This is a genomic window from Alcaligenes aquatilis (genome assembly GCF_003076515.1).
Lineage (GTDB): Bacteria > Pseudomonadota > Gammaproteobacteria > Burkholderiales > Burkholderiaceae_B > Alcaligenes > Alcaligenes aquatilis.
In genome coordinates this window covers 3,721,642-3,836,984 of the sequence record NZ_CP022390.1, presented here as the reverse complement: position 1 = coordinate 3,836,984, position 115,343 = coordinate 3,721,642, and the positions used below count along the sequence as shown (strand labels likewise).

103 protein-coding genes and 1 other RNA gene are annotated in these 115,343 nt (G+C 56.0%); 53 read left to right on the top strand and 51 right to left on the bottom strand.

Translation table 11 applies throughout. From position 1 onward, the window contains the following. Positions 1-39: 39 nt before the first annotated feature. From rplK to rpoC, 6 genes are all read left to right on the top strand, one after another. On the top strand, positions 40-474 hold the full coding sequence (rplK, locus tag CA948_RS17500; protein ID WP_003800842.1) for a 50S ribosomal protein L11: 435 nt from the start codon (positions 40-42) through the stop codon (positions 472-474). A 3-nt stretch (positions 475-477) separates the two neighbouring features. Next, entirely contained in the window at positions 478-1,173 is a 696-nt protein-coding gene (gene rplA, locus CA948_RS17495) for a 50S ribosomal protein L1 (protein ID WP_094198190.1), read from the top strand. Positions 1,174-1,406: 233 nt separating this feature from the next. After that, positions 1,407-1,931 carry a 50S ribosomal protein L10 gene (rplJ, locus tag CA948_RS17490; RefSeq protein ID WP_094198189.1) on the top strand — a complete coding sequence of 175 codons (525 nt, stop codon included), beginning with the start codon at positions 1,407-1,409 and terminating at the stop codon, positions 1,929-1,931. Positions 1,932-2,010: 79 nt separating this feature from the next. Next, the gene (gene rplL / locus CA948_RS17485; RefSeq protein ID WP_003800851.1) at positions 2,011-2,388 is read left to right on the top strand and encodes a 50S ribosomal protein L7/L12; all 378 of its coding nucleotides are present in this window, start codon (positions 2,011-2,013) and stop codon (positions 2,386-2,388) included. 162 nt (positions 2,389-2,550) lie between these two features. Continuing rightward, positions 2,551-6,663, top strand: coding sequence for a DNA-directed RNA polymerase subunit beta (rpoB, locus tag CA948_RS17480; RefSeq protein ID WP_108728661.1), 4,113 nt, complete (start codon positions 2,551-2,553; stop codon positions 6,661-6,663). Continuing rightward, complete coding sequence (gene rpoC / locus CA948_RS17475; RefSeq protein ID WP_108728660.1) at positions 6,663-10,928, top strand: DNA-directed RNA polymerase subunit beta'; 4,266 nt, start codon at positions 6,663-6,665, stop codon at positions 10,926-10,928. The genes rpoB and rpoC overlap by 1 nt, the downstream gene beginning before the upstream one ends. Positions 10,929-11,083: 155 nt before the next feature. Here the strand turns inward: rpoC and azu are convergent, their stop codons facing one another. The 6 genes from azu to CA948_RS17445 all read right to left on the bottom strand — a co-directional run bounded on the left by azu (position 11,084) and on the right by CA948_RS17445 (position 17,096). After that, the gene (azu, locus tag CA948_RS17470) at positions 11,084-11,530 is read right to left on the bottom strand and encodes an azurin (protein WP_094198186.1); all 447 of its coding nucleotides are present in this window, start codon (positions 11,528-11,530) and stop codon (positions 11,084-11,086) included. 255 nt (positions 11,531-11,785) lie between these two features. Beyond that, the gene (locus CA948_RS17465; protein ID WP_108728659.1) at positions 11,786-12,421 is read right to left on the bottom strand and encodes a LysE family translocator; all 636 of its coding nucleotides are present in this window, start codon (positions 12,419-12,421) and stop codon (positions 11,786-11,788) included. A 97-nt stretch (positions 12,422-12,518) separates the two neighbouring features. Further along, positions 12,519-13,313, bottom strand: a complete 795-nt coding sequence (locus tag CA948_RS17460; RefSeq protein ID WP_108728658.1) for an AraC family transcriptional regulator — start codon at positions 13,311-13,313, stop codon at positions 12,519-12,521. Then, on the bottom strand, positions 13,303-15,270 hold the full coding sequence (locus CA948_RS17455; RefSeq protein WP_234354362.1) for a CHASE2 and HATPase_c domain-containing protein: 1,968 nt from the start codon (positions 15,268-15,270) through the stop codon (positions 13,303-13,305). The genes CA948_RS17460 and CA948_RS17455 overlap by 11 nt, the downstream gene beginning before the upstream one ends. Positions 15,271-15,289: 19 nt before the next feature. Continuing rightward, positions 15,290-16,381, bottom strand: a complete 1,092-nt coding sequence (locus CA948_RS17450; RefSeq protein WP_094198183.1) for a FecR family protein — start codon at positions 16,379-16,381, stop codon at positions 15,290-15,292. Positions 16,382-16,391: 10 nt separating this feature from the next. Next, positions 16,392-17,096 carry a response regulator transcription factor gene (locus tag CA948_RS17445; RefSeq protein WP_094198182.1) on the bottom strand — a complete coding sequence of 235 codons (705 nt, stop codon included), beginning with the start codon at positions 17,094-17,096 and terminating at the stop codon, positions 16,392-16,394. A gap of 420 nt (positions 17,097-17,516) precedes the next feature. Here CA948_RS17445 and rpsL point away from each other — a divergent pair, with 420 nt between their 5' ends. From rpsL to CA948_RS17405, 8 genes are all read left to right on the top strand, one after another. Then, complete coding sequence (gene rpsL / locus CA948_RS17440; RefSeq protein WP_042489490.1) at positions 17,517-17,888, top strand: 30S ribosomal protein S12; 372 nt, start codon at positions 17,517-17,519, stop codon at positions 17,886-17,888. Positions 17,889-18,027: 139 nt separating this feature from the next. Then, positions 18,028-18,498, top strand: a complete 471-nt coding sequence (gene rpsG, locus CA948_RS17435) for a 30S ribosomal protein S7 (RefSeq protein ID WP_094198181.1) — start codon at positions 18,028-18,030, stop codon at positions 18,496-18,498. A 17-nt stretch (positions 18,499-18,515) separates the two neighbouring features. Then, complete coding sequence (gene fusA / locus CA948_RS17430; protein ID WP_108728657.1) at positions 18,516-20,618, top strand: elongation factor G; 2,103 nt, start codon at positions 18,516-18,518, stop codon at positions 20,616-20,618. Positions 20,619-20,695: 77 nt separating this feature from the next. Next, positions 20,696-21,697 carry an elongation factor Tu gene (locus CA948_RS17425; protein WP_420866718.1) on the top strand — a complete coding sequence of 334 codons (1,002 nt, stop codon included), beginning with the start codon at positions 20,696-20,698 and terminating at the stop codon, positions 21,695-21,697. A 1,367-nt stretch (positions 21,698-23,064) separates the two neighbouring features. Then, complete coding sequence (locus CA948_RS17415; RefSeq protein ID WP_094197538.1) at positions 23,065-24,030, top strand: sulfurtransferase; 966 nt, start codon at positions 23,065-23,067, stop codon at positions 24,028-24,030. Positions 24,031-24,041: 11 nt separating this feature from the next. After that, positions 24,042-25,148 carry a YeeE/YedE family protein gene (locus CA948_RS17410; RefSeq protein WP_094197539.1) on the top strand — a complete coding sequence of 369 codons (1,107 nt, stop codon included), beginning with the start codon at positions 24,042-24,044 and terminating at the stop codon, positions 25,146-25,148. Positions 25,149-25,159: 11 nt separating this feature from the next. Continuing rightward, positions 25,160-25,324 carry a hypothetical protein gene (locus tag CA948_RS17720; RefSeq protein ID WP_199827835.1) on the top strand — a complete coding sequence of 55 codons (165 nt, stop codon included), beginning with the start codon at positions 25,160-25,162 and terminating at the stop codon, positions 25,322-25,324. A gap of 228 nt (positions 25,325-25,552) precedes the next feature. After that, a complete protein-coding gene (locus CA948_RS17405; RefSeq protein WP_108728655.1) occupies positions 25,553-26,533 on the top strand; it encodes a hypothetical protein in 981 nt (326 codons plus the stop codon). Here the strand turns inward: CA948_RS17405 and msrA are convergent. Further along, a complete protein-coding gene (gene msrA, locus CA948_RS17400; protein WP_108728654.1) occupies positions 26,530-27,060 on the bottom strand; it encodes a peptide-methionine (S)-S-oxide reductase MsrA in 531 nt (176 codons plus the stop codon). The genes CA948_RS17405 and msrA overlap by 4 nt on opposite strands. A gap of 323 nt (positions 27,061-27,383) precedes the next feature. Here msrA and lgt point away from each other — a divergent pair, with 323 nt between their 5' ends. After that, the gene (lgt, locus tag CA948_RS17390) at positions 27,384-28,181 is read left to right on the top strand and encodes a prolipoprotein diacylglyceryl transferase (RefSeq protein ID WP_094197541.1); all 798 of its coding nucleotides are present in this window, start codon (positions 27,384-27,386) and stop codon (positions 28,179-28,181) included. A 53-nt stretch (positions 28,182-28,234) separates the two neighbouring features. On the opposite strand, the gene ssrS is transcribed toward lgt, so the two are convergent. From ssrS to CA948_RS17375, 3 genes are all read right to left on the bottom strand, one after another. Continuing rightward, positions 28,235-28,418, bottom strand: a non-coding RNA gene (gene ssrS, locus CA948_RS17385) — 6S RNA. 53 nt (positions 28,419-28,471) lie between these two features. Next, positions 28,472-28,783, bottom strand: a complete 312-nt coding sequence (locus tag CA948_RS17380; RefSeq protein ID WP_094197542.1) for a cell division protein ZapA — start codon at positions 28,781-28,783, stop codon at positions 28,472-28,474. Between the two features lie 3 nt (positions 28,784-28,786). After that, positions 28,787-29,191, bottom strand: a complete 405-nt coding sequence (locus CA948_RS17375; RefSeq protein WP_035273300.1) for a hypothetical protein — start codon at positions 29,189-29,191, stop codon at positions 28,787-28,789. A gap of 340 nt (positions 29,192-29,531) precedes the next feature. Here CA948_RS17375 and CA948_RS17370 point away from each other — a divergent pair, with 340 nt between their 5' ends. Both CA948_RS17370 and CA948_RS17365 read left to right on the top strand, forming a co-directional pair. Then, on the top strand, positions 29,532-29,990 hold the full coding sequence (locus CA948_RS17370) for a tripartite tricarboxylate transporter TctB family protein (protein WP_094197543.1): 459 nt from the start codon (positions 29,532-29,534) through the stop codon (positions 29,988-29,990). Between the two features lie 16 nt (positions 29,991-30,006). Further along, positions 30,007-31,512, top strand: a complete 1,506-nt coding sequence (locus CA948_RS17365) for a tripartite tricarboxylate transporter permease (protein WP_094197544.1) — start codon at positions 30,007-30,009, stop codon at positions 31,510-31,512. 580 nt (positions 31,513-32,092) lie between these two features. On the opposite strand, the gene CA948_RS17360 is transcribed toward CA948_RS17365, so the two are convergent. The 3 genes from CA948_RS17360 to CA948_RS17350 form a co-directional block, all read right to left on the bottom strand. Beyond that, positions 32,093-33,778: an ABC transporter permease gene (locus tag CA948_RS17360; RefSeq protein ID WP_108728653.1), complete on the bottom strand. Its 1,686-nt coding sequence runs from the start codon at positions 33,776-33,778 to the stop codon at positions 32,093-32,095. Between the two features lie 12 nt (positions 33,779-33,790). After that, positions 33,791-34,876 carry an ABC transporter ATP-binding protein gene (locus tag CA948_RS17355; RefSeq protein ID WP_094197546.1) on the bottom strand — a complete coding sequence of 362 codons (1,086 nt, stop codon included), beginning with the start codon at positions 34,874-34,876 and terminating at the stop codon, positions 33,791-33,793. An 82-nt stretch (positions 34,877-34,958) separates the two neighbouring features. After that, positions 34,959-35,996, bottom strand: a complete 1,038-nt coding sequence (locus CA948_RS17350; protein ID WP_108728807.1) for an ABC transporter substrate-binding protein — start codon at positions 35,994-35,996, stop codon at positions 34,959-34,961. 225 nt (positions 35,997-36,221) lie between these two features. On the opposite strand from CA948_RS17350, the gene CA948_RS17345 reads away from it, so the two are divergent. Beyond that, entirely contained in the window at positions 36,222-37,145 is a 924-nt protein-coding gene (locus tag CA948_RS17345) for an NAD(P)-dependent oxidoreductase (protein WP_108728652.1), read from the top strand. A gap of 1 nt (position 37,146) precedes the next feature. Here the strand turns inward: CA948_RS17345 and CA948_RS17340 are convergent, their stop codons facing one another. From CA948_RS17340 to CA948_RS17330, 3 genes are read right to left on the bottom strand one after another with little or no spacing between them, the layout of a single operon-like run. Continuing rightward, positions 37,147-38,670, bottom strand: coding sequence for a sensor histidine kinase (locus CA948_RS17340; protein ID WP_094197547.1), 1,524 nt, complete (start codon positions 38,668-38,670; stop codon positions 37,147-37,149). Next, positions 38,667-39,353: a response regulator gene (locus tag CA948_RS17335; RefSeq protein WP_094197548.1), complete on the bottom strand. Its 687-nt coding sequence runs from the start codon at positions 39,351-39,353 to the stop codon at positions 38,667-38,669. Before CA948_RS17335 ends, CA948_RS17340 begins: the two co-directional genes overlap by 4 nt. Beyond that, complete coding sequence (locus CA948_RS17330; RefSeq protein ID WP_094197549.1) at positions 39,334-39,900, bottom strand: RNA pyrophosphohydrolase; 567 nt, start codon at positions 39,898-39,900, stop codon at positions 39,334-39,336. Before CA948_RS17330 ends, CA948_RS17335 begins: the two co-directional genes overlap by 20 nt. Before the next feature lie 64 nt (positions 39,901-39,964). On the opposite strand from CA948_RS17330, the gene CA948_RS17325 reads away from it, so the two are divergent. From CA948_RS17325 to CA948_RS17285, 9 genes are all read left to right on the top strand, one after another. Then, the gene (locus CA948_RS17325) at positions 39,965-41,701 is read left to right on the top strand and encodes a proline--tRNA ligase (RefSeq protein WP_108728651.1); all 1,737 of its coding nucleotides are present in this window, start codon (positions 39,965-39,967) and stop codon (positions 41,699-41,701) included. 66 nt (positions 41,702-41,767) lie between these two features. Further along, positions 41,768-42,193, top strand: a complete 426-nt coding sequence (gene ybgC, locus CA948_RS17320; RefSeq protein WP_094197551.1) for a tol-pal system-associated acyl-CoA thioesterase — start codon at positions 41,768-41,770, stop codon at positions 42,191-42,193. Positions 42,194-42,195: 2 nt separating this feature from the next. Beyond that, entirely contained in the window at positions 42,196-42,870 is a 675-nt protein-coding gene (gene tolQ, locus CA948_RS17315) for a protein TolQ (protein WP_009454887.1), read from the top strand. Continuing rightward, positions 42,870-43,316: a protein TolR gene (gene tolR, locus CA948_RS17310; RefSeq protein WP_108728650.1), complete on the top strand. Its 447-nt coding sequence runs from the start codon at positions 42,870-42,872 to the stop codon at positions 43,314-43,316. Before tolQ ends, tolR begins: the two co-directional genes overlap by 1 nt. A gap of 50 nt (positions 43,317-43,366) precedes the next feature. Next, positions 43,367-44,488, top strand: a complete 1,122-nt coding sequence (tolA, locus tag CA948_RS17305; RefSeq protein ID WP_108728649.1) for a cell envelope integrity protein TolA — start codon at positions 43,367-43,369, stop codon at positions 44,486-44,488. A 15-nt stretch (positions 44,489-44,503) separates the two neighbouring features. Next, a complete protein-coding gene (tolB, locus tag CA948_RS17300; protein ID WP_094197554.1) occupies positions 44,504-45,814 on the top strand; it encodes a Tol-Pal system beta propeller repeat protein TolB in 1,311 nt (436 codons plus the stop codon). 34 nt (positions 45,815-45,848) lie between these two features. Then, positions 45,849-46,352, top strand: a complete 504-nt coding sequence (pal, locus tag CA948_RS17295) for a peptidoglycan-associated lipoprotein Pal (protein ID WP_094197555.1) — start codon at positions 45,849-45,851, stop codon at positions 46,350-46,352. A gap of 216 nt (positions 46,353-46,568) precedes the next feature. Then, positions 46,569-47,255 carry a tol-pal system protein YbgF gene (gene ybgF, locus CA948_RS17290; RefSeq protein ID WP_094197556.1) on the top strand — a complete coding sequence of 229 codons (687 nt, stop codon included), beginning with the start codon at positions 46,569-46,571 and terminating at the stop codon, positions 47,253-47,255. A gap of 89 nt (positions 47,256-47,344) precedes the next feature. Continuing rightward, a complete protein-coding gene (locus CA948_RS17285; protein ID WP_108728648.1) occupies positions 47,345-48,151 on the top strand; it encodes an alpha/beta fold hydrolase in 807 nt (268 codons plus the stop codon). 116 nt (positions 48,152-48,267) lie between these two features. On the opposite strand, the gene CA948_RS17280 is transcribed toward CA948_RS17285, so the two are convergent. After that, entirely contained in the window at positions 48,268-48,753 is a 486-nt protein-coding gene (locus CA948_RS17280) for a copper chaperone PCu(A)C (RefSeq protein ID WP_108728647.1), read from the bottom strand. Positions 48,754-48,898: 145 nt separating this feature from the next. On the opposite strand from CA948_RS17280, the gene CA948_RS17275 reads away from it, so the two are divergent. Together CA948_RS17275 and CA948_RS17270 are read left to right on the top strand one after the other, a co-directional pair. Then, positions 48,899-49,336 carry a PaaI family thioesterase gene (locus CA948_RS17275; protein ID WP_094197559.1) on the top strand — a complete coding sequence of 146 codons (438 nt, stop codon included), beginning with the start codon at positions 48,899-48,901 and terminating at the stop codon, positions 49,334-49,336. Between the two features lie 3 nt (positions 49,337-49,339). Continuing rightward, positions 49,340-50,746 carry an MATE family efflux transporter gene (locus tag CA948_RS17270; protein ID WP_108728646.1) on the top strand — a complete coding sequence of 469 codons (1,407 nt, stop codon included), beginning with the start codon at positions 49,340-49,342 and terminating at the stop codon, positions 50,744-50,746. Between the two features lie 189 nt (positions 50,747-50,935). On the opposite strand, the gene CA948_RS17265 is transcribed toward CA948_RS17270, so the two are convergent. The 8 genes from CA948_RS17265 to CA948_RS17230 form a co-directional block, all read right to left on the bottom strand. Next, positions 50,936-52,015 (bottom strand): BMP family ABC transporter substrate-binding protein, encoded by a 1,080-nt coding sequence (locus CA948_RS17265; protein ID WP_094197561.1) that lies wholly within the window; start codon positions 52,013-52,015, stop codon positions 50,936-50,938. A 24-nt stretch (positions 52,016-52,039) separates the two neighbouring features. Further along, entirely contained in the window at positions 52,040-52,957 is a 918-nt protein-coding gene (locus CA948_RS17260) for an ABC transporter permease (RefSeq protein WP_042489288.1), read from the bottom strand. Next, the gene (locus CA948_RS17255; protein WP_094197562.1) at positions 52,957-54,018 is read right to left on the bottom strand and encodes an ABC transporter permease; all 1,062 of its coding nucleotides are present in this window, start codon (positions 54,016-54,018) and stop codon (positions 52,957-52,959) included. Before CA948_RS17255 ends, CA948_RS17260 begins: the two co-directional genes overlap by 1 nt. Beyond that, a complete protein-coding gene (locus CA948_RS17250) occupies positions 54,005-55,591 on the bottom strand; it encodes an ABC transporter ATP-binding protein (RefSeq protein ID WP_230019202.1) in 1,587 nt (528 codons plus the stop codon). Before CA948_RS17250 ends, CA948_RS17255 begins: the two co-directional genes overlap by 14 nt. Positions 55,592-55,673: 82 nt before the next feature. After that, positions 55,674-55,865 carry a YqaE/Pmp3 family membrane protein gene (locus CA948_RS17245; RefSeq protein ID WP_003802304.1) on the bottom strand — a complete coding sequence of 64 codons (192 nt, stop codon included), beginning with the start codon at positions 55,863-55,865 and terminating at the stop codon, positions 55,674-55,676. A gap of 134 nt (positions 55,866-55,999) precedes the next feature. Beyond that, positions 56,000-56,986, bottom strand: coding sequence for a diaminopimelate dehydrogenase (locus tag CA948_RS17240; protein WP_094197563.1), 987 nt, complete (start codon positions 56,984-56,986; stop codon positions 56,000-56,002). Between the two features lie 64 nt (positions 56,987-57,050). Continuing rightward, on the bottom strand, positions 57,051-57,686 hold the full coding sequence (gene leuE, locus CA948_RS17235) for a leucine efflux protein LeuE (RefSeq protein ID WP_094197564.1): 636 nt from the start codon (positions 57,684-57,686) through the stop codon (positions 57,051-57,053). Between the two features lie 146 nt (positions 57,687-57,832). After that, the gene (locus CA948_RS17230) at positions 57,833-59,356 is read right to left on the bottom strand and encodes an acetyl-CoA hydrolase/transferase family protein (RefSeq protein ID WP_094197565.1); all 1,524 of its coding nucleotides are present in this window, start codon (positions 59,354-59,356) and stop codon (positions 57,833-57,835) included. A 262-nt stretch (positions 59,357-59,618) separates the two neighbouring features. Here CA948_RS17230 and CA948_RS17225 point away from each other — a divergent pair, with 262 nt between their 5' ends. After that, positions 59,619-60,527, top strand: coding sequence for a LysR family transcriptional regulator (locus CA948_RS17225; RefSeq protein ID WP_094197566.1), 909 nt, complete (start codon positions 59,619-59,621; stop codon positions 60,525-60,527). A gap of 120 nt (positions 60,528-60,647) precedes the next feature. Here CA948_RS17225 and CA948_RS17220 read toward each other — a convergent pair whose 3' ends face one another. From CA948_RS17220 to CA948_RS17205, 4 genes are all read right to left on the bottom strand, one after another. Then, positions 60,648-60,884: a hypothetical protein gene (locus tag CA948_RS17220; protein WP_094197567.1), complete on the bottom strand. Its 237-nt coding sequence runs from the start codon at positions 60,882-60,884 to the stop codon at positions 60,648-60,650. Between the two features lie 479 nt (positions 60,885-61,363). Then, positions 61,364-62,956, bottom strand: coding sequence for an alkyl hydroperoxide reductase subunit F (ahpF, locus tag CA948_RS17215; RefSeq protein ID WP_108728645.1), 1,593 nt, complete (start codon positions 62,954-62,956; stop codon positions 61,364-61,366). A gap of 116 nt (positions 62,957-63,072) precedes the next feature. After that, complete coding sequence (gene ahpC, locus CA948_RS17210) at positions 63,073-63,636, bottom strand: alkyl hydroperoxide reductase subunit C (protein ID WP_042488726.1); 564 nt, start codon at positions 63,634-63,636, stop codon at positions 63,073-63,075. Between the two features lie 191 nt (positions 63,637-63,827). Then, positions 63,828-65,264 (bottom strand): aminotransferase-like domain-containing protein, encoded by a 1,437-nt coding sequence (locus CA948_RS17205; protein ID WP_094197569.1) that lies wholly within the window; start codon positions 65,262-65,264, stop codon positions 63,828-63,830. Between the two features lie 152 nt (positions 65,265-65,416). On the opposite strand from CA948_RS17205, the gene CA948_RS17200 reads away from it, so the two are divergent. The 4 genes from CA948_RS17200 to CA948_RS17190 all read left to right on the top strand — a co-directional run bounded on the left by CA948_RS17200 (position 65,417) and on the right by CA948_RS17190 (position 69,454). Beyond that, positions 65,417-66,307, top strand: a complete 891-nt coding sequence (locus CA948_RS17200) for a DMT family transporter (RefSeq protein ID WP_108728644.1) — start codon at positions 65,417-65,419, stop codon at positions 66,305-66,307. A 187-nt stretch (positions 66,308-66,494) separates the two neighbouring features. Beyond that, entirely contained in the window at positions 66,495-67,232 is a 738-nt protein-coding gene (locus tag CA948_RS17820) for a phosphoadenylyl-sulfate reductase (RefSeq protein WP_238988621.1), read from the top strand. A gap of 9 nt (positions 67,233-67,241) precedes the next feature. Beyond that, a complete protein-coding gene (gene cysD, locus CA948_RS17815) occupies positions 67,242-68,153 on the top strand; it encodes a sulfate adenylyltransferase subunit CysD (protein WP_094197571.1) in 912 nt (303 codons plus the stop codon). Further along, positions 68,153-69,454 (top strand): sulfate adenylyltransferase subunit 1, encoded by a 1,302-nt coding sequence (locus tag CA948_RS17190; RefSeq protein WP_108728643.1) that lies wholly within the window; start codon positions 68,153-68,155, stop codon positions 69,452-69,454. Before cysD ends, CA948_RS17190 begins: the two co-directional genes overlap by 1 nt. A gap of 48 nt (positions 69,455-69,502) precedes the next feature. Here the strand turns inward: CA948_RS17190 and CA948_RS17185 are convergent, their stop codons facing one another. The 4 genes from CA948_RS17185 to hglS form a co-directional block, all read right to left on the bottom strand. Then, positions 69,503-70,906, bottom strand: coding sequence for an amino acid permease (locus CA948_RS17185; protein ID WP_108728642.1), 1,404 nt, complete (start codon positions 70,904-70,906; stop codon positions 69,503-69,505). Positions 70,907-71,060: 154 nt separating this feature from the next. Beyond that, complete coding sequence (gene amaB, locus CA948_RS17180) at positions 71,061-72,590, bottom strand: L-piperidine-6-carboxylate dehydrogenase (protein WP_108728641.1); 1,530 nt, start codon at positions 72,588-72,590, stop codon at positions 71,061-71,063. A 28-nt stretch (positions 72,591-72,618) separates the two neighbouring features. Beyond that, the gene (locus tag CA948_RS17175) at positions 72,619-73,923 is read right to left on the bottom strand and encodes an NAD(P)/FAD-dependent oxidoreductase (protein ID WP_108728640.1); all 1,305 of its coding nucleotides are present in this window, start codon (positions 73,921-73,923) and stop codon (positions 72,619-72,621) included. Further along, entirely contained in the window at positions 73,920-75,308 is a 1,389-nt protein-coding gene (gene hglS / locus CA948_RS17170; RefSeq protein ID WP_108728806.1) for a 2-oxoadipate dioxygenase/decarboxylase HglS, read from the bottom strand. Before hglS ends, CA948_RS17175 begins: the two co-directional genes overlap by 4 nt. 244 nt (positions 75,309-75,552) lie before the next feature. On the opposite strand from hglS, the gene CA948_RS17165 reads away from it, so the two are divergent. Next, on the top strand, positions 75,553-76,458 hold the full coding sequence (locus CA948_RS17165; protein ID WP_108728639.1) for a LysR family transcriptional regulator: 906 nt from the start codon (positions 75,553-75,555) through the stop codon (positions 76,456-76,458). A 29-nt stretch (positions 76,459-76,487) separates the two neighbouring features. Here CA948_RS17165 and CA948_RS17160 read toward each other — a convergent pair whose 3' ends face one another. The 4 genes from CA948_RS17160 to CA948_RS17145 all read right to left on the bottom strand — a co-directional run bounded on the left by CA948_RS17160 (position 76,488) and on the right by CA948_RS17145 (position 80,362). Further along, positions 76,488-77,675, bottom strand: coding sequence for an acetate/propionate family kinase (locus CA948_RS17160; RefSeq protein WP_108728638.1), 1,188 nt, complete (start codon positions 77,673-77,675; stop codon positions 76,488-76,490). Next, positions 77,675-78,667: a phosphate acetyltransferase gene (locus tag CA948_RS17155; protein WP_108728637.1), complete on the bottom strand. Its 993-nt coding sequence runs from the start codon at positions 78,665-78,667 to the stop codon at positions 77,675-77,677. Before CA948_RS17155 ends, CA948_RS17160 begins: the two co-directional genes overlap by 1 nt. Positions 78,668-78,915: 248 nt before the next feature. Continuing rightward, positions 78,916-79,383: a nuclear transport factor 2 family protein gene (locus CA948_RS17150; protein ID WP_108728636.1), complete on the bottom strand. Its 468-nt coding sequence runs from the start codon at positions 79,381-79,383 to the stop codon at positions 78,916-78,918. 61 nt (positions 79,384-79,444) lie between these two features. Next, positions 79,445-80,362, bottom strand: a complete 918-nt coding sequence (locus CA948_RS17145; protein WP_094197580.1) for a LysR family transcriptional regulator — start codon at positions 80,360-80,362, stop codon at positions 79,445-79,447. Positions 80,363-80,459: 97 nt separating this feature from the next. Here CA948_RS17145 and CA948_RS17140 point away from each other — a divergent pair, with 97 nt between their 5' ends. The 8 genes from CA948_RS17140 (at position 80,460) to pyrF (ending at position 88,537) form a co-directional block, all read left to right on the top strand. Continuing rightward, the gene (locus CA948_RS17140) at positions 80,460-81,161 is read left to right on the top strand and encodes a pirin family protein (protein WP_094197581.1); all 702 of its coding nucleotides are present in this window, start codon (positions 80,460-80,462) and stop codon (positions 81,159-81,161) included. Positions 81,162-81,999: 838 nt separating this feature from the next. Beyond that, positions 82,000-83,148: a GGDEF domain-containing protein gene (locus CA948_RS17135; RefSeq protein WP_094197582.1), complete on the top strand. Its 1,149-nt coding sequence runs from the start codon at positions 82,000-82,002 to the stop codon at positions 83,146-83,148. 123 nt (positions 83,149-83,271) lie between these two features. Continuing rightward, the gene (gene iaaH, locus CA948_RS17130; protein WP_108728635.1) at positions 83,272-84,690 is read left to right on the top strand and encodes an indoleacetamide hydrolase; all 1,419 of its coding nucleotides are present in this window, start codon (positions 83,272-83,274) and stop codon (positions 84,688-84,690) included. 204 nt (positions 84,691-84,894) lie between these two features. Further along, positions 84,895-85,038 carry a hypothetical protein gene (locus tag CA948_RS17660; protein ID WP_159086151.1) on the top strand — a complete coding sequence of 48 codons (144 nt, stop codon included), beginning with the start codon at positions 84,895-84,897 and terminating at the stop codon, positions 85,036-85,038. Between the two features lie 159 nt (positions 85,039-85,197). Further along, the gene (locus tag CA948_RS17120; RefSeq protein ID WP_009454802.1) at positions 85,198-85,485 is read left to right on the top strand and encodes a co-chaperone GroES; all 288 of its coding nucleotides are present in this window, start codon (positions 85,198-85,200) and stop codon (positions 85,483-85,485) included. Positions 85,486-85,519: 34 nt separating this feature from the next. Continuing rightward, positions 85,520-87,166, top strand: a complete 1,647-nt coding sequence (gene groL, locus CA948_RS17115) for a chaperonin GroEL (RefSeq protein WP_094197585.1) — start codon at positions 85,520-85,522, stop codon at positions 87,164-87,166. A 154-nt stretch (positions 87,167-87,320) separates the two neighbouring features. Then, positions 87,321-87,704, top strand: a complete 384-nt coding sequence (locus tag CA948_RS17110) for a diacylglycerol kinase (protein ID WP_094197586.1) — start codon at positions 87,321-87,323, stop codon at positions 87,702-87,704. Between the two features lie 5 nt (positions 87,705-87,709). Further along, positions 87,710-88,537 (top strand): orotidine-5'-phosphate decarboxylase, encoded by an 828-nt coding sequence (pyrF, locus tag CA948_RS17105; RefSeq protein ID WP_094197587.1) that lies wholly within the window; start codon positions 87,710-87,712, stop codon positions 88,535-88,537. 374 nt (positions 88,538-88,911) lie between these two features. Here pyrF and CA948_RS17100 read toward each other — a convergent pair whose 3' ends face one another. Both CA948_RS17100 and CA948_RS17095 read right to left on the bottom strand, forming a co-directional pair. Beyond that, positions 88,912-90,159, bottom strand: a complete 1,248-nt coding sequence (locus CA948_RS17100) for a CaiB/BaiF CoA transferase family protein (RefSeq protein WP_238988620.1) — start codon at positions 90,157-90,159, stop codon at positions 88,912-88,914. A gap of 25 nt (positions 90,160-90,184) precedes the next feature. Then, the gene (locus CA948_RS17095; RefSeq protein WP_094197589.1) at positions 90,185-91,171 is read right to left on the bottom strand and encodes a Bug family tripartite tricarboxylate transporter substrate binding protein; all 987 of its coding nucleotides are present in this window, start codon (positions 91,169-91,171) and stop codon (positions 90,185-90,187) included. 149 nt (positions 91,172-91,320) lie between these two features. Between CA948_RS17095 and CA948_RS17090 the strand changes: the two genes are divergently transcribed. Then, positions 91,321-92,121 (top strand): IclR family transcriptional regulator domain-containing protein, encoded by an 801-nt coding sequence (locus CA948_RS17090; RefSeq protein ID WP_108728633.1) that lies wholly within the window; start codon positions 91,321-91,323, stop codon positions 92,119-92,121. 2 nt (positions 92,122-92,123) lie between these two features. Here the strand turns inward: CA948_RS17090 and CA948_RS17085 are convergent, their stop codons facing one another. From CA948_RS17085 to ribBA, 6 genes are read right to left on the bottom strand one after another with little or no spacing between them, the layout of a single operon-like run. Next, on the bottom strand, positions 92,124-92,630 hold the full coding sequence (locus tag CA948_RS17085; protein WP_094197591.1) for a CinA family protein: 507 nt from the start codon (positions 92,628-92,630) through the stop codon (positions 92,124-92,126). Continuing rightward, positions 92,627-93,148 (bottom strand): phosphatidylglycerophosphatase A family protein, encoded by a 522-nt coding sequence (locus tag CA948_RS17080; RefSeq protein WP_094197592.1) that lies wholly within the window; start codon positions 93,146-93,148, stop codon positions 92,627-92,629. The genes CA948_RS17085 and CA948_RS17080 overlap by 4 nt, the downstream gene beginning before the upstream one ends. A 9-nt stretch (positions 93,149-93,157) precedes the next feature. Further along, positions 93,158-94,120 carry a thiamine-phosphate kinase gene (gene thiL, locus CA948_RS17075; protein WP_108728632.1) on the bottom strand — a complete coding sequence of 321 codons (963 nt, stop codon included), beginning with the start codon at positions 94,118-94,120 and terminating at the stop codon, positions 93,158-93,160. 13 nt (positions 94,121-94,133) lie between these two features. Then, entirely contained in the window at positions 94,134-94,649 is a 516-nt protein-coding gene (gene nusB / locus CA948_RS17070; RefSeq protein ID WP_042488795.1) for a transcription antitermination factor NusB, read from the bottom strand. Then, the gene (gene ribH, locus CA948_RS17065) at positions 94,603-95,121 is read right to left on the bottom strand and encodes a 6,7-dimethyl-8-ribityllumazine synthase (RefSeq protein ID WP_094197594.1); all 519 of its coding nucleotides are present in this window, start codon (positions 95,119-95,121) and stop codon (positions 94,603-94,605) included. Before ribH ends, nusB begins: the two co-directional genes overlap by 47 nt. Positions 95,122-95,135: 14 nt before the next feature. Then, on the bottom strand, positions 95,136-96,302 hold the full coding sequence (gene ribBA, locus CA948_RS17060; RefSeq protein ID WP_108728631.1) for a bifunctional 3,4-dihydroxy-2-butanone-4-phosphate synthase/GTP cyclohydrolase II: 1,167 nt from the start codon (positions 96,300-96,302) through the stop codon (positions 95,136-95,138). A gap of 115 nt (positions 96,303-96,417) precedes the next feature. On the opposite strand from ribBA, the gene CA948_RS17055 reads away from it, so the two are divergent. Then, a complete protein-coding gene (locus tag CA948_RS17055) occupies positions 96,418-97,257 on the top strand; it encodes an IclR family transcriptional regulator (RefSeq protein WP_108728630.1) in 840 nt (279 codons plus the stop codon). A gap of 107 nt (positions 97,258-97,364) precedes the next feature. Beyond that, positions 97,365-98,894, top strand: coding sequence for a CYTH and CHAD domain-containing protein (locus CA948_RS17050; protein ID WP_108728629.1), 1,530 nt, complete (start codon positions 97,365-97,367; stop codon positions 98,892-98,894). A 136-nt stretch (positions 98,895-99,030) separates the two neighbouring features. Here CA948_RS17050 and ftsY read toward each other — a convergent pair whose 3' ends face one another. Further along, positions 99,031-100,359 (bottom strand): signal recognition particle-docking protein FtsY, encoded by a 1,329-nt coding sequence (ftsY, locus tag CA948_RS17045; protein ID WP_319802204.1) that lies wholly within the window; start codon positions 100,357-100,359, stop codon positions 99,031-99,033. A gap of 202 nt (positions 100,360-100,561) precedes the next feature. Here ftsY and rsmD point away from each other — a divergent pair, with 202 nt between their 5' ends. The 3 genes from rsmD to CA948_RS17030 all read left to right on the top strand — a co-directional run bounded on the left by rsmD (position 100,562) and on the right by CA948_RS17030 (position 102,061). Then, positions 100,562-101,191: a 16S rRNA (guanine(966)-N(2))-methyltransferase RsmD gene (rsmD, locus tag CA948_RS17040; protein ID WP_094197599.1), complete on the top strand. Its 630-nt coding sequence runs from the start codon at positions 100,562-100,564 to the stop codon at positions 101,189-101,191. Between the two features lie 20 nt (positions 101,192-101,211). After that, entirely contained in the window at positions 101,212-101,718 is a 507-nt protein-coding gene (coaD, locus tag CA948_RS17035) for a pantetheine-phosphate adenylyltransferase (protein WP_094197600.1), read from the top strand. Between the two features lie 85 nt (positions 101,719-101,803). Further along, on the top strand, positions 101,804-102,061 hold the full coding sequence (locus tag CA948_RS17030; RefSeq protein WP_009454772.1) for a YfhL family 4Fe-4S dicluster ferredoxin: 258 nt from the start codon (positions 101,804-101,806) through the stop codon (positions 102,059-102,061). Between the two features lie 47 nt (positions 102,062-102,108). Here the strand turns inward: CA948_RS17030 and CA948_RS17025 are convergent, their stop codons facing one another. Together CA948_RS17025 and CA948_RS17020 are read right to left on the bottom strand one after the other, a co-directional pair. Then, a complete protein-coding gene (locus CA948_RS17025; protein WP_159086150.1) occupies positions 102,109-102,516 on the bottom strand; it encodes an MOSC N-terminal beta barrel domain-containing protein in 408 nt (135 codons plus the stop codon). Beyond that, positions 102,513-105,227: an AsmA family protein gene (locus CA948_RS17020; protein WP_108728626.1), complete on the bottom strand. Its 2,715-nt coding sequence runs from the start codon at positions 105,225-105,227 to the stop codon at positions 102,513-102,515. Before CA948_RS17020 ends, CA948_RS17025 begins: the two co-directional genes overlap by 4 nt. A gap of 273 nt (positions 105,228-105,500) precedes the next feature. On the opposite strand from CA948_RS17020, the gene CA948_RS17015 reads away from it, so the two are divergent. Then, positions 105,501-106,781, top strand: coding sequence for a bifunctional O-acetylhomoserine aminocarboxypropyltransferase/cysteine synthase (locus tag CA948_RS17015; protein ID WP_094197603.1), 1,281 nt, complete (start codon positions 105,501-105,503; stop codon positions 106,779-106,781). Between the two features lie 149 nt (positions 106,782-106,930). Here the strand turns inward: CA948_RS17015 and CA948_RS17010 are convergent, their stop codons facing one another. Next, on the bottom strand, positions 106,931-107,347 hold the full coding sequence (locus tag CA948_RS17010; protein ID WP_094197604.1) for a YidB family protein: 417 nt from the start codon (positions 107,345-107,347) through the stop codon (positions 106,931-106,933). Positions 107,348-107,559: 212 nt separating this feature from the next. Between CA948_RS17010 and CA948_RS17005 the strand changes: the two genes are divergently transcribed. Continuing rightward, positions 107,560-108,480, top strand: a complete 921-nt coding sequence (locus CA948_RS17005) for a delta(1)-pyrroline-2-carboxylate reductase family protein (RefSeq protein WP_094197605.1) — start codon at positions 107,560-107,562, stop codon at positions 108,478-108,480. 110 nt (positions 108,481-108,590) lie between these two features. Beyond that, on the top strand, positions 108,591-109,331 hold the full coding sequence (locus tag CA948_RS17000) for a flagellar brake protein (protein WP_094197606.1): 741 nt from the start codon (positions 108,591-108,593) through the stop codon (positions 109,329-109,331). Here CA948_RS17000 and CA948_RS16995 read toward each other — a convergent pair. Further along, on the bottom strand, positions 109,328-109,942 hold the full coding sequence (locus CA948_RS16995) for a nucleotidyltransferase family protein (protein ID WP_108728625.1): 615 nt from the start codon (positions 109,940-109,942) through the stop codon (positions 109,328-109,330). The genes CA948_RS17000 and CA948_RS16995 overlap by 4 nt on opposite strands. 921 nt (positions 109,943-110,863) lie before the next feature. Between CA948_RS16995 and CA948_RS16990 the strand changes: the two genes are divergently transcribed. Continuing rightward, positions 110,864-114,163 (top strand): autotransporter outer membrane beta-barrel domain-containing protein, encoded by a 3,300-nt coding sequence (locus CA948_RS16990; RefSeq protein ID WP_108728624.1) that lies wholly within the window; start codon positions 110,864-110,866, stop codon positions 114,161-114,163. Between the two features lie 539 nt (positions 114,164-114,702). Here the strand turns inward: CA948_RS16990 and CA948_RS16985 are convergent. Continuing rightward, positions 114,703-115,326, bottom strand: coding sequence for an N-carbamoylsarcosine amidohydrolase (locus tag CA948_RS16985; RefSeq protein WP_108728623.1), 624 nt, complete (start codon positions 115,324-115,326; stop codon positions 114,703-114,705). Between the last annotated feature and the right edge of the window lie 17 nt (positions 115,327-115,343).

Here is a 115,343-nt window from a genome sequence, read left to right as displayed (position 1 = left end):
CAGTCTGTGTCAGGCGTCATCACCCGCAAGGAGCTAAGCATGGCGAAGAAAATCGTCGGCTTTATCAAGCTGCAAGTCCCAGCTGGTAAGGCAAACCCATCCCCTCCAATCGGTCCAGCGCTGGGTCAGCGCGGTCTGAACATCATGGAATTCTGCAAGGCGTTCAACGCCCAGACACAGGGTCTGGAACCCGGTCTGCCAATTCCTGTGGTGATCACCGCTTTTGCTGACAAGAGCTTCACGTTCATCATGAAGACTCCTCCAGCAACCATCCTGATCAAAAAGGCTGCTGGTATCAAATCCGGTTCTGCACGTCCTAACGCGGACAAAGTCGGTACACTGACTCGCGCTCAGGCTGAAGAAATCGCCAAGACCAAACAACCCGACCTGACCGCCGCCGATCTGGACGCCGCTGTGCGTACCATCGCTGGTAGCGCTCGCAGCATGGGCATCAACGTTGAAGGGGTGGTGTAAGTCATGGCTAAAGTAAGCAAACGCGCAGCCGCTATTGCTGCCAAGATCGACCGCAACAAGTTCTACCCTGTGGCCGAAGCTTTGGCCCTGGTGAAAGACACTGCCACTGCCAAGTTCGACGAATCCATCGATATCGCTGTTCAGCTGGGCATCGATCCCCGTAAGTCCGACCAACTGGTCCGTGGCTCGGTGGTTCTGCCTGCTGGTACCGGTAAATCCGTGCGTGTTGCCGTTTTCGCTCAAGGCGAAAAAGCCGACGCCGCTCGCGAAGCAGGTGCTGACATCGTTGGTCTGGACGATCTGGCTGAGCAAATCAAAGCCGGTCAAATGGACTTTGACGTTGTGATCGCTTCGCCCGACACCATGCGTGTTGTCGGTACCCTGGGTCAGGTTCTGGGTCCTCGTGGCCTGATGCCAAACCCCAAGGTCGGTACTGTGACTCCTGACGTTGCTACGGCTGTTAAAAACGCCAAGGCTGGTCAAGTTCAATACCGTACCGATAAGGCCGGTATCATTCACAGCACCATTGGTCGCGCTTCGTTCGACGTTGAACAGTTGCAAACCAACCTGGTCGCCCTGGTTGACGCCTTGAACAAGGCTCGTCCAGCTGCTGCCAAGGGTGTTTACCTGCGCAAGGTTGCCGTGTCCTCCACCATGGGTGGCGGTGCACGTGTTGAAATTGCATCTCTGACTGTTTAATCAACAGTTAGAAAAAAGAACTTTGGGCTGCGATCCTGTTTACAGGATCACTGCTGTCAAAGACCGTTGGAGCAGTTGGGTTGACTAGTCACCTAAATGCTTAATCGGGGCAAAACGCTCCATCCAACGTAGACGGCGCCCGTGGAAGAATTCGTAATAGAACTCGTCCAGGTGCGCCGCATTCGGTTGATGTTGGGAAGCCTTCCCGACATCGTTTGAAGGAGTGTTCAACCGTGAGTCTCAATCGTGAAGAGAAAGCGGTAGTCATCGAAGAAGTCACTGCCGAACTGGCAAAGGCCCAATCGATCATTATCGCCGAGTACCGTGGTCTGGACGTCGCTTCTGCTACCGTATTGCGCAAAAAAGCGCGTGAGTCTGGCGTCTACCTGCGTGTTATGAAAAACACGCTGGTTCGTCGTTCGTTGGAAGGTACCTCGTTTGACGGTATCTCCAGCCAGCTCGTGGGTCCTCTGATGTACGCCATCAGTGAAGATCCCGTGGCTGCGGCGAAAGTCGTTGCAGATTTTGCCAAGACCAATGACAAATTGGTCATTATGGGCGGTGCGCTGCCCAATAGCGTTCTGAATGCTGATGGTGTTAAGGCTCTGGCCACAATGCCCTCGCGCGACGAACTGCTGGCGAAACTGCTGGGCACCATGCAAGCACCTATCGCTACTTTTGTGCGTACGCTTAACGAAGTTCCCACCAAGTTTGTTCGCGGCCTGGCGGCTGTGCGCGATCAGAAAGAAGCTGCGTAAGCAGTTTTCCTTCAGGAAACTTCGTCGTTGCGAACGACAACCAAACCTGGCATTTACCTAATATCTGGAGTTCTTAAAAATGGCTACTAAAGCTGAAATCCTTGACGCCATCGGCGCAATGTCCGTGCTCGAACTGTCCGAGCTGATCAAAGAAATGGAAGAAAAATTCGGTGTGTCGGCTGCTGCCGCCGCTGTTGCTGTTGCAGCTCCTGCTGCTGGTGGCGCTGCTGCTGCCGCTGAAGAGCAAACCGAATTCACCGTGTTCCTGGCTGACGTTGGCGCAAACAAAGTTAGCGTCATTAAAGTCGTGCGCGAAATCACCGGTCTGGGCCTGAAAGAAGCCAAAGATCTGGTTGACGGTGCTCCTAAGGCTGTTAAAGAAGGCCTGTCCAAAGCTGATGCTGAAGACGCTCAGAAGAAGCTGGAAGAAGCTGGCGCCAAGATCGAGCTCAAGTAAGAGTATCGATAGATGCCCGGGAATGCGTTTCAAGCCTTCCCGGGCTTTTGCGTTTCCAGAAAACCCACGATTTTTAATTAGTATTGTAGAAAGTCGGGTTTTTTAGAGTCGTAAACCAGGGCCGTGGTTGACGGTCCGTGTAACCCTTGAGTCGGAGTGCTCATGCCTTATTCGTACACCGAAAAAAAGCGCATACGCAAGAGCTTCGCCAAACGTGAAGACGTACAGCAGGTTCCTTACCTGTTGGCTACCCAGCTGCATTCTTTCAGAACCTTCTTGCAGAAGGACACGCTGCCTTCTCAGCGTAAGGTTGAAGGCTTGCAGGAAGCTTTCAGTTCCATATTTCCAATAGTAAGCCATAACCAAATGGCGCGGCTAGAGTTCGTGAGCTATACGCTCGGCGAGCCGGTGTTCGACGTCAAAGAGTGTCAACTTCGTGGTTTGACCTATGCCTCCCCCTTGCGGGCGAAGGTTCGTCTGGTCCTCATGGACCGCGAGGTGAGCAAGCCTACCGTCAAGGAAGTAAAAGAGCAAGAAGTCTACATGGGCGAAATGCCCCTGATGACCGATAACGGCTCTTTTGTGATTAACGGTACCGAACGAGTCATCGTTTCCCAGCTGCACCGTTCACCCGGCGTGTTCTTTGAACATGACCGCGGTAAAACGCACAGCTCGGGCAAGTTGCTGTTCTCGGCGCGCGTGATTCCTTACCGTGGTTCCTGGCTGGACTTCGAGTTCGATCCTAAGGACATTCTGTTCTTCCGTATCGACCGTCGTCGCAAGATGCCTGTGACTATCTTGCTGAAGGCCATTGGCCTGACGCCAGAGCAGATCCTGGCCCACTTCTTCGAGTTCGACCACATCGAACTGCACCAGGAAGGTGGCAAGCTGCAATTCGTTCCAGAACACTGGAAGGGCGAGGTTGCCCGTTTCGACATTACCGACCGCGACGGTCGCGTACTGGTTGAAAAGGACAAGCGTATCAATGCCAAGCATTTGCGCGACCTGCAAGCAGCCAAGATCGAATACATCTCCATCCCGGAAGATTTCCTTCTGGGTCGTGTGCTGGCCAAGAACATCATCAACGCCGAAACCGGCGAAGTGATTGCCAACGCCAACGACGAAATCACCGAATCCATTCTGGCCGAAATGCGCGCAGCCAATGTGCGTGATTTCGAGACCCTGTACATCAATGAACTGGACCAGGGCGGCTTTATCTCCCTGACCCTGCGCACTGACGAAACAGCGGATTCCAATGCTGCCCGTATCGCGATCTATCGCATGATGCGTCCCGGTGAGCCACCAACCGAAGAAGCGGTTGAGGCCCTGTTCAACCGTCTGTTCTACAGCGAAGAGTCCTACGACTTGTCGCGCGTAGGTCGCATGAAGGTCAACAGCCGTCTGGGCCGTGGTGACAGCATCGAAGGTCCCATGACCCTGACCGACGAAGACATTCTGGACACCATTCAGGTGCTGGTGAGTCTGCGTAACGGCCGCGGTCAGATCGACGATATCGATCACCTGGGTAACCGTCGTGTTCGTTGTGTAGGCGAATTGGCCGAAAACCAATTCCGCGCCGGTCTGGTGCGTGTGGAACGTGCTGTCAAGGAACGTCTGGGCCAGGCCGAGACCGAAAACCTGATGCCGCACGATCTGATCAACTCCAAGCCCATCTCTGCGGCTGTTAAAGAGTTCTTCGGTTCCAGCCAGCTGTCGCAGTTTATGGACCAAACCAACCCGCTGTCCGAAATCACGCACAAGCGTCGTGTTTCGGCACTGGGCCCTGGTGGTCTGACGCGTGAACGTGCAGGCTTTGAGGTGCGCGACGTGCACCCAACCCACTACGGTCGCGTGTGCCCGATTGAAACGCCTGAAGGTCCAAACATTGGTCTGATCAACTCCATGGCGCTGTACGCTCGTCTGAACGAGTACGGTTTCCTGGAAACGCCTTACCGTAAGATTGTTGACGGCAAGGTCAGTGAACAGATCGATTACCTGTCGGCTATTGAAGAAAGCAATTACGTCATCGCTCAGGCTAACGCCGAATTGACCGAAGACGGTGCCTTTGCGAACGATCTGGTTGCTTGCCGTGAAGCGGGCGAAACCATGATGACTGCGCCCGAGAACATCCATTACATGGACGTGGCTCCTTCGCAGATCGTGTCTGTGGCTGCTTCGCTGATTCCGTTCCTGGAGCACGATGACGCCAACCGAGCACTGATGGGCGCCAACATGCAGCGCCAGGCGGTTCCTTGCCTGCGCCCTGAGAAGCCTTTGGTCGGTACCGGTATTGAACGTACTGTTGCTGTTGACTCGGGTACGACCGTACAAGCCCGTCGTGGCGGTGTGGTGGTAGACGTTGACGCACAGCGCGTGGTTATTCGCGTGCACGATGACGAGAACGTGGCTGGCGAGGTCGGTGTAGATATCTACAACATGACCAAGTACACCCGTTCCAACCAGAACACCAACATCAACCAGCGTCCTATCGTCAAACGTGGCGATATCGTGGCTCGTGGTGACGTGCTGGCTGACGGTGCATCGACTGACCTGGGCGAATTGGCTCTGGGTCAGAACATGCTGATCGCTTTTATGCCTTGGAACGGCTACAACTTCGAGGACTCGATTCTGATCTCCGAGAAGGTTGTGGCGGACGATCGCTACACGTCGGTTCATATCGAAGAGCTGACGGTGGTTGCCCGTGACACGAAGCTGGGACCTGAGGATATCACCCGCGATATCAGCAACCTGTCCGAAATTCAGCTGAACCGTCTGGACGATTCCGGCATTGTGTACATCGGCGCCGAAGTGCGTGCCGACGACGTGCTGGTCGGTAAAGTGACACCCAAGGGTGAAACTCAGCTGACACCGGAAGAAAAACTGCTGCGCGCCATTTTTGGTGAAAAAGCCTCTGACGTTAAAGACACCTCCCTGCGCGTGCCTTCGGGCATGGTCGGTACGGTGATCGACGTTCAAGTCTTTACCCGTGAAGGTATCGAGCGTGACAAGCGCGCCCAGTCCATCATTGATGATGAACTGCGTCGCTACCGCCAGGACCTGAACGATCAGCTGCAAATCGTTGAAGACGACGCCTTTGACCGTGCCTTGAAGTTCCTGGTCGGCAAAACCGTCAACGGTGGTCCACGCAAGCTGCCCAAGGGCACCGAGCTGACCGCCGACTACCTGAACGATCTGGATCGCTGGCAGTGGTTCGACATTCGTCTGGCTGATGAGCAACACGCACTGGTGCTGGAGCACACCAAGGAATCCTTGGAGCAAAAGCGTCACCAGTTCGATCTGGCTTTTGAAGAAAAGCGCAAGAAGCTCACCCAAGGCGACGAGCTGCCTCCTGGCGTGCTGAAGATGGTCAAGGTTTACCTGGCTGTTAAACGTCGTTTGCAGCCTGGTGACAAGATGGCCGGTCGTCACGGTAACAAGGGTGTGGTTTCCCGCATCGTTCCTGTGGAAGACATGCCGCACATGGCTGACGGTACCCCTGTGGACATCGTTCTGAACCCGCTGGGCGTGCCTTCGCGGATGAACGTGGGTCAGGTTCTGGAAGTTCACCTGGGTTGGGCTGCCAAGGGTATTGGCCACCGCATCAATGACATGATGCAAGAGGAAAAGAGCGTGCAGGTTTCCGAACTGCGCGCGTTCCTGGACAAGGTTTACAACACGACCGGCAAGAAAACTCGTATCAACGAGTTGACTGACGACGAAGTGATGAACCTGGCCACCAACTTGCAAAAAGGTCTGCCATTGGCTACCCCCGTGTTCGATGGGGCAACCGAGCAGGAAATTGACAAGATGCTGCGTCTGGCCTATCCGGACGATATCGCTGAGAACTTGCAACTGGCACCGCATCGCACCCAGGTTCGCCTGTTTGACGGTCGTACCGGCGAAGCCTTTGAGCGTATGGTCACCGTAGGCTACATGCACTACCTGAAGCTGCATCACTTGGTCGATGACAAGATGCACGCTCGTTCCACCGGCCCATACTCGCTGGTTACTCAGCAGCCGCTGGGTGGTAAGGCACAGTTCGGTGGTCAGCGTTTCGGGGAGATGGAAGTCTGGGCGCTGGAAGCGTATGGCGCCGCCTATACCCTGCAGGAAATGCTCACGGTTAAATCCGACGACATCGCCGGCCGTACCAAGGTCTACGAGAACATTGTCAAGGGTGACCACGTGATCGACGCCGGTATGCCGGAGTCCTTTAACGTTCTGGTCAAGGAAATCCGTTCCTTGTCCCTGGACATGGATTTGGAGCGTAAATAATGAAAGCGCTACTCGATCTCTTTAAACAAGTCACTCAGGACGAGCAGTTCGATGCCATCAAGATCGGCATCGCCTCGCCCGAGAAAATCCGGTCCTGGTCTTTCGGTGAAGTCCGCAAGCCAGAGACCATCAACTATCGCACGTTCAAACCCGAACGCGATGGTCTGTTTTGCGCCAAGATTTTTGGTCCCATCAAGGACTACGAATGCTTGTGTGGCAAATACAAGCGCCTGAAACATCGTGGCGTCATCTGCGAGAAGTGTGGTGTTGAAGTCACCGTCTCCAAGGTGCGTCGCGAGCGCATGGGTCACATTGAACTGGCCTGCCCGGTTGCTCACATCTGGTTCCTGAAGAGCCTGCCATCCCGTCTGGGCATGGTGCTGGACATGACCCTGCGTGACATCGAGCGAGTACTGTACTTTGAAGCCTGGTGCGTGATCGAACCTGGTATGACCCCGCTCAAGCGCGGTCAGATCATGTCCGATGATGATTTCCTGGCCAAGACCGAAGAATACGGTGATGACTTCCACGCCCTGATGGGTGCGGAAGCGGTGCGCGAATTGCTGCGTACGATCGACATCGATCGCGAAGTCGAGCGCCTGCGCGCCGAACTGAAAGCCACTGGCTCGGATGCCAAGATCAAGAAGATCTCCAAGCGTCTGAAAGTACTGGAAGGCTTCCAGAAATCCGGCATCAAGGCAGACTGGATGATCATGGAAGTGCTGCCCGTGCTGCCACCGGACTTGCGTCCGCTGGTGCCACTGGACGGCGGCCGCTTTGCGACTTCCGACCTGAACGATCTGTACCGCCGCGTGATCAACCGTAATAACCGTTTGAAGCGTCTGCTGGAACTGAAGGCTCCGGACATCATCTTGCGCAACGAAAAACGTATGCTGCAAGAGTCCGTGGACTCCTTGCTGGATAACGGTCGTCGCGGTAAAGCCATGACCGGCGCCAACAAGCGTCAACTGAAGTCCTTGGCCGACATGATCAAGGGCAAGAGCGGTCGTTTCCGTCAGAACCTGCTGGGCAAGCGCGTGGACTACTCTGGTCGTTCCGTGATTGTGGTGGGTCCTCAGTTGAAGCTGCACCAGTGTGGTCTGCCCAAGCTGATGGCGCTGGAACTGTTCAAGCCCTTCATCTTCAACCGTCTGGAATTGATGGGTCTGGCTACGACCATCAAAGCGGCCAAGAAGTTGGTGGAAAGCCAGGAACCGGTGGTGTGGGACATCCTCGAAGAGGTGATCCGCGAGCATCCGGTCATGCTGAACCGTGCACCGACGCTGCACCGTTTGGGTATTCAGGCTTTTGAACCGGTCCTGATCGAAGGTAAAGCGATTCAGCTGCACCCCTTGGTGTGTGCCGCCTTTAACGCTGACTTTGACGGTGACCAGATGGCCGTTCACGTGCCGCTGTCGCTGGAAGCCCAGCTGGAAGCGCGCACCCTGATGCTGGCCTCGAACAACGTGCTGTTCCCCGCCAACGGCGAACCATCCATCGTTCCTTCCCAGGATATCGTGTTGGGTCTGTACTATGCGACCCGCGAACTGGTAAATGGCAAGGGCGAAGGTCTGTTCATGGCCGATGTGGCCGAAGTCCAGCGCGCCTACGACAACAAGGAAGTCGAGCTGCAAACTCGTCTGACCGTCCGTATCGAAGAATTCGAGAAGGGCGAAGACGGTGAGTGGGTCAAGACCATCAAGCGTTACGAAACGACGGCTGGCCGTGCCTTGTTGTCCGAAATTCTGCCCAAGGGCATGCCTTTCACCGCACTGAACCGTGCGTTGAAAAAGAAAGAAATTTCGCGTCTGATCAACCAGTCCTTCCGTCGCTGTGGCCTGCGTGCCACCGTGATTTTTGCGGACAAATTGATGCAGTCCGGTTTCCGTCTGGCAACACGTGGTGGTATTTCCATCGCCATGAACGACATGGTTGTGCCTGCCGTCAAGGAAAGCATCTTGGCCCAGGCAAGCAATGAAGTTAAAGAAATCGACAAGCAGTACTCCTCCGGTCTGGTGACGGCTCAGGAACGCTACAACAACGTGGTGGACATCTGGGGCAAAGCCGGTGACCGCGTGGGTAAGGCCATGATGGAGCAACTGGCTTCCGAGCCAGTGACCAACCGTTTTGGTGAAGAAGTACGCCAAGAGTCCTTCAACTCTATCTACATGATGGCGGACTCCGGTGCTCGTGGTTCGGCTGCACAGATTCGTCAGCTGGCTGGTATGCGTGGTCTGATGGCCAAGCCAGATGGCTCCATTATTGAAACGCCTATTACCGCGAACTTCCGTGAAGGTCTGAACGTACTGCAGTACTTTATTTCGACTCACGGTGCTCGTAAGGGTCTGGCTGATACGGCCTTGAAGACGGCTAACTCCGGTTACCTGACTCGTCGTCTGGTCGACGTGACTCAAGATCTGGTCATTACCGAAGACGATTGCGGTACCAAGGGCGGCTACACCATGAAAGCCATCCTGGATGGTGGTGAGGTTATCGAGCCCCTGCGCGATCTGATTCTGGGTCGTGTGGCCTCGACCGACATCGTCAACCCTGACAACCAGGAACTGGTTATCCCCGCCGGCACCTTGCTGAACGAGGATCTGGTCGAGTTGATTGACAACCTGGGCATTGATGAAGTCAAGATCCGTACTCCGCTGACTTGCGAAACCCGTCATGGCTTGTGCGCAAGCTGCTACGGTCGTGATCTGGGCCGCGGTACGCTGGTCAATCGTGGTGAAGCTATCGGTGTTATCGCGGCTCAGTCCATCGGTGAACCGGGTACCCAGTTGACCATGCGTACGTTCCACATTGGTGGTGCCGCTTCGCGTGCTGCACTGGCAAGTTCGGTTGAAACCAAGACGGCAGGTACGGTCGGTTTTGAAATCGGTCTGCGGTATGTGACCAACGCCAAGGGCGAACGTGTTGCGATCTCCCGTTCCGGCGAAATTGTCATTTTTGACGACAATCGTCGCGAGCGCGAACGTCACAAAGTGCCTTACGGTGCCACCATTACGGTCGGTGATGGTGATGCGATCAAGGCTGGCCAGCGTCTGGCAAGCTGGGATCCGCTGACCCGTCCTATCGTGTCCGAGTACACAGGTACGGTTCGCTTCGAGAATATCGAAGAGGGCGTAACCGTGGCTCGTCAGGTGGACGAAGTGACCGGCCTGTCGACTCTGGTTGTGATCACACCCAAGACACGTGGTGGCAAGATCACCATGCGTCCTCAGATCAAGCTGCTGAACGAACAGGGTCAGGAGATCAAGATCGCGGGTACCGATCACATGGTCAATATCTCCTTCCCAGTGGGCGCCCTGATTACCGTTCGTGACGGTCAGCAAGTGTCCGTGGGTGAGATTCTGGCGCGTATTCCTCAGGAATCGCAAAAGACTCGGGATATTACTGGTGGTCTGCCACGTGTGGCCGAACTGTTCGAAGCCCGTTCGCCCAAGGATGCCGGTCTGTTGGCCGAAGTCACGGGTACGGTTTCCTTCGGTAAAGACACCAAGGGCAAACAGCGTCTGGTCATTACTGACCTGGACGGCGTCAGCCACGAATTCCTGATTCCGAAGGAAAAACAGGTTCTGGCTCACGACGGTCAAGTGGTGAACAAGGGCGAGATGATTGTGGACGGCCCGGCCGATCCGCACGACATCCTGCGCTTGAAGGGTATCGAGAAACTGGCCAACTACATTGTTAACGAAGTGCAGGACGTTTACCGTCTGCAAGGTGTGAAGATCAACGACAAGCACATTGAAGTGATTGTTCGTCAGATGCTGCGCCGCGTGAACATTGTGGATGCCGGTGATACCAGCTTCATCACGGGTGAACAGGTTGAACGCTCCGAACTGCTGAACGAGAACGATCGCGTCCTGGCTGAAAACGGTATTCCTGCTACGTACGAAAACGTGCTGCTGGGTATTACCAAGGCCTCGCTGTCGACCGACTCCTTCATCTCGGCGGCTTCCTTCCAGGAAACCACCCGCGTGTTGACCGAAGCGGCCATCATGGGCAAAACCGACGATCTGCGTGGTCTGAAAGAAAACGTGATCGTGGGCCGTCTGATTCCTGCTGGTACCGGTATGGCTTTCCATGCTGCCCGCAAGGAAAAAGAAGCCTTTGAAGTGGCAGAGCGCAAAGCAGCCCGTGAACTGGAAAATCCGTTCGCATCGGCTCCTGAGCCTTCGGAAGACCCCGTCTTTGTGTCGGGTGCCTCTGAGTCCGAGCAGGCGCAACCTGAAGCCCCAGAGGGCGATCAGGAATAAGCTAAATCGTGTGGTTCCCCATCCTGTTTATTCAGGGTGGGCCGATACCTTCAGGTATTCGGATAAAACCAGATGATCCAGGCGACAAAAAACCCCACATGGCTATGCCACGTGGGGTTTTTTTATGGCCGTCTGGCGGCTACAAGCGGATGCGCTTAGCTACCCAGCTTGATTTCGCCAGTCATGATGCTCCAGTGACCTGGGAAGGAGCAAAAGAAGGCGTAGTCTTCGCCGGCTTTCAGCTTGGATACATCAAAGGTCACGGAGGTGCTTTCGCCACCACCGATCACGTCAGTGTGGGCGATAACGCGCTCGTCACCGGCTTTAACGTAGTTGTTGTCCAGACCGGCTTTCATGCCATCGGTAGCAACTGCGCTTTCATCGGATTTTTTCGAGATCACGACGTTGTGGCCCATGGCTGCTTTGGGCAACTTGCCGGTGTGTTTCAGATTAATCGTGAATTCCTTGCATGTCTTGTCAACAACGATGCTCTTGGTGTTGAACTGCATGGAGTCATTGCCTTCGATGGTAACGTCGCAAGCAGCAAAAGCAGGCACGCTGGCCAATCCAAGAACGGCTGTGAAAGCAAGTTTGGCAAACATTCTAATAACTCCTTGAAAACTGACAAAAAAAGGAACGGGACACGGGGGTGTTGTTCCGGTCTTACAGCATAGACTGTAGCGCACTAAAGGTGCTTAACAAAACATAGACCCGGACTATTTTAACGGCTTATAGCGCCCCGTCCGAACCCGCGAATGATTTGTTTTCTCATCGTTTGATGTGGCTCTAACAGCCTCACTCTATCGCCTTCGGGCAGCTTGACGACAGCGCAGACTAGGTATCGCTTTTCGGCATATTCAGCCCCCATTCAGATGCTGGAGAACGTTCAACAGTGCGGCCACCGCAAGCAGACACAGCAGTAGTCCACAAAGCTGTTCGATACGGGGCAAATACTTTTTTATGCCTTGCTGCCAGCGAGGATGCCCGATCAGAACAGTAATGAACAAATCCCAGAGCAAAACAATAAAAAACATCCATAGGCCCAGCAGTATCTGTAGACCTGTACTGGCGCGACTGCTGGCCAGTACCGAGGCCAGGCTGGCGTAAAACAGCGCGTTCTTGGGATTGAGCAGCCCGGAGAGCAGTCCCAGCAGGGCATGGTGCCACCAGCCGCCTGCACAAGCGCCAGATGCACTGATCTGTTGCTGGTTGTTGTGACGGGCCGTCTGCAGGAATTTCATGCCTAAGTACAGCAGATATAGCCCCCCGGCACCCTGAAGCAATAGAAAGAGGGGGCTGCTGGTACTCATCCGGGCAAAGCCTGTTAGCGCCAAGCTGATGTAAATGCCATTGGCTAAGGCCACTCCAGCGCAAACGCCACTTGCCACCCGCCGGCCATGGGCCAAGGTGCTGCGTGCAATCAGGAAGAAGTCTGGGCCGGGGGAGAGCAAGGCCAAGAAATGGGTGCCGGCAATCAGCAAGAACAAAGACACAGCAGTAGCTCCTGGACAAAACGGCAGTGTGACCAGAAGGTTGGGAGTCGTATTGAATAAAAGTGCGCACGCAAACGGTCAGGGCGCCGGGCGTGTTCTAGCCTCGGTATTGACCTGGGGTAACGCCGGTGTAGTGCTTGAATACGCGTTGAAAGTGGCTTTGATCCGAAAAACCGAGGCGATAAGCAATATCAGCCAGCTCCTCACCTTGTTTCAAGGCGTCCCGAGCCAGATTGACGCGTTGGTTCAGTTGCCAGCGTTGCGGAGTCAGGCCGGTATGGCGACGAAAGGCGCGGATCAGTTGGTAGCGGCTGAAGCCTGTTTCCTGAGCCAGCTCGTGCAGGGGAATAGTGCTTAGTTGACCGTCAATCCAGCGATCCAGGTTTTTTTGCAAAACAGGGCTAGGTGGTGGAGCCGGTGCCAAGAGCTGGCCGTGAGCTGGCCAATAGTGGAGCAAAAATTCGATCAGCGCTGCTTCTTTGTTTAGTACGGGAGCGGCTGAAAACAAAAGGGCGTTCAACTCACAGTAGGCCGCATAAAGCAGCGGTTCGTGGCTAACACGAATAGGTTCCTGGGCCTTGAGACTGAGTCCCGTACTTTCTTGCCAAAGCTGCTCCAGCCATATCGCGTCCAGATGCAGCATTTGATAGCTCCAGGATTGATCCGGCAGGGGATTGCACGCGTGGCTGCGGTGCGCGGGTACAAGAACAAGAGAGCCTGGCGTAAGCTCAATGGGGCCATCGGGTGCGCCTGTAAAGATGCTGCTGCCGCTGTCAACAGCACCAATCGAGTAGGTGGGGTGGCTGTGCTCCAGGTAGCATGTACGGCTGTCACAGGCGCGTCGGCTTTCTACATAGGGCAGGGCCTTGTTGCGCCAGAATTCAGTCTTCATCGCAGACATCAATCGTGGCCAGGGAGACGATAAAGGTACAGCCCTGCTCGTTGGTGCTGTCCAGCACAATATCCCCACCGTGTTTGTTGATGACGGTTTTTACAAAGGCCAAACCCAGCCCACTGCCCGAAGGCGCGCCAGCGGCGTTCTCATGGGCGCGGTGATAGGGCTCGAAAATAGTGGCCTGATTTTCTGCCGGAATACCCCAGCCCTGGTCCTTGACCAACACCTGCACTGTTTTTTTATCCAGAACCAGGTCTATATCAATCTGATTGCCGTCCGGCCCATACTTGATGGCATTTTGAATCAGGTTGGTAAAGGCACGGCGCAGCATGGGGGCGTTACCGTTCACCCAGACCAGCTCTGAGTCATTCAGATTCAGGCTGATGGAGCGTTTGCTGGCACTGGCCCAGGCATCGTCCACACAGTCTGCCAGCAGATCGGACAGGGCCAGGGGACTGAGTACCATCTCCATCGCCTCAGCCCGTGCCAGACTGATGAAGTTATCCACCAGTTCCAGTGTTTGTTCGGCATAGCCTTCCATCTTATGCAGGAACTGATCGGGTGCCAGCTTGCTGTCATCCTGGCGTTGCAAGCTGGTCAGCGCCAGGATGGAGTTCTGGGGAGCCCGCATATCATGCGAAATAAAGCGCAAGGTCTCTTCACGCTTGGTTTGAGCCTGGCGCAGCAGATCGATGGATGTGTGTAGCTGGGTCAGGCGATGGGGCAGGTTACGTGCATTTAAGCCAGACAAGCGTTCGTTCAATGCGGTTCTGACATCGGGGTATTCCAGCTGCAGCTTGTTCAGTTCCTCAGTGACTTGATTCAAGGCGGCTTCCTGACTGCGCCAATGCCAAAGTGGATAGGCCAGCAGTATGGTTATCAGACTGGCTAGCGGCGGAATCCACAGATTGAAGCCATGCATGGCGATCCAGTTCACCAGCAAAATCGCAATGACCAGCCCAATCAAGCTTAGCAAGGTCGCACGTGGAGACAGGTAGATCAGAACCTGACAAGCCAGCAATACTGGCAGGCAGCTTGCCAAGGCAATCAACCAGGCTGGTGGCGTGCGTATCCATTCATTACTGCGTACTGCTTGCAGGGTATTGGCCAGAATTTCGACGCCAGACATGCTGCTCATACCGGCTTTGGACAATGGAGTAGGGAAGGTATCGCCCAGTCCACTGCCCCAGGAGCCGACCAGCACATATTTGTCCTTGAAGAAGGAGGGCGGAATATCGCCGTTAAGGACATTGAAGTAAGGCACGATCTGGAAATGACCGCTGCGACCCAAAAAGGGAATGTGAGGAGTGTCCGTCTTGCTGGCGCTCAGGGCTTGCAAGGCCAAATCCGTGTCGTCACCGGCCAGCAACATCGCAATCGTAAAGTGTGGCAGAACTCGGTCCGAGGGGGTAATTCGTTGCAAGGCGACACGACGTACGACGCCATCCGGATCAGGTTCGATATTGATATAGCCCGATGCCTTGGCCGCCTTGCTGAGCAGGGGAATAGCGGTATGCACAGCATCACGCTGAACGTCGTAGATAAGCGGCAGGACAACGCGCCCATGATGGCGAATGGCCTCGGATAGGGCAAGGTCATCATCTGGGTAGGCGGGATTGGGTTCCTGAAAGACCAGGTCTATGCCCACCGCGCGTGCTTGCTCAAGGCGGCCCAGCAGTTGTGCATGGCTGATACGTCGCCAGGGCCAAAAACCCAGATTGGCAATGCTGTAGTCGTCAATGGCGACGATGACAATGTCCGGGGGGGCGGCCTGTGGAATTGCTGCCGCCATGGTGAAGTCGTAAATCAGGTTGTTCAGCTTGCCCAGCGCGAAGTCATCACGCAGGGAGCTGAACAACAAGGTCAGCAGCACCAGCAAGCCCGAAACCAGATGCCATTCCTTCCGAATTCGGTCAGACAGTAGCTTACTGTTTCTGGGGGCCGGGCTGTTCATGGCGTACGCCGTTCAGGCTTTAGAACTGAGACAGCAAGATGGGGTCGCCAAAATTGTTGGCTACGGCCTGGCCGTCCGAGCTGGTCAGGCTGGCAGCGCCTTCAAAGCTTTCGATCGTGTCCGGACCCATCAGGCCGTGGCGGTCAATGGCACGTACGGTGACGTAGTAGGTGCCGGGACGCGAAGCACTGAATTGGATATCGGTCTCGGTCGTGATGGCCCGCGACAACAGCTTGGCACCTTGGGGGTCGGTGGAGGTCTGAACCAGATAGGCTTGGGCACCGGGCACAGCCTGAATCGTGCTGCTCCATTGGCCGCCGCGACGCTCGGGCGTGGAGATCTGCGGAGCAGGCAACAAAGACGCCAGTGCCAGGATATTGCCGTCTGTTCCCACAGCGGCACCTTGGTTCTGTTTCAGGGCGGTGGGGGTGCTGCGTTGCTGCGTTCCTAACTCTGCGCGGCCGTCCAGCACTTCGCTGTGTGCCATGCCTTGCTGTGTACGCACACGCAACTCTGTACCCCTTACGCCGGTAATGCTGACGGGAGTGCGAACCTCAAAGCGACCTACGCCGGTCTTTTCCGGGGATACGCGCGATTCCACATCGCCATCATCCAGGGCGATGATCGAGTCGGTCAGGCCTGTACCCTCAAAGGCACGCATTCGGGTCACGCTCAAGGAGGCCTGGGCGGGCACACTCAGTTGGCTGCCGTCCTGTAGCTCCAGCGTCAAGTAACCATTACTGCCTGTGCGGATCAGATCCCCCTCTTGCAAATGAGTGGTTCCTGCGCCCAGTGTTTGACCGTTAACCAGAATCTGGCCGGCTTGGTGCGTAATCCGGGCGGGGGCGGCCACTTCCGGAATCATGCGAAACGGGATGTGCAGCTCTTTGCCAATGGGCAGACGATAAGGGTCATCCACCGCATTCAAACGCTGGATTTCGGACCAGTTCCGGCTTTGGCGTGTGTATGTCTGGGAAATATCAAGCAAAGTGTCACCGGACATCACTTTGTAGACAAAGTTCTCGCCACGTGCTCCGGAAGGTTGGGCTGACACGACGCCGCCCCAAAGCAGGCCGCAAACAAGAGGAGCGGCGATACGCAAAGTAATCATAGGAAGTGAGCTAGCAAGGGTCGGTCAAAAGTTCAAGGCGATAGCCAAGGGCGTAGGACGCTGTCAGGCGTACCCCGTTTTCGGGGCGCAGTTGAAGTTTACGTCGTATGTTGGACAGATGAGTATCCAGCGTACGGGACGTGGCCGGAATTTCCCGGTTCCACACTGCGGAGCTTAAAACATCGCGTGAGAACAGGCGGCCGGGGTTACGAAACAGCAAAAGGGCTAGTTCAAACTCTTTGGGCGCCAGAGTGACGGTTTCACCATCCAGCACAATATGACCTTGTTCAGGAAAAATATCATAGCCGGCAAACGAGAAGCGGCTGTCCTGAATGGCCGAAGTGTTCAAATCCATACGCCGGACAGCGGCATTGACGCGCGCAACCAGCTCTCCCTTGCGTACGGGCTTACTAATATAGTCGTCGGCTCCGGCCTGCAAACCCGTGACCAGATCCTCTTCCTGGGTACGGCTGGTCAAGAATAGAACCGGCAGAGCATGACCTAGTGTGGTGCGAACCCAACGCAACACATCCAGGCCGCTGACATCGGGCAGTTCCCAATCCAGTAGCAATAAGCCGAAATCATGTGGCTTGGCCAGAGCAGCCAGCAGGTCTTTTCCTTGATGAAAGGAGCGACACTCATAGCCAGCCTCGGTCAAGATCCGGGCAATCAGTTCAGCCTGGACGAGGTCGTCTTCCAGGGAAGCGATGATCATGGGCATTGTCCTTGTCGCAGAAGTGCAATAGCCCTGCAGTATAACGATATGTAGATAGCGAGTGACCAAGTGCTTCCATGCGTGTGCCGTGACAACGGGAAACCGCCGGATTGGTGTCCAAATCGTTGACCTATAAGGGTTTACTGTGGTAAATTTTAGAGCTTACTTTAAGGATCCTTTGCCGGTACACCTTGCAGTAATTTGATGGCAGCCCTGAATTTAGGGGCTGCGGGCACTTTTTGAGTGCTTGAAATCAAGCCCAAGCCATGTGCAAGACCGCTCTTTTTCGTGTTTTATGGGGAGTGGTATTGCGCAATGCCGCTTCCGGTACAGGGTTTCAAAACCCGCCAACTGGACGGCGTTTTTCAAAACACATACGTCAACCAGTACGTAAAGTACGTTATAGGATACGTAAAGGTCATGCCAACCATTAGCCAGCTCGTGCGTAAACCGCGCGAAGTCAGCCGCGTTAGCAGCAAGAGCCCTGCGCTCGAGAACTGCCCACAGCGCCGCGGTGTTTGCACCCGTGTATACACCACGACCCCCAAGAAGCCTAACTCCGCTCTGCGTAAAGTCGCCAAAGTGCGTCTGACCAACGGCTTCGAAGTTATTTCTTACATCGGTGGTGAAGGCCACAACCTGCAAGAGCACTCGGTCGTTCTCGTCCGTGGTGGTCGTGTCAAAGACTTGCCAGGTGTGCGTTACCACATCGTTCGCGGTGCTCTTGACCTGCAAGGCGTCAAGGACCGTAAACAGTCCCGCTCCAAGTACGGCGCCAAGCGTCCCAAGTAATCCATGTATCCATCGATCAGTTCACTGATCTGGATCCGTGCAACCGTGGCCGTTGCGCCATGGTAGGTAAGTGGTCATTTGTCATGAATGGCCGAGACCGCGAAAAGCGGTTCAACTGAATAGTCACAAGGAAATTAAAATGCCTCGCCGTCGCGAAGTACCCAAACGTGAAATCCTACCTGACCCAAAATTTGGCAGCGTTGAGCTGGCCAAATTCATGAACGTGGTCATGCTGTCCGGCAAGAAAGCTGTTGCCGAACGTATTGTTTATGGCGCGCTGGACCAAATTGCGCAGAAAACCGGCAAAGATCCGCTCGAAGTGTTTAATGCTGCCATCAATAATGTAAAACCTGTTGTTGAAGTTAAGAGCCGCCGTGTTGGTGGTGCTAACTACCAGGTACCTGTCGAAGTACGCCCTGTCCGTCGTCTGGCTCTGGCCATGCGCTGGGTGCGTGAATCCGCCAAGAAGCGCGGTGAAAAATCGATGGACTTGCGCCTGGCCGGCGAATTGTCCGATGCGGCTGAAGGCCGTGGCGGTGCAATGAAAAAGCGTGAAGACACGCACAAGATGGCCGATGCTAACAAAGCATTCAGCCATTTCCGTTGGTAATCTGAGGACATATAATCATGGCCCGCAAAACCCCCATTCAGCGCTACCGCAATATCGGTATCTCGGCTCACATCGACGCCGGGAAAACGACCACTACCGAGCGCATCCTGTTCTACACCGGTGTGAACCACAAGCTGGGCGAAACCCACGAAGGTTCGGCCACCATGGACTGGATGGAGCAAGAGCAAGAGCGCGGGATCACCATTACCTCGGCTGCTACCACTGCTTTCTGGCGTGGTATGGCGGGCAATTACCCAGAACACCGTATCAACATCATTGATACCCCCGGTCACGTTGACTTCACCATTGAAGTTGAGCGTTCCATGCGCGTGCTGGACGGCGCTTGCATGGTGTACTGCGCGGTGGGTGGTGTTCAGCCTCAGTCGGAAACCGTATGGCGTCAAGCCAACAAATACGGCGTGCCTCGTCTGGCTTTCATCAACAAGATGGACCGTACTGGCGCTAACTTCTTCAAGGTTTACGACCAGCTCAAGCTGCGTCTGAAAGCTCACCCCGTGCCTGTCGTTATCCCGATCGGTGCTGAAGACGGCTTCCAGGGCGTGGTTGACCTGATCAAGATGAAAGCAATCATCTGGGATCAAGCCAGCAACGGTGTGAAGTTTGACTACACCGACATTCCTGCCGAGCTGCAAGCTTCGGCTGAAGAATGGCGCGAAAAAATGCTCGAGTCGGCTGCTGAAGCCAGCGAAGACCTGATGAACAAGTACCTGGAAAATGGTGACCTCTCCGAAGAGGACATCAACCTGGGTCTGCGTACACGTACCATTGCCTGCGAAATTCAGCCAATGCTGTGCGGTACCGCGTTCAAGAACAAAGGTGTACAGCGCATGCTGGACGCCGTGATCGACTACCTGCCATCGCCAGTGGATATTCCACCTGTCGAAGGTTCGGATGACGACGGTAACGTTATTCATCGTAAAGCCAACGACGAAGAGCCTATGTCTGCTCTGGCGTTCAAGCTGATGACTGACCCCTTTGTTGGTCAATTGACCTTCGTGCGCGTTTACTCGGGCGTTCTGCGTTCGGGCGACACGGTCTACAACCCTATCAAGGGCAAAAAAGAACGTATCGGCCGTATCTTGCAGATGCACGCAAACAACCGTGCCGAACTGAAAGAGCTGGTTGCCGGTGACATCGCTTCCGTGGTGGGCCTGAAAGACGTGACCACAGGTGAAACCCTGTGTGACGCCAGCCAGCACATCATTCTGGAGCGCATGGAGTTCCCGGAGCCCGTGATTTCGCAGGCAGTGGAACCAAAAACCAAGTCCGACCAGGAAAAAATGGGCGTGGCCTTGTCCCGTCTGGCTCAGGAAGATCCTTCTTTCCGCGTCAGCAGCGACGAAGAATCCGGCCAGACCATTATTTCCGGTATGGGCGAGCTGCACCTGGAAGTTCTGGTAGACCGCATGCGTCGTGAATTCGGCGTGGAAGCCAACGTGGGCAAACCACAAGTGGCTTACCGCGAAACCATCCGCAAGACTTGCGACGAAATTGAAGGTAAATTCGTCAAACAGTCCGGTGGTCGTGGTCAGTACGGTCACGTTGTCCTCAAGCTGGAGCCCCTGGAAGCAGGCGGCGGCTTTGAGTTCGTTGACGCCATCAAGGGCGGTGTGGTTCCTCGCGAATTCATTCCTGCTGTTGAAAAAGGTATCCGCGAAACGCTGTCTTCGGGTGTGGTTGCCGGTTACCCAGTGGTGGATGTCAAAGCTACGCTGTTCTTCGGTTCGTACCACGATGTGGACTCGAACGAAAACGCCTTCCGTATGGCCGCTTCGATGGCCTTCAAGGATGGTATGCGCAAGGCTTCCCCAGTTCTGCTGGAGCCAACCATGGCTGTTGAGGTTGAGACTCCTGAGGAATACGCCGGTACAGTGATGGGTGACTTGTCTTCCCGTCGCGGTATGGTGCAGGGTATGGACGATATGGTTGGTGGTGGCAAGGTCATCAAGGCCGAGGTTCCTCTGGCCGAGATGTTCGGTTACTCGACCAGCCTGCGTTCGCAAACACAAGGTCGTGCTACGTACACGATGGAATTCAAGCAATATGCTGAAGCTCCAAAGAACGTGGCTGACGAAGTGATCAGCGCTCGCGGTAAGTAATAGCAATATCAGCCCGCCTTATGGCGGGCTGCTCAACAATTTTTTTGTTTTCCTGTAAAACATAATTGGGATAAATCATGGCAAAAGGTAAGTTTGAACGGACTAAACCGCACGTCAACGTCGGTACTATCGGTCACGTTGACCACGGTAAAACCACTCTGACCGCTGCAATCTGCACGGTTCTGTCCAAGGCATACGGCGGCGAAGCACGCGATTACTCGCAGATCGACAACGCCCCTGAAGAAAAAGCACGTGGTATCACCATCAGCACCTCGCACGTTGAGTACGAGACGCCTAACCGTCACTACGCACACGTTGACTGCCCCGGCCACGCTGACTACGTCAAGAACATGATTACGGGTGCTGCCCAGATGGACGGCGCTATCTTGGTTTGCTCGGCCGCTGATGGTCCAATGCCCCAGACTCGCGAGCACATTCTGCTGAGCCGTCAGGTTGGCGTTCCTTACATCATCGTGTTCCTGAACAAGGCCGACATGGTTGATGACGAAGAGCTGATCGAACTGGTTGAAATGGAAGTTCGCGAGCTGTTGTCCAAGTACGACTTCCCAGGCGACGACACCCCGATCATCAAGGGTTCGGCCAAACTGGCTCTGGAAGGCGACGAAGGCCCATTGGGCAGCCAAGCCGTTCTGGCTCTGGCCGAGGCGCTGGACAACTACATTCCTACGCCTGAGCGTGCCGTTGACGGTACTTTCTTGATGCCTGTTGAAGACGTGTTCTCGATCTCTGGCCGTGGTACGGTTGTGACCGGTCGTATTGAGCGCGGCATCATCAAGGTTGGCGAAGAAATCGAAATCGTGGGTATCAAAGACACGGTCAGAGCAGAACCTAGAACTTTAACACAGAATTTTCTGATTTGTCAAGCTCCGGATTTTACACCGTGTCAGTTACCTGACCAGTCATTCAAGCTTCGGTGCGGGCCTCTTGGCCAAGGCGGTGAAACTTGCCTAACTGCTCTCTGCGGCGCTTCCGGGAAAACCCTGTGTGTGCTGCAGCGAGAAAAGAACTATAGCACGATGATTTTCGGCCTTGCAAGCCTTTTCATAGGAAAAAGTTAGACGAATTGAACCAAAAACCTTTAAACCCATGAATTATAAGAGAAACTATTTTTAAGCATTTTAGATCCTACCTACCAGACAACTGAAGGTTTCTCATTTAACCCCGTTTCAAGAGGAGGCTCACTATGTGCCCTGTGCGCCCTTAGACGCAAATCCTAGACTAAACCGCTATTTTTCGCGTGAAAAATCGTCATATACTCTTCAGCCCCTCAACACCCCCTCTTATATATAAAGGGGAATCGAGGACTCTCCCCAATATAGTCGCCAGTCCTTGTACTTGCTTGCTTGCTTGCTTGCTTGCTTGCTTGCTTGCTTGCTTGCCTGCCTGCCTGCCTGCCTGCTGGCTGGCTGGCTGGCTGGCTGGCTGGCTGGCTGGCTGGCTGGCTGTCTGTCTGGCTGGCTGGCTGGCTGGCGTCACACTTAGATGGGTAGACCAATAAAGGAGCGGCAACAAGAGCACAGCATCAGCCTTTCGCCCCCAATCAATAGTGTCTCTATATAGATAGAGAGTTGAGAGGCCTTCAAAGATGGAGCACGATGCAGGGCTGTTAGCCACTCGGAGCCCCGGGACAGGGTATTGGGGCGAGTCAGACGACTTGCCGCAGTCGGAGTCACCATCGGGGATGCAAGCAGTCTGCTGTTTGAGCCCAACGCTTGTGATTGGTCCGCGGGACCAATTACTGGGCGAGTTCAGACTGCGCCCCGATGGTGACTCCGACAAGGGGACCGGCGCGAAGCGCCGGCAAGTAGTCCGCCCCAACACCCTGTCCCGGGGCTTCGAGTAGCGACCTACGTAGAGCGGCTGGAACAACGAACGCCACCCTCTATATAGCCAGGCCTTTCATCACTGCGACTCTACTCTCTATATATAGATAGGAGACGGGCCTCTCCAAGAGGTAAACCAATCCTCTCCCCCTCTATACCTCTATACCTCTATACCTCTATACCCTTCAGTATCCCTCCGAGTCTCAGTCTCTTTGCCTTTGATACGTCGAATCTTAGAACCTTTGGGTCTCTAAGTCTGCATCCATGAGAACACCAAACACATCATCCCATCCTCTCTTGTAGAGACAGCCCTGCCTTCTCTCACCTATACAACCGCCTCTCTACAGATACGCTCTTGTTATATAGAAAGCAAAAACACACTTGCCTGAGAGATAGACACAACCACAGAGACACAAGCCCACCTAACGCAGAGCGGCAAGCAAAGCCTTCCTCCTCTCTCCTCTATATATAGAGACACCCTCTTACACCCACAAGCAATAAGCTAATCCCCAATTCATTGTTATTTTCTGTTCCTGTGTTCATTACCATTCCTTATGCACTTAAACCTCTAAGCAGGACCCTGCTTACTCAAGAGAGTAATAATGATCAAACCTATCCTCATCTCCCTGGCATTTGCATTCAGCACGGTTCTGGCACCGACTGCCAGCGCAGAGCCAAGCACACCCGAAACGGCAGCCAAACCAGCCGCCTTGATCTCGGCTGCCGACCTGGCCACCAAACTGGATCAAAACAATCTGCGCGTTCTAGATATCCGCACAGACAAAGAATATGCAGCGGGCCACGTGCCTGGTGCCGTTCACACCCCTTATGGCGCCTATCGCGGCCCAGCAGATAACGCAGGTGCCTTGCGCTCCGAAGCCGACCTGTCCGCCTTGTTCAGCAAAGCCGGTATTTCCAAAGACAGCTACGTTGTCGTCACCTACGCAGGCGCCAACCCCACAGACTTTGGCGCCGCTGCGCGCGTATATTGGACATTGAAAGCGGGTGGTCTGACTCAGTTATCCGTTCTGGATGGCGGCTTGCAAGCCTGGGAAGCAGAAGGCAAGCCCCTGAGCAAAGACACTCCCACTGTCACCCCTACCGAATTTAGCTACCACTACAACAAAGACATGGTAGTCAGCACGCAAGAAGTCGCGGACTACATCAAGAATGGCCAAGCCCCCATTTTGCTGGACGCGCGCCCAACTGAATTCTTCAAAGGCGAAAAACGCGTTGACGCCGCCGCCCGCTACGGCACCTTGCCCGGTGCACGTGAACTGGACTTCAACAGCTTCTTTCGCAGCGACAAACCTGTCCTGAAAGACACCGGTGAGCTCGTCAAGATCGTCAAAGAACAAGGTCTGGATAACAAACCCACCGTTTCGTTCTGCAATACCGGTCACTGGGCTGCTACGAACTGGTTTGTATTGTCCGAACTGGCAGGTAACCCCAACGTGAAGCTTTACCCCGAATCCGTCGTGGAATGGAGCCGCAGCAGCTTGCCCATGGACAACCAGCCCTCCCGCTTCGAGGTTCTGAAACTCGATGCCAAGCGCGCCGTTAACTAAAGAAATCGATCATGCTTTATCTGACTAGACTGGGCTTTATCCTGGCCAGCCTGGCCCTCATTGTCGGGGTCGCTCTGGTAGGTGGACTGCGCCAAGGCTTGCTTGCCTTATTAGGGATTGGCTTTGGCGCCGTGCTGCAAGGAGCCCGTTTCGGTTTCACGACCGGCTGGCGCAACTATATCGAGCGTCGCGACCCTCAGGGTATCTGGGCACAAATGCTCCTATTGGTATTGGCTGCTGCCTTCACCCTGCCGCTGATCGCTGACAGCGGCGGCGAGTTGGTCGGTGCCATTGCCCCACTGACCATCAGCCTGGTGCTGGGCGCCTTCCTGTTTGGTGCCGCTATGCAACTGGCTGACGGTTGCGGCTCCGGCACACTCTATAAAGCAGGTGCTGGCGCACCGATCTCCTTTGCGGTTCTGCCTACCTTTGCCATTGGCAGCTTTCTGGGCGCATCGCACCAACCCGGCTGGATTGCCTTGGGTGGCTTGCCTGCTATCGACCTGACTGTATCCCTGGGCTGGCCTACCGCCTTGCTGATTACCGTCCTGGGCTGCGCAGCCGTATCCTGGTTCGTAGGCCGGGGCGCACGCCGCCATCAAAAAGAACACAACAGCGCACCTGCCAAATGGGAAATGCGCTGGTGGATGGGCGCCTTGCTGCTGGCCGTGCTGTACGCCATTCACATGATTGTTGCTGGCCAACCTTGGGGCATCGTCTACGGTATTGGCCTGTGGGGAGCAAAAGTATTCTCGGCGCTGGGCTGGACGCCCGTTGGCGACGCATTCTGGGGCGTGGCTCCCCATGCTCAACGTCTGGCAGAGCCTGTTCTGGCTGACGTTACCTCCGTCACCAACTTTGGTTTGATTCTGGGCGCAATGGCCGCTTCGCGCTGGAACCATCCTGCCAATTTCAAATCGCCCAATGCCCGTACCTTGTGGGTAGGCGCGATTGCCGGTTTGGTCATGGGCTACAGTGCCCGTATGGCCTTCGGATGTAATGTGGGCGCATTCCTGGGAGGCATCGCCTCGGCCAGCATACATGGCTGGGTCTGGTTTGCACTGGCCTTTGCCGGGTCCATCATAGGCGTGCGCATTCGTCGTCGCGTTAATCCTTGAGTCGCACCACCATGAGCAAAACTACTTTCCGCCTTATCACCACTACCTTCTGGCTGGCCGTTGTCTTGTTAGTTGTCATGGACAGCCTGCAGGACTACCCCTACCGTCCCGAACCCGCTCCCATTGCCTGGGGTAGCGGACAAGCCGCCAGTGGCGGTCACTGCTCGGGTCGATAGCTAGGGCCTACTCGGTCTGCAACGCCCCTGATGGGAGAAAACCAGGCAGCCTCACTTGGCTGCACCGGGTTTCACCGTCAGGGGTTTTCTTTTGGATGAGGGAACACACATCCGCTTGTAGCGGCAAACCGACAGCCCACATCGCCCACCCCACGCAAGCGCCAGGGCACGACAAAGCAAGCACTGGGCCATGCTAGCATCAGTCAGACTTCTCAACCTTCTGCTGTCATGCTGAACTTTCTTCGCACCACACTTAGCCGCAGCCTGCGCATGTTTTATACCGTTGCACGCATCATGGTTCCCATCATGATTGCGGTGCGTATTGCGGCGCAGTTGGGCTTGATCGAACAAGTAGGCACACTGATCGGCCCCGTCATGGCGCTGGTCGGCTTACCGCCTGAAGCCGGTATCGTATGGGCTACCACCGCCCTGGCCGGTATTTACGCAGGCATAGGATCGATGGCAGCGTTGGGCGACAGCTTGAGTTTCAACGTGGCCCAGATCAGCGTTCTGGGCACCATGATGCTGTTTGCTCACAGTCTTCCCATGGAGCAAGCGATTGTGCGTCGAGCCGGGGCCAGTTTCTGGTTTACGGCCACGCTACGAGTAGTCTGCGCCCTGCTCTACGGCAGCCTGCTGGCCTGGGGTTTGAACAGTGCTGGGCTGTTGCAGGAACCTGTTTCGCTGGCCTGGCTTTACGGGCAATCCAATGCGACACAAGGCGGTTGGCAAGGCTGGATAGACTGGTTGTGGGGAACGGCCAGTTCACTGTTCATGACCTGGCTGATTATTCTTGGCCTGCTGTTAATCTTGTCAGTTCTGGAGAAAATCGGCTTCACCCGTTTGCTGACCCGGCTTCTGCTGCCCTTGCTGCGTTTTTCAGGCCTGGAAGAGCGGGTTGCCCCCACCACCACGATTGGTGTGTTGCTGGGCCTGAGCTACGGCGGCGCCTTGATTATTGATGAGTCCCGTCAGCAAAACTACAGTCCCAGAACGCGCTTGCTGGCCTTGTCCTGGCTGTCGTTAAGCCACTCCCTGATTGAAGACACCATTCTTATTCTGGCTCTGGGTGCCAACATCTGGGTGGTCCTGGTTGGCCGACTTATCCTGACCTTGCTCATTATTGGCCTGATGGCCCGCCTGACATTACCAGGTAGCGCCCTGTACAGACGCTACCTTGCTTCTGCTTCGCACCCTCAGGATGCTTAGCTTTTGACCAGCAGATCCTGAAAACGCTGGTAGAACTTCTTGAGCTTGGGCGCAATCACCATCTGGCAATAGGCCTGCTCGGGGTTCAAGGCAAAATAATCGTGGTGATAAACCTCGGCTTCCCAGAACGTGGAGCTGTCGAGCACATGCGTCACGATAGGCGCATCAAACTGTGATTTGATTTCTTCGATGACTTCGAAAGCCTGACGGCGCTGTTCTTCGTTTTGGCAAAAAATAGCCGACGCATACTGCGGCCCCTGGTCAGCGCCCTGACGATCCGGCGTGGTAGGGTCGTGGGTCAGGAAAAATACCTCCAGCAAATCCCGATAGGAAATGACTGAAGGGTCAAACTCCACTTTGACCACTTCAATATGGCCGGTCTGCTTGCCACAAACCTGTTCATAGGTGGGATTTTCCACATGGCCGCCACAGTATCCGGGCACCACCGACTGCACACCTCGCAGGGCCTTGAACACCCCTTCAGTGCACCAAAAGCATCCGCCACCCAATATGGCTGTTTCCTTCATGAGTTCTCCTTTGTTGACGAATTGGCTAGACCCAGCAACCAGGCTGCAATCGCTTGCGCTTATAAGGCGCTGAGCCGGTTTTGGGTGGGTATGGGAATAGCACCCCCGTTCCCCCGACTATCTTGTTGAGCACGATATCCATCAACGCTACCGTATCAGCCTTTGCCATTGGATTAAAGATCATCAATCCACAAAAACTACTAATGGTAAACGGCGGGCCAAGAGACTGAATGCAGCACGATCCTTCCCTTACAATTTACCCAGTCCTGGTCTGGGCTCGTAGTCACGCTATTATCTGATATTCATCTCTGTAATGGGCACGCATGTTAATTCACCCGCAGTTTGATCCCATCGCCATACAACTTGGACCCCTTGCCATTCATTGGTATGGCTTGATGTATTTAGTGGGCTTTGGCCTGGTTTGGCTGGCTGGCATGGCGCGTATCCGCGCGGGCTATGCCTTGCTGACCCGCAAAGACCTGGAAGACCTGATCTTTTACTGTGTTCTGGGCGTAGTAGTGGGCGGACGTCTGGGCTTTACCCTGTTATATCAACCCTCCTACTACCTGTCGCATCCGCTGGAGATTCTGTATGTCTGGCAAGGTGGCATGTCCTTTCATGGTGGTCTGATCGGGGTGCTGGTGACGATTGCACTGTTTGCTCGTAACCGCCAACGCCGTTTTCTGGAAATCAGTGATTTCCTGGCCCCCTTGATCCCACTGGGGCTGGCGGTAGGCCGCTTGGGTAACTTTATCAACGGAGAACTGTGGGGTCGTCCTAGCGATGTGCCGTGGGCAATGGTGTTCCCGCAGATGGATGCAAACCCTCGCCACCCTTCGCAGTTGTATGAGATGGCCCTGGAGGGCATTGCCCTGTTCATCTTGCTGTGGTGGTTTACGCGCCGCCCACGCGCCGTGGGCCAGGCTAGCGCCCTGTTCCTGATCGGCTACGGTTTTTTCCGCTTCATGGTGGAGTACACCCGCGAACCTGACAGCTACCTGGGTCTGCTCAGTGCTGGCTTGTCAATGGGACAGTGGTTGTCCTTGCCCATGATTGTGGCTGGGCTGGCTCTGTTTGTTTATGCCAGCAAGCGTGGCGTTACGCCTGGTAGTCAGAAATAAACAAAGCAGCAGAAAAGGAAAAAGCCCGTCCAGATCTGGACGGGCTTTTTTGTAGGTGCCCCACCATTGCCGTCAAGACCGGCATCCTGGAACCGAAGGTCCAAGATCGGCTGTCATCAAGCCAGCTTCGGGTTCGTCGACGAGGACGATCGCTCCTACTGGCTAATCCAACAACCTGTATGCCAAAAGCATTGGTTCAAGGAATGTATGGTCGTGTCACGAACACGGCAGGGACTTACTGGGATGAAGCAGCCCGCAAGGGACAACAAGGAGCTGCTTTCAAATTTGGTTTAGCGCGATGTGCCCGAAGGCTCAATAACATCATCCATCATCGCGTGCATGTCTTCAATTTTACGCTTGAAATCGCCAAAAGCAACATTAGCCAGTGGACCATCAGGTGCTTTAGCCGATAAAAACTCGCTGGCGATCTGAATAGCAGCCATAACAGCGATACGTTCGTTGCCAGAAACGCGCCCCGAACCCTTGATAGCCTGCATACGCTGGTCTACCAGTTTGACCGCTTCCAACAAGCGGGCTTTTTCAGATGGAGGACATGCCAGGGAATAATCGCGGCCCAGTAGGGAAATATCAACTCGTTCCATGACTTACTCCTGTACGGCACCGGGTAAACGCATGAGGATCGAACCGATCTGGTCACGAGCCTGCCCTGCCACATCACGCAATACGCCCATTCCTGCACGAGCACTGTCTAGCTCACGACGCAAGGCGACCACCTGGGCCTGTTCCTGCTCAAGCAGTTTTTTCAGTTCAGCCTGATCCGCTTGTGCTTGTTGCTGCACCACATCCAACTGACGCTGATGCGAAGCAACACCGGTGGAGAGGGACTCAAACTCGTCCTGTTGACGCCGATTTTGCTGGCGCAAGGCGTCCAGCTCGGCATCTTGAGTTTTCAGACGAGCTAATAATTGAGCGCGTTCAGCGTTGAGCTGACGAGATTGCTCTACCAGTTGACCGATACGGTCAGCGAGAAAGTCGAGATCTTGCAACATGGGCCTTATCGTAAACCATTGCTAGCGTTACTGGGTAGAGGAATTTCATACTAATGATAACCTTTCACCCATCTTTCCATTACCTTTCAAACTTCTTTCAAAGCATGTCATCCACCTGCGAACACGCTCCCAAAAAACCCTAATTTTCCGGATTTACCGGGAAAACCCTTAAAAACTAGGGTCAAGTCAGGGTTTTCAGTCTTCAAACGCTCCATTACCATGCGTCACCTCTGTTTAAAGCAGTCGGCACATGCAGAGTGTGGAACCCGCTCCACCATAAACAAGCTGACACAGGAAAAAGGAAAACCAATGCGCAAGGCAGACAAGGAGAATCCACCTTATGCAAATTAAAAATAAACAGGACTTCTGGTCCGGGATCATGTTCGTGGTCGTGGGCGCCGCTTTCTCGCTCGGGGCTACCAGCTACTCGATGGGAACAGCCGCCCGTATGGGACCCGGCTACTTCCCCTTCTGGCTTGGTGTATGCCTGAGCTTGCTAGGGGCGGTTGTCACCTTGAACTCATTGTCTGCCAAAGCAGAAAGCACTGAGATAGAGAAGTTTAACTGGAAAGTCGTCTTCGTTATCATCGGCGCGGTTGTCTTGTGCGGGCTGACGCTTAACTCATTAGGGGTATATGCCTCTATCTTCCTGCTTGTTGTGATCAGCAGCTTTGCCAGCCATGAGTTTAGCTGGCCGATCGCGCTGGGCGCAGCTGTATTTCTGGTGCTGTTTGTCTGGCTGGCATTCATCAAGGGCCTAGGGTTGGTATTTCCCTTGTGGCCAAGTTTTCTGGCCTGATTGGGGGTGAACGGATATGGAATTATTTGACAACCTGATGCTGGGTTTTTCGGTCGCAGTCACACCGGAGAACCTGGCCTACGCTCTGCTCGGTTGCATACTGGGCACCTTGATTGGCGTGTTACCTGGCATTGGCCCTGTGCCAACTATCGCCATGCTGTTGCCCATCACCTATGTACTGCCCCCAGTGGCTGGCCTGATCATGCTGGCCGGTATTTACTACGGCGCGCAGTATGGCGGGTCCACAACCGCCATTCTGGTTGCCCTGCCGGGCGAAACCTCGGCGGTGGTGACCGTGCTGGACGGGCACCAGATGGCACGCAATGGCCGGGCCGGTGCTGCTTTGGCGATTGCTGCCCTGGGTTCGTTCTTTGCCGGTTGTGTTGCAACCATTTTGCTGGCGGCCTTCGCACCGCCTTTGGCTGAGGTGGCCTTCAAGTTCGGACCTGCCGAGTATTTCTCATTAATGGTGTTAGGCCTGGTGGGCGCGGTGGTGCTGGCCTCTGGTTCTCTGCCCAAGGCCATCTGCATGATCCTGCTGGGCCTGCTGCTGGGCATGGTCGGTACTGACGTGAACTCCGGTGTAGCGCGTTACGACTTTGGTATTCCCGAGCTGCAAGATGGTATCGACTTTGCCGTGGTGGCCATGGGTGTATTTGGTTTCTCGGAAATCATGAACAACCTGGAGCTGGGCGACCAGCGTGTCGAAATTACAGGCAAGGTTGGCAGCCTGTACCCCAACAAACAAGAGTTCAAAGAGTGCTGGCCGGCCGTCATCCGTGGGACTGCAATGGGTTCGTGCCTGGGCATTCTGCCCGGTGGTGGCGCGGTTCTGTCCTCCTTTGCCTCCTACACGCTGGAGAAGAAAATCTCCAGAAATCCGGAGCGCTTTGGCAAAGGCCACCCTGCCGGTCTGGCCGGTCCCGAGTCGGCCAACAACGCCGCCGCTCAAACCTCCTTCATCCCGCTGCTGACACTGGGTATCCCCGGTAACGCCGTGACGGCTCTGATGATTGGTGCCATGACCATCCACAACATTCAGCCCGGCCCACAAGTGATGACCAGCCACCCTGAACTGTTCTGGGGCCTGATCGCTTCCATGTGGATCGGTAACCTGATGCTGGTCATTCTGAACCTGCCATTGGTTGGTCTGTGGGTGAAGCTGCTCAAAGTACCGTACCGCCTGCTATTTCCTGCCATCCTGGTCTTTTGTACGGTCGGGGTGTACTCGCTGAACTACAACGTGTTTGACATTCTGGTCACCGCCGCTTTTGGTTTTGTCGGCTACGTATGGTCCAAACTGCGTTGTGAAGGCGCTCCCTTGTTGCTGGGTCTGGTATTGGGCCCCATGATGGAAGAGAATTTCCGTCGTGCCCTGCTCCTGTCCCGTGGTGACTACACCACCTTTGTCACTCGTCCGCTGTCCTTGTCATTGCTGGTTCTAGCCGCCATCCTGGTGGTGATTGTGGCCCTGCCCTCTGTCAAGAAAAAACGCGACGAAACTTTCGTGGAAGAGGACTAAGGCACAGCCAGTCCTCTGGTTTGAAAGCTGCCCCTGAAAGGGGCATTCAAACTGGCGCAACAGCAAGAAGGCCTGATTTCATCTCTCCACGAAATCAGGCCTTTTTTTTATCGACTGGTTTTGCTGCCTGGTTTCAAGACAGCTCAATCCTTGCTGGGCTAAACGGAGCCACCTCCAAGAACAAACATCAAGCAGCCAGAACCGCCTGCGTACACAACCTTCCTAACAAGGGAGCCAGAATGTCGCCGGAGTGGGCTACGGCGGCAAGCAAACCATCCAAACGAAGCAGCGCTTGCACTAGGCGTACTGCGCGGACCTTGATCGATCAAGGTCACAGCGGGCACCCGCTTGAGTCAAATGCCAGGCGACCGACGCCCCCATCACGCTATCACCGACGACCAATACTTTGACTTTGCATTTAGGCGTCATCGCTTCTATTAATGAGCAAACAAAATCAAGCAGCCCATTATGCGCATGAACAAGCGAACAGCCAGCTAGGCGACAAGATACGGTCTGTTCCTAGCAAAAACAACAATGGCCTGAACCCCTTGCGGAATTCAGGCCATTGAGATCAGCCAACTTACATCGTGCCTTGACGGCGCTTGTAGAAGTTACCGATATACATGGCCAGCAGCACCAGCACAGTAGAGATCAGAATCATGATGATCCCCAAGGCCGAGAGCTTGCCCCACAAACCATCTTCGGCATAGCTCAACACCTGTACCGCCAGCACTTCTGTGCCAGGACGGGACAGCACCACGGATACCGTCAACTCACGAATGAACATGGTGGCCATCAAAATCCAGGCTGACACCACACCGGGAATCAGCAAAGGAATAATGATGCGGCGCATGGTTGTCCAGGAGCTGGCCCCGGCAACGGCCGAGGATTCCTCCAGGTGAGCATGTACCTGCACAAAAGCCGCCGATAAAGGTCGGATCCCGTAAGGCAGATAGGCTGCGATATAAGCCAGCAGCAAGGCGGTCAAGGTTGCATACAAAGGCGTTTGCACAAAGAACCACATAAAACCGATACCGATCACAATCCCCGGAAAGGAGAAGGACAGAAAGCTCAAGGTATCGAGCAGCGCCGCCGCTCGCGTTCGTAACTTAACCACCACATAGGCCACAAATAGCGACAACAGCACACCCAGACTGGCCCCGAACACAGCCAGGAACAGACTATTTGTCATGGCCACTTTGGAGATTGGGTCTTGAATGACATCAATCCAGTTCGCCCAGCTCATCAAAGAGAAGGCGCGAGCGCTAGGCACCATGGAGTACGGAATCATGGAGGTGTAGAGCAGCACAGCGACAGGCAACACTACCATCAGCAAGCTGATAATGCCCACGATGATGAACAGCGGGATTTTCGCGCGACGCAGTTCCAGTTGCGTCGGTTTGAAACCACGGCTGGAGATGGTCACATACTTGCTGCTTTCTTTCGTCATGTAGCGATACAGCACGATCAGGGCAATGGAGGCCGATAGCACACTCATGCCCAGCGCTGCCGCTTTTCCATAGTCTGGCGCGAAGCCGGTTGAGATCATCTCGAACAGATACGTGGCCAGCACATCCACACGACCCGGCGTACCCAGAACACGTGGCACCGCATAAGAGGCCAGCGCCCGCACAATCGCCAAAATGAAAGCCGCCATGATGGCTGGACGCAGAATCGGCAGGGTGACCCGCGTCAAGGTGCGCCACAGACCGCCCCCGAATACACGCGAGGACTCTTCCATGGACACGTCAAACGAGGCCATGGCAGGAGCGATGATCAGATAGGCCACAGGCATGTTCAACAAGCCCTCGACCAGAATCATGCCCCAGAGCGAATAAATATTCAGTGGTGCATCCTGCAGACCCAAGGTGTCCTGCAAGAACATATTGATCAGGCCATTGGACGGATTCAACAGCAGTGCCCAGCTAACCGAGAACAACAAGTGCGGAATCATCATGGGGACGATGGACAGCACCGTAAACACACCCTTCATGGGCATGTTGGTACGCGTATTCAGGTAAGCCAGGAAAACGGCTAGCGCGGTAGAGAACAGGGACGAGCCCAGCACGAAAACCACCGTATTAAAGGTGACTTCCAGCAAAAAGGGATCGGTGTAGGCGGCTACATACTTGGCCGTGGTGAAAGAACCAAAAGCCGTCAGGCCCTGCGAAAAACTGCCCAGCAGCAACATCAGGACCGGGCATAGCGTCAGAAAGCCAACAATCAGAATAAGCGACCAGCTAAGTGGTCTGCGTGTTTGATTCATGATGTTCCGCCCTTATGCCGACAAGAGCATGCAATGCGCAGGATGCAGGTTAAAGCGCACGGTATCGCCCTGCTTTACCTTCACATCAGGATCGATACACACCAGGAGCTGCTCTTTACCCACTGTGACCTCGGCCTCGTAGGACTCGCCCACGAATTCCAAGGCCTGAACCTGCCCATGGAACAGATTCTGGCCCACTTCACTGGACTGACTACTGACGCGAATAAACTCGGGACGAATGCACAACGTGACCTCCGTGCCCACGGGCAGATCTCGCTTCTTGCAGTGCAACTGACCCAGTTCGCATTCCACAAGGGTGGAATCCACACGCTGCTCCAGCACCTTGGCGCTGATCTGGTTGGCACGACCAATAAAGTCCGCCACAAAGCGGTGGTCGGCATCAAAGTAAATTTTTTCTGGTGAGCCAATTTCCAGAATTTTGCCGCCACGCATAACAGCGATGGAGTTGGACAAGGCCAGCGCCTCGACACGATCATGCGTCACGTACACTGCGGTAATGTCCAGACGGCTCAAGAACTCGCGCAGTTCTTTACGCGTTTCTTCACGCAGCTTGGCATCCAGGTTGCTGAGCGGCTCGTCAAACAGGATGACCTTGGGCTCGGCCACCAGAGCTCGTGCCAGCGCCACTCGCTGTTGCTGGCCACCGGACAGACGCGTTGCGGAACGCTGATCCACCCCTTCCAGTTGCACAAACTTCAAAATGTTCGCGACTTTTTCACGAATCACCTCTTTGCGCTCGCCACGTACTTGCAGCGGGTAAGCGATATTGTCGAACACCGTCATGTGCGGCCAGATGGCGTAGGTCTGAAACACCATACCCAGACCGCGCTTTTCTACCGGAACAGCAATATTCTTGGCGCTGGACCAGACGATCTCGTCCCCAATGCGGATTTCACCCTCGTCTGGGGTTTCCAGACCAACAATGCACCGCAGCAGTGTGGTTTTGCCGCAGCCACTGGGCCCTAACAGGGTGAAAAACTCATTCGCGGGAATCGTCAGATTGATATTGTCCAAGGCCTTGAAGGTTTTGTCCTCTGAGACATAGGTCTTGCTCAGGCCGGTAATTTCAATTTGCATAATGAGTTAATATTTTCAATAAAAATAAGGCGAGGCGCCAAGGCGCCCCGTTCTTGTTGAACCAGCTCTTGCCGTCGCGTGATTAACGCACAGCAAAGATACGGCTGAATTCACGACTCCAACGAATCAGTTCTGCATCGCTCAGGTCCCGGATAGGCTCGACCTTGGCTTTATCAATGCCAGCGACCGGAGGATGAATCCCGGGGGCCAGAACATATTCGCCCACCTTATTGGCCAAAATACCCATGGCTTCATTGCCCAGCCAATAATCCAGAAAAACGCGGGCCGCATCCGGATGCGGCGCATTCTTGGTCAGAGCAATAGCACGCGGCGAGCCCAGCAAAGGCTGACCCGACATGGGGCCCCAGGCCAATGGCGCAGGCGACTTGGTCACGATGTACTTGGGCATGGAAATGGCAATCAGCTTCTCGCCACTTTCAATAGGAGCGGGGGTTGGGCCAAACGACGCTACAAACATGGGTTTGTTGGCAGCCAGCCCTTTCAGGAAGTCCAGCCACTGCTCTTCGCTGCTAAAGACTTTTTCCTTCAAGCCAATCAGCCAACCAATGGTGGACGGGTGATTAGCCGGGTTAGCCATCACGATCTTGTCTTTCCACTTGGGATCGGCCAGATCTTCGTAACGTTGCGGCGCGTCCTCGGCTTTGAGGTGGTCCGTATTATAGATATAAGACACATATTCGATGCCAAACTGAATAATCGAATCGTCTTGAATAGCCCACTGCGGGTAGCCCTGTACGGCTTCAGACTGATGAGGAACCAACACGCCCTGCTCTTTAAGCATTTGCAACATCGGCAGGGGAGCCTGGACCACATCCGCCATCAACTTGCCAGCGTTGAACTCGGTCAGGATGGTGGGGATGAACTTGGAGCTGGAAATACGAGTGTATTTACCTTCAATGCCTTGCGCTTGCTGCAAGGCCTTCATGATGGGCTCTACAGCCGTGATGTTGGCGTAAAACACAGCCTGGCCTTGAGCCTTCGCTTTTTCCAGTACCGCGGCATCTGCCGCCCACGCCGCCCACGGCAAAGAGGTCCCCATAGACGCCAATCCAGTGGCACCTGCCAGCTTCAAGAAACGACGACGATCGAAAGAGTTCATAGGATTCAAGTTCCAGTTAATTAGCCAGGAAATCATGTGTGCCCATCATGATCCGGACAGGAAAATTCCATTTATTACAGATCTATGTTTGGTTTAGAACATGAGGGGCCTGATGCCGTCAAGCTTCAAACACCTTGCCGCTTATTCCCTCAGGCGACGATCAAGTTGGAAAAGCTGCGCTAAGCTCTACGTCTGAACATGATTATTCTTAAGGAGCCCCGTGCCATGAACCCATCCATTCAGCCCAAACAGTATGAATCCGGCCGCCCGCAAAAAGTGGCGTTCATTGGTCTGGGAGTGATGGGATATCCGATGGCGGGTCATCTGGCTCAGGCCGGCCATCAGGTGACGGTGTACAACCGCAATCAGGCCAAAGCGGAACAATGGAGCGCACAATTCAAACAGGCCTGGGCGGCCACTCCGGCCCAGGCAGCGGCACAAGCCGACATTGTGATGGCCTGTGTGGGAAATGATGATGATTTGCGCGCCATTTTTCAGGGGCCAGACGGTGCGCTGGCAGGTATGAAGGCCGGCAGCCTGTTTATCGACCATACCACCGCCTCCGCCAACGTTGCCCGGGAACTGGGGGCACTGGCCGCCAGCAAGCAGATCGCCTTTGTCGATGCCCCGATTTCCGGCGGGCAAGCCGGAGCCCAGAAAGGCATGCTCAGCATTATGTGTGGTGGGCATGCGCAGGATATGGAACGCGCCCGCCCCCTGATGATGAGCTACGCCCAGGCTTGCACCTTGATGGGGCCACTGGGATCTGGGCAGCTATGCAAGATGGTGAACCAGATTGCCGTCGTCGGTCTTTTGCAAGGTCTGGCCGAAGCCATGGCTTTTGGTGAACGAGCCGGACTGGATATGGAACAAGCTCTGTCTGTCCTGACCAAGGGCGCAGCCCGCAGCTGGCAAATGGAAACCAAAGGCCCCACGATGCTGGCTAGAGACTTTCAACCCGGTTTCACCGTGAACTGGATGCTGAAAGACCTGGATCTGGTGCAGCAAGAGGCCCAACGCACTGGGGCTCAGTTGCCGGCAACCCGCTTGATTCAGGCACAGTTTGCGAAAATTGCCGAACAGGGCCACTCGGATTGGGATGTCTCTACCCTGTTCAATCTGTTGGCCCGCCCAAACGACAAGGCTTGATTCAGGAATTATCTGATTGAGGCGCTTCGGGCTGCAACAAGGGCAAGCGTAGCGTCGCCTTCAAGCCGTAGCCGCCCATATCGTTAGGCTCGCCATCAGTGAGCACAATCGTGCCGCCATTGCGCTCGGCGTAAGCCAGCGCAATGGCCAGACCCAAGCCAGAACCCGAACCACGTCCGCCCTTGCGTGCCGGGCCGCCCCGGTCAAAGCGCACAAATACGCTTTCACGCAAACTGGCAGCCAAGCCCATGCCATTGTCCGTCACACTGATCCAGGCCTGCTTGTCGTCGTGTCCGGCAGAAACCGTTATTGCACTGCCGCTACCGGCATGATTGATGGCGTTGTGAATCAGGTTGGAGACCGACTCATGGATCTCGGCATCGCTGGCGTAGACCCACAGGGGCGCTTGCTCCCCTTCTTCGCCCGGCCCGATCCAGCCCAGATCCTGGCGATGTTCGCGCGCCAAGGGCAGATATTGCAGCACTACCTCGCGCCCCAAACTGGCCAGATCGACCTGGCCCTGGCTCATGGTGGTGCTATGGCTGGCATGGGCCAAAGCCAATAACTGCTCGGTCAGGCGGGTCGCCTGCCCCAACTGCTTGATAATCGCCCCCAAGGACTCCCGGACACGTTCAATATCCGGCTCGCGGCGAGCGTACTGAGCCTGAGTATGAATAATCGCCAAGGGGGTACGTAATTGATGCGAGGCGTCGGCCAAAAATTGTGCCTGCCTATCCAGCACGGAACGGTATAGCTCTATGTGATGATTGACCGAACGAACCAAGGGGACCACCTCACGCGGCACATCGCGCTCGTCCAGGGGCTGCAAGTCATCCACGCTTCGGTTGCGCACTTCCTGACGCAAAGCCTGCAAAGGACGCAAGGCCCAGGCCACGGCGAACCACACCAGCAGCACAGCCAGCAACAACATACGCAAATTGCGGAAAATGCCTTCGCGCCAAGCTTCCTGTTGAGTGCGTAAACGCAAATCTAGGCTTTCGCCCACCATCACCAAAACCTGTCTGTGCTGGCCTTTGTAATGCAGGTCGCGCCACAAAGCCACCATACGCACGGTGTCATTACGGAAATAGGAATCGTAGAAAACCGGCACGCCTTCATGGTCGGCCAGATTGGCGGGACGCGGTAGCCCTTCCATCCCAAGTAAGGTGCGCCCTTTTAATTGATTGGCATCGGCACCACCCAGGTTACGGACCAAAGGGGTGACTTCTTCGACCCGAAAATACTTGCGATTGCCTGGTCTGGACTCCAGCATGACCTGGGCATAAAAGGGCGGATCGATGCGTAAACTGCCATCGGTATTGAACTCCACACTGGTCTCAAGCACTTTGGCCGGTTCCAGCAAAGCGCTGTCGTACACATTTTCCGTGACGGAGTTCATGGCCCGGTAATCTTCCCAACTGTCATACAACAGCAAGGCGACCACCCCCGGGATCAGCAGGACCAGCAGCCAAAAGCGCAAACTGCCTTGCCAGGCATTGGCGGGGGGTGGAGAAGGTGCTGTCATGAAACGCCGGATTCCGCCTCAAGCACTTCCAGCATGTAGCCTAAACCTCGTACCGTCACGATATGCACATCGCTATTGGCCAGTTTCTTGCGCAAGCGGTGTAAGACAACCTCGATGGCATCGGGGCTGGCATCGCTATCGTGCTCGAACACGCGGGCAAAAAGCTGGGACTTTTCAACCGGCATACCAGAACGACTGATCAGCACCAACAAAGCCGCATGTTCGCGCGGAGTCAAATGCACAATGGCATTGTCCAGCATGAAAGCCCGGCTTTCGGGGTTGTATTCCAGCGAGCCGCAGCTGACTACAGGCGCCACACGGCCACGGCTGCGCCGCACCAAAGCAGCCAGACGAGCCTCCAGTTCCTCCAGGGCAAAGGGCTTGGTCAGGAAATCGTCGGCGCCCAGATTCAGACCACGAACACGGTCTTGCAAGGCGCCTTGAGCGGTCAGGATCAGCACGGGAGTGTGATCACCGCGTTCGCGCATCTCGCGCAAAAGCACCAGCCCGTGTTTATCGGGCAGGCGCAAATCCATCACAACCGCATCATATTCATGGGCCGTCAACAACACTTCTGCCGTTCGGGCATCATGAGCGGGATCGGGCAAAAAACCACTTTGCGCCAAAGCCCGCTCCAGCCACGCGGCCATTTCCAACTCGTCTTCAACCAATAATATGCGCATGATCCCTGCTGTCTACGGTATCGGCATCAATTGCGCTTGGGGGGCGCTGACGTAAATAACGATTTTCCTGGCGCCGCCGGAATAAAATATCCGACAGCTCGTTTAGCGCTTGCTGATAGACTTCCCGCTTGAACTCAATCACTGAATCAAGTGGCACCCAATATTGACTCCAACGCCATGCATCAAACTCCGGCGTCGAGGAAGAGCGCAGGCAGACATCGCTGTCTCGCCCTACCAGTCGCAACAGGAACCAGATTTGTTTCTGGCCCTTGTAATGGCCACGCGCCTCCCGACGTACAAAATGATTGGGCACGTTGTAGCGAAGCCAATCTCGCGTCCGGCCTAATATACGGATATGCTCTGGCAGCAAGCCCACTTCTTCGTGCAGTTCGCGGTACATCGCCTGTACGGGTGTTTCGCCGTATTTGATACCGCCTTGCGGGAACTGCCAGGCATGTTCCCGAATACGCTTGCCCCAAAAAACCTCGTTTTTGCGATTAACGAGAATAATTCCGACATTAGGACGGTAGCCTTCACGATCTAACATAGGCCACCTCTAACGAATTCAATACAATTAAATCTGATTATACGTACCTGACGAGTTCCCTACCATGCATGCTAGCCAGTATCACATTAATACCCTGAAAGAAGCGCCTACCGAGGCCGAAGTTGCCAGCCACCAGCTCATGACGCGCGCCGGCATGATACGCAAAGCCGCCGGCGGTATCTACACTTATATGCCTATGGGCCTGCGCGTGCTGCGCAAGATTGAAAACATCATTCGTCAGGAAATGGACCGCTCCGGCGCCATTGAGTTGCTGATGCCAGTAGTCCAGCCCGCCGAACTCTGGGTAGAGTCTGGCCGTTGGGAAAAATATGGCGACGAGCTGCTACGAATCAAGGACCGCCACCAACGCGACTTCGTGCTGCAGCCCACCTCTGAGGAAGTCATCACGGACATCGCCCGCAACGAAATCCACAGCTGGCGCCAATTGCCGATTAACTTCTACCATATTCAAACCAAGTTCCGTGACGAGCGTCGTCCCCGTTTTGGCTTGATGCGCGGCCGCGAATTCACCATGAAGGACGCCTACTCCTTTGACCGCAACGCCGAAGACGCCCAGGCCAGTTACGACAATATGTACGACGCGTATATGCGTATCTTTGCTCGTCTAGGTCTGGACTTCCGTGCCGTGGCGGCTGATACCGGCTCCATTGGCGGTTCGCGCAGCCATGAGTTTCAGGTTATTGCCGATACCGGCGAAGACTTGCTGGTCTACAACCCTGACACCGACTACGCTGCCAATATCGAACTGGCTCCCGCCCCTTGCCTTCTGGCTGAGCGCGCCGCTCCTGGCCAAGCGCTGGTCAAGACCGCCACACCAGAGGCCCCAAAATGCGAACTGGTCGCTCAACAACTAGGACTGGACCTGACTGCCACGGTCAAATCCGTGGTGGTGGCTACCGATGTTGAAGAAGATGGGCAAACCAAGACGACTGTGTACCTGCTGCTGATTCGCGGCGACCATGAGGTCAACGACATCAAGGTTTCCAAACTGGCCGGCTTTGAAAAAGGTCACCGTCTGGCAACCGAAGAAGAGATTGTGGCCGTCTTTGGCTGCAAGCCCGGCTATCTGGGCCCGATCGGCACACGTCAAGCAGTGCAAGTCATTGCCGACCTGACCGTTGCCAACATGAGCGACTTTGTCTGTGGCGCCAACGAAGAGGGCTTTCACTACACCGGCGTGAACTGGGGTCGCGACCTGCCCGAACCCATCAAGGCAGACCTGCGCAACGTGGTTCACGGCGACCCGGCTCCTGAGGGCGGCAAGCTGGCCATCCAGCGCGGCATTGAAGTGGGCCACGTGTTCTTCCTGGGCGATGTCTACTCCAAGAAGCTGAACGCCACCTTTTTGGAAACTGATGGTAAACCGGCTGTCATGCAAATGGGTTGTTATGGCATTGGTGTCAGCCGTATTGCGGCCGCAGCCATCGAACAAAACCACGACGAGCGTGGCATGATCTGGCCTCGCGCCCTGGCCCCGTTTGAAGTGGTAATCTGCCCGATCGGCTTTACCAAGAGCGATGCGGTACGTCAGACTGCGACGGATCTGTACACGCAGCTCAAAGAACAAGGCGTGGATGTCATTTTGGACGACCGCGACGCCCGCCCCGGCATCATGTTTGCCGACTGGGAACTGATTGGCGTGCCGCTACGCATTACGATCGGTGAGCGCGGCTTGAAAGAGGGCGTCGTTGAAATGCAGGCACGCCGTGATGCCAGCAGCACCAACGTCCCGGTCGAGCAGATTGCTCAGGTCAGCGTGGAGCGTCTGGCCTCGCTGTAAAGACTCCAAGCAGGGCTGGCCGTAGGCCATGCCCTGCCCGTCAACATAAACTCTTTTACGAACGACATGCTTACTGACAAGTGGGACACCCAGGCTCGGCTTGATATTCGCGTATATTACGAGGACACCGACGCTGGGGGGATCGTATATTACGCCAACTACCTGAAATTCTTTGAGCGTGCGCGCACAGAATGGCTCAGGAACCTGGGCGTAAACCAATCCGATGTAGCCGAGCAGAATCAACGCCTGTTCGTAGTCAAGAAGGTTGAAATACAATATCTCAAACCTGCCCGGCTCGATGATTTGATCTCGGTACGCAGCCGGATTACCCAACTGGGGTCGGCTACCATCCATTTTGAACAAGGTGCCCTGCGAGGTGGGGAACTGTTATGCCAAAGCACCATCCAAATTGTTTGCGTTGACGCCAACACGCTTCGTCCAAGCAAGCTGGACTCTGATTTACGTACCCTCTTGGAAAAGGTTCAGGACTGACCATGCAAGCTACTAGCGACCTGTCGCTGATTTCGCTACTTCTCGATGCCAGTATTCCCGTTCAGCTTGTCATGCTGATCCTGCTGGGAATCTCGATTCTCTCGTGGGCCTATATCTTCAGTAAACGGGCTGCACTTAAACGCACGCTGGAGCAGACTCGCCGTTTTGAGGACGACTTCTGGGCGGGTGGCGATCTGGCCGTGCTTCAGCAATCCATCTCCTCGCGTCGTGCTGAACACGGGGCCTTGGCCCGTATTTTTGAAGCCGGCATGACTGAATTCATCAAGGCCCGTCGCAGTCAAAGCTCGGGGCCTGCCCTGCTGGACGGCCCACGTCGTGCCATGCGTGCCAGCTATCAACGCGAAATGGATACGCTGGAAACACATCTGAACTTCCTGGCCTCTGCCGGTTCGGTCAGCCCCTACATCGGGCTGCTGGGTACCGTCTGGGGGATCATGCACGCCTTTATCGGTTTGTCGGGCATGCAGCAGGCAACCCTGGCCTCGGTGGCTCCCGGTATTGCCGAAGCCCTGATTGCCACGGCTATTGGTCTGTTTGCCGCCATCCCTGCGGTGGTGGCCTATAACCGCTTTACCAACGAGCTCGATCGTATCTCGATCCGCTTTGACAGCTTTATCGACGAATTCCTGAACATCTTGCAGCGGCAGGTGAACTGATGCCATCGATGCGTGGAAGCACCGGCCGTCATGGCCGGCGCATGAAAAATGAAATCAACGTCGTACCGTATATCGACGTGATGCTGGTGCTGCTGGTGATCTTCATGGTCACCGCTCCCATGATTACCCCTGGTTTGGTGGAACTGCCTTCGGTAGGCCAAGCCTCCGAAGTACCTGCCAAGCCGGTGGAAATCCAGGTTGATAAGGACGGCAAACTGGCCATACGCTTGCGCGATGCGGGCTCCGAGTTCATGAACATCGAGAAGTCCACACTGCTCAATGAAGTACGCTCGCGTATGCAGGCCGACAGTCCGGTTGTCATCGCCGCCGACGGCAAGGTTCCCTACGAGACCGTCATGGGCTTGATGGATGAGCTGCGCTCCAATGGCATCAACCGCCTGGGTCTGATCGTCGATCGCAATAGCGACCCTGACGCTGGCAAATAACCTCTGGCCGGATAGCGTGCTCGCCATCCGGCGCGAAAAACCTGAACTGAATGAAGCACAGAACACGCAATACCCGCAATCAGGCGCTGCGCTCGCCTGAGCAAAAGGAAGATCGGCGCGGCTTGCTCATCGCCCTGGGTCTGCACGGGCTGTTGCTGCTCGCCATTTTGGCGGGAGCCCTTTTTTCTACTGCGCCCAAAACACCCAATGCGGTGCAGGTCGAATTGTGGATGGACGGTGTCGCGCCCGACGCGGCCGTCAATGCGGATCCCGAAGCCCCCGAGGCCGAGCCAGAGCCACAACCTGAGCCTGAACCAGTTGCAGAGCCAGAACCCAAGCCTGAACCGGAACCCGAACCGCCTCCGGCACCCAAGCCACCTCCTGAACCTGAAAAGGTCACACCTCCTGCTGAACCCGAAGTCGATCCCGAGATCGCTTTGGAGCAAGCTCGCAAAGAACGCGAGCAAAAAGAACGTGAAGAAAAGCTGGAACAAGAGCGTCAGGAAAAACAGCGTCAGGACAAGCTAGCCGCTGAACGACGTGAACGTGAACAGAAGGAAAAGCAGGAACAGGAACGCAAGGACAAGGCCGAAGCAGAAGCTAAAGCCAAGGCGGAAGCCGAACGCAAGGCCAAAGCAGAGGCCGACGCCAAAGCCCGTGCTGATGCCGAACGCAAAGCCAAAGCCGATGCAGAAGCCAAGGCCAAGGCAGACGCCGAGGCCAAAGCCAAAGCGGATGCTGAACGTAAGGCTCGCGCTGCTGCTGCCGCCAAAGCCAAGGCGGACGCCGAGCGCAAGGCCAAGGAAGAAGCGTTCCGTCGCGCCATGCGCGAAGGTGCTCCTGGCCGCCCCGGTGGTACCGCAGACCGCAACCAGGCTGGCGGCGGCGGTGGTGACGGTGGCTATGCCGCCAAGGTGCGCGCTTGCGTGCAGCCTGGCGTGGTCTACAGCACCCCTGCGCGCTCCGAAGTACGCGGCAACCCTACTTTGCAGTACCGCGTGGACCTGAATGCCGATGGCACCCCTAACCGCGTTCAAATCAAACGATCGTCCGGCATCGCTCTATTCGATGATGCCGTATCCAAGGGACTTGCCCGTTGCAGCCCTTTCCCCAAACCGCCTAGCGGGCAGTATCCATCGTATATTGATGGCGAATACCGCATGTTCGATTAATCAGGAGATTGCATAATGACCGCCGCTACCCCTGCCCTGGCGACCTTAGGTCGTCATTGGCGCGCCACGGCCACTGGAGCGTTTGCCCTGGCCGCTGGCATGTTCGCCAGCCAACCGGCTCAGGCCCAACTGCGGGTCGATATATCGGGTGTGGGTGCTACCCAGTACCCCATCGCGATCGCCGATTTTGCTGATAACCCGGCCAGCCAGTCCCTGGCCGAAGTGATTCGCGCCGACTTGACTCGTTCGGGTCAATTTCAATTGATCAATGCCACCGGTGCTGGTCTGAATGCAGAAAGCACCATCGCCTACGACGAATGGCGCAACCGGGGGGCTGATTACCTGGCCTACGGCTCGGTCGCCCAGACCGGCGGGCAATACTCCATCAGCTATCGCCTGGTGGATTCCGTTCGTCAAACACAGCTGGATGGGGTGGCTTTTGCGGGCAGCGAGAAAGAGTTACGTCGCATATCCCACCAGATTGCCGACCGTATCTACGAAAAAATCACCGGTGTACGGGGCGTTTTTTCGACACGCCTGGCCTATGTGTTGCAAACGGGCAACAACTACGAGTTACAAATTGCTGACGCCGACGGACAAAATCCACAGGTAATGTTGCGTTCTCGACACTCAATCATCTCGCCAGCCTGGTCCCCTGACGGTAAAAAGCTGGCTTATGTGAGCTTTGAGAACGATAAACCTGTTGTATATGTGCAAACTTTGGCCACTGGCCATCGTGAGCCACTGGCCAATTTCAAAGGCAACAACAGTAGTCCAGCATGGGCTCCCAACGGCAATCAGCTAGCTGTTGTGCTCTCCAGAGACGGTATTTCGCAGATTTACACGCTAAATGCAGACGGTTCGGGCTTGCGTCGTGTGATGCGTTCACCCCTGATCGATACTGAACCGAGTTTTATGCCTGATGGCAACTCCCTTGTATTTGTCAGTGATCGTGGTGGCGCTCCCAATATTTACAAAGTAAGCCTGGGAGGAAACGACGCACAACGCATTACCTTCAACGGGAGTTACAATATTTCACCGGAGGTCTCTGCGGACGGTACTAGGCTTGTATACGTCACACGCAGAAACGGTGCTTTCCGAATTGCCACTCAAGATATGGCATCAGGGTCTGAGCAACTGCTGACGACAGGTCCCGACGATCAGTCTCCGAGTTTCGCCCCTAATGGGATGCAGATCTTATATAGTTCTGTTCAGGGGGGGCGCAGTGTCCTAGCTGTAACATCCGTGGACGGTCGCGTTCGTCAGACCCTCTCGTCATTGAATGGCAAAGTACGCGAACCCACCTGGGGACCATTTACCAACTGACATCCTGTGTGACTCTTTTTCAAAAGGAATTCAAATGAGCTCGCGCATTCTTAAAAGTCTTACCCTCGCCGCCATGGCTGTAACCCTTGCTGCTTGCAGCTCGGTGCCTTTGGATCAATCAGGCTCCGGCTCAACCGGCGGTACTGGATCAGACTCTGCTAGCGCAGGCCAGATCATGGACCCTTTCAATCCTCAAAGCCCACTGGCACAACAACGCTCGGTATATTTTGACTACGACAGCTACGTTGTGAACGAACAGTACCGTGGCCTGGTAGAAATGCACGCCTCGTACCTGAGCAGCCATCCTCAGCAAACCGTGCGCATCGAAGGTAATACCGACGAGCGTGGTGGTGCTGAGTACAACCTGGCTCTGGGTCAGCGTCGTTCCGATGCCGTGGCACGTATGCTGGGTCTGCTGGGCGTGAGCAACAGCCAGATCGAAGCTGTGAGCTTTGGTAAAGAGCGTCCAAAAGCCTTGGGTAACACCGAAGCTGATTACGCCGAAAACCGTCGCGCAGACATCGTTTACCAACGATAATTTCTGCATCGACCAAGTGGTTCCGACGCCGTGGCGGTTGTTAACGCCGCGGCGTTTTTTATCGGCGCTGTGCCCGATCCACTGAAAATTCGTTATGCTGGACAACGGGCTCGCCAGGCCGGCCAAAGCCCCCCAGATTACAGCCCCCGACAGAGGGGAAACCGGCAGGTGAGGAGCCTGCGCATTGCGGATGCACATTTTTTAACGGACTTCACTATGCACGCTTATAAAAAGCCTTTTCGTCTTGCGACCGTTGCCTTGTTCGCGACGGCCGCCCTATTCGCCAGCCTGCCGGCCAAGGCCTTTGCCGATGACGAGGCCCGACGCGCCATTTTGGAGCTGCGTCAGCAAATTCGTCAGATGCACGAGCAAAATACCCAAGCTCGCCTGCAACTGGCAGATCAAATTGACACCCTGCGCTCTGAAGTTGTCTCACTGCGCGGCCAAGTCGAAAAACTGAGCTGGCAAGCCAGCGGTCAGGGCCAGAACAATGCGCCTGCCGGACAGCAAAGCCCTCATGCCGCAGACCCACAAGAACAAGCTGTCTTTGACAGCGCCATGGACGCCTATCGCGCTGGCCAATACAAACCCGCAGCCGATGCTTTTGCCGGTTTTCTGGCCGCCTACCCCTCCAGCGTTCTGGCCGATGAAGTGCGCTTTTACGAAGGCAGCAGCCTATATGCCATCAAAAGCTTCAAGACATCCATCCAAAAGCTGCAGGCTTTTGTGAAAGCGTCCCCACAAAGCCCTCGCGCTGCTGATGCTTTGATGGTGACGGCATCCAGCCAGATCGAACTGAACGATCTGAGCGGTGCCAAAACCACCTTGCAGCGTATCGTCAAAGACTACCCACAATCTGAAGCGGCCGAGACCGCGCGCAGCCGCCTGAAGCTGCTGGAATAATTACCCCGCGTGTAACGCCATACGGACCGGGTTCAAACCCGGTCTGTTTTTTTAGGCGACTGATTCTTGCCTGACTTGTACTGCTTGCCATGACACCCCCCTTTGCCGACTTCTCCACCCTTGAACTGACCGCACAAGGCTATCGCCACACATTTGTAGACCAAGGGCAAGGCGCAGCCGTGTTGCTGGTTCATGGTTCTCTGTGCGACTGGCGATACTGGCGTTGGCAGATCCCCGCCTTTGCCACCCAGTATCGGGTTCTGGCTCCCAGCCTGCGCTCCTACTGGCCCGGCGCACCCAGCCCCGGTCACTTCAGCACAGCGCAACACGCCCAGGACTTGCAGGCCTTGCTGGACCAGCATATTCCTGGCGAGAAAGTGCATATCGTAGGGCATTCTCGCGGCGGTCATGTTGCCCTGCTGCTGGCTCAACGAATGCCCGAGCAAGTGGCCAGCCTGACCTTGGCAGACCCCGGTTTCCCGACTCCTGGCGCCTATTCCTATGCCCCTTTGTTCCAGCAAGTGGCCGAACGCCTGGAACAGGGCGATCGTGATGGTGCCATGGCTCTGTTTGTGGATACGGTCAATGGCTCGGGAACCTGGAAGCAAATGACTCGCTGGTTCCGCGAGATGATTCAGGACAACGCCCATACCATGCTGGATCAGCAGCAGGAGCCCAACCTGGGGCCGAGTCTGGAATGGCTCAAACAGCTGGATGCGCCCTTGAGCTTCATCACGGGCGAGAACAGTCCCACGCGCTACCATCATTGCATGGACATCATTCGTCAGCACCGACGCGAGGACCAGTTGCACCGCATCCCTTTGGCGGCCCATGGTATGAATCTGGCCAATCCAAAAGCATTCAACCAGGCTGTACTAACAGCACTACAAGCCTGAGCACGAAAGCAAAACTGCACGCTTGATTGAACTGCCCCCAAAAAAGTTAGACAGCCGTCCAAGCTTTTGGGGGCAGTTCAGAGACGGTCCTTTTTCTATGGAAGTGCCAGCCTGAATCAGTAAGCCTGTGTCTTGGCGGGCCGTAACTCGCACTCGGCCTGGACCTGGGTATCGTCAGACAGATGCAGACTCAGGATAATGCGTTCGCCCAGCGCCAGATCCTCTTTCGCCTGCCCCAGCATCACATGAAAAGCGCCGGGCTTCAGACGTAATGTGCCACCTGCTGGAATCTCCACCTCGGACGTATGCGACATGCGTGACATGCCATCGTGTTCGGTCGTCTGATGCAGCATCACATGCCCGAACGACAAGGTGCTGGCCCCTACCAAAGCCACACTCTGCTCACCCTTGTTTTCCAGCTCCAGATACGCGGCCGAAGGCGCAGGCTCCGGCAGCATACGCACCCAGCATTGACTGGCATGGACCTGTGTGCTCAAGGCACGTACCGCTTGGGGCTTACCATGGCCTGCATGCCCCTGTGCCATCACGGTGCTGGTCAAAGCCAGCACACTTAAGCCTAGAACAACTGCGCTGCGTTTCATGATGCTCCTCACTTCTTTTTGGTCGATTGGAATTGGCCCCACTTTGAGCAGCCTGCCGCCGAGCTCCCCCGATACGCGAGGCGATCTGATACAGTACCAGCCAGTCTGCCTCTCTTACAACGGCCTTCTTTTCAGTAACGATGTCATGACCAGCACACACACTGCACCCGAACCCAAAATCGATATTGTTCAATTTCGTGATCTTTTAGAACGCCTGCATCCCTTTGCCGCCGTTCTGGGTATTGATGTCGTGCACATTGGCCACGACAACGCCTGTTTACGCCTGCCCGAACGCAATGCACACCAACGTATGGGTGGCATGGTGGCAGGCCCCATGTTGATGGGGCTGGCGGACCTGGCGCTCTATGCCGCTGTGGTCGGTGCCACCGGCAACCCCGATGCCGTCACCTCCAGCCTGACCATCAACTTTCTGCGCAAAGCCCCTCCCGGCGATATTCTGGCGCACGCCCGGATTCACAAGACAGGCCGTACCTGTGCGGGTGATGTTCTGCTGGAACCGGCCAACGGCGGCCCGGCTGTTGCACAAGTGATCAGCACCTGGTCTTTGCCTCGCCCCCAATAAACCATGTTTGCAAAGTCTCACACTCCCGGCCCGACCCAGCTCTGGCTGGCGGAGCTGCAATCGTCCATGCGCTTGGGCGGCCCCCTGATTCTGACAAATCTGGCGCAAGTCAGTCTGTTGGCAACGAATATGATTTACATGGGCCGACTGGGCCCTGATGAGCTGGCTGCCGGCTCTCTGTCCGCCAGCCTATACCAAGCCTTCATGATTTTCAGCATGGGGCTGGTATCGGCTGTCGTTCCCATGCTGGCCACGACACTGGGACGACGACTGCGCAATGTACGCGAATCCCAGCAGATCATTCGCCACGGATTTCTGACCGCTTTGCTCATTACCCTGCCGGCCTGGATTGTGCTGTGGAATGCCGAGCACATCTTGCTCATGATGGGCCAAGACCCTGTCGTCGCGGCGCGGTCCGTGACCTATATGCATACCCTGCAATGGGCCCTGCTGCCCTACTTGGGTTACATCGTGCTGCGCTCATTTCTGGCGGCCATGGAAAAACCTGGATGGACCTTGGCGGTGGCGATTACGGCCATTGGTATCAATGCCATACTGGGCTGGCTCCTGGTCTTCGGTAAGCTGGGCTTGCCTGCCATGGGATTGGCGGGCGCGGGACTGGCCACGACCGTATCCAGCGTATTCATGTTTGCAGCGTTAAGCTGGATCGTGCTGAGCGACCCGCGTTTTAGACGCTACTACCTGTTCAACGAAGCCTGGCAGTGGAGTTTTAAGCGTCTGTGGAAAATGTGGGCACTGGGTATTCCCATTGCGATTACCTTCACCCTGGAAACGTTGGTCTTTTACGCCGCCGTCATGATGATGGGCGTGCTGGGACAATCTGATCTGGCTGCGCACGCGATTGCCATGCAGATTTGCGCAGTGTCCTACATGATTCCTTTAGGTTTCAGCCAGGTCGCCACCATCCGTGTGGGGCTGGCCGCAGGCCGGGTCGATCCTTTAGGCGCACGTCGTGCCGGCTGGATTTCCTACATCCTGGGCGTAGGCTTTATGGGCTTGGCTGCCTTGGTATTCTGGTTCGCCCCCTTGACGTTGATCAGCCTGTTCCTGGACCTGGATGTCGCCGAAAACCAGGACGTTATTGAACTTGCCATTACCTTCCTGGCGCTGGCCGCTTTGTTCCAGATCAGTGATGGTGCCCAGGCTGTAGCTGCAGGGATGCTACGTGGCCTGCATGACACGCGCATACCCATGCTGCTGGCCTTGCTAGGGTATTGGGTGCTGGGTGTTCCTACTGGCTCTTTACTGGCCTTCCAGTTCAATATGGGAGGGATGGGAATCTGGATCGGACTGGTAACAGGTTTGTCTGTGGTTGCCGTGCTGATGACGCTACGCTGGATGCGGGCCTCGGCGCGCTTGGGACGCAAGCGGCCTGCACGAACGGCATAGTCTGGGGTCTGCTCGGTGTATCGACTCTGTCGTCATAGGCTGACTACAAACCCGCCCCAGAGGCAATACCGAACGCACTTGGGCTGAGCCTGAGCAACAGCCAGAAAAGCCGCAGCAGCCACACATTGCAAAGCCCCTTGCTGGACTATCCAGCAAGGGGCTTTGTGTATCTACAAACTGCGGGGCAGATTACTGCTTGGGCAGTTTGCTGGCCACGCCTTCCACGTAGTAGTCCATGCGGTTCAACGCATCGTCATCCAGGAAACCGGATTCCAGACGTACCTTGCCGTCGTTGTCCTTGATAGGAGCGGCAAAAGGTTGCAGCGTACCAGCCTCGATCTCGGCCTGCTTGGCCAGAACAAACTCTTTCACGTCAGCGGGCACTTCGGGACCGAAGCCTTCCAAAGCCGCCATACCGGACTTCAGGCCACCCCAGGTGCTGTCGTTCTGCCACTTGCCATCCAGAACTTCAGTGGCCTTGCGAGTGAAGTAGTCACCCCAGTGGTGGGTCACAGCAGCCAGTTGGGCTTTAGGGCCGAACTTGCTCATGTCGGAGTGGTAGGCAATAGCGTACTTGCCCGCTTCTTCCGCCGCTTGCACGGTGGCAGTGGAGTCGGTGTGGTGAGTCACCACGTCTGCGCCCTGACCCAGCAAGGTCACAGCCGCATCACGTTCTTTACCTGGGTCGTACCAGCTATTGGCCCACACCACGCGCACCTGGGCTTCGGGGTTCACGCTCTTCAAACCGATAGCAAAGGCGTTGATACCTTGCAACACTTCAGGAATGGGATGAGCACCCACGTAACCGACCACATTGGATTTGGTCATCTTGCCCGCCAGCACGCCAGCCAGGTAACGGGACTCGTAGAAACGGGCGTTGGTGGTCGCCACGTTAGGCGCTGTTTTGTAGCCAGTGGAGTGGACGAATTTCACGTCTGGAAACTGCTTGGCCACTTTCTGCGTCTGGTTCATGTAGCCAAACGAGGTCGTGAAAATCAGCTTGTTGCCTTGCTGGGCCAGATCACGAATGACACGCTCTGCATCGGCGCCTTCAGGCACGTTTTCCACGTACTGAGTAACCACACGGCCTTTCAGGGCCTCTTCCATTTGCAGACGGCCAATATCCTGCTGCCAAGTCCAACCGGCTTCACCGATAGGGCTGACATACACAAAACCGATTTTCAGGGGTTCTTGATCGTTTGCCTGAGCGGACACAGGCAAGGCGGCCAGGGGGGAAGCGATGGCAGCGGCCATCAGGGCCTTGCGCATAAAGTTTCCAGTCATGTCAGTCCTCTAGTTGTTGGGATTGAAGTTTTTGCCAAGCGATGCAGGCATATTCAACCTGATCCAGTTAGCGTTTCGAGAAATTAAAACCAGCACAATAATCGTGGCCAGATACGGCATCATGGCCAGCAATTGCGAGGCTACCGGAACACCCAGAGCCTGCGCATGATAGGTCAGGATCGTGACCCCACCGAACAAGTAAGCGCCCAGCATGACGCGCCAGGGACGCCAGGTTGCAAAGGTCGTCAACGCCAGAGCAATCCAGCCACGCCCAGCGACCATATTCTCTACCCACATGGGTGTGTAGACCAGACAGATGAAGGCACCAGCCAAACCGCAGCAAGCACCCCCGAACATCAAGGCGCCCAGGCGAATGTAGCGCACGTTATAACCGAGCGAATGCGCTGAAGCAGGCGACTCACCCACTGCGCGCAAGACCAAGCCAGAACGTGTACGGGCCAAAAACCAGGCCACGGCAATGCACAGCACCCAGGAGACATACACCATATAGTGTTGCTGGAAGAACGCTGGCCCAATCAGGGGAATATCTTTCAGAACCGGAATGGATAGCTTGGTGACAGTCAGAGAGTTGCCGGTGAAAGGCAGACCGATATAGGCCGAGGCCCCGACCCCAAATAGCGATAAGGCCAAGCCACAAGCCACCTGATTCGCGCCTAGCCAGACCGTCAACCAAGCAAAGGCAGCGGCCATCACGGCCCCCACAACCGCGCCGAGCACAAAGCCCAAGGCCGGGCTGCCTGTTTGCACGGCCACAGCAAAGCCCACAATGGCGGCCATCAGCATCATGCCTTCCGAGCCCAGATTGATAACGCCCGATTTTTCATTGATCAGCAAACCCAAGGCCGCCAGGAGCAATGGGGTGCCTGCGTTGATGGTTGCGGCTAGCAAAGGTGCAATCGCGTCCATTACTTTCTCCAGACCAAACGCTTGGTGATGAGCACGTCACAAGCCAACAAGGAAAACAAGAGGATGCCCTGGAAAATGCCGGTAATCGCATTGGGCAGGCCCAATCGACTTTGAGCCAGTTCCCCACCGATATACAGCAAAGACATCACAAACGAAGAGAAAATCAGTCCCAGTGGGTGCAGTCGCCCCACAAAAGCCACGATGATGGCCGCAAAACCATAGCCGGGTGAAATAGAAGGGGTCAATTGCCCGACTGGCCCCATCACCTCTGCGGCTCCGGCCAGACCGGCCAGTGCACCTGAAATCAGCAAAGAACTCCACAAGGCCTTACGGGAAGAAAAACCCGCGTAACGAGCCGCCAACGGCGCCATACCGCCCACTCGCAAGCGGAAACCGGCCATGCTGCGTGTCAGGAAAAGCCATGCAGCAACCGAGGCAATCAGCGCCAGCACAATACCAGTATGCAAACGCGTACCCGGCAAGACGGCAGGCAAGAGAAACCCATCAGAAAACAGACTGGATTGCGGAAAACCAAAACCGTCAGGATCACGCAAGGCACCATGCACCAGGTAGCTGAGCAGGTGCTGGGCCACATAGACCAGCATCAGGGACACCAGAATCTCGTTGGCATTGAAGCGATCTTTCAGGAAAGCCACAATCGCCGCCCAGGCCATGCCACCGAGCATGCCGCAGGCCAAGGCAATGCTAATCAGAAAAAAGCCGCCGTTCTCGCCATTGTCTACCTGCAAAACAAAGGCTCCGGCTGCCAAAGCGCCCATCACCAACTGCCCTTCTGCCCCGATATTGAAGATATTGGCCCGAAAGCAAATCGCCAGACCGACAGAGATCAGCAGCAAAGGAATCAGCTTGACGCCTACCTCTGCCCAACCATTCAGGTCACGCAAAGGCTCCAGAAAAAACACATTCAGGCCCGCCAGGGGATCTTTGCCCAAGGACCAGAACAAGGTTCCGGCAACCACCATGGTCAACAAGACCGCCAACAAAGGCGAACACCAGGCCATCAAGGTAGAGGGCGTGGCACGAGTCTCAAGCCTGAACATGCTCACCCTCCTCCCACAAACCGCTCATCCATTGCCCAATCTGATCAACACTGGCTTGCGCCACGGGAATAGAAGGAGACATACGACCTTTGGAGATAACAATCAGGCGATCGGCAATCGCAAACAATTCGTCCAGCTCTTCGGAGATCACCAGCAAGGCACAGCCCGCATCGCGCAGAGCCAGCAGCTCGGCGTGAATCTGGGCAGCGGCCCCGACGTCTACGCCCCAGGTTGGCTGGGCAATCACCAGAATGCGCGGCTGACGGGTGACTTCACGGCCAATAATGTATTTTTGCAAATTCCCGCCCGACAGGCTGTTGGCAGCGGCCTGCTCGTTGGAGGTTTTGACGCGGAACCGCTTGATAATCCCGCCTGCCAGACGGCGGATGCTGGAAAAGCGCAGAAAACCCCGTTTTACCGTTTCCGGGTTTTGATGAGATAGCAGCAGATTTTGGGCCAGAGACAACTCTGGCACCGCACCGCGCCCCAGGCGCTCTTCGGGGACAAAACCCATGCCCTGGTCACGTCGCCAGGCCGCATCACGCTGGCCAATCGCCTGGCCGTCCAGCAAAATCATGTCTGCCTGCGCGCGGGTATCTTCACCCGACAAGGCCGCCAGCAACTCCTGCTGACCATTGCCGGAAATACCGGCCACACCCAGAATTTCGCCCTGGTGCAGATCAAAACTGACATCCTGCAATTCGCAGGCAAACGGATGAGATTTGTTCAATTGCAGATGACGTACCTGCAAGAGCGTGCCGCCTTGCTGCATGCTGCGCTCACCCAGCGACTGAGGTTCAGCACCAATCATCAGGCGCGATAGGCTGGCCGTGGTTTCCTCGCGGGGATCGCAGTAACCCGTGACCTTGCCCATGCGCATGACCGTACAGGCATGGCACAGCTCGCGGATCTCATCGAGCTTGTGGCTGATATAGACAATGCTGCAACCTTCTGCGGCCAACTGACGCAAGGTGCCGAACAAACGGCGCACCGCCTGCGGCGTCAGTACCGATGTCGGTTCATCCAGAATCAGCAGCTTGGGCTTGCCCAGCAAGGCACGCACAATTTCCACCCGCTGGCACTCACCCACGGACAAGGTATGAATGTGGCGTTGCGGGTCCAGATCCAGCCCGTATTGACTGGCAGTCTCGCTAATGCGGCCCGCCAGCTCCTGCATATTAGTGGAAGCAGGCAAACCCAGCGCAATGTTTTCCGTGACCGTCAGGGTGTCAAACAAGGAAAAGTGCTGGAACACCATACCAATGCCCAGTTGTCGGGCTGCCGCCGGGCTGCTGATCTGAACGGGCTGACCGTCCCACAGAATCTGGCCCTGATCTGGTTTGACCACCCCGTAGATGATCTTCATCAGGGTGGACTTGCCCGCGCCATTCTCTCCCAGCACGGCATGAATTTGCCCCGGCAGAATAGACAAGGAAATATTGTCGTTGGCCACCACCGCCGGATAGGCCTTGGTGATAGCGCGAAGTTCCAGGCGTGGCACAGCCTTGGGGTCTACGGATACCGTTTGCTCACCAGACTCAGAAGAATGGCCCACGGGAGACGATGGGGTCATGGCTGTATCAGCAAAAAAATATAAAACGTCTGAGCAAGCCCATCATGGCCTGCTCAGACGTAGAAAAAGAAAAGCTCAGGGTTTAACGCTTGCCCAGGGCTTGCTCGATTTTCTTATCAGTCTTGTATTGGCTAAGAGCGTATACCGCCCAAATCGCGGCAGGGATCCATCCGATAAGGGTCAACTGCAAGATCAGGCAAATAATACCCGCCACTGGACGACCAATCGTGAAAAATCCTAACCACGGCAACAATAGTGCGATCAGTAAGCGCATGAGAATACTCAAAATAATAAGAAGTGGGCGCTATTTTACCCTTTATTGGCGCACCGAATCATTCGCCTGAAATCAAACAAGACAAATGGCCCGGATCAGGCAGGCTGAACCGGGCCGATACTTGGGCACAGAACTTACAACAGCTCTTTACGCAACTGTGCGGCCGACTTGGGCGAGAGCAGGCCTGGGGCCACATCCAGGACAGTCTGGGCACCAATCTGACCGCTCTTGTTCATGCGGTATGCAGCGCGCGCGTAAGCGACCAACACGCTGGACGTGAACTCCGGATTGCTGCCCAGATTCAGCGCATACTCCACCACTTGCTGCGAGCCCGAACCCGATTGGCCGCTACGGATCACGAACCCCCCGTGTGGCATAGCTGCGTGGTCACGAGCCAGTGTTTCAGCGTCGATAAAGTTCACTTCGGTGTCGTAGTCAGCAAAGTAGTCAGGCATGGTGACAATCGCTTCTCGCACCGTATCGGCATCCGCGCCCTGCTCCAGCACCACAAAACACTGACGCTTATGCTTTTCACGGGTGCTAAGTTCAGGCTGCTCACCGTTGCGTACGCGCTGTACTGCGGCCTCGATAGGCAGGGTGTATTGCACGCCACCGGCCACACCGGCGACACGACGAATTGCATCGGAGTGTCCTTGGCTCAGCCCCTTGCCCCAGAAGGTGTAGGTCTGACCAACGGGCAAGACACATTCGCCATACAGACGATTCAGCGAGAACAGGCCCGGGTCCCAACCCACCGCGATCAAAGCCGTGGTACCAGCGCCTTGAGCGGCCGCATCGACAGCTGCGTAGTACTCGGGGATACGGGCGTGGGTATCAAAACTGTCCACGGTTGTGAACCAGCGTGCCAGGGCCGGGCCTTGCTCGGGCAGGTCATTTTTAGAGCCACCACAGAGAATCAGCACATCGATATCATTGCGGTACTGTTCGATCTGGTCCAGGGCACGTACGGGCACGCCTGCACTTTGCAGTTGCAAGGAAGCAGGGTCGCGACGAGTAAAAACGCTGACCAGCTCCATGTCCGGGTTTTGTGCCAGGGCCAGCTCTACGCCTCGTCCCAGATTGCCGTAACCTGCAATACCGACACGGATTTTGCTACTCATGGGTGTTTTCCTTAAATCTGATAAATAAGTGCTGTCAGAACTGCTGCGCTCTGAAGCGGCTGGCCTAGTCGCTGATCATACGGGCAGCAAAGCCCATAAACAGCAGCCCCACCGAGCCATTGCCCATACGGGACAGACGCTGATGACGTCGAAAAATGCCTGCCAGGCGATTGCCGCCAAAAATCAGCAAAGACAAATAACAAATACTGATCAGCTCCACCACCAGACCCAGCAGCATAAAAGCCAAGCCCGTGTGACCTTTGGACGGGTCCACAAACTGCACGAAAAAGGACAGGAAGAACAGGATGGCTTTGGGGTTCAACAAACTCAGGAGCAAGGCCTTGCGAAAGCGGGTGTCGTGGCGCAAACGCGTGTCTACGGACTGCACCGGGCCGCCTTGCCTGAAGGCCGACTGCAAGAGCCGCACACCCAGATACAACAAATAGGCCGCACCCAACCAACGTATACCCGTATGCAACATGGGTAGCGTCTTGAGCAGCGAGGCGGCGCCCAGGGCTGTCAAGGTCATCAAGATGCCATCGCCCACGACAACGCCAAAGGCCGCTTTATAGCCTTCACGCACACCATGCCCGGCGCCACTGGCCAAGACATATAAAGAATTGGGCCCGGGTAACAGCACGATAAACACCGTACCCACGACAAAGGCCCAAAAATTGACTATACCGATTTGTTCAAGCACGCCGGCCTCGCGAAACGCAGCAGAATCAGCAATTTTAGCGCTAAAAAAATGCCCCTGACACGGGTGGAGTGCCAGGGGCGATCAGGTCAGCTTGTAAGGTCTACGCTACCGGACTGACTCGGCAACGCATTACCAGACCTGATGGACTACGCAGTAGCAAGCTCCTGTGTCTGGAACTGCTCCTGTTTCATCGTGCCTTCCTGCTGGAAACGAACGTGCCAGGACAGGGCCTCTTCCAGGATGTGGGGCGTGTGACCGCCACGTTGGCTGGCGCGTTCAACATAGTCCAACAAAGCGGGACGGTAGTCAGGGTGGGCACATTTCTCGATGATCACGCGGGCACGCTCACGGGGAGCCAGACCACGCAAATCCGCCAGACCCCATTCAGAAACCAGTACGGCTACATCGTGCTCGCAGTGGTCTACGTGCGAGGCCATCGGCACCACACTGGAGATGGCGCCATCTTTGGCGACAGACTTGCTGACAAAAATAGACAGGTGTGCATTACGGGCAAAGTCGCCAGAGCCACCAATGCCATTCATCATGTGGGTGCCACAGACGTGGGTGGAGTTCACATTGCCGTAGATATCAAATTCCAGGGCGGTGTTGATCGCAATGATGCCCAGGCGACGCACCAACTCTGGATGATTACTGATTTCCTGAGGGCGCAGCACCAGCTTGTCGCGGTAGTTATCCAGACCTTCCAGGAACTGCGCCATTTTGGGAGCGGACAAGGTCAAGGACGAGGCCGAGGCAAAGCTCAACTGGCCTGAGTCCAGCATGGCAATTGCACTGTCCTGCAAGACTTCCGAGTACATCTTCAGATCAGTGAAGGGAGAATCCAGCAGGCCATAAGTGACGGCATTGGCAATCGTACCGATACCCACCTGCAAGGGCAGCAAAGAGTGGCTCATACGACCAGCATCCACTTCGCCTTTCAGGAACTCGATAATGTGACCGGCAATCGCCTGCGTTTCCTCATCCGGTGGCAGCACACTGGAGGGGCTGTCCATCGCATCAGTCACCACAATACCCACGATGCGGGAAGGATCCACCTGAATGGCGGTGGTGCCAATACGTTGGTCCACATCCGTCAGTTCAATCGGCTGGCGATTGGGGCGGGCTTCGGGCACATAGATATCGTGCAAGCCTTCCATCTCTACCGGCATGCTCAGATTCAGCTCAACAATGATGTGTTTGGCTTGCTGGGCAAAGCTGGCCGAATTGCCTACCGAAGTCGTCGGCACAATCGCGCCGGTTTCAGTAATGGCAACCGCTTCAATGACGGCAATGTCGATGGCAGGCAAGTTGCCCGAACGCATGTGCTCCACTGTCAGCGACAAGTGCTGGTCAGTAAACAGGACTTTGCCTTCATTGATATGACGGCGCAGCACCGAGTCCACTTGAAACGGCGAGCGGCGGGCCAGAACACCGGCCTCAGCCATCAAGCCATCGCTATCATTACCCAGCGAGGCGCCGGTCACCACATTCAGTTTTAATGGCTCAGTCTGGGCCCGCTCGGCCAAGGCACGAGGCATGACCTTACAGTCTCCGGCGCGGGTAAAACCACTCATCCCGACATTCATCCCGTCTTTAAAGAAGGCGGCTGCCTCCTGAGCGGTCATGACCTTGCCTTCCAATTCGGGGGAACGAATGCGATCCTTGAACATCGTGTGCTCCTGTCTCTGTGTCATTGATCTACCTGTTGTTGCTTTCGGAAGGAGCCAGGGCCGAAAGCGCCAGGCGAGATCTTCACGCAACAGAACGACATCACGCTTTAAAAATAGTGGCTGTATGAGCCGGAGAGAAAAAGCCGAAATCGCCCTGACAACAGGCGTTTATGTTTTATGAACAAAGCCAGCATAGCATCGCCATAATGAATAAAATAACTAGCAATAAGTCGTAAAAATCATAAATAAAGGCCAGCCAATCATGGATATCCGATCCTTGAGATACTTCATTGAAACCGTTAAACATCAAAGCTTTACGCAAGCTGCGCAGAGCCTGAACGTGACGCAATCGACCATCAGCAAGATGGTCAAGCAGCTGGAAGATGAACTGGGCGAGCCCTTGCTGATCCGCGATCATCGGCAATTACAACTGACCGATTGCGGCAAAATTGTGCTGGAGCGCGGACAGGAGGTTTTGCAGAGCATGCAGGGCTTGCTGCGAGAAGTTCACGAAGTTCAGGCCTTGCAACGCGGTCGCCTGGATCTGGGCATTCCGCCCATGATTAATGTGCTGTTCACAGAAGTGCTCAAGACCTTCAAGAATCGACATCCGCAGATCGAGCTGATCCTGCACGAAGAGACCGGCATGGGGATTGAGCGCATGGTAGCTGCAGGCACAGTTGAAATGGGCCTCAGTATTCTGCCCTTGGGACCGGAGTTGAATGTATCGGCCACCCCGGTAGCCAAACATGCGGTTTGGGCAATAGGCCACAAAGACACGCTGACGGGGACACAAAAGAAGATCAAGCTGCGGGAGCTGGAAAAGCATCCCTTGATTTTTCTGGGTGAAGACTACGCCTTGACCCGTATGTTGCGGCGTGCCTTTGCCCATGCAGGACTGCAGGCGAATATTGCGGCACAAAGCAATCAATGGGATTGGGTGGCTTCCATGGCACAGGCGGGAATGGGGGTGGCTTTGCTGCCCCAGCCGTTTCTGTCTCGGCTGGAACCGGGGGACTGGGTTGCCAAAGAAGTGGTGGAGCCGGCGCTGAACTGGGAAGTGGCGCTGCTATGGAATGGACGGTATCTGTCGCAAGCCGCCCGAGCATGGCTGCAGGTTTGTACGGATGTGCTGGGGGGTAGTTGGCCTGAGGTAGATGGCGATCAATAAAAAGGAACAAGGTGATGGCTACCTTGCTCCTTTTTCTTCCACGACGTTTTATTTTCCGAAACGACACCAACTGTATGCATCGGCCTGAACGCTAGACGCGATGGTACGCCTGAATCGACACTACTTCACATAATGTTCGATCGGCGAATGATCATCCAGCCTTAACACCCGACCATCGATTAATAACGAGGGCAGTCGCGTCACTCCAGCGGCAAGCGCATCGGCAACACCTTCCTGCTGCTGCGAGAGATTGAATGCCTGGTAGTGATGCCCGGGTGTCGAGAAAACGCCGCGCATCAGCTCGTCAATACCCAAGCAAATATTGCATCCGTCATGAAAGAGTGTGACGTTGATCATTGAATGTCCTCTATGTATGAGAGTCTAGATACAAGGAAAATGACGTCCTTTGGCCTACACACACCGCTGAACCGTTAGAAAACACCCAATAACCCTGATCAATGCTGAGGCGGCTTTGCTAGATTCATAGCGACATGTAGCGACAAAATGGAACTCATTTATGTCCTGTGACATACCGGAATAATAACAAATAACGTCCCTACAAACGGCCTGATTTTCCCGAAACCATACCCTAAACGCCAAATCCTTTTGCAAGCATCAGCATCCATTCCTCTAGCGACTTGCTACAGTCTTGGCACGTTCTCACGTTCACCCTGAATATCTTATTGACTCAAGCGCATCTCCAAGCGATGCGGGTCGCGTCTTCTTCACATCTAATGCCTAACAGCAGCCTCTAATCACATTCGGTGAAAAACAAAAAAAGACCACCCTAAACAGGGTGGCCTTCTTGAACAGCAAGATCCAACAATCAGAAAGACTTAAGCAGTCACTTGCTCCGCAGCCGGTTCTTCAACTTCAGCCGAACTACGGATCAGGTAATCAAACGCGCTCAAGGCAGCCTTGGCACCTTCACCGGCAGCAATCACGATCTGCTTGTAAGGCACAGTCGTCACGTCGCCTGCAGCAAATACACCTGTCAGCGAAGTAGCGCCGCGTACATCAACCTCGATCTCGCCATGGCGTGACAAAGCCACATCGCTGCCCTTGAGCCATTCCGTGTTGGGTACCAGACCAATCTGAACGAACACACCGTCCAGCTTGATGCTCTTGGCTTGCTGGGTCTGACGATCCAGGTAATTCAAACCAACAACCTTGGCGCCGTCACCCAGAACTTCCGTCGTCTGAGCCTGAGTAATGATCGTCACATTAGGCATGCTGCGCAGCTTGTTCTGCAAAACCTGGTCAGCGCGCAAGGCATCGCCAAACTCAATCAAGGTAACGTGCTTGACCAACCCAGCCAGGTCAATCGCCGCCTCGACACCGGAGTTACCACCACCGACCACCGCTACATCCTTGCCCTTGAACAGCGGACCATCACAGTGCGGGCAGTACGCCACACCACGGTTACGGTAATCCTGTTCGCCAGGCACATTCAATTCACGCCAGCGGGCACCGGTAGCCAGAATCACGGACTTGGCTTTCAGTTGAGCGCCGCCATCCACATCTACGATGACTTTCTTGCCTTCGCGGCGAATACCCTTGGCACGATGCAGATTCATGATGTCCACATCGTACGTTTTAACGTGTTGCTCCAGCGCGGTGGCAAAGGCAGGACCATTGGTCTCGACCACCGAGATGTAGTTCTCGATAGACATGGTGTCCAGAACCTGACCACCGAAACGCTCGGCCAATACACCCGTACGAATACCCTTGCGAGCAGCGTACACAGCCGCGGCTGCACCAGCAGGACCACCGCCGACGATCAGGACATCAAACTCGTCCTTGGCATTCAAGGCTTCAGCACGAGCCGAGTTATCGCCCGTATCCAGCTTGGCCAGCAACTCTTCAGCACTGGCACGGCCTTGATGGAACATTTCGCCATTCAAGAACACGGCCGGAACCGACATGATGTTGCGCTGCTGAACCTCGTCCTGGAACAGGGCTCCGTCAATGGCCACGTGCTTGATACGTGGGTTGATCACGGACATGGCATTCAAGGCCTGCACTACGTCAGGACAGTTCTGGCACGACAGCGAGAAATACGTTTCAAAAACAAAGTCGCCGGGCAGATTACGGATCTGCTCAATCACAGCGGCATCCAGTTTGATCTCATGGCCACCCACTTGCAGCAGGGCCAGGATCAAAGAGGTAAATTCGTGTCCCATCGGAATACCCGCAAAGCTCACGCTAATGTCGGTACCGGGACGGTTAATTTGGAAGGAAGGCTTGCGCTCTTGCGCATCCGCATCTTCGCGATAGCTGGTCTTGTCGGACAGACCATCAATTTCTTGCAACAGTTCGCGCAGCTCGACGGACTTGGCGCCAGTATCCAGCGTCACAACGATCTCGATCGGTTGCGTGATCTTCTCGAGATATGCCTTCAATTGAGTTTTGATGTTTGCATCTAACATGTGAAACGCCCTTTATCCTGTACTGAACGAAACAACTTGAGGTGCCTGAACCGGTCAGGCACCGGGGTGACGGCGCAGCGCGCCGACCACCGCTTAAGACCCGTGTTTAAAAGGTCTTAGATCTTGCCAACCAGATCCAGGGAAGGAGTCAGCGTCTTGGCGCCTTCTTCCCATTTGGCTGGGCAAACTTCACCGGGGTGAGCGGCGATGTACTGAGCAGCCTTAACTTTGCGCAGCAGCTCGGAAGCCACACGGCCGATACCGTTGTCGTGGATTTCCAGAACCTTGATTTCGCCTTCTGGGTTCACTACGAACGTACCGCGCAAAGCGATACCTTCTTCTTCGATCAGCACGTCAAAGTTGCGCGACAGCTGATGAGTAGGGTCACCGATCATTGGGTAGTTCACTTTGCTGATGGCTTCCGAGGTGTCGTGCCATGCTTTGTGAGCAAAGTGAGTGTCGGTGGACACGGAGTAAACCTCTACGCCCATTTTTTGGAACTCGGCGTAGTTGTCGGCCAAGTCTTCCAGTTCGGTTGGGCAAACAAACGTAAAGTCGGCTGGGTAGAAAACAAAAACAGCCCACTTACCGGCAACGGTTTCGTTGCTGACTTCGATAAATTTGCCGTTGTGAAAAGCTTGTGCTTTAAAAGGTTTGATGACGGTGTTGATCAAAGACATATTTGCTCCGGTGAGTGATTAATCATTGACAGTAAAGCCATTATAGGAAGCCACTGACGATTAGTAAAATTGATTAATGCAATAACGCTCATTGCTATTAGCTATCGCACGTCGCATAAAAACTTCTTTCTATGCGTCGCACAGACTTATGCTAACAGAGCGAGATGACAGTGCAACTATCAGCGTTCAAGCTATAAGGCTACTTCGCTGAGCGCAGGACTGGAGGATTGCTGGGCATTGACTAAACAACGGGCAAAATCCTGCCAAAACTGCGCATCATCGCCTAAAGAAACATTAATGCGCATATAAGTAGATAGTTGCTGTTGCGGACAAAACAAGGCCCCTGGCACCAATAAATGGCCTGGACGCCCCAAAGCGCGCACCAAACTTTCCGTATCCACGCCCGTATCCACCCAAACAAACATGCCCGCCTGGGGCGGCGCGTCCGGAGCCAAACCCAAGTGAGCCAGTTGCTCCAACGTTCTGTGCCTATCGCGATCAGTATGACGACGCAAGCGATCCAGATGCTTGCGATAGGCACCGTCTACCAGCACTCGGTGAATGACCCGCTCGCCCAATTCCGGCGAGGTCAGCCCCGCCAACATTTTCAAATTCACCAAAGCCTGTAAAAGCTCGGGAGCCGCTGCCATGTAAGCTACCCGCAAACCAGCAGCCATCACCTTGGAATAGCCCCCTACCAAGGTGACGCGGTTCAACTGGTCCAACTGAGCCAGACGACAGGCAGGACTGGCATGCAGCTCGCTATAGGTATCGTCTTCAATAATGTGAAAGTCCCAGGTCTGAGCCAAGGTCAGAATGCTGTGCGCCGCCGCCGGGCTCAAACTAAAGCCGGTGGGGTTATGCACCACGGTATTCAGAATGACCAGACGTGGACGATGCTCACGCGCCAGTTGCTCCAATACAGCCAGATCCGGACCATCTGCACGGCGTGGCACACTGAACACCCGCACATCCACCACAGCCAAACGAGCAAACAGCAAATACCAGGCTGGATCTTCCACAACAACCGCATCACCCGGACGCAACCAATGGCGCAAAAGCAAATCCAGCGCCTGGGTCACGCCACTACACAAGACAAGCTGGGTATCGGGATCCGCCTGTATGCCGCTGTCTTCCAGTTGCCCCGCAATATGCTGGCGCAAGGGACGATAGCCATGTGAATGCCCATAGCCCAGCAAGTTGGAGCCCGCGCTACGGCTGACCTGCCGCAAGGCCGCCAGAATCATGTCGTTGTCCAGCCACTGGCGGGGAATGCCCGCGCTGTCGCTCTGCCCCATAAAACTGTTCAGCATCCAGTTCACATCTATCTTGCGTGGCTCATTCTTTTCTACGTGCAAGGATTCGGAACGCAGGCGCCCAGAGCTACGCACCCGCACAAAGAAACCTGAACCGGGTCGAGACTCCACCAGGCCCAAGGCCATCAACTTGTCGTACGCAGCCACTACGGTATGGGGGCTGACCCCAGCAGACTGCGCCAATCGACGCACCGAAGGGAGCCGGCTGCCGCCCCGATAGCGCAAATGCAGGGCTTGCTGCACCCAGGCAACCAACTGATCGCTTAGTGTCACGTCCGAACCCCGCACGGGCTGCCAATCCAACCATTCCATGATGCTGACCTTTAATCGTGAAAACCGACTGTAGCGGTGATGCGACCAATACAGTCTGATCGACTGACTGATGAACTGTATCGTAACTGTACCGCCTATTTATTTTAAGCTCAAAGCTGTGATCAACCTATTTCCTATCCGTGGTGATTTTCATGAGCCGCAGCACCAGCCTTCCCATGCCCAGTTCCACCCCAGCACTGCTGATCTATGTCTACGCTTTTATCGGGGTTATCGTCTTTGCCTTCACCTTGCCCATGACACGGCTGGCGGTGCAAAGCTTTGACCCTTGGCTGGTGGGGATGGCACGAGCCAGTATCGGCGGGGTGTGCGCAGCCCTCATCTTGCTGGCCACCCGCAGCCGCCGCCCCACGGCATCGGAATGGCGTGGTATTGCCCTTTCGTGTACGGGTGTGATCGTGGGCTGGCCTGTGTTCTCTTCAATTGCCATGCAGACGGTACCGTCCTCGCACGGGGCCGTGTTAAGCGGGCTGATTCCTCTGGCGACCGCGATTGTTTCATCGGCCCGTAGCAATGAGCCCTTAAGTCGCCGCTTCTGGATGTTGAGCCTGCTCGGTGCCATACTGGTACTGCTTTACGCTTTCTATATTGGTGAAGGCGCGCTGCAAACCGGCGATATCTGGTTGGCCCTGGCTGTGTTCATGTCTGGCGTAGGCTATGCCGAAGGTGGCCGTGTGGCTCGCACCCTGGGAGGCTGGCGCACCATTTGCTGGTGCCTGGCCGCCAGCTTGCCGCTGACCATTCCTGCCACCTTGGGGCTCGCTTTTTCCATGACAGAAATGCCTGCCGCCCAGTCTGTCATGGCCCTGCTCTACCTGGCCCTATTCTCGTCCTTGCTGGGTTTTTTCCCCTGGTACAAGGCGATGGCCATGGGTGGGGTGGCCCGTATTGGACAGGTACAACTGGCCCAGCCTTTTCTGACCGTGCTGATCTCCGCCGTATGGTTAAGCGAGCAAGTGGACCTGCTGACCTGGCTGTCCTGCATCGTCATCATTGCCATTATTGCGGCCAGCCGACGCGCCTGAAAACGCAATGACAAGGCGGCTAAATACAGCAAGAGCATATTCACCTAACTAATACTTCGTTCCCAGCGTGGGCTCGCGCAAGCACACTGGCTCATCATCCCATGAACCAATGCAAGGCAATAGCGCGGCCCACGTGACTCCGTTTTGAGCAGGGGCGGTGCTGGTATTGCCGCAAGGACATCTGATCATGCCCGCCCAAGCCCCTGCCGCGACTGCCCTGAGCGCCCGGCCACTGATGCTGTGGAAACAGCTACGCGACGATCTGCAAATCATCGCACGCGAACACACGGATGCCGTTCTGGCCAGTTCCCTGGCCGCCGAAGACATGGTGCTGTTTCATGCCATGTCCATCTACACCCCCGAGCTGGACACGATCACCCTGGATACCGGCCGCCTTCACGCAGAGACCTTGCAACTGGGCCGCCATATCCAGGAGCACTATGAACGCCCCATCCTGTTTTTTCATCCTGATCCGGAGCGGGTACAAGAACACGTCCGCACCCATGGCACGCATGCTTTCTACGAAAGCGTGGAGCTGCGCAAGGAATGCTGCGCGATCCGCAAAGTGGAACCCTTGCGCCGTGCCTTGCAAGGCCGATCGGCCTGGATTACCGGCCAGCGCCGCGAGCAAACCGCCAGCCGTACCGAGCTGTCCAGCAAGGAATACGACAGCGTCTTTGGACTGCAGAAATTCAACCCCTTGATCGAATGGACTCAGGACGATGTGTGGGCCGTGATCCGTGGCTTAAGCATCCCCTACAACTCACTGCACGACCAGGGCTACCCCTCCATAGGCTGCGAGCCCTGTACGCGTGCCATTCGCCCCGGTGAAGACGTGCGCGCCGGGCGCTGGTGGTGGGAACAGCGCGACAGCCTGGAATGCGGCCTGCATGCCAGCAATCTGAATAGCCGTGTCAACACCTGAAGGAACCCCATGGGCGAACCACTCTCTACCCGTACTCATCTGGACTGGCTGGAAGCCGAGGCCATTTTTATTCTGCGCGAAATCGCCGCCGAAGCTGAAAAACCCGTGCTGCTGTTCTCCGGCGGCAAGGATTCCGCCGTGCTGCTGCAACTGGCCCAAAAAGCCTTTGCGCCTGGCCCGCTGCCGTTTCCCTTGATGCATGTGGACACCGGCCACAATTACCCGGAAGTGATCGAATTTCGGGACCGCCGCGCCGCTGAACTGAACGCCGAGCTGATAGTACGCAGCGTGGAAGATTCCATTGCGCGCGGCACCGTGGTGCTGCGTCACGAGACAGCCAGCCGCAACGGCGCCCAAGCGGTCACCTTGCTGGAAGCCATTGCCGAATTTGGCTTTGATGCCTGTTTCGGTGGTGCCCGCCGCGACGAAGAAAAAGCCCGTGCCAAAGAGCGCATCGTGTCCTTTCGCGACGAGTTCGGCCAATGGGACCCCAAAGCACAACGCCCCGAGCTGTGGCACTTGTTCAACACCCGTATTCACAAGGGCGAGAACCTGCGCGTCTTCCCGATTTCCAACTGGACCGAACTGGACGTCTGGCAATACATCCAGCGTGAAGCCATTGATCTGCCGTCCATCTACTACACCCACTCGCGCGAAGTGGTGGAGCGTCAGGGCCTGATCGTTCCCATCACCCCGCTGACTCCCTTGCTCGATGGCGAAACCCCCGAATGGCGCGATGTGCGTTTTCGCACCGTAGGCGATATTTCCTGCACCTGCCCAGTGCTCTCTACCGCCGCATCCGTGCAGGACATTATTGCTGAAACCGCCTTGGCCACGATTACCGAACGCGGTGCCACCCGTATGGATGACCAGACGTCTGAGGCCTCCATGGAACACCGCAAGAAACAAGGATATTTCTAATGAATACCGTCAATGACGCCTGGCTGCAGGCTGCCGATCAAGGCGTGCTGCGTCTGATTACTGCTGGCTCCGTGGACGACGGAAAATCCACCTTGATTGGCCGTTTGCTGGTGGACAGCCAGGGCGTGTTTGCCGACCAGATAGCGGCCATCCAACGCTCCAAGTACAAGCGCGGTGAGGACGCCGAACCCGATCTGGCCCTGCTAACCGATGGCCTGGAAGCGGAGCGCGAACAAGGCATCACCATTGATGTGGCCTACCGCTACTTCGCGACTCCCAAACGCAAGTTCATCGTGGCCGATACCCCCGGCCACGAGCAGTACACCCGCAACATGATTACGGGTGCCTCCACCGCGCAGGCTGCCATCATTCTGATTGATGCACATCGCGCCCAAGACGGGGAGCTACTGACCCAGACCAAGCGCCACAGCACCGTTGCCAAACTGCTGGGCCTGCGTCATATCGTGGTCGCGGTGAACAAGATGGACCTGGTCAATTGGGATCAGGCCGTGTTCGACCGCATTCATGCCGCCTATCGGCAACTGGCTACGCAGCTGGGGATTGAACACTTTCACATCATTCCGCTTTCAGCCTTGAAGGGTGAGAACATCACCCAGGCATCGCCGCACACACCTTGGTATCAAGGCTTGCCGCTGCTGCCTTTACTCGAATCGCTGGATCTGCGCGAGAACATTCAGCGCCCTGCCCGATTGTTTGTGCAATGGGTAGCGCGTCATGGTGGCAGCCGCACTGACGGCTTTCGGGGCTATGCCGGTCAGCTCAATGGTGGCCGCCTGCATGTGGGCGATAGCGTTCAAGTATGGCCTAGCGGGAAAACCGCCGTCATCACACAATTATTTCGCGCTGGCACGGAACAAGGTTCAGTCAGCGACGGGGACGCGGTGACCGTGGTATTGGATCGTGAGTTGGATATTTCACGGGGCGATTTGCTGACACTGGCCCATGAGGACGTCAACACCAGCAAACACTTTGATGCGCAGCTATGTTGGCTGGACGAGCAAGCCTTGAATACCACCCGCTCTTACTGGTTAAAGCAAGGCACTCGTCTGACGCAAGCCAAGGTGCAAGCCGTTCATGCCTTGCGCGATGTACATAGTTTGCAAGAGCAGCAAGCCACCGGCACCTTGTCCCTGAATGATATTGGCCGTGTCAGCCTGGTCAGCCGCGACCTGCTGGTGCTGGACGATTATCAGGATCATTCCAGTACCGGCTCTTTCATCTTGATCGACCCCAGCACAAACCAGACCGTGGCGGCTGGCCTGGTCCAAAAGCGCGTATAAAGACCAGCCTGCGGCAGACCCAAGCCTTGCCGCAGGCACCACATAGGATCACAACGCCCCTTGCTGTCTGACTGGCGGGAGCTGTCCCGAACCGCGCCTGAGCCTTATAAAGGCCGCCAGCACAATACACGCACTCACGCCCAACGTCATGGCTAACTGATAACGGTACGCCTCCACCATCGCCATATACACCAGCACTGCCAGAATCAGCGTGATGGACAAATAGGTCAGCCAGGGGAAAAGCCACATCTTGAATGGCAAATCTATGCCTGCGTTTTCCGCCTGGCGACGCGACAGTAGTTGGGACACGGCAATGACCAGATAAACGATCAGGGCAATCGCCCCCGTTGTGGACAGCAAGAACGAAAACACCTGTCCGGGCAAGAGATAATTGACCAGACATCCTGCAAAACCGGCCAAGGTCGATACAAGCACGGCGTTATAAGGCACACCTTTGGACGATACCCTGGCAATACAAGCAGGGGCATCACCACGGACGGACAGGGAATAAATCATCCGAGAGGCCGTGTACAAGCCGGAGTTCATGCAGGAAGTCACCGCGATCAGTACCACCACATCCACTACCAGCTTGGCCTCGGGCAAGCGGAGAACTTCCAGCGTGCGCTGAAATGACCCCACCTGCATCAGCCTGGGATCGTCGTAACCGACGATCAGCACAATCAAGGAAATCGACAACACATAAAACAGGGAAATACGGTAGACCACCAGATTGGTCGCCTTACGTATCTTTTCCTGGGGCTTATCGGTTTCGGCGGCGGCAATCGTCACGATCTCCGCCCCAAAAAATGAAAACATCGTAATCAGAATGCCCGCCAGCACGGCCCCCATGCCCTGCGGCGCGAAATTGCTGAACACGGGAATCATCGGCACCTTGCCCCCCTCAACCCAGGGCCAGAAACCAGTCAGGGCGCACAGACAAGCCACAATAAACACAATGATGGCCAGCACCTTGATCAAAGCAAACCAGAACTCAAACTCGCCAAAATTCTTGACGCTAAACAGATTGGTCACCGACAAGGCGACCATGATGACAATGGAAAACAACCACGAAGGGATATCCGGCATCCATTGATGCAGGATATAGGCTCCAGCAATGGCTTCGACGGGAATGATCAAGCCCCAGAACCACCAATACAGCCAGCCAATGGAAAAACCCGCCCAGGGCCCGATCGCCCGCGCGGCATAGGTGGAAAATGAACCGCTATCCGGATTGGCGACAGCCATCTCGCCCAACATACGCATGACCAGCAGCACCAATGCTCCCGTCAAGATATAGGACAGTACCGCTGCCGGCCCGGTCTTCGCGATGGCATTGGCCGATCCAATGAACAGTCCGGCACCGATGATCCCCGCGATAGAAATCATGGACATCTGTCTTGAGTTCAGGCCGGGCGCGAGCGCACCCTGGCCTGCCTGTTCAGGCATGGTCATTATTGTCTCCTCGCTTTTTATTCACTGGCGGGTCAGTTCTGACCCACCCGAGGCGCCCCGACGATATGCTTCGCTTGCTATAGGCGCCCGTCACCCAACAGCCAGGCCCTGCCCAGTAGTGGCTCGGGCCCTCCGTCTGAACACTCAAGCAGCGTCAGAGATCGAACTTCACCCCCTGCGCCAAAGGCAACTCCCGGGAGTAGTTGATGGTGTTGGTCGCCCGGCGCATATAGGCACGCCAGGCATCGGAACCGGACTCGCGGCCCCCGCCGGTTTCCTTGTCCCCACCAAAGGCACCGCCGATCTCCGCCCCGGACGTGCCAATATTGACGTTGGCAATACCGCAATCGGAACCACTGGCCGACAAAAACGCCTCGGTTTCACGCAAGTCATTACTGAAAATGGCGGACGACAAGCCTTGTGGAACATCGTTTTGCAACGCCAGCGCCTCGGACAGTTCCTCGTAGCGCAGCACATACAAAATAGGCGCAAAGGTTTCCTGCCGTACCGTATCGGTTTGCCTGTCCATTTCCACGATGGCTGGCCTGACGTAATAAGCCGATGCAAACTCATCCTCCAGTACCCGCTCTCCACCGGTCACCCGCCCCCCTTGAGCACGCGCCGCATCCAGTGCAGTTTGCATCGCGTCAAAGGCGGCCTGATCAACTAAAGGCCCCAGCAACGTTCCTTCCTGCAAAGGATTACCAATCCTGAGCTTGCCATACACCTGCTTGAGCCGCTCCACCAGTTGTTCACTGATACTGCGATGCACAATCAAGCGTCGCGTGCTGGTACAACGCTGCCCCGCCGTCCCGACTGCCGCGAAGACAATCCCCCGGACCGCCAGATCCAAATCCGCATTAGGCGTGACAATAACGGCGTTATTGCCTCCCAGCTCCAGCAAAACACGCCCGAAACGACGCGCCACACGAGGCCCCACTTCCCGGCCCATCCGCGTGCTGCCGGTGGCCGACACCAGCGCAACCCGGGGGTCATCGACCAGTATCTCTCCGGCTTCGCGCCCGCCAATCAGCACCTGGCTCAGGTGCGCCGGCCCGGCCTCATAACGCGCCATTGCCCGCTCAAAGACCGCCTGGCACGCCAAGGCGGACAAGGGTGTTTTTTCGGAGGGCTTCCAAATCACGGCATCACCACACACCAAGGCCAGGGCGGTATTCCAGGCCCACACCGCCATGGGAAAATTGAAGGCGGTGATCACCCCAACCACTCCCAAGGGATGCCAGGTTTCCAGCATGCGATGGCCGGGCCGTTCAGAAGCAATGGTCAAACCATAGAGCTGTCGGGACAGCCCCACCGCAAAGTCGCAGATATCAATCATTTCCTGGACTTCGCCCAAGCCTTCACTCGTGATCTTTCCAGCTTCCAGGGAAATCAACTGGCCCAAAGCCTGCTTCTCGGCCCGCAGTTCCTGGCCCAGCAATCGAACCAGCTCACCTCGTGCCGGTGCAGGCACGGTACGCCACACCTGCCAGGCATCATGGGCCCGGGCAATCGCCTTGCTAAGCTCCTGGCTGCTGTGAGGCCGCAGATGGGCCAGAATGTCCCCGTCAATAGGCGAGCGCACCGACATTCCCCCTGGAACATCGAGCGCAGCCGTCACACCCAATTGGGCCAGGGTGGAATGCGCCAGTTCGCTTGTGTGAGTTATGGCTGTGTGAGTCATGCTTGTACCTCATAAAAAAAGTCTGTCCTCAAGACCGACGCTGCCCCTGGACACTGCGGGCACCGACAAGATGCGCCAACTGCGCGCCATATTCATAAACCGCCTCTTTCACCGGCTTGCATGGGACCGGTTTGAGTGGGGACACAGGTAAAGGTAGGTCCTCCACCTTGATCCGACCCAAAATCAAATGTGCCAGCTCGCGCCCAAAGACCGTCCCAGGGGCAATGCCTCGCCCGTTGTAACCACTAAAGGACAGGACCTGTCGCCCCAGTTGGTGCAGGCGGGGCACGGCATCGGAGGTCATCCCTATCCAGCCATACCATTCATACTCAAACTGCACATGCCGCAGGGCCGGAAACAAATGCTGCAATGCGCGTTGCGCCCACGCCGTATGTATCGCCCGTCCACGTTCACGCAATGCCCCCACACTGCCAAACACCAGGCGACCCGCTTGATCGAAACGGTACGAGGATAAAACTGAACGCGTATCCCATGCGCCCTGCCCTCCCGGCAGAATCTGGGCGCGCAGTGTGGCATCCAGCGGTTGCGTAGCCACGTTGAAATACGGCAGACGCACCAGCTCTGCGGGCAGATCTGGCCAGACCTCACTGGTATAAGCATTGGTCGCCACAAGGACCCAGGGCGCCAACACTTCACCGTCCTGCGTCTGCAACACCCAGTGCGTGCGGCCGTCCTCAACCCGCCTGACGGCACTTTGCTCATAAATGCGGGCCCCCGCCGTGATCGCAGCCCGGGCCAGACCTCGAACATAGGCTAAAGGCTGGAGCGTGCCCGCGCGCCGGTCCAGCAAAGCGCCCGCATAAGCGGTCGTTCCGGTAGCCGCAGCCACTTGTGTTTGATTGAGCAACTCGACCGGCGCCCCAAGGTCTTGCCATTGGCGCCAACGCTTCCGGATATTACGCAGACCGCCCGCGCCTACCGCACAGTGCAAAGTGCCGGTCTGCACGGCCTGACAATCCATCCGGTGTTGGGCCACCAATTCATACACGGCAGCCGGTGCCCCACTTAACAAATGCAACAGGCGCCCCCCGTAATGCGCGCCCAATGTCTTGAGCAGTGCCTCTGGCTCAAGCCACAGGCCAGCATTGACCAGACCCACATTGCGTCCCGACCCTCCAAACCCGATCTGCGCCCCTTCCAGAACCACCACCCGCACTCCGGCCTGAGCCAGATGCAAGGCCGCGGACAAACCGGTGAATCCGGCGCCAATAACCGCGACATCCGCTTGGACAGGGCCTTGCAAACGCTCGCAGACCGGAGCGGGTGGCGCTGAGGCCTGCCAGAGTCCGTGACTGCGCTGGTCCGCTTTCATGCGCCCGACTCCGCCAGAAAGCGCTGATGCAAGGCGTGCTCGGAACGCGTCTGAGCAGCGCGGTAAAGTTCAATTTCGTCCAGCACGGGGCTACCCAGATCACGTTCAAACTCAGATCGGGCCGCCTGCGACACGTAGTTTTTTTGTTCCGCATCGCCCAGATTGGACTGAAAAATCCCCGCCGCGCTAACCGGCAAGAAATCCTCGTAAGTAATGGGGCGCAATGCGACCACGCCACGCTTGATCAAATCAGGCAGGTTCCAGGGCCGGCCGGCAGCCAGTTCCTGCTGCCAGATAGCAGGGTCCCGTGGCTCAAACCGAAAAAAAGCCAGCCCACGCTCGTACATTTCATCGCTGTCATCTGGGAACTGGGCAAACACGTGCTGGAGACGTTCAGCATACGTCTGCGTAGTAGCGGCTTGCTGCCCGGCATCTCTGGTTTGCGCCAACAAGGAGTCGTAAAGTGCCCGGCCCGCCTGGGTCAAGGCCACGCCGCGTTGCTCTATCTCACCAAAACGCGCGGTATGAGACCCCACCCCAGCCTGACCGACAAACTCGATCTCCTCTTCCAAAGCTTTGAAACTGGTTTGGCGCAACAGAATGGGATGGCGCCTGCGCGGTGGGCCTTCGATCAGCTCTTTGGCGGGAATACCCCGTTGGGGCATGGCCTCTTGTACCGCATCAATATCTAGGGTTCGGGGAGTCAGGTGATTGATATGGGGGCCCTTGAAACACACAATATCGGCCACCAGACGATGTGCCGCATGCAATTTGCGATACGTGTCCTGATCGACAGTCGCTTGGCGATGCCAGCGAAATACGGCGGTGGCGGCGGCCACAAATTCCTTGGCCTGCGGTTCGGTCAAGCCACCGGCCACCTGCGCCTGTTCCGCCAACTCCAGCAAGCCGGACGGAAAAATAGACCGTTGCGACAAGATTGCAGCCGCCTGCGCCCGCAGGTTCGCATCCTCTATCAGCTCCAGTCTGAGCAAAGAGGTAAACACCCGGAAGGGGTTGGTTTGTAATGCGTGGTCGTCCACAGGGCGAAACGCGGTGGAGTGAACGGGTACGCCCGCCACCGACAGATCGTAATAGCCAACGGGATACATACCCATGACGGCAAAGATCGTGGCAATCCCTTTGAGCTCCGCCGCGGTACCGACCCGAATGGCGCCGTGGCGCTCCACATCCAGACGGGTCAACTCCGACTGCTGTCGCAAGGCGCTGTGCAGTGCTGGATCATGCTTGAGCACACTGGCGTTGATCTCGTGCACCAGGCTCAACAAGGCCCCGTACTGCGGCACCTCCTGCTGATACATGGCCGACATGGCGCCTGAGAATCGGGAACGGATTTCGTCCTTAGAAACAAAAACAGAGGTGTCCATAGAACCGCCAGCAAATTGCATGACCTGGCGACAAGGCAAGGTCAGTCCATTAGTGAATCACTTCCGTGTACCCGCATGCACTCCTTCACACCACAGCCAGCGGAAGTCCGTCATCTTATAAGCCTGAAATACTTAACTATCTTGCACCTCATTCTGTGAGTACAGGCAAGAGGGGTCAAACGATGATTCCAACTCAAGTCATTCCTAACTAGAATGACTAAACGTTTTCCCTTAGCAAACGAGCATGTCCATTCCCAAACGTTTTCTTCCTCCCATGCACGTCCTGATTGCCTTTGAGGCCGCCGCACGGCTAGGCAGTTTCACGGCAGCAGCGAGCGAGCTGAACCTGACCCAAAGCGCCGTCAGTAGACAGATCAGACTGCTGGAAGGAATATTGGGCGCGGATCTTTTCGTCAGAGAGCGCCAGACGGTTCGTCTGACTCAGGCGGGTAGCACATACGCCCAAGAACTCAGCGATGCTCTTCGACGCATTGCCAACGCCACCCTGGGGTTCAAGGCCAATCCGCATGGCGGAACGCTGAACCTGGCCATCTTGCCCACGTTCGGGACTCGTTGGCTTGCCCCCCGACTGCCAGAATTTGTGGCTGCCTACCCCGGCATCACCATCAACCTGCTGACGCGCCTGCAACCGTTTGACTTTCATATGGAAAATGTGGATGCCGCCATCCATTACGGCCTGCCCGACTGGCCGGGGGCGAATCTGGATTTTCTAATGTCAGAAACCGTGGTGCCGGCCTGCAGTTCCGCCCTTCGCGAGCACTATCAGTTCCAGACGGCCGCTGACTTGCTCAAGGCACCTTTGCTGCATCTGGTCTCAAGGCCCGATGCCTGGGAGCGTTGGTTCAACGCCAACGGCGTGGAGAACGTGCATATTCACGGCATGCTGCTTGATCAGTTTGCGCTGATTACACAAGCGGCTATCTCCAACCTTGGGATTGCCTTACTGCCCACATTTCTGTTCAAACAGGAGCTCAGTCGCGGAGACTTGGTCCTGGCTCTGGACTCACCCTGCCTGAACACGGAGGCTTACTACCTAGCCTGTCCGGCGGGACGCGGCGACTACCCACCATTGATCGCATTTCGGCAATGGCTACAAGCGGAAATCGCGCATGAACGCGCCCCGGACTGAGGCCGGGGCATCAAACCGCTACGGTGGTGCTATGACCGTTCCCGCACCAAGGCGAGAGACTGCTCGGCTATGACCCGCTCTTCGTTGGTTGGAATGACCAGGACCTTGACCGGACTGTCGTCTGTCGAAATGACGGTTTGTCCTGACTGGTTACGCGTCGGATCAATCTGCACACCCATCCACTCCAGGTGCTTGGCAATACCCGCACGAATAGATGGGCTGTGCTCGCCAATCCCGGCTGTAAACACCAAAGTATCCAGCCCCTTCAAGGCCACACACAAGCCCGCCAGATTGTCAGCCGTGTGGTAGCAAAAGTAGTCCACCGCCAGCTTGGCACGAGGATCGTGCGAGGCTTCCAAAGCGCGCATATCGGCTTGATCGCCGGACAAGCCTTTCAGACCGGACTGGGTGTAGAGCACGGACTGGATCTCGTCATGCTCCATGCCCTGCTCCAACATCCACAGCACCACACCGGCATCCAGACGACCTGGACGCGTGCCCATCGGCAAGCCATCCAGCGCCGTAAAGCCCATGGTGGTGTGAACGCTACGACCTTCTTTCAAAGCGCAAGCCGAGGCCCCGGAACCCAAGTGAGCAACGACGACACGTCCGTCGGCCAACTCGGGGAATTCCCGGCGCAAGTGCTGGGAAATATACTGGTAGGACAAACCGTGAAAACCGTAGCGCCGTACACCCTGCTCAAAGAAACGCTCCGGCAAGGCAAAATGCTGCAAATACGGGACATGCCCTTGGTGGAAGGCCGTGTCCAGACACGCTACCTGGAAAATCTCTGGATAATGTTCAAAAATCACGCGAACTGGGGCCAGATTGTTCTGCTGATGCAGTGGCGCCAGAGGCGACAGGCTGTCCAGATATTCCAGCACCTGCGGCGTCAAAGGCACACTGCTGTCATAGCGAGAGCCCCCATGCACGATGCGATGGCCCACCGCAATAGGCCGGCCATCGACATGCTCCAGCAACCAGCGCGCCACCAAAGCCTGAGCGGTGTGCAAGTCTTTGGCCTGTTCACCATCCAGGTCCTGCTTGATCATGGATTGACCTTGAGCATCCTTGACCTTGAAAGCAGGCTGCTTACTGCCAATGCCCGAAACCTGCCCCCCAAATTCAAAATCCAGTTGGTCGCCCGGCTGAACCTTGTACATATGGAACTTCAGGCTGGAGCTGCCTGCATTAATGACCAGAATCTGCTCGCTCATTAGTGCTTGGCCTCCAGAGCAACTTTACGCTCCAGATAACCGGCGTAAATGCTGGCAACAGCGCAAGAGGCCATGCGGGTCTGGGCACTATCGGCACGGCTGGTCAGAATGATGGGCACGCGTGCGCCCATCACAATACCGGCGGCCTGCGCGCCGGACAGGAAGGTCAGGTTTTTAGCCAGCATATTGCCCGCTTCCAGATCAGGGGCCACCAGAATCTGCGCCTTACCCGCCACCGGCGACACAATCCCTTTGATACGCGCCGCTTCGGGACTAATGGCATTATCCAGCGCCAGGGGGCCATCCAACACACCGCCCGTAATCTGGCCGCGATCAGCCATCTTGCACAAGGCAGCCGCTTCCAGCGTGCTTGGGATTTTTTCTGTCACTTGCTCGACCGCAGACAAAATAGCGACCAGCGGTTTACCCAGGCCCAGGCCGTGGTGCAGATCAATCGCGTTTTGCACGATGTCTGCCTTGGTGCTCAGGTCAGGAAAGATATTGATAGCGCCATCGGTCACAAACAAAGGCACGGGGTAGCTGGGCACATCCATGATAAACACATGACTGAGGCGGCGCCCCGTACGCAAGCCTTTGCCCTGGGTGCAGAGCACGGCCTCAATCAGCTCGTCCGTATGCAGGCTACCTTTCATCAGCAACTGCGCACGTCCGGCCAGCACTTCTTCTACGGCCCGTTCTGCCGAAGCATGGCTATGAGGAGTATCGATCAAGGTCACCCCTTCCAGGCTGAAACCATGCTCTGCCGCCACGGAATGCAAACGGGCTTGTGGGCCAACCAGCACAATCTCGAACAGACCTTGGGCCCGTGCCTGCAAAGCGGCCCCCAGGGACACATCGTCGCAAGGATGAGCCACCACACAAATCCGACTGGGCTCTTTGCGCGCTTGCTCGATCAATCGGGAATAATGACTGGAAGGCCCAGTGCGATCAGCAGCCGCAAGGGCCGTATCCAAGCCAGCAGGGTGATTCATGATAGATGACTCCTTGGAGATGAATGAAGCTAACCCAACACTAAACCATTTATCTGCCCGCATGTCTTTGATTGCGAACAGGGAAACCTCAACATTTTGTCCATCATTCTTTTAGATATGCCATGAATGAGGCATCAAGATTAAAGATTTAAAAAAATCCGGTTTTGCACAATACAAACCGGACTTTTTATGTTGATGGCTGTTTATTCATCACAATAGCCCAGATCCGCTAGTATCCGGGCTGGGAATTACAGGCCTAATTCACTCAGGCTGGGATGCTCGTCGGGGCGTCGGCCCAAGGGCCAATGGAATTTGCGCTCGGACTCGGTAATATCCAGGTCATTAATACTGGCATGGCGTACCGCCATATAGCCATTTTCATCAAACTCCCAGTTTTCATTTCCATAACTGCGCCACCACTGCCCGTATTCATCTTGCCATTCGTAGGCAAAACGCACGGCAATTCTATTTTCATGCCAGGCCCAGAGTTCTTTAATCAAACGGTATTCGCGTTCTTTTTGCCATTTGCGTTCTAAAAAAGCTTGAACCTGATCGCGTCCCTGTGGAAATTCGCTGCGATTGCGCCAGCGCGTATCCACGGTATAAGCCTGCGAAACCTTGACTGGGTCACGGCTGTTCCAGGCATCCTCGGCAGCACGCACTTTCTGGCGAGCACTCTCCAGATCGAAAGGTGGCAAGGGAGGACGTTTATCCATACTGATCTCCTAGAAAACAAGAGTGGACCAGACAGTCTAGCGGCAAAATACAGGTTGTTTCTTACTGGCCGGAATCGGCCCAGGGTGCTTGCGCAAACCCGGCGATCAGAAAATCAATAAAAGCTTGCACACGCGCCGGACGAGACCGGCCCGGAGGCGTCAACAGATGCAAGGTCAGACTGGGCAGATCCCATTGCGGCAATACAACTTCCAATTGGCCTTGCTCGAGCATATCGCCCAACAGAAATTGCGGCAGCACGCTTAGCCCCAAGCCCTGCAGCAAGGGCGGAATCAAGGCTTGGGCGTTGTTGACTTGCAAGGCACAAGGCACGGTTTGGGAGTAGTACTCCTCCCCCTGCTGAAAGCGCCAGACACTGCCGCGTCGCTCGTAGGCGTAGCGCAGGCTCATATGCTGGGCCAGGTCGCTGGGGTGAGTGGGTCTACCGTATTTGGCCAAGTAACGAGGGGCGGCGACCAGGCGCAAGCGCAGATTGCACAGACGACGCACCAGGAGACTGGAATCATCCATGGCCGAGATGCGCAGGGCCAGGTCGAAACCCTGTTCAACAATGTTCACCTGGGCATCATTAAAGTGCAGGTCCAGCAGGACAGCCGGGTGCTGTTGCATGAAAACCGGCAGCAAGGGAGCCAGATGCTCCAATCCAAAGGACATAGGAGCGGCGATCTTGATACGGCCTTGCAAGCTTTCTTTTTGATCACGCGCCAAGGCTTCGGCGCTTTGTCCAGCAGCCAGAACGGTTTGGGCCTGCTGCAAGCTGGCTTGCCCGGTTTCTGTCAAGGACAGGCGTCGAGAGGTTCGATGGAACAGGGAAACCTGCAGTTGTTTTTCCAGCCGGGTGATTGCCTTGGAGACGGTGGGCTGGGACAGGCCCAGGACTTCAGCGGCCTGGGCAAAAGAGCCGGTTTCCGCCACGGTGGCGAAGATGGCCCATGCCTGGAGGTCCGGAAGTGTTTTCATATCAATTTTGGAATGAATTCTATGCTATTGATTCTATTTTATTCAATCAGCAAGGCGCATAGAATTCTTTTTAGTATCCAATATTAAGGAGCGCGCCATGATTGAACATCGGCCTTTTAATGAACTGGGCGGCGCCAACCACGGTTGGCTGGACGCCAAACACCATTTCTCTTTCGCGAATTACTACGATCCCGCTCGCATGAGCTGGGGCGCCCTGCGTGTCTGGAATGACGACACGATTGCATCCAACACCGGGTTTCCGCCTCACGATCATGCCGATATGGAGATCATTACGTATGTGCGTGAAGGGGCCATCAGCCATCAGGACAGTTTGGGCAATAAGGGCCGTACCGAAGCGGGGGATGTGCAGGTGATGAGTGCCGGCACGGGCATTCGCCATGCGGAGTACAACCTGGAAACGGGCACGACACGAATTTTCCAGATCTGGATTCAGCCAGAGCGTCGTGGTTTGCCACCTGCCTGGGGTGCCAAGCCTTTTCCCAAGGATGAGCGTTCGGGGCAGTTTGTAGCCTTGGCCAGTGGCTTTGAGGGGGACGCGGAGGCATTGCCGATTCGCGCCCAGGCTCGTGTGCTGGGGGCGACCTTGAAGAAAGGCCAAAGCACGACTTTGTCTTTGCCTGCCGAACATCTGGCTTATCTGGTGCCTGCCACTGGGCGGGTTTCGGTGAATGGTCTGGAGTTAAATGCCCGTGACGGGGCGGCGATTCGCAATGAGACGACGCTGGAAATTCAGGCGCTGGAGGATGCTGAACTGGTGCTGGTTGAGACGGCGCAGTAATTGCTGATGAAGCGTTTTAAGGATGGGGAGAGCGATTTGGGCTCTCCCCTTCTTCTTTTTTGTTCTGCTGTTCTGTTTTTCAAGAACTAAACGCAGGTAAGAGAAGATGTTTGTTTTTAGATGCCATGTGTCGGCTCAATGATTGAACAAACAAAGAGACGCTTAGAAAGTCGGTCGGATGCCTTATTCGGTACTCGGATCTTGTCAAAAAGACGCCGCTTGGAGCCCTGTCAGGGTGTCCGGGCTGAGCACTTGCCGGTGCTGCGCGCCGGTGCCCTTGTCAGTTCTGAAATCCGGGCGCCCTGTGAACTCGCGGGGTGGCTCGTCCCCCGGACGAACCACAAACGCCCCGCTCAAACAACACAGGGCTTGCATCCCGGATTTCAGAACCGACCGCGGCAAGTACTCTGAATCGCCCCGACACCCTGACAGGGCTCCAAGCGGCTCGCATCGTAAGCAACGGAGGGGTGAAACGTAACTGTAATGCCACGTTTCTGGCTAGTTAGTGATGGATTCAGTGGTAGTTTTTGTGGCCCGGTTTCTTGTCATGAAAAATGTCGCGGGGAGTGGACTAGCTCGGCTGTCTGTTTTTGGACTTAATTCGGAAAGTATTCCTGATTTTTTCTTTAGGTAAGGTAAACAATCCTTTGTTTTTCTCTCTCTTCTTATTCTACGGCGCTTTCCCTTAACGGAAACCGGCTCACAAAGCAGATCAAAACATCTTCTTTTCTCTGATTAAACTGTTTGTTCTCAATCGATAAGCTTCTGTACTGCAACAATATCGTTACAATTGTTGTAACGCCGATACTCAACTCTTCTTAACAAACGAGAACACACCGTGTCCTCTCCCAACCAGTATTTCGTTCTGATCGTCCCTGCCTGTGCAGCATTACTGGGCGTGGCCATGATTTACTGCTGGAGTCGTCTACGTGATCATCGTTATCTTCTCTGGATTGCCTCGGGGTATATCTCTACGGCTATTCCGTTGGGGATCCACAGCCTGATGCCCAATGAGCATTTAGCACGCTGGACAGTCCCCTTGTCGACGATGTATCTGTTTGGTGTCTGGGCCTTGGCGCATGGGGTTGCTGTGCGTTTTGGTGGGCGCTCTCCCCCCAGGTTGGCTGGCACGATCATGTTTATCACGCTGGGGGGGCTTTTTTATTTCTCCCAGATCCATGATGATCTCTGGCTACGTTTGCAGATACTGGGCTGGAGCCTGGCCCTGCTGATCGCCCTGCCCGCCAAGTCGATCCTATTGTCTAGCCGCACGCGTCCTATTCCTTTGGCAGCGCTGTTGCGGGCTTCTTATCTGACGACACTGCTCTACGCTTTTTTTCGTGCGTTGGCGCTGACCACGCTGATCCCGCGTGAAATCCAGCCCGATCTGACCCAATCCGGTTTTTGGCTCTTGATGCTGGCTGCCAATATGTTCATCAGCATTTGGATCGCACTGGCCATCTTGACCAGCACAGCAATGTCGATTGTGCAGACACTAGACCATGAGCGCAGCCAAGATCCTTTGACCCGTTTATTGAACCGCCGCGCGTTTTTCGAGCAGGTTAAAAAACGGCTGGAGCGATATGGGCATACCGGCTGGGCGGTCATCATCTGCGATCTGGACCACTTCAAGATCGTCAATGACACCTGGGGCCATGCGGCAGGCGACCGGGCCTTGAAGGAGTTCGGAGCTTTACTGGCCCGTACAGTGCGACAGGATGATTTGGCAGCCCGCTTCGGGGGAGAGGAATTTGTCTTGCTGATACGCAGTACCAGTTTGCACACCGCCGTACTGGTTGCCGAACGTTTGCGCAGCAGTGCGATGAATCTGCATATCCCCGCCACGGCGCACACACTGACGGCCAGTTTCGGGGTAGTGCAACTAAACAGCAATGGCGACATCAATCAGGCTATTGAACAAGCAGACCGGCTTTTGTATGAGGCCAAGCATGCTGGCCGCAACAAGGTCATTTGGAAGGCTTCCTGAGCGATCCCTGCGGCTTGCTGATACCCTTACTGTCTCTCTTTTTCAAGACAGCCCTGTTAGAGGCTGATTGATCGAACTATTACAGTAAAAACCGGAAGCGTTCACGCTTTCCCAGGAGACCCCATGTCCCTTACCGAACGTAGTGCCAGTGAACTGCTGGCAGGTCTGGAAAACAGCCTGTTCAGCGCCCGCGAGATTGCCGATGAGCTGCTCAAACAGTCACAAGAAATGGCCCACTTGGGCGGCCTGGCGCATTTGAACTCGGAGCTGTTTTACCAGCAGGCAGATCAGTCCGACGCACGCCGCGCCCGTGGCCAAGCCTTGGCGCTGGATGGTGTACCTTTGGTACTGAAAGACAATCTGAACACCACGGACATGCCCACCACATCCAGCACCGGTGCGCTGCAAGGCCGCGTGCCGCTGAAAGATGCGGATGTCGTCGCACAATTGCGTAAAGCCGGTGCTGTGCTGCCCGCCAAGTCCGTGATGCACGAGCTGGCTTTTGGCATTACGACCAATAACGCCACCACCGGCCCCAGCCGCAACCCGTATGACCCGAACCGTATTCCCGGTGGTTCTTCCGGCGGCACCGCAACGGTGGTGGCAGCCCGTCAATTCCCGGCTGGCTTGGGCACGGATACAGGCGCATCGGTACGCCTGCCTGCCGCGCTTTGTGGTCTGTACGGTTTCCGTCCTACGGTGGGCCGTTATTCGGGCCAGGGCATTGTGCCTTTGTCCCCTACCCGCGATACGGCAGGCCCCATGGCCCGCAGTCTGGCTGACATCAGTTTGCTCGATAGCCTGCTCTGCCAGAAAACCCCTTCCATCCTGGCCACTCCCTCCTTGAAGGAACTGCGCCTGGGTGTGCCCCGTGACAGCTTCTGGAAAGAGATGGATGCCGGTGTAGCCGACGTCACCCTGGCCTTTCTGGATGATTTGCAAAAAGCCGGTGTCACGCTGGTCGATGTCGATCTGTCCCCGGTTCTGAAGATCAATGCTCGCGTTGGCATGCCGATTGTGCTGTACGAGACCTTGCAGCATCTGCCTTTGTATCTGGCCGAGAACAAGTACGGCATCGGTCTGGACGAGCTAATTGCCGGCATCCATAGCCCCGATGTGAAAGAGATTTTCGATGCCATTACCGGCGACTACACCATCAGCCAGGAAGCTTACGAAGAGGCGCTGCATGTAGACCGCCCGCTGATGCAACAAGCTTATGCAGACCTGCTGCGCCAGTCCAATGTGAGTGGCTTGATCTTCCCAACCAGCCCGCTGACCGCCTGCCCGATTGGCGATGATGAAACCACCATGATGAACGGCAAGGCGGTGCCTACGTTCAACACCTATATCTCGCGCACCGACGTGGGCTCTAACCTGGGTGCACCAGGCATCTCCCTGCCTATCGGCCTGTCAGGCGGTTTGCCCGTGGGGATGTTGATTGAAGCGGGCATCGGTGCCGATGATCTGTTGCTGGCTCTGTGCCGGGCGATTGATCCTTTGCTGCCAGCGACACCTGCGCCGGATTTGAGCAAACGGGCATAAACGATGTAAAGGCGGATTAAGCAATCCACAGGCTACAACACCAGGCTGAATAGCAGGCCATGGCCAAATGCCCTCAGCCCGACAAAAAACAGGCCGCCCCCCTTGAAGAGTCGGCCTGTTTTTTGATAAAGCTCCTCACGAAGATGTCATGCGCCTGGTCGGCAGCATGGTCCGTACTGCCGCTAAATCAGGTCCGCGTCATTGATGACATCGCCTATATCGTGTGCGCAAGCCGGTATCGAGAAAAAGCTCAAGGTCGTTGCTACTACACGCAACTTCAACACGATGAGCAAGCTGATTGCCTTGAGTACGGGTACTGATGGCGTCTCCCCCGCTAACATCCAGTAAATTCACGCCCCAGGACAAATATGTAACAACCCGACCCTGGTGCTCTTGAAATTAGGAAAGTCGTCCCTATAATTAGCACTCGAAGGGGTTGAGTGCTAAAGCACCTCGCCCCCAAAATCGGACCAACAACTAAAGTCATCTTTAAACAGGAGTTTCTCCATGGCACTGCGTCCTTTGAACGATCGAGTGATCGTCAAGCGTCTGGACAACGAACGCACCACCGCTTCCGGTATCGTTATCCCCGAGAGCGCGACTGAAAAGCCCGATCAAGGCGAAATCCTGGCCGTTGGCCCCGGTAAGAAAACCGAGGACGGCAAGGTTCTGGCGCTGGATCTGAAGGTCGGCGACAAAGTTCTGTTTGGCAAGTATTCCGGCCAGGCCGTCAAGATCGACGGTGAAGAGCTGCTGGTGATCCGCGAAGAAGAAATCTTCGCCGTGATCGAATAAGTACCGCCAACGAAAATTCAATAGGATTCAAACCATGACCGCAAAACAAGTTTATTTCGGCGACGACGCACGTACCCGCATCGTGCGCGGCGTTAACGTTCTGGCCAATGCTGTTAAGACCACCATGGGCCCTAAAGGCCGTAACGTGGTTCTGGACCGCTCCTTTGGCGCCCCTACCGTCACTAAAGACGGTGTGTCCGTTGCCAAAGAAATCGAACTGAAAGACAAGTTCGAGAACATCGGTGCTCAACTGGTTAAAGAAGTTGCCTCCAAGACTTCCGACAACGCCGGTGACGGTACCACGACCGCCACAGTGCTGGCTCAAGCCATCGTTGAAGAAGGCCTGAAGTTTGTTGCCGCCGGCATCAACCCAATGGACCTCAAGCGCGGTATCGACAAGGCTGTGGTCGTCGTTGTTGACGAACTGCGCAAGCTGTCCCGTCCTTGCACCACCAGCAAAGAAATCGCTCAAGTCGGTTCCATCTCGGCCAACAGCGACCACTCCATCGGTGAGATCATCGCCAATGCCATGGACAAAGTTGGTAAAGAAGGCGTGATCACCGTTGAAGACGGCAAATCGCTGGAAAACGAACTGGACGTGGTTGAAGGTATGCAGTTTGACCGCGGCTACCTGTCCCCTTACTTCATCAACAACTCCGAAAAGCAAGTTGCTGTTCTGGAAGATCCATTTGTGCTGATTTTCGACAAGAAAATCTCCAACATCCGTGATCTGCTGCCCGTACTGGAGCAAGTTGCCAAGACCAGCCGTCCTTTGCTGATCGTTGCTGAAGACGTGGAAGGCGAAGCTCTGGCTACTCTGGTTGTGAACAACATCCGCGGCATCCTGAAGACCACCGCTGTTAAAGCTCCTGGCTTTGGCGACCGTCGTAAAGCCATGCTGGAAGACATCGCTATCCTGACTGGCGGTACCGTGATCTCCGAAGAAACCGGTATGTCTCTGGAAAAAGCGACTCTGGACGATCTGGGTCAGGCCAAGCGCATTGAAGTGGCCAAAGAAAACACCACGATCATCGACGGCGCTGGCAACGGCACCGACATCGAAGCTCGCGTGAAACAAATCCGCGTTCAGATCGAAGAGTCCACTTCCGACTACGACCGTGAAAAACTGCAAGAGCGCGTGGCCAAGCTGGCTGGCGGTGTTGCTGTGATTCGTGTTGGCGCTGCCACCGAAGTCGAAATGAAAGAGAAGAAAGCTCGCGTTGAAGACGCTCTGCACGCTACTCGTGCAGCCGTCGAAGAAGGTATCGTTCCTGGCGGTGGCGTTGCACTGATTCGTGCTCGCGCAGCGGTTGCCCAACTGAAAGGCGACAACACCGACCAAGACGCCGGTATCAAACTGATCCTGCGTGCGATCGAATCTCCTTTGCGTACCATCGTCTCCAACGCCGGCGAAGAAGCCAGCGTGGTTGTGAACCAAGTGGCCAGCGGCACCGGCACCTACGGTTACAACGCGGCTACTGGCGAGTACGGCGACCTGGTTGAGCAAGGTGTTCTGGACCCAACCAAAGTTACCCGCACTGCTCTGCAAAACGCAGCTTCGATCGCCAGCCTGTTGCTGACAACCGAAGTGGCCGTGTCGGAAATCGTGGAAGACAAACCTGCTCCAGCCATGCCTGACATGGGTGGTATGGGCGGCATGGGTGGTATGGGCGGCTTCTAAGCCACACATCAGCACCCCGATCCGGGCGGAAATTGATCACTTCTGCCCTGATCGCCACGCTTTTAGTACAAAAACCGGATGGATTTTTCCATCCGGTTTTTTTTCGTCCAAGCAAACCCCTATAATCAGGGCACTTCAATCTGCTGTTTCCTTCATGTCAGACTCTCCATTCAAAAGCAAAGGTGGTTTGGGCCGCCTGTTCAATGCCTTGCGCTACTCCAGCCAGGGTCTGGCCGCAGCCCTGCGCCATGAGGCCGCCTTTCGCCAGGAACTGGCCTTGGCTGTCATCCTGACGCCACTGGCATTCTGGCTGGGGCAAACCCCGGCGGAAATTCTGGTCTTGCTGGGCGCACTGGTCTTTGTGCTGGTGGTGGAGCTGCTGAACTCGGCCCTGGAGGCCCTGGCCGATACGATTACCCTGGAGCACCACCCCTTGATCGGGCGGGCCAAGGATCTGGCCAGTGCTGCCGTGCTGCTGTCCCTTATTTTTGCTGGTGCCGTCTGGCTCAGCTTTTTGTATAGCCGTTTACTTTCCTGATTCCCATGACATTCATAGAAAAACTGAACCGTGCCTGGACGGACAACCAATCCATGTTGATGGTGGGTCTGGACCCAGACCCTGCCCGCTTGCCTTTGGAATTGGCCAGCAAACCCGGCGCGATTTATGAGTTCTGCAAAGCGATTGTGGACGTCACCGCCGACTACACCTGTGGCATCAAACCCCAGATTGCCTACTTTGCCGCTCAGGGAGCCGAGGATCAGTTGCAAGATCTGTGCGACTACATTCGCAGCCGCTACCCTCATCTGCCCATCGTGCTCGATGCCAAGCGTGGGGACGTGGGGTCGACCGCCGAACAATACGCACGCGAAGCCTTTGAGCGCTATCGCGCTGATGCCGTCACCGTCAGCCCCTACATGGGCTTTGACTCGGTAGAGCCCTACCTGGAACACAAGGACAAAGGCGTGATCGTGTTGTGCCGCACTTCCAACCCCGGCGGCTCAGACCTGCAATTCATGGAAATGGCTGACGGTACCCCGCTGTACTTGCACGTGGCCAGCCTGGTGGCAGAAAAGTGGAATACGAATGGTCAATGTGCTTTGGTCGTGGGCGCCACCTTCCCCGACGAAATCGGCAAGGTGCGTGCCCGTATTGGCGATATGCCTTTGCTGGTGCCCGGCATTGGTGCCCAGGGTGGCGATGTGGACGCAACCGTTGCTGCTGGTATGGACTCCCAAGGTAACGGCATGATGATCAACTCGTCGCGCGCCATTCTGTACGCCAGCCGTGGGGATGACTGGCGTGATGCGGCTCAAGCAGCGGCGATTGCCACGCGCAATGCCATTAATGACGCGCGCAACAAGAAACGGTAATTCCTGGCCCTTCCTGCTTGCTCAATAAGTTCGGAGGCAGCGACAGCGACAGCGACAGCGACAGCAGTTAGTGTAGAGACAAGAAAGCCCCGCTCACTTGGATTCAATCCCAAATGAGCAGGGCTTTTTATTAAGCTACGAACCATAAATCCGGCTCGGGCTCAGTCTGAAGCTTAAACACAAGAAACAAGTTCAGCCCCTGCTAAGCTACCAGCCCTGGTCTAGGGTCTGAGCTGTATTTCAAGCTGCCGAACGAGAGTATCGATCCGACACTGCTCCAGCCACAAGCCTAAACACTAAACCAGGCCCCTACTTCGGCTCTGGCACAGGTTCCAATTCTGATGAGAGTTTTGGCTTTTAAGCTGAGCTCAAGCCTAGTTCCGGTCGCGCCACTGCTTCAGCTCCGGGCTATCGGCCCCCAATACACTCTGCAGAGCCTGCTCGGTATGCTCACCCAATTGCGGCGGAGCCATGCGGTAAGACACTGGGCTATCTGAAAAACGCATGGGGCTGGCCGTCATGCTGACCTTGCCCGCCTGGCTGTGAGCCAGCTCGATACGCATATTCCGGGCCTGAACCTGCGGATGCGAGAACACCCCATGCAGATCATTGATAGGCCCGGCTGGTACGCCAATCTTGTCCAGGGCTTCCAACCAATACGCACTAGGATGCTTTTGCATCGCGGCGCTCAGGATCTGCTCTAGCTCATCCCGGTGCTTGACCCGCTGGCTGTTGATACGGAAACGTTCGTCCTCCACGACTTCCGGATGGCCAATCGCTTCGCAGTAAGCCGCGAACTGCCGATTATTGCCGATAGCCACAATGATGTGGCCATCTTTCGTTGGGAACACCTGATAGGGCACCAGGTTCTGATGCGCATTACCAGCCCGCTTCGGGGCCTGCCCGCTCACCAGATAGTTCATATTCTGGTTAGCCAACATGGCAACCTGACAGTCCAGCAAGGCAATGTCGATATGCTGCCCCAAGCCGCTGCGTGAGCGTTCAAACAAGGCGGCCAGAATGCTGCTGGTGGCATACATACCCGTCATCAAGTCCGCGACAGCAACCCCCGCTTTCTGGGGGCCACCGCCGGGCTTGTCATCACGCTCTCCGGTCAGGCTCATCATCCCACCCATGGCCTGGATCATGAAGTCATAACCCGGACGTTCGGCATAAGGGCCGGTCTGGCCAAAGCCGGTAATCGAGCAATAGATCAGACGCGGGTTGATCGCTTTCAGGCTGGCATAGTCCAGGCCATATTTGGCCAGACCACCCACCTTGAAGTTCTCGACCAGGATGTCGCATTCCCGTGCCATGGCACGCACCACATCCGCGCCCTCCTGACTGGCAATATCCAGGCTGATCGACTGCTTGTTACGGTTGGCCGACAGGTAGTAGGCCGCCTCAGCCGTATCCTCCTTATCCGGTGTCTGCAAAAAGGGCGGGCCCCAGGCGCGCGTATCGTCGCCAGTTTCGGGCCGCTCTATCTTGTAGACATTCGCCCCCAGATCAGCCAGGTTCTGCGTGCACCATGGGCCAGCCAGAATGCGTGTCAGATCCAGAACCCGGATGCCATCCAAAGGGGCAGGACGTATTGCCTGCGAGACGTGCTGATCGCTCACGTTACAGTGCTCCATTCAAAAACGATTAGTCCAGCGTGATATTGGCCTGCTTGATCAGGCTGCCCAACTTTTCGTCTTCCTGACGCAGGAACTCGGCATACTCAGCAGGGGTGGAGGAAAGGATATCCACGCCCTGACGACGGAAGCCTTCAACAAACTCGGTGTTCTCACTGACCGTTCTCATGGACTGGCTCAGGCGCTCGACGATTTCAGGAGGCGTGCCACTACTGACATGGAAACCAAACCAGGCCGTCACGTTATAGCCCTGATTCAGACCCAGCTCGGCAAAGGTGGGCACCTCTGGCAACAAGGAAGAACGCTCCGGGCCGGACACGGCCAAGGGGCGCACGGTATTGGCCTTGATATGTGTAATCGCCGTACCCATGCTATCGAACATGAAGGAGATATGGCCACCCAGCAAATCGGTCATGGCAGGTGCACTGCCACGGTAGGGAGCATGGATAACATCGATATTGGCCATCGTGGTAAAGGCGGCTGCCGACAAGTGCGAGGAAGAGCCGTTACCAAAGGAGGCGTAAGTCAGCTCTTCAGGCTTGGAGCGAGCGTAGTTGATCAGCTCTTCACCTGTCTTAAAGGGGCTTTGCTGAGCATTGACCACCAGCACGTTCTGTCCTTCAGCCACCAGGGAAACAGCCGTCAGATCCTGCGCTGGATCGTAAGGCAGTTTCTTGTAGAGGTGGTTGTTCACGACGGCCTGACCAACAGCGGCCAGCAAGACGGTATAACCATCGGGGGCAGATTTTGCAACGAAGTCCGTCGCAATAATGCCGCTGGCACCGGGCTTGTTCTCCACAACGATGGTCTGGCCCAGATCTTTGGACATTTCCTTGGCGACACCTCGGGCAATCACGTCCGTCACGCCGCCCGGTGTAAAGGGCACAACCAGACGAATAGGCTTGTCCGGGTACGCGGCCTGCGCTCCCAAAGAACAAAACAACAAACCCATGCCGGTTAGCAAAGGAGCCACTTTACGGGCTAGGACTTTATTCATGAATCTCTCCAAACTTATTTTGTTCGATAATCGAACTTGATTATTTAATTGCTAAGTCTTGTTTTTTTTACAATTTATCATCGATAATTCTTATAAATTCCGTTTGGTTCGCTAATCGAACAAAACTGAATCTTGCCCCCTATCACGCAATGACCATCAACAAAGAGACAATTCCCCCCGCCAACAACTACAAAGGCGACCCGGACTATATGCAGTCGCTAGCCCGTGGCCTGCAGGTGATTACGGCGTTTTCAGACAGAAGGCGGCCATTGCGGGCCGCAGAAATTGCCCTGAAAACCGGCCTGGCGCGAGCAGTGGTGCAACGCTGCCTCTACACTTTGCAAGCCCTGGGTTATGCAGAGCAGGAAGGCGCGTTCTGGAAACTGCGTCCGGCAATTTTGCAATTGGGCCATGCCTATTTTTCCTCGACCTCCATCGTCAGCCTGGCGCAACCCATACTGGACGATTTAAGTGATCGTGTTGGTGAAACCTGTGCGCTGGCCTTGCTGGACGGGGACGAGATTCTGTATCTGGCACGCGCACAACGGCAGCGCGTACTAACCGTGTCTCTGGGCTTGGGAAGCCGTTTACCTGCCCACTGCACCTCGATCGGGCGAATGCTGCTGTCGCAGTTGCCACCCAGCAAACTGGATGCTTACCTGGAGCTGGCACCTTTCAAGATCATGACGCAATACACCGCCCATACTCGCGAGGCTTTGCTGCGCGAATTGAAACAGGTGCAGGAAAAGGATTATTCCTTGATCAAGGAAGAGCTGGAGCTGGGTTTGACGGCAATTGGCGTACCCGTGCGCAGTGCCAGCGGACGTGTTGTCGCGGGGATGAGCATCAGTATCAAAGACTGGCAGGACACTGAAGAACAGTTGATCCGGCGCTGCCTGCCCGAACTGCGTTCGAGCGCCCGGCAGCTGGGTTTGATGTTACCGGCCTAAGATCAGGCCGGATTGAGCATGGTCAGCGCACTGGTCAAGGCGTATTCCACAGCCTGCTGACGAATTTGAGCACGATCACCGTCAAAGATACGGGCAGAGGCGCGGGTCACAATGCCATCGCCACGGCGCTGCGCAAAACCAAAGCACACCAGACCAACCGGCTTGCCTGGCGTGGCTCCGTCCGGGCCGGCAATGCCGGTCGTGGAAATAGCCAACTCGGCATCTGCGGTAGCTTCCAGCGCACCCGCCGCCATTTCCATGGCGGTTTCTTCGCTGACTGCCCCAAATCGATCCAGGGTATCCTGATTCACGCCCAGCTCCTGAACCTTGGCCTTGTTGCTGTACGTGACCAGACCGCGCTCAAACCAGGCGCTGGAGCCGGGCAAGTCCGTCAAGGCAGCAGCCAGCAGGCCACCGGTACATGACTCGGCGCAGGCGACCATCCAGCCGCGATCTTTAAGGGCTTGCCCCAGGGCCAGGGCAGCATTGCCGTGCTCGTAATCGCTCATGAGAAAACTCCAAAACGTACCAAGACAGCCATCAGCAACAAGGTGTAGCCTGCCGCCAGGAGATCATCCCACATAACGCCAAACCCATTATGCAGACGACGATCAAAATAGCGAATCGGCGCAGGTTTGAGAATATCAAAAAAACGAAATAACACGAATGCGATGCCCTGTGCCAGCCAGGTCTGCGGAATCAGCCACAACACCAGCCAGAAGGCCACCATCTCATCCCAGTTCATGCCGCTGTGATCAGACACGCCCAGGTCGTAGCCTGTGCGGTGGCAAGCCCAGCAACCAATGAAAAAGGAGACCGGCAAGAAAATAGCCATTTGCGTGTCGGTCAGCACATGCAGACCCAAGACCCACAAGACCCAGGCCAGTACCGTGCCCCAGGTACCCGGCCCTGGGCGCAACACGCCAGTGCCACCACCGAAGGCGATCAAGCGCCAAGGCTTTTTCACCACCCAATCCAGGGTAGGACGTTGAATCGGATTCAAGGAAGGATCAGGAAATGTGCTCATGACACAGACTCAGCCACCAAAATGATCGAAACCGCCCTGGGCAGGGGCAGGATGCAAACCCTGTTGATCACGCACATACACCCCGCTACCGGCGTGCATGGAGCCGATACGGCTGAGCGGCACGCCTTCGCGCAGGGCCAGCGCCATGATGGATTCCCGATGTAGGGGTTCTGCGGTGAAACACAGTTGAAAAACGTCGCCGCCAACCAGAACCGCTTCACGTTGCAAATCAGCAGGCAAGCCCTTCAGGGATGAGTCCAGCGGCAAAGCGTTCCAATCCAGATGGGCGGCGCATTGACTGGCTTTGGCGATATGACCCAGATCCTGGACCAGGCCATCAGACACATCAATGGCGGCATGGGCCAAACCTGCCAGGGCATGCCCCAGGCGATACGGCGGCCAAGGTTGTTCCAACGCTGGGCGGCTGGCAGCCAGGCGATCGGGGTCAGTGGCCAGGCGTCCTTGCAAAAGCCGCAAGGCAATGTCTGCCGCCCCCAGCGTCCCCGTCAACCAGATATCGTCACCGGGCTGGGCGGCGCTGCGTTGCAAAGCCTGCCCCGCCCGGACCTCACCCAGCACCGTAATACTGATCACCACCCCTTGCTTGCTGCGCGTGGTATCACCACCAATCAAGGGGCAATGCGCCTGATCGGCCAGTTGGAACAAACCTTGGGAAAATGCTTGCAGCCATTCAGGCCGGACTTCGGGCAGGGACAGGGCCAATAGACAGGCTCGTGGTTTGGCTCCCATGGCGCCCAGATCCGACAGATTCACGGCCAGCGCCTTGTGTCCCAACAAAAAGGGGTCCACATCGGCAAAGAAATGTTGCCCTTCGATCAGAAGATCGACGCTGCTGGCCAGTTGCCAGCCGGGTGTAGGCGTAAAAAGGGCGCAATCATCGCCCACTCCCAAATAGCCTTCGGGAGCGGGACGATTGAAATACTGCTGGATAAGACCGAACTCGTTCAGCACGGCACGCCCCGTTTTAGCGGCGGGCCTGCTTGGCAACTTCGGGGGCGCGTACGTCGGCGGCCAGCTTGTCCAGCACGCCGTTCACGAATTTGAAGCCATCAGTACCGCCGAAGGACTTGGCCAGCTCGACAGCTTCGTTAATGGCAACACGGTAAGGCACTTCAACGTGATGCACCAGTTCGTAACTGCCAATGAGCAAGATGCCATGTTCGATGGGAGAGAGTTCTTCCAAAGGACGATCAACATAAGGCAAAAAACGTTCGCGCAGCACAGGAGCTTCGCGCATCACACCAAACAGCAAGGTTTTGAACCAGGCTGCATCGGCTTCGCCAAACTCCTCGTCGCCCCGAATATGGGCGTCGATGGAGGTGGCTTCCTGCAGGCCATCCGCGCCTCGCAAAAGCCAGGAGTAGATGCCCTGCAGGGCAAATTCGCGCGAGCGGCGGCGCGCGGATCGTCCGTTGGCCTTACTGGCCGGGACTTTATTTGTCGTCGTCAAGATCTTCGTCCTCGTAATCTTCGTCCTCATCGTCGTCCAGCTCGGGTTCGAGGACGGCGATAAGATTGCCCAGCTCGACCGCTGTACGGGCGCAATCGCGACCTTTCTCAGCAGCGCGAACTTCGGCTTGTTCATCTGTGTTGGTGGTCAGTACACCGTTGGCAACAGGAATACCGGTTGCCAGGGAGACCTGAGTAATGGCCGAAGCGCTTTCATTGCTGACCACTTCAAAGTGGTAGGTATCACCGCGGATAACGGCACCCAGAGCGATCAGAGCATCGAACTCGCCGGTTTCAGCCATCTGGCCCAGGGTGATGCCCAATTCCAGCGCGCCAGGTACGGACAGAACAGTCACGTCGCGCTCGTCCACGCCCAGAGCCTCCAGCTCTTTGAGGCAGGCTTCCAACTCGGCCAGGCCGATAGACTCGTTGAAACGTGCACGCACAATACCAATGTGCAGACCTTCCCCATTCAGGTCAGGGGTAACAATGTAAGGATTCATGTTGGAAGCTCCGCTTAGGATTGAGAATCTGGTTCGCTATGGTAACCCGTCACGGTCAATGCAAACCCGGCCATGCTTGGCATTTTACGTGGTCGCGACATCAAACGGGCTTTGCCGACATTGAGGTCACGCAAAATTTGTGCACCAATTCCATACGTGCGCAAATCATTGCGGCTAGGACGACCGCGTGGCGCCTGGGCCGGACTGTCTGCACCCCAAGCCTGAATCTGCTCAAAACTCTCTTCTTCGGAGTTCTGGCAATTCATCAACAACACAACACCGCTGTCGGATGTGGCTACAGTACGCAAAGCCACTGGCAAGGTCCAACTGTGGCCCACATCGCCCTCGATCAAGACATCCAGCACGGTAGTCGGTTCATGCACACGGACCAGAGTTTCCACGTCCGGGCTGATTTCACCGTGAACCAATGCCAGGTGCAAACCACCGGAAGACAGGTCGCGGTAGGCATGGCACTCAAATTCGCCATAAGGCGTTTTTACGGGCTTTTTGTGCAAACGCTCGATCATGGACTCGTGTTCGCTACGGTACTGAATCAGGTCTGCGATGGTGCCAACCTTGATGCCATGCTCGCGAGCAAACACCAGCAAATCCGGCAAGCGTGCCATGGTTCCGTCTGGATTGAGCACTTCGCAGATAACAGCGGCCGGAGTCAAACCCGCCATCGCCGTCAAGTCACAACCCGCTTCGGTATGACCGGCACGCACCAGCACGCCACCTTTGGCCGCCTTCAACGGAAAAATGTGACCGGGCTGCACCAGATCAATTGGGCGCGCATCCCGGGCCACAGCCGCTTGCACGGTGCGGGCGCGGTCAGCAGCGGAAATACCGGTTTCCACGCCCTCAGCCGCTTCAATCGACACCGTGAAGTTGGTGCCAAAACGCGTGCCGTTGCGGGTGGCCATCAAAGGCAAATCCAGTTGGCGGCATCGCTCTTCGGTCAGGGTCAGGCAAACCAGACCGCGGCCATGCGTCACCATGAAGTTGATCGCTTCAGCATTCACGAACTCGGCAGCCATGACCAGGTCGCCTTCGTTTTCACGGTCCTCTTCGTCAACCAGAATAACCATGCGCCCTGCGCGCAGCTCTTCCACAATCTCTGGAACGGGAGCGATTGGACTGGTGCCCAGTTGACCAGCGTCGGACTGAATTTCTTGATTCATCGTGCTCTTTGCTCAGACAGATAATAATTAAGGCCATTTTACGACACCCGGGCCCCGGCGGGCAGCTTCATTAGTCGGTACACTTAAAGACCGTGTCAAACCGCCCCAAACCCCTATGACCGAACCCACTTTGCCTGCGCTGGACGAAAAACGTCGCCGTATTCAATCCATTGAAACGGGCTTTGGCCTGTTGAAAGTGCTGGTGGACAGCGGACAACCCATGATGCTGCGTGATCTGGCCACGCAAGCTGGAATGAGCTCGGCCAAAGCCCACCCTTATCTGGTCAGCTTTACCAACGTAGGACTGGTACAGCAGGCTCCGGCGACCGGGCTGTACGAGCTGGGGCCTTTTGCCTTGCAGATGGGTTTGGTCAGCCTGCAAAGCCAGAACCCGGTCAAGATTGCCCTGCCCCTGGTTCAGGCCTGGGCCTCGCGCATTGGGCATACATTGGGTTTGGCGGTGCTGGGCTCACACGGCCCCACCATGGTTCATATCAGCGAGGCCAGCTATCCGGTCCATGTGAACATGCGCTGCGGCACGGTGATGTCCATGTTGCATACGGCGACCGGCCACGTCTTTGCTGCCTGGCTCCCCCCGGAAGTGGCTCGCCACTACATTGAGCGCGAAGCGGGCGACAGTGCCGTTGTCACCAGCATCAGCCCGCTGCGCCCCAGCCCCAACGAGCTGGCGGCCATGCTGGAAAAAATCCGCGAGCAAGGTGTGGCCCAGGCACTGGGCAACCCCCTTCCCGGTATCGATGCCCTGTCCGTCCCCGTGTTCGATCACTCTGGCCAGATTGTGCTGGCCTTGACCAGTCTGGGGCCCAGCACGCTGTTTGATGCCAGTATCGACAGCCCCATCCTGGCCCAATTGCGCCAGTGCGCCAACAGCATTTCGCATCAATTGGGCTGGCGCGAACCGCTGGGCACTCCGCCTTTATCAAACTTGACATGACTGCACACACTTATAGGGGTGTCGCTACTTCAAGTTTGACGGGTTTACATGCAAAATAATTGTTTTATCCGCCCACCTGTTGTGGGCGATTTCTCGAGTGCGATGCTGTGCTAGAACAAGAACTGAAATTTTTTGTACCCGAGAGTGCCCGTCCCGGTTTATTGACCGCCTTTGACGCGGTACGCACGGGAAGCATTACCTTAAATGCCATTTACTTTGACACGCCCGAACGCGATTTGGCGCGCTCAAGTATCGCCCTGCGACTGCGCAAGGAAGGCGAGCAATGGGTTCAAACCGTCAAGCTGCCCGGTCCTGACACCCTGTCCCGCATTGAACTCAATCACCCCCGCCCAGGCCCGAAGCTGGATCTGAGCCTGTATCAGGACACGCCTGCCCATACAGCACTGTCCCGCTACGCGGATCAGATTCAAGCCCGCTATCAAACCCGAATCCAGCGCGAACTGGCCCTGATCAAGCAGGGACAGTCGGAGCTGGAGCTGGCCTATGACGTAGGTCACATCGAATCCAATGGCTTGACACTACAGGTCAACGAGCTGGAAATTGAGCTGATTCGCGGCGAGAGCCTGACCATGTTTGAAGTCGGCCAGCGCTGGCTGTACAAGCATGGCCTGATTCTGGAGATGCGCAGCAAGTCCGAGCGCGGCGATGCACTGGCCAGCCTAGTGGATCGCCGGCGGGCCAAATCCGAAAGCCTGGACCTGTCACCCGAGCAGGTTGCTGCCGCCTTGACGCGCAAAGCCTACGATTTACCCAAGCCGCATTTTGTCGACACCGAAGAGCTGGAACAGTTCTACAGCCTGAGCGCCACCATGAGCCTGGAGCAGGTCATTCGCAATGCTGCTTTGCTGGCGGGCGTGGATGGCATACGCCCAGACTCCTCCCGCCAGGCCGACTATCTGGCCTTGATGCGCGTGGGCCTGCGCCGCCTGCGCTCCTGCCGCAAGTTGTTCAAAATGTGGCTGTCGGCCAGCGAAGGCTACGCCAATACCCGTCTGACGCATTATTTCGGCTTGTTTGGCCAGGCGCGTGACCACGACCTGGTGCACCTGGAAATTACCCCCTTGCTGCTGCAAGCAGGCATGCCTGGCCCGGCTCCCGAACCCATTCCGGCCCACCTGGAGCATGACCCTGTGCAATTGGCCAGCGCTGCCGAGTTCCAATCCTTGCTATTGAGTAATCTGCAAAGCCTGATCTGTGGCCCCACGCTGGAACTCAATGGTGTGGCCCAGCCCGAACATCTGGTGGAAGCGCGTATCAGCCGCTGGTTTCAAACGATTCAACTACGCGGCCAGCGCTTTGCGCAGATCAGTCAGGACAAGCAACATCGTTTGCGCAACCGGATCAAGAGCCTGCGCTACTGCCTGGAGTTCTTGCCCAGCGCAGCCGACAAACAGGGGCTGCACAAAGTGCTACGCGAATGTCAGGCCTTGATTGGTGCAGTGACCGACGTGGACGTGGCCCTGGACTGGTATGCCCAACATGCGGCCAACCCCGAGCAAGCCCAGTTCGCACGAGACTGGCTGACCCATGCCCGCCAAGGACGTGCCGCCCATGCCCAGCATGCGCTCAATGCCTTGGATCAGCATCAACCACAAATTGAACTGCTACGACGCTAAACCCCCAGGCCACTAAACAGCCCCCTGAGCCTTTGGGGCCCACCAGGTGGCACTTGTCCCCTTGGACAGTCCAGCCATAAAAAACCGGCGATGCCTTTAGAGACATCGCCGGTTTTTCTGTGCAACCAAACTTGGCTTAAGCGTTCATGCCCAACAAGGCCGACGCAAATTCACGGGCCACAAACGCCTGCAGATCCTGCATGCCCTCGCCCACGCCAATCCAGTAGACCGGAATAGGACGTACGCCTTGCGCACAGGCGGCAACGGCAGCCAGCGTCCCGCCTTTGGCCGTACCGTCCAGCTTGGTCACAACCAAACCCGTCAAACCCAACGCGGCATCAAATGCGCGAATCTGGGAAATGGCATTCTGGCCAGTGTTGCCATCTACAACCAACAAAATCTCATGGGGAGCCTGACCATCAGCCTTGCCGATGACACGCTTGATCTTCTTGAGCTCTTCCATCAGATGCAGTTGGGTCGGCAAGCGACCGGCGGTATCCACCATGACCACCCCCATATCACGGGCGCGGCCTGCATGTACCGCATCAAAAGCCACTGCAGCCGGGTCACCACCGTCTTGGGCAATAACGCTGACATTATTGCGGGTTCCCCACTCAATCAGTTGTTCACGAGCGGCAGCCCGGAAAGTATCACCAGCAGCCAACAGGACTTTTGCGCCCTGTTCCTGGAAGGTGTGCGCCAACTTGCCGATAGACGTGGTTTTACCTGCACCGTTCACCCCGGCAATCATGACAACCAGCGGCTTGCTCGACTCCAAAGGAAAGGATTTCTCCAAGGGCTTCAAGTGATCAGTCAGAATATCGCACAGGATCTGTTTGACCTGGGCCGCATCACTGACTTTTTCCTTGCGAACACGGGCGCGCAAAGCGGTAATCAGTTTCTCGGTCGCCTCGACTCCCGCGTCCGCCATCAGCAAGGCGTCTTCCAGTTCCTCGAACAGCGATTCATCAACCTTGGCACCGACAAACAGGCTGCTCAGGCTTTGACCTGTGCGCGACAAACCCTGTTTCAGGCGAGACATCCAGGAGGTTTTTACCACTGGGGCGGCGGCCTCTGGCTCTGGGGCAGGAGCAGGTACTGGCTCGGGCTGTGGGGCAGGAACAGGAACAATCTCTGGCTCTGGCGGCGGCACCGGTTCAGGAATCGGCTGCACCTCAGGTTCTGGCTGCGGCTCTGGCTCAGGAATCGGTTGCACCTCGGGCTCAGGCACCGGCACAACTTCGGGTTCCGGAGCACGGCTTGGCTCTGGAACCGGCGGCACTTCCGGCTCAGGGGTACGAACGGGTTCGGGTACGGGCTGACCGTCCGGCTCATAGACACGCGCAGGCTCGGGCATCGGGACACTGGCCGGGGCCGGTTGTGGCACCGCTGGCTGCGTGGGCGTAGACTCGGACGCAGCGCGATGTTCAGCCTGACTATCCAACACCACAGCAGGCGGGGCCACCGGCGTTTGAATCGGCGTAGTTTGCTCCTGCGATACTGCAGGGGATGCGTCAGCCTCGGGCTGAGCAGGAGAAAGCGGCTCGGTCAGCTCCGTTTGAGTGACTTGTGGCTCTGGCTTGGCCTTCTTTCTTTTAAAAAAACTGAACATACGATTTACACTAGAAAATTCTGTTGAATGACCACATTATCCGATCAAAGCGCTAATGAGAAAACATGCTGTCCGTATTGTAGGTGGTGATTACCGTCGCACACCGATTTCAGTCGTCGATGCACCCGGTCTGCGGCCCACACCGGACCGTGTACGCGAAACACTGTTTAACTGGCTTAACCACTTCTGGGGTGGTCAATTCAGTGACAAAAACGTGCTGGACCTGTTTGCCGGTAGCGGAGCGTTAGGCTTTGAAGCGGCCTCGCGCGGTGTCGCCTTTGTACAAATGGTGGAACGCCACGGGCCCGCAGTGACCAATTTGCGCAGCTTGCGTACCAAACTCAAGGCAGAGCACGTGCGCATCCATGCTGGCGACGCCCTTCATATTCTGGAGCGCAGCCAGATGCGCTACGACCTGGTCTTTATAGACCCACCCTTTGCGCAAGACTGGATGGACCGTATCTGGCCCTTGCTGCCCAATGTGCTGGCACCGGACGCGCTGGTTTACATTGAATCCGAAACCCCTATACAAGCCCCGGATCAATACGGGATACTACGACAGGATAAGGCAGGGCAGGTACATTATCATTTGTTGCGATTTGCTGCGATGCAAAAAACAGTCAATAATGCCGAATTTTCCGGGACGCCTGCACCGCTCTCCCCGGACGCCGACCTGCCAACTTGAACCCCTTACGCGGATGCACCATGATCACAGCTGTTTACCCCGGCACCTTCGACCCCCTGACCCGAGGCCATGAAGACCTTGTCCGGCGAGCCGCCAACCTTTTCGATCACGTCGTGGTCGGTGTGGCCTCCAGCCAGAACAAGCGCCCTTTCTTCACCGTTGAAGAGCGTGTTGAGATCGCCTCCGAAGTGCTCAGCCACTACCCGAACGTGGAAGTGAAAAGCTTTTCCGGCCTGCTCAAGGACTTTGTGCGCGAACAAAATGGTCGCGTTATCGTACGTGGCCTGCGCGCCGTGTCCGACTTTGAATACGAATTTCAAATGGCGGGCATGAACCGTCACTTACTGCCCGAAGTCGAGACCATGTTCATGACCCCCTCGGACCAGTACCAGTTCATCTCTGGCACCATCGTGCGCGAAATTGCCATTTTGGGCGGCGATGTGGGCAAATTTGTGTTCCCGTCTGTGGAGCGCTGGCTACAAACCAAAGCCCAGGAGCGCAAGCAACAAGCGGTTTCAGCGACCTGAACTCGCCCTGTGCAGCGGTCCGTACTACACTGTAAGGTGACCGACTGGTCAAATCCAAGGACCACGTTTATCAGGACACTGCGCGATGGCACTGCACATTACTGAAGAATGCATTAACTGCGACGTTTGTGAGCCGCAGTGCCCCAATCTGGCTATTTACATGGGTGAGGAGATCTACGAGATCAATCCCAACCTGTGTACGGAATGCGTTGGCCACTTTGACGAGCCACAGTGTGTGGTGGTGTGTCCGGTCGAGTGCATCGAAGTTCACCCCCAACACCAGGAAAGCCAGGAAACCCTGCTGGCTCGCTATCACCGGCTACAGTCCGAACCCACGACATAAACAGAAAAAACAAGCCCTGCTCATGGCAGGGCTTGTGATATGTGGGGTCACAGCGCAGGTGGCTTAGTCGTTTGCGACAAACGCTTTAGCAACCGCAAGGGCTGGCCTGTATAGCGGCTGAACCAATGTGCAGGCAAATCCCCTTCATCCACCAATTGCACGGGCTGGCCATTTTCCTGCCACAGGGAAAAAGAATCCGGATCGTCCTCGATGACGTCCACTTCAATTTCCAGACGCAGCATACCGGGAGCGCGCAGCACCAGTTGACCAAAACGCAGCTCTACGCTTAACCCTGCCAAAGCGGGCAACGCATCAGCAGCCAGAACCCGCCCCTGATCATCCCCCAATACCCAGCGCCCCTTGCAGGCCAGTGCCTTGCTGCCACTTAGAGCCGGACCGCCTTGCAACAGGCAAACCGTCTCTTGGGGCAAACTCACCACGTCCCTCGCACTCATGGCTTGAACCATTGTTTCATGGCTTCGCCGACGGTTTGCGGCACCTTGTCTTGCAGCTCTTTCTTGATGATCTGTTCCACCTCGGATTTCACATCGGGCCTGGACTCTGCCTTGGCCTCCGAGACTTGCTGGCTCAACAAATCCAGCAAACCGTCCTGCAGCGCTTTCTTGATGGAGTTGCTGGCAATGTCCTTCCACTGAATCTGGTAGGACAACGCTGCCCAAGGTCCAGAAATATGGATAGGGATCAGCACATTGCGCAGATCCTGGAAAGACTTGCGCTCTTCGGCATCCAGGTTGTTACGGTTCAAACGCACCTGCAAGGTTACATCCGCTTGCTGGGACACCAAATCCAGCTTGGCACCTTTGGCCGTGGTCACCGTCAATATTGGCGTGGTTGCGCGGAAATTGCGGAAGGTGGCTTGCCCTTTCTTGATATCCAAATTGCCTTGCAGACGGTTCAACACCGTGCGACGCAAGGGGTCAGACTCGGGCAGCAACAAAGGAATCTGGCCGCTAAAAGCATTGCGTACGGCCTCATTAATATCACGCACACTTTGGTCCAGGTCTACGCTGCGCCAACTGCCATCCTGCAAATCGACAGTCAGGCCGCCTTCGAGCGCATTCAGACGTTCTTGCTGCGTGGCGCCTTGAGCCTTCAGGTCCAGGCTCACATTGCCCTTGCCTGCCAAATAATCATTGCCGAAAGCATCCAGCAAGAGCGATCCAACCTGCATTTGTTGCAGCTTCAGACCCAGCTCAAAACGCTTGCCTGGCTCAACCTTGGCCTTGGCCTGGAACTGGCCTTCATAAGCCTGTGCAGTGAACTGGGACAAACTGACCACCTGGCCCTGGTTCTTGATCTGGGCCTTGACCTGATCCATCACCACACCCAGGCTGCGCAGTTTTTCGATTTCAAAACGCAGATCAAAAGTAACCTTGTCCAGCCATGGGTAGGACAAAGCCGCGTCGGGTTCTTGCTCTGCTGGTGCTGCGGCATCTGCCTCTTCGGCCTTGGGCTGCTCGGCCTGTTCACCGCCCTCTTTAGCTGGCGCCTGCTCGGTGGCCGCTTCAGGTGCCTGCGCCTGGGGTTCCGGCTCTGTTGTGGGTACCACTTCAGGGGCCGTCGCCCAGAAAATCGAGCGCAGTTCATCCAAATCCAGCTTGTCAGCTTTCAGGATCGCATCCAGCAAGGGACCCTTGCCCTTATCGTGCAAAGTCACATCAAGACTGCCTTGAGCCTGCTCGGTGCTGCTGCTTAACTGCGCACTGTATTCCTGCTTGCCTTTGTTCAGGTCAGCTTGACCGATGATAGGCATTTCAAAACGGCTACCTGCATCGGCTTGGTCTTCAACACGAATATTGGCTTGAATCTCCGGCAGACGCAGCCATTCATTTGAGGGTTGCCACTGCAAGGGGGAGCTTGCCTTGAACTGAGCGACACGGCTGCCCTGTTTGATCGCACCATCCAGCTTGGCCTGCTCAAAGATCAATTCCTGGCTGTTGCCGGACAAACCCTGCAAGGTCAAGCCCAGCCCCAAAACTCGGGGGCCGCTGACTTTCAGGCTGGCAACGACAGGCGATCCTTCCGCTTGGGCAGGCGATACCTGGATGCGAGGCACATCCAAGGCCAGATCCAGGTCCTGATCTTCATTCTTGCCACGAACACGCAAAGCCAGCTTTTCGAACGACACCAGATCGCTGACGCTGTCGATCTGCATCTTGGGCGTGCTCAGCGAAGCGCTCAGATCGCTGACTGGATAAGCGCCCCGCCACTGACCTTGCAATTGTGTATCCAGATTGGTGGCGCTGAACTGACGCTGGGCGGACTTGTAAGCCACATTACCCTTAACGGTCAGACTTTGCGCCTGCAACTCGTCCAGATCACCGACAAAGCTCACATTCAGTTTCTGGGCGCCATAGGATTTGGAAGCGGGGTCCAGACTCAGTTGCCCCTGCCCCTCCAGCACACCGTCTGCCAGGGGATAGTCACCCGACAGGCGGCTTTTGAACGCCACATCAAAAGGCTGACCAAAGGTCATGCGGCCCGTATTCACTTCCAGCTGTAGCAAACGGCCAATCACATTGCTGCGTTTGCTGAAGTAATGGATCTCGCCCCCCTTAAGGCTCAGACCCGCAATATCAATCTGGAAATCCGTCTCGCTACCGGAACGCTTGGCAATCAACTCAGGAACCGGCAAGGATTCAGGTGCGGGCTCAACGGGGTTTTCCTGTGGAGCCTCGGCCGCTTGGGCAGCGGGCAGCAAAGACACGCCAGAACGAGCCACCGGCAGTGGTGGACCAGCGGGTGGTGCCTGCAGCAGGTCATCAAAATTCAACTTGCCTTCTTCATCGCGCACAATCCAGGCTTTAAAGCCCGTAACAGCGACATGATCGACCACCAGACGGTTATTGATCAACGGCCAAAGCGCCACGGCAAAGCGGGCGCTTTCCAAAGAAGCGAAGGGATCTTCCGAATTACGGTCAGACAGGGACAGCCCCTGCACGGACAGGCCGATGCGGGGAAATAAAGAAAGTTCGATATCACCGTCAATCTTGAGCGTACGTTGATACTTTTGCTGGACGATATCAGCCAGCTTCTGTTTGTACGAATTGGGATTGAATGTCAGCAGGAAAATCGCCCCGCCTACCACCGTGACAATAGCTAAAACGACGAGGCTGAATAAGCCCCGCTTAAACCATACTTTCATGTAAGCCTCTAGGACCTCGGGGCAGGATGCAACACGCCATCTGCCCGGATACGAAATGCTAACCCATGTCGGGCGATTGGTAAGTAACGAAAATAAGAAATATCCACCCGTATTCTAAAAAGCAGAGTCGGTTGTCAGTAATACGCCATTATTACCGAAGGAAATAAAGACATATTATTAATGTCGGCAGCCTTAGATACATTTCACGACATACAGGGGTTATGCTTGCTCTATCCTATATAAGCCACTTGATCATCAATTCCAGAACCAATCATGAAACTAGAGACGCTTGCCATTCATGCTGGCTATCAGCCAGATCCGACCACAAAAGCTGTTGCTGTTCCGATTTATCAGACCACTTCCTACGCTTTCGACAATACGCAACACGGCGCGGATCTGTTTGACCTGAAGGTACCCGGCAATATTTACACCCGCATCATGAACCCCACCAATGCTGTGCTCGAAGAGCGTGTCGCAGCACTGGAAGGCGGGATTGCGGGATTGGCTGTCGCCTCTGGCATGGCGGCCATCACGTATGCTATCCAAACGATTGCAGAGGCTGGCGACAACATTGTGTCTGTCAGTAAGTTGTACGGCGGCACCTACAACCTGTTCGCACACTCCTTCCCGCGCCAAGGCATTACCGTCAAATTTGCCCAGCCCAACGACATCGACGCGCTGGAAGCCCTGATTGACGACCGCACCCGCGCTGTATTTTGCGAAACCATCGGCAACCCGGCTGGCAACATCATTGATATCCGTGCGCTGGCCGATGCCGCCCACCGTCATGGCGTCCCCCTGATTGTCGACAATACCGTTGCCTCCCCTGCCCTGTGCCGTCCTATCGAACACGGTGCCGACATCGTGGTGCACTCGCTGACCAAATACATGGGCGGTCATGGCACGACCATCGCTGGCATGGTAGTGGACTCCGGCAAATTCCCTTGGGCCGAGCACAAAGAGCGCTTTGCCATCCTGAACACACCTGATCCGTCCTACCACGGCGTGGTTTACACCGAAGCCTTCGGCCCGGCCGCCTTCATTGGCCGCTGCCGCGTGGCTCCGCTGCGCAATACCGGCGCTGCCTTGGCTCCCTTGAGCGCCTTCCAGATCCTGCAAGGCATCGAAACCTTGCCTTTGCGCATGGAACGCCACACCGAAAACGCCTTGAAAGTGGCCGAGTATCTGAACGCCCACCCACAGGTATCTTGGGTCAAGTACGCAGGTCTGGCTGACCATCCTGACCACGAACTGGCCAAGCGCTACATGGGCGGCAAACCTGCAGCGATTCTGTCCTTTGGTATCAAAGGCGGTATTGAAGCGGGTACCCGCTTTATCGACGCACTGAATCTGGTGCTGCGCCTGGTCAATATTGGCGATGCCAAATCCCTGGCTTGCCACCCTGCCAGCACCACACACCGTCAACTGAACGCCGAAGAACTGGCGGCGGTAGGCGTGAGCGAGGACATGGTTCGCCTATCCGTGGGCCTGGAACATATCGACGACATTCTGGCTGACCTGGAACAAGCCCTGGAAGCAGCGGCACGCGGCTAAAACCAGAAATCCTGTACAGGCCGCAATAGCTGTGCAGGTTTGTCCGCATCAAGCTAAAAAAGCCTGGAATCGGCATAGCACCGACTCCAGGCTTTTTGATATTTTCTCGACACAGCCATCAGGCTGGCCGTGTTACTGGCGCAAGCTCATCAGGACTTGCGAAATAGCTGTGCCAAACCGCCCAGCAAGCTGCTGGCATCGGTAATGTGGGACGGATCAAACTGACCATTCGGGCTGGCTTGATTGATCAAGGACGGCAACATGATCTTCAGGTTCTCCAGCACGCTTTGCTGGTTCAGACCCGACAAATCTTCTAATTGCTTGATCGCTGGTTGACCCATCACGCTCAGCAAGTCCTGCTGGCCAATTTCCTGATTGCTGCCCTGCGAAATCCAGGACGAGACCACTTCACCAAAACCACCCGCGCGAAAGCGTTCAATCAGGCCGCTCAAACCACCTGGATACGTGCTGATCACCTGAATCAGCGCAGGCAACAAGGCGCCCTGCTCTTTGGATTTGGAATCCGTAGCCGACAAGGCCGACACAACAGAATTAAGCAAACTCATTATTTTTCTCCCCAATGCATGGCACCGTGCGTCAACGGGTGCTGATATCGGTTCTCATTATGCCGTGACAAACCGTCAGACGGGGCAGCTTAATTGTCAAGGTGGGTCAATAGGTCACGGACGCCAAAGCCCTATTGCTCTGGGCTGGGCCTACGCTACACTGGATTGATAGTTCGGCACGCCACACAGATCGACTCCCTGGAGATTCTGGAATGACACACGCTTGCTATACCGTCCTGTCCCCTGAAGAGACTGCCCGCGCTCTGCCTTATCCGGAGCTGGTCGCCCAGTTAGGCAAAGCCATGGCCCAATATGCCGCTGGCACTATCGTCGCCCCCACCCGGCAAGTTCTGAGCTACCCAACGGCAGGAAAAATGCTGTCCATGCCTGCGGTCTCTCACGATATCGGTGTGCACAAACTGGTTAATGTGATGCTGGACAATCAGCAACAAGGTCTTGGCAGCATCCAGGGCCTGGTCAGCGTCTACGACGCTCAACATGGCTTACCCTTGCTGGTCCTGGATGCCCCCACCTTGTCCAAACGTCGTACTGCCGCCGTATCCATGTTGGGGATTCAGGCACTGTGGCCTCATGGCCCCGAACACATCACCTTACTGGGATACGGGCAGCAAGCCCAGGCACACTGCGATGCCATCATGACGCTGTACCCTCAGGCCCGCGTCACCCTGACAGGCCGCAATATTGGCCGTGCCCAAGCGGTGGCCACATCCTTGCAAAATCAGTTTGGAGATCGGGTTCAGGCTGCTGCGGCCATTCCTGAAAAAACGGATGTCCTGATTACCCTGACATCCAGCTTGACACCGGTCTATCACGAGCCTGCCCGCCTGGACCGCCTGTTGATTGGCGTAGGAGCATTCCAGGCTGATATGGCTGAATTCGAGCCCCATACCCTGCTAGCCAGCCACCTCTACGCGGATGATGTCTGCGCAGCGCACCAAGAAGCTGGCGACCTGATTCAGGCCAACGTAGCCTGGGACCAAGTCCACAGCATTCATCAAGTGCTGCGCACGCCAGCACCCAGAGATAAACCTTTATTCTTCAAATCCGTAGGCTCTGCAGCCTGGGATTTAGCAGCAGCACGCTGTGCTTTGCAGCATGTAAACCCAGTTTAAATACTTAGGACGCTAATCAATTGCTGCCATACTCCAAACAAGCCCAGAGTGTTAATCTGGCGCGTACAATCCCTTACAGTTATTGACCGACTTTTTTTCCTGCGCCCCTCATGACCTCTCAGTTGCCTCCTATCGAAGACGATCCGTATCAGATCCAGTCCAAGTTTGAAATTCTGCGTGTTTTACGGGCCATCGAAAAAGGGGGCCTTCTCTTGCACATGGAGGCCAATCGGGGCAATGACCGGATTGTGACCACCATTTTAGATATTGATCTGGACAACAATGTGGTGGTGATCGATACCGCCAACAAAGAAGAAAAAACCCGCAATCTGTTGCAGTCCGAACACACCAGTTTCGAGACCTCGATAGACAAGATCAAGGTGACATTTCAAGGGCCTACACCAGAGGTCGTGTCCTACGAAGGGCAGCCGGCCCTGGCGATCCCAATTCCCGAATCCATCCGCCGCTTACAACGACGCGAATTCTTCCGCGTCACCGTGCCTGTCAGCGAGCCGGCTATGGTGATCTTGCGCTTGAATAACGAAGCCAAGAGTTTTCTGCTGCACGATATCAGTGGCGGCGGCTTGTCCTTGGTGGACGAATCGCAAAGCCTGGCAGAGGTGATTGGTGCGCATAAAACCGAGTCCCTGCTGGAGCTGCCGCAGGCCGGTTCTTTTGTCGTGGCTCTACAAGTGGCGCGTACCGAGACACAACAACTAGCGAACGGTAAACAAATTCACCGTTTGGGCTGTACGTTTATTGATCTATCAGCCTCCACGCAGATGGCCATTCAGCACTACATCAGCCGCCTGGAACGCCAACAGATCGCCAAACAGCGCGGTCACGGTTAATTCGACGTCCGGGACATCGCCAAATCACCGGGGGTGTCCACATCGCGCAAGATGCCCTCATCCACTAAAGGCACCCACAAGGTCTGATCCTTATTGGCCTGTAACAAGGCCCGCGCGCCTTGCTCGTCTGAAAGCGCCAGAAGCGGTTGACGCCACGCCAGACCAAAGCCGACGGGATTGCCCGTCTGCCCATTGAAAACGGGACGCACGATCCCGGCCCCATCCTGCACCGCCTGAGCGACTGCCGCCACAGAGCTTGGCCGCAACCAAGGCATATCGGCCAGTAAAACGACATAACCATATTGGGGACTGCAAGCCTGTATCCCGGCTTTCAGGCTGACTCCCATACCGCGGATGGCAGCAGGCGCCTGAACGAAACTGATCGGCAAGTCGTCCAGCTCCTGACGCAAAATCTGCTCATACACATCACAAACAATCAGCACCTCATCGAGCACAGACAAGGCCGTCTCACAGACACGGCGCACCATCGTTCTGCCATCGTCCATCTTGGCCAATAACTTCAACTGCTGACCCGAAGGGTCGAAGCGCTGCCCCAGGCCCGCCGCCAGAATAATGCCCGTCACCCCGGATACATGCTGCTGCCCTGCCATCCTGGCTCCTTTTGAACTAGGTAATGTCTCGTCGACAATGCGTATTGCGTCGTTCACTAGACTAATAGAAAGAAGCCTGAGGGGACAAGCATGGTTAAAGAGCCATGATGAGTGGATCAAAGAAGTCTCTGTAAAGACGCCATTCAGTCGGCCTGCTGGGGTGTCGGGGCTGAGCACTTGCCGGTGCTACGCACCGGTGCCCTTATCAGGAGATAGCTACGGGCGCATCCTGAACTCGCGGGGTGGTTCGTCCCCCGGACGAACCACAAGCGCCCCGCTCAAACAGCAGGATGCTTACACCCCTACGCTATCTCCTGACCGCGGCAAGTACTCTGATCCGCCCCTACACCCCAGCAGGCCGACTGAACGGCTCACAATGGCTTTTTACCCTCCCCCTCCCTTACTTTCTCCAACCATCCGATCTTAGGCTCCACCTTTGACTCCCCTCTGCAGTGCCGTTTGGGCTTTAAACCGTGTTGCTTGTTTTCTTGTGGAACCGGGTACAGCTTGGCGGGCGAGTCAGGGCTCTTGCCGCGGACAGCGTGGGCAAGGGACCCGCCAAGACAAGCCGAACCCGGGCCGCACAAGAAAACCATCCACCGCCACCATGCAAAGCGCAAACGGCACGCCCAAAAGCACGCCGTCCCAAAAAACGCTCCCTTACCTCACCCCTAAGCCAAAAATTCGAAATTCGAAAAAAGCAGATACCCCGCGTTTAAAAAGGAGGGCCAAAGGTTTAAAACCAACAATATCTATTTGACACCATCTGTTATATTTTCCCGACGCAGGCCGAAGGAATCCCTTTCATCCGCCAGCCCCGATGCAGCAACAATGAACGCCCCACGCTAATCAAACTGTTTCCTCTACCTCAGGGGCCATTCAGTGCAAACAATATCTCGCGCATTCAACACCTGCTCAACAATGAAACTAACAAAACTGTATACCGCCCTGGCGCTTGCTATTGCGCCCCTGGCAGCTCATGCCCTGGAAGACAGAACCGTTACAAATGCAGCGGGGCGCACCGTGTTTATCGCACGGTTTTTCGATATGAACGACGGTTCATTCGACAATGACGAAACGTCATTCTGGAGCTGGGAGGGCCATCAAGCCTATAAAGAACAGCTCCTTGAAGGCATGGGCTATTGGGCTGAAATATTGCAGCCCCAAGGCGACAACCCTGCGACCATCGTCAATATCGGCACGATTAATGACCCGGGCAATGCCTACGGAGGCTCGCCCACCGCCAATGGCGGTCAAAGCGCACTGACGCAGATGCAGCAAAACATGTTCGGCCTGTCGCCTGCAACCGGCACACTGCCCTTTGGTGGACATGGCTTTTTTGGCCTGGGCCAAGACGATTACGCAGCAAACCAGGCGTTTACACAAACTCCCCTTAGCGGAAAAGACAGCGTACTGCTGACAGCCGTTCACGAAATTGCCCATGGGCTGGGCATTTTAAGCAGCGTGGAGGACAGAGGCAGTTTGGATGAGACCCAACCCTACTTTGAAAGCCAACTCAGTAGCTGGACCCAACTGCTAAGAGACGACAATGGCAAACCGGCACGCGCTGGCCAGAAGATTCTGTGCGATGGCTGCGACAACTCCTACGACCCCGACGCTTTTGATGTGCGTCAGGACAAGGGCTATCTGACCGGAACGCACATCGAACAAGTGCTGGCTGGTGGCCTGCGTGGTGTGCCCGTAAAGATGCTGGGTGAAGGTGGCGGCATAGACAACAACTTCATGAGCCATATCGAGCTTCAAAACAGCGTCATGAGCCACCAGAACTACCGCAACTATTCAGGCTTCATGGAAGCTGAATTGGCAGTACTGCAAGATCTGGGCTACACCATTGACCGGGCCAACTTCTTTGGGCGCTCAATCTACGGCGATGGCCTTGAGCTGGTCAATACCCAAGGCTTCTTTGCCCGTAATGCCAAAGGCACGCAGTACCTTCCAGGCCAATACAACCAATCCACACTGGGTCTGGGCCTGCATATCTACGGCAGCAACAATCAGGTCCGACAAGCGGCTGACCTGCTGGCAGCCGGCTCAGGTGGTGCAGGCATACGGGTCGATGGTCAGAACAACACGCTTGTTATCGACCCAGGCGTCAGAATCTACGCAGATGGCTTGAACGGGCAAGGTATTCAATTTGCCTACGGCCGTGGGCATACGCTGGTGCATCGCGGCGACATCCAGGCTACTGGCCCTCAAGGTGTCGGCCTGCGTTTTGACTTTGGCACCAACTCCCTGGGCAACCATACCGAGCGTCGTGGTTCCTATATACGCAGTATTGAAGGCGTCGATCAAGCCCTGCTCCCCGAGCTGAACGGCCCCCTGGTTAAACAAGCCGACATTAGCGGGCGGATCGCAGGCCAGGAAGCTGCCATCCTGATTTCTGACAATGCCTACGTCGGGCGCATCAACCTGATGCAGGGCACCCAGATTGAAGGCGATATCATCTCGCAGTATGCGCAACGCGACGACCAGAACCAGCTACGTCTGACTACGCTGTCGTTTGGGCAGGCTGCCGATCATAGGGGCCGCAGCATCGATCAAGCCGATACCAACTTTCACTTGAGCTACGCCGGGAACATCACAGGCAAAGACAATCTGACCCTGTCATTTGACGGCGGTACGACACAACTGAACGGTAACGTGCAGGTCCACAGTGCCGCCATCCACGAAGCGGCGACATTGGGCGGCAATGCCCGCTTCGATCTGGCCAGCGGTCAGGCCCTGATTAACGCCGGCACCCTGACGCCTGGTAACTCAGTCGGGCGCATTCAGGTAAATGGCGACTTCCAACAAACAGCAACGGGCCGCCTATTAGCCGAATTTGATGGTAAAGGCGATCACGACGCACTTGCCGTCAGTGGTCATGCCGATTTGGCCGGAACGCTGCAACTGACGCCCGTGGCGGACTGGTATCAAAACGCCTGGTCCGTCGACACAGGCTCATTTGTAGAAGCCGCCAGCTACAGCGGCAGCTTCAACGCCACCCAGATCGCCCCCGTATCGCCTACCTTGCAGTTTGACGCTGCCCCTTTAGGCAATGAACGCTACCGCTTGTCTGCCACCCGCGCCGACAATGCCTATAGCCAATATGGCGGCGACGACAACCAACGAGAAGCCGGCAAGGCTTTGGTCAAGCTGGCCGCCGCCGCACCGGCACCCGCGCAAACCCTGTTCCAGGAACTCGACTTCTCGGCCAAGGACGGCTCACAAATACCCGCTGCCCTGGATCAGATTTCACCGGCTGGCTACAGTGCGGCGATGGCCGCCTCTCTGATGCATGAGCGTTCGATCATGCAAACCGCGCGCCAAGGACTGAGCCAAAGCATGTTGCGGCCCGGCACCGACTGGCAGGGCTACGCCTTGGTGTTCGGTTCCAGTGGCGATCAGAACACGCGAGGTTCCATGCTTGGCTACGATGCCAACAGCTATGGCCTGATCGTCGGAGCTGGGCGCGCCCTGGAGTCGGCCCCCGACTTCGCGGTGGGAGCACAGCTTGATATTTCAGATCTATCGGTCAAACCGGATGCCCCGTACTCCGGCAAGAGCAAAGCCACCGCATTTGGCTTGGCTGCCCATCTGCAATACCGCCCCGGTGCACGGGAAGGCCTTTTTGGATTCAGCGGGCTGCGACTGGGGCTAGAACAAGCCGATATGCGCAGGCAAATTGCCATTGGAGACTATCAGGCCACGCACTCGTCTGACTGGACGGGGCGCAATCTGTCGATTGACGCAGGCACAGGCTACCTTTGGGAGCTGAACCCCTCCTTATCGCTAGGCCCCTTTGCCAACATGAACTATGCCTTGGTGTCCCGGCCATCAGTCGACGAATCGGGTAATGCAGCCACGCGCCTTCACCTGGACAGCAAGCGCGTCGATGCCTTGCGCTCCAGCCTGGGGCTGACGGCGCAATGGAATCGCGACCTGACTGATGGCAGTAAGCTGGCCGTGAACGTTGACGTGGGCTGGAATCACGAATGGCTGGATCGCGACCTGACCCAAGCAGCCCGTTTCGCCATTGCGTCCACGGAGACGGCGTTCAACACCCGCAATAGCGTGCTGCCCCGCGACACGATGAGTCTGCGTGCAGGCCTGACCTGGCAACGCAGTGAGCGTCTGTCGATTGGCACCGGCATCAGCTCACAGTTCGGCGGTGGATATTCGTCGCTACAAGGGCAGATGAATCTGCGCTGGGCGTTTTAAGAATAGCCACTTGCCAGGAAACGTGACTGTTGCTTGAAACGGTGGGAGGCGCTGATGCACATGCACAAAGCGTTCCCCCACCACTATTTGCGCGTTCACTAATGCGGCTTGGCGGGTGCGTCAGGGTTCTTGCCACGGGCAGAGTAACGAGGCGGGATGCAAAAGGTGTGCTGTTTAAGGAGCACGCCTGCGGCCGGTCCGGGTGAGCAGTCGCGCTCCGAGTTCACCGCCCGCCCGCAACGGCGCACTGACAAGGGCACCCACGCACGGCGTGAGCAAGGGACCCGCCAAGACAAGCCACACAGGGGCCCTACAAGAAAACTTTCCACTGCTACGCAAAGCCAAAAAAAGCCCCCGAGAGCCATCCGGCTCCCAGGGGCGCAGGTCCGACAGCCTGCCCCCAAGCGGCAGACCACCGATACTCGATCACAAATCCGTAGACACAGACTTGCTAAAAGGACGACACAGGCTCCGTCAATCAAACTGCTAAAAAATGACGAAGCACATCGTTCTTCTCAAAGGCTTAAAAACACCAAGCCTTACACTCCAATCAACTTCATCGCTTCTTCCCGCGTCGCTACGGTGGCGTACTTCTGACGCATGTCGAACAAGTTGGCCTCATGCGGGCCAATTGCACGGTCACCCACGCAGTCCGATACCACCAAGGGGCGGAAGCCCAGTTGCATCGCATCAACCACGCTGGAACGTACGCAACCGCTGGTAACCGCACCGGCGACCAGCAGTGTTTGCACACCACGTTGGGTCAGCCACGCAGCCAAAGGCGTACCAAAGAAGGCCGACGGCACATTCTTGCGAACAATAAATTCACCGGGTGCAGGAGCCAACTCCGGCACGATGTGGCTGTTGTGTGCGTCTTCAGTCAGACCCAACATGCCGGGGACTTTGATGCTGAAGATGTTGTTATCAGCGCCATCGTCCGCATACACGATACGAGTGTGCGCCACCGGCCAGCCCTGTTCACGTGCCGTTGCCAGCAAGGTCTGCGTGTTCTCGATGGCTTCAGGGATATTGCCACCACCAAACACCGCCGGGTCAGCAAAACCATTCACCAGATCAATAATCAACAAGCCATACGGAGCTTTAGGCTCCAGCGTCGACCCAAACCCTTGTTGAGCGTAAACCGCTCCCTCATTCGTACTCACCAACGCCTCCGTCCAAT

What these genes read in the sequence shown, in the direction of transcription:
- CA948_RS17270 (WP_108728646.1), top strand. Translation starts at nt 49,340, where the DNA reads ATGTTTGCAAAGTCTCACACTCCCGGCCCGACCCAGCTCTGGCTGGCG.
- groL (WP_094197585.1), top strand. Translation starts at nt 85,520, where the DNA reads ATGACCGCAAAACAAGTTTATTTCGGCGACGACGCACGTACCCGCATC.
- cysD (WP_094197571.1), top strand. Translation starts at nt 67,242, where the DNA reads ATGGGCGAACCACTCTCTACCCGTACTCATCTGGACTGGCTGGAAGCC.
- CA948_RS17255 (WP_094197562.1), bottom strand. Translation starts at nt 54,018, where the DNA reads ATGTTCAGGCTTGAGACTCGTGCCACGCCCTCTACCTTGATGGCCTGG.
- CA948_RS17380 (WP_094197542.1), bottom strand. Translation starts at nt 28,783, where the DNA reads ATGGAACGAGTTGATATTTCCCTACTGGGCCGCGATTATTCCCTGGCA.
- CA948_RS17095 (WP_094197589.1), bottom strand. Translation starts at nt 91,171, where the DNA reads ATGAATAAAGTCCTAGCCCGTAAAGTGGCTCCTTTGCTAACCGGCATG.
- CA948_RS17110 (WP_094197586.1), top strand. Translation starts at nt 87,321, where the DNA reads ATGTCAGACTCTCCATTCAAAAGCAAAGGTGGTTTGGGCCGCCTGTTC.
- CA948_RS17415 (WP_094197538.1), top strand. Translation starts at nt 23,065, where the DNA reads ATGATCAAACCTATCCTCATCTCCCTGGCATTTGCATTCAGCACGGTT.
- coaD (WP_094197600.1), top strand. Translation starts at nt 101,212, where the DNA reads ATGATCACAGCTGTTTACCCCGGCACCTTCGACCCCCTGACCCGAGGC.
- CA948_RS17820 (WP_238988621.1), top strand. Translation starts at nt 66,495, where the DNA reads ATGCCCGCCCAAGCCCCTGCCGCGACTGCCCTGAGCGCCCGGCCACTG.
- CA948_RS17445 (WP_094198182.1), bottom strand. Translation starts at nt 17,096, where the DNA reads ATGATCATCGCTTCCCTGGAAGACGACCTCGTCCAGGCTGAACTGATT.
- CA948_RS17145 (WP_094197580.1), bottom strand. Translation starts at nt 80,362, where the DNA reads ATGAAAACACTTCCGGACCTCCAGGCATGGGCCATCTTCGCCACCGTG.
- CA948_RS17330 (WP_094197549.1), bottom strand. Translation starts at nt 39,900, where the DNA reads ATGTTAGATCGTGAAGGCTACCGTCCTAATGTCGGAATTATTCTCGTT.
- CA948_RS17335 (WP_094197548.1), bottom strand. Translation starts at nt 39,353, where the DNA reads ATGCGCATATTATTGGTTGAAGACGAGTTGGAAATGGCCGCGTGGCTG.
- CA948_RS17460 (WP_108728658.1), bottom strand. Translation starts at nt 13,313, where the DNA reads ATGAAGACTGAATTCTGGCGCAACAAGGCCCTGCCCTATGTAGAAAGC.
- rpoB (WP_108728661.1), top strand. Translation starts at nt 2,551, where the DNA reads ATGCCTTATTCGTACACCGAAAAAAAGCGCATACGCAAGAGCTTCGCC.
- ribH (WP_094197594.1), bottom strand. Translation starts at nt 95,121, where the DNA reads ATGAATCCTTACATTGTTACCCCTGACCTGAATGGGGAAGGTCTGCAC.
- CA948_RS17015 (WP_094197603.1), top strand. Translation starts at nt 105,501, where the DNA reads ATGAAACTAGAGACGCTTGCCATTCATGCTGGCTATCAGCCAGATCCG.
- rplK (WP_003800842.1), top strand. Translation starts at nt 40, where the DNA reads ATGGCGAAGAAAATCGTCGGCTTTATCAAGCTGCAAGTCCCAGCTGGT.
- CA948_RS17245 (WP_003802304.1), bottom strand. Translation starts at nt 55,865, where the DNA reads ATGCGCTTACTGATCGCACTATTGTTGCCGTGGTTAGGATTTTTCACG.
- azu (WP_094198186.1), bottom strand. Translation starts at nt 11,530, where the DNA reads ATGTTTGCCAAACTTGCTTTCACAGCCGTTCTTGGATTGGCCAGCGTG.
- CA948_RS17260 (WP_042489288.1), bottom strand. Translation starts at nt 52,957, where the DNA reads ATGGACGCGATTGCACCTTTGCTAGCCGCAACCATCAACGCAGGCACC.
- CA948_RS17345 (WP_108728652.1), top strand. Translation starts at nt 36,222, where the DNA reads ATGAACCCATCCATTCAGCCCAAACAGTATGAATCCGGCCGCCCGCAA.
- CA948_RS17450 (WP_094198183.1), bottom strand. Translation starts at nt 16,381, where the DNA reads ATGATTACTTTGCGTATCGCCGCTCCTCTTGTTTGCGGCCTGCTTTGG.
- CA948_RS17080 (WP_094197592.1), bottom strand. Translation starts at nt 93,148, where the DNA reads ATGAGCACATTTCCTGATCCTTCCTTGAATCCGATTCAACGTCCTACC.
- nusB (WP_042488795.1), bottom strand. Translation starts at nt 94,649, where the DNA reads ATGAGGACGAAGATTACGAGGACGAAGATCTTGACGACGACAAATAAA.
- CA948_RS17660 (WP_159086151.1), top strand. Translation starts at nt 84,895, where the DNA reads ATGACATCGCCTATATCGTGTGCGCAAGCCGGTATCGAGAAAAAGCTC.
- ribBA (WP_108728631.1), bottom strand. Translation starts at nt 96,302, where the DNA reads ATGAATCAAGAAATTCAGTCCGACGCTGGTCAACTGGGCACCAGTCCA.
- CA948_RS17150 (WP_108728636.1), bottom strand. Translation starts at nt 79,383, where the DNA reads ATGGATAAACGTCCTCCCTTGCCACCTTTCGATCTGGAGAGTGCTCGC.
- CA948_RS17340 (WP_094197547.1), bottom strand. Translation starts at nt 38,670, where the DNA reads ATGACAGCACCTTCTCCACCCCCCGCCAATGCCTGGCAAGGCAGTTTG.
- CA948_RS17360 (WP_108728653.1), bottom strand. Translation starts at nt 33,778, where the DNA reads ATGAATCAAACACGCAGACCACTTAGCTGGTCGCTTATTCTGATTGTT.
- rpsG (WP_094198181.1), top strand. Translation starts at nt 18,028, where the DNA reads ATGCCTCGCCGTCGCGAAGTACCCAAACGTGAAATCCTACCTGACCCA.
- fusA (WP_108728657.1), top strand. Translation starts at nt 18,516, where the DNA reads ATGGCCCGCAAAACCCCCATTCAGCGCTACCGCAATATCGGTATCTCG.
- CA948_RS17325 (WP_108728651.1), top strand. Translation starts at nt 39,965, where the DNA reads ATGCATGCTAGCCAGTATCACATTAATACCCTGAAAGAAGCGCCTACC.
- ahpC (WP_042488726.1), bottom strand. Translation starts at nt 63,636, where the DNA reads ATGTCTTTGATCAACACCGTCATCAAACCTTTTAAAGCACAAGCTTTT.
- CA948_RS17425 (WP_420866718.1), top strand. Translation starts at nt 20,696, where the DNA reads ATGGCAAAAGGTAAGTTTGAACGGACTAAACCGCACGTCAACGTCGGT.
- tolA (WP_108728649.1), top strand. Translation starts at nt 43,367, where the DNA reads ATGAAGCACAGAACACGCAATACCCGCAATCAGGCGCTGCGCTCGCCT.
- msrA (WP_108728654.1), bottom strand. Translation starts at nt 27,060, where the DNA reads ATGAAGGAAACAGCCATATTGGGTGGCGGATGCTTTTGGTGCACTGAA.
- CA948_RS17010 (WP_094197604.1), bottom strand. Translation starts at nt 107,347, where the DNA reads ATGAGTTTGCTTAATTCTGTTGTGTCGGCCTTGTCGGCTACGGATTCC.
- CA948_RS17090 (WP_108728633.1), top strand. Translation starts at nt 91,321, where the DNA reads ATGACCATCAACAAAGAGACAATTCCCCCCGCCAACAACTACAAAGGC.
- rpsL (WP_042489490.1), top strand. Translation starts at nt 17,517, where the DNA reads ATGCCAACCATTAGCCAGCTCGTGCGTAAACCGCGCGAAGTCAGCCGC.
- CA948_RS17175 (WP_108728640.1), bottom strand. Translation starts at nt 73,923, where the DNA reads ATGAAAGCGGACCAGCGCAGTCACGGACTCTGGCAGGCCTCAGCGCCA.
- pal (WP_094197555.1), top strand. Translation starts at nt 45,849, where the DNA reads ATGAGCTCGCGCATTCTTAAAAGTCTTACCCTCGCCGCCATGGCTGTA.
- CA948_RS17285 (WP_108728648.1), top strand. Translation starts at nt 47,345, where the DNA reads ATGACACCCCCCTTTGCCGACTTCTCCACCCTTGAACTGACCGCACAA.
- CA948_RS17240 (WP_094197563.1), bottom strand. Translation starts at nt 56,986, where the DNA reads ATGAGTAGCAAAATCCGTGTCGGTATTGCAGGTTACGGCAATCTGGGA.
- CA948_RS17220 (WP_094197567.1), bottom strand. Translation starts at nt 60,884, where the DNA reads ATGATCAACGTCACACTCTTTCATGACGGATGCAATATTTGCTTGGGT.
- CA948_RS17005 (WP_094197605.1), top strand. Translation starts at nt 107,560, where the DNA reads ATGACACACGCTTGCTATACCGTCCTGTCCCCTGAAGAGACTGCCCGC.
- CA948_RS17020 (WP_108728626.1), bottom strand. Translation starts at nt 105,227, where the DNA reads ATGAAAGTATGGTTTAAGCGGGGCTTATTCAGCCTCGTCGTTTTAGCT.
- CA948_RS16990 (WP_108728624.1), top strand. Translation starts at nt 110,864, where the DNA reads ATGAAACTAACAAAACTGTATACCGCCCTGGCGCTTGCTATTGCGCCC.
- CA948_RS17405 (WP_108728655.1), top strand. Translation starts at nt 25,553, where the DNA reads ATGCTGAACTTTCTTCGCACCACACTTAGCCGCAGCCTGCGCATGTTT.
- CA948_RS17370 (WP_094197543.1), top strand. Translation starts at nt 29,532, where the DNA reads ATGCAAATTAAAAATAAACAGGACTTCTGGTCCGGGATCATGTTCGTG.
- CA948_RS17455 (WP_234354362.1), bottom strand. Translation starts at nt 15,270, where the DNA reads ATGAACAGCCCGGCCCCCAGAAACAGTAAGCTACTGTCTGACCGAATT.
- ybgF (WP_094197556.1), top strand. Translation starts at nt 46,569, where the DNA reads ATGCACGCTTATAAAAAGCCTTTTCGTCTTGCGACCGTTGCCTTGTTC.
- CA948_RS17275 (WP_094197559.1), top strand. Translation starts at nt 48,899, where the DNA reads ATGACCAGCACACACACTGCACCCGAACCCAAAATCGATATTGTTCAA.
- CA948_RS17200 (WP_108728644.1), top strand. Translation starts at nt 65,417, where the DNA reads ATGAGCCGCAGCACCAGCCTTCCCATGCCCAGTTCCACCCCAGCACTG.
- lgt (WP_094197541.1), top strand. Translation starts at nt 27,384, where the DNA reads ATGTTAATTCACCCGCAGTTTGATCCCATCGCCATACAACTTGGACCC.
- amaB (WP_108728641.1), bottom strand. Translation starts at nt 72,590, where the DNA reads ATGACTCACACAGCCATAACTCACACAAGCGAACTGGCGCATTCCACC.
- CA948_RS17055 (WP_108728630.1), top strand. Translation starts at nt 96,418, where the DNA reads ATGACCGAACCCACTTTGCCTGCGCTGGACGAAAAACGTCGCCGTATT.
- CA948_RS17085 (WP_094197591.1), bottom strand. Translation starts at nt 92,630, where the DNA reads ATGAGCGATTACGAGCACGGCAATGCTGCCCTGGCCCTGGGGCAAGCC.
- rplL (WP_003800851.1), top strand. Translation starts at nt 2,011, where the DNA reads ATGGCTACTAAAGCTGAAATCCTTGACGCCATCGGCGCAATGTCCGTG.
- rsmD (WP_094197599.1), top strand. Translation starts at nt 100,562, where the DNA reads ATGAGAAAACATGCTGTCCGTATTGTAGGTGGTGATTACCGTCGCACA.
- CA948_RS17165 (WP_108728639.1), top strand. Translation starts at nt 75,553, where the DNA reads ATGTCCATTCCCAAACGTTTTCTTCCTCCCATGCACGTCCTGATTGCC.
- rplA (WP_094198190.1), top strand. Translation starts at nt 478, where the DNA reads ATGGCTAAAGTAAGCAAACGCGCAGCCGCTATTGCTGCCAAGATCGAC.
- rpoC (WP_108728660.1), top strand. Translation starts at nt 6,663, where the DNA reads ATGAAAGCGCTACTCGATCTCTTTAAACAAGTCACTCAGGACGAGCAG.
- CA948_RS17190 (WP_108728643.1), top strand. Translation starts at nt 68,153, where the DNA reads ATGAATACCGTCAATGACGCCTGGCTGCAGGCTGCCGATCAAGGCGTG.
- CA948_RS17350 (WP_108728807.1), bottom strand. Translation starts at nt 35,996, where the DNA reads ATGAACTCTTTCGATCGTCGTCGTTTCTTGAAGCTGGCAGGTGCCACT.
- ybgC (WP_094197551.1), top strand. Translation starts at nt 41,768, where the DNA reads ATGCTTACTGACAAGTGGGACACCCAGGCTCGGCTTGATATTCGCGTA.
- CA948_RS16995 (WP_108728625.1), bottom strand. Translation starts at nt 109,942, where the DNA reads ATGGCAGGGCAGCAGCATGTATCCGGGGTGACGGGCATTATTCTGGCG.
- CA948_RS17185 (WP_108728642.1), bottom strand. Translation starts at nt 70,906, where the DNA reads ATGACCATGCCTGAACAGGCAGGCCAGGGTGCGCTCGCGCCCGGCCTG.
- CA948_RS17265 (WP_094197561.1), bottom strand. Translation starts at nt 52,015, where the DNA reads ATGCGCAAGGCCCTGATGGCCGCTGCCATCGCTTCCCCCCTGGCCGCC.
- CA948_RS17355 (WP_094197546.1), bottom strand. Translation starts at nt 34,876, where the DNA reads ATGCAAATTGAAATTACCGGCCTGAGCAAGACCTATGTCTCAGAGGAC.
- CA948_RS17225 (WP_094197566.1), top strand. Translation starts at nt 59,619, where the DNA reads ATGGATATCCGATCCTTGAGATACTTCATTGAAACCGTTAAACATCAA.
- CA948_RS17720 (WP_199827835.1), top strand. Translation starts at nt 25,160, where the DNA reads ATGAGCAAAACTACTTTCCGCCTTATCACCACTACCTTCTGGCTGGCC.
- CA948_RS17025 (WP_159086150.1), bottom strand. Translation starts at nt 102,516, where the DNA reads ATGAGTGCGAGGGACGTGGTGAGTTTGCCCCAAGAGACGGTTTGCCTG.
- hglS (WP_108728806.1), bottom strand. Translation starts at nt 75,308, where the DNA reads ATGGACACCTCTGTTTTTGTTTCTAAGGACGAAATCCGTTCCCGATTC.
- tolB (WP_094197554.1), top strand. Translation starts at nt 44,504, where the DNA reads ATGACCGCCGCTACCCCTGCCCTGGCGACCTTAGGTCGTCATTGGCGC.
- iaaH (WP_108728635.1), top strand. Translation starts at nt 83,272, where the DNA reads ATGTCCCTTACCGAACGTAGTGCCAGTGAACTGCTGGCAGGTCTGGAA.
- tolQ (WP_009454887.1), top strand. Translation starts at nt 42,196, where the DNA reads ATGCAAGCTACTAGCGACCTGTCGCTGATTTCGCTACTTCTCGATGCC.
- ahpF (WP_108728645.1), bottom strand. Translation starts at nt 62,956, where the DNA reads ATGTTAGATGCAAACATCAAAACTCAATTGAAGGCATATCTCGAGAAG.
- CA948_RS17410 (WP_094197539.1), top strand. Translation starts at nt 24,042, where the DNA reads ATGCTTTATCTGACTAGACTGGGCTTTATCCTGGCCAGCCTGGCCCTC.
- CA948_RS17120 (WP_009454802.1), top strand. Translation starts at nt 85,198, where the DNA reads ATGGCACTGCGTCCTTTGAACGATCGAGTGATCGTCAAGCGTCTGGAC.
- CA948_RS17205 (WP_094197569.1), bottom strand. Translation starts at nt 65,264, where the DNA reads ATGGAATGGTTGGATTGGCAGCCCGTGCGGGGTTCGGACGTGACACTA.
- CA948_RS17000 (WP_094197606.1), top strand. Translation starts at nt 108,591, where the DNA reads ATGACCTCTCAGTTGCCTCCTATCGAAGACGATCCGTATCAGATCCAG.
- tolR (WP_108728650.1), top strand. Translation starts at nt 42,870, where the DNA reads ATGCCATCGATGCGTGGAAGCACCGGCCGTCATGGCCGGCGCATGAAA.
- CA948_RS17160 (WP_108728638.1), bottom strand. Translation starts at nt 77,675, where the DNA reads ATGAGCGAGCAGATTCTGGTCATTAATGCAGGCAGCTCCAGCCTGAAG.
- CA948_RS17030 (WP_009454772.1), top strand. Translation starts at nt 101,804, where the DNA reads ATGGCACTGCACATTACTGAAGAATGCATTAACTGCGACGTTTGTGAG.
- CA948_RS17280 (WP_108728647.1), bottom strand. Translation starts at nt 48,753, where the DNA reads ATGAAACGCAGCGCAGTTGTTCTAGGCTTAAGTGTGCTGGCTTTGACC.
- CA948_RS17365 (WP_094197544.1), top strand. Translation starts at nt 30,007, where the DNA reads ATGGAATTATTTGACAACCTGATGCTGGGTTTTTCGGTCGCAGTCACA.
- CA948_RS17155 (WP_108728637.1), bottom strand. Translation starts at nt 78,667, where the DNA reads ATGAATCACCCTGCTGGCTTGGATACGGCCCTTGCGGCTGCTGATCGC.
- pyrF (WP_094197587.1), top strand. Translation starts at nt 87,710, where the DNA reads ATGACATTCATAGAAAAACTGAACCGTGCCTGGACGGACAACCAATCC.
- CA948_RS17140 (WP_094197581.1), top strand. Translation starts at nt 80,460, where the DNA reads ATGATTGAACATCGGCCTTTTAATGAACTGGGCGGCGCCAACCACGGT.
- CA948_RS17230 (WP_094197565.1), bottom strand. Translation starts at nt 59,356, where the DNA reads ATGTTCAAGGATCGCATTCGTTCCCCCGAATTGGAAGGCAAGGTCATG.
- CA948_RS17375 (WP_035273300.1), bottom strand. Translation starts at nt 29,191, where the DNA reads ATGTTGCAAGATCTCGACTTTCTCGCTGACCGTATCGGTCAACTGGTA.
- CA948_RS17250 (WP_230019202.1), bottom strand. Translation starts at nt 55,591, where the DNA reads ATGACCCCATCGTCTCCCGTGGGCCATTCTTCTGAGTCTGGTGAGCAA.